The following is a 106,534-nucleotide window of genomic DNA, read 5'->3' as shown; positions in this document are numbered from 1 at the left end:
TGACGGACGAGGACGGAGAGGTGCGCGAATTGACCGAGGCCGATTTCGCTCAGATGCGGCCCGCCTATGAGGTGCTGCCGCCTGAGCTAGTCGCCCTGATGCGGGAGCATCGCCGGCGGCAGGGCGAGCGCGGCCCGCAGAAGGCACCGACCAAGAAACTGGTCAGCATCCGGCTGGATCAGGACGTGCTGGAGCGCGCCAAGGCTGATGGTCCCGGCTGGCAGACGCGGATCAACGAGATCCTGCGCGAGGCCTTGATGAAGAAGGCGGGCTGATCGCGATCATCATGCGCAACGGTAACCCGCCCTTCTGGCGGCCGGACATCCATGCCGATCGACGCCCGGCGCTGCTGGTGCGCGGGCGGATCAAGGCGGCGCTGCGGCGCTGGTTCGAGGCGCAGGGTTTCATCGAGGTCGAGGCCGCGATCCTGCAGCTGTCGCCGGGCAACGAGACGCATCTGCACGGGTTTGCCACCACGCTGATCGACGATGGCGGCGCCGGCTATCCCTATTATCTGCATACCTCGCCGGAGTTCGCCGCCAAGAAGCTGCTGGCGGCGGGCGAGCCGCGTATCTTCGATTTCGCCCGCGTTTTTCGTAATCGCGAGCGCACTGCCCTGCACCATCCCGAGTTCACCATGCTGGAATGGTATCGCGCCGGGGAAGATTACGAGGCTCTGATGCAGGACTGCGCCGCGCTGCTCGCCGAGGCCGCGCGTGCTGCTGGCACCGCGGTCCTGCGCTGGCGCGGCAGCGAGGTCGATCCCTTCGCTGAGCCCGAGCGGCTGACGCTGCACGAGGCCTTCGCCCGCCATGCCGGCATCGACCTGATGGCTACGCTCGCCGGAGATGGCGCGACCGATCGCCAGGCACTCGCTGCGCAGGCTCTGGCCGTCGGCATTCGCCTCGCGGAGGATGACAGCTGGTCCGACATCTTCAGCCGCGTCCTCTCCGAGAAGATCGAGCCACAGCTCGGCCGCGGCCGCGCCACCATCCTGTGCGAATACCCGATCTGCGAGGCGGCGCTCGCCCGGCCCAAGCCCGGTGATCCGCGCGTCGCTGAGCGCTTCGAGCTCTATGCCTGCGGCGTCGAGCTCGCCAATGCCTTCGGCGAACTGACCGATCCGGCCGAGCAGCGCCGGCGCTTCGAGGCTGACATGGACGAGAAGCAGCGCATCTATGGTGAGCGCTATCCGATCGACGAGGATTTCCTCGCCGCGCTTAGCCTGATGCCTCAGGCCTCGGGCATCGCGCTCGGCTTCGACCGGCTGGTCATACTCGCGACCGACGCGCGCCGGATCGAGGATGTGCTCTGGACGCCGGTCGCGGAACCGGGCAGGGGAGGGCGATGACGATCCACCAGCCACCCGGCCAGCCGCTGAAGACGGTCGACGCCCTCGTCGAGCGGGGTCTCGTCGCGCTTGAGCAGCGTGAGGCGCTGTCGGAGGTCGCCAGGCGCTATGCCGTCTCGGTGACGCCGGCGATCGCGGCGCTGATCGACCCATCCGACGACACCGACCCGATTGCCCGCCAGTTCATTCCTGCCCCGGCCGAGCTCGAAACGCTGCCGGAGGAGCTGGCCGACCCGATCGGCGACGAGGCGCATTCGCCGGTCGAGGGCGTCGTCCACCGCTACCCGGACCGGGCCCTGCTCAAGCTGGTCCATGCCTGCCCGGTCTATTGCCGCTTCTGCTTCCGCCGCGAAATGGTCGGCCCCGGCGGCGATGCGCTCACCGGAGACAAGCTCGACGCTGCGCTCGCCTATCTCGCCTCCCGCCCGGAGATCTGGGAGGTGATCATGACCGGCGGCGACCCGCTGATCCTCTCCGCCCGGCGGATGCGCGAGGTCGCCAGGCGCCTCGCCGCGATCGGGCATATCAAGGTGGCGCGCTGGCATACGCGCGTGCCAATGGTCCAGCCCGAGCGCATCACCGAGGATTATGCCCGCGCGCTGCGCATCCCCGGCAAGGCGAGCTACATTGCCATCCACGCCAACCATCCGCGCGAGTTCACCGCGGACGCGAAGGCCGCGCTGGCGCGCCTCGCCGACGCCGGCCACGTCCTCGTCAGCCAGAGCGTGCTGCTCAAGGGCGTCAACGCCGATGTCGAGACTTTGTCGGCGCTGATGCGCGCCTTCGTCGAGAACCGCGTCAAGCCGTATTACCTGCACCATCCCGATCTCGCGCCGGGCACCTCGCATTTCAGGCTGTCGCTGGCGGAAGGGCAGGCGCTCGTCAAAAGCCTGCGCGGCAACCTTTCCGGTCTGTGCCAGCCGACCTATATCCTCGACATCCCCGGTGGGGCCGGCAAGATCCCGATCGGGCCCGCCTTCCTTTCGGGCTGCGAGACGCCCGGCGCGCAAGGCTTCGCGGAGGACCGCCATGGCGACCTCCATGCCTATCCGCCGGTGGGTGGCGGTGTCCGTTTCGAGGATGAAGTGCTAGACTAAGTCTGATGGACTAAGTTTGGAGCGTAGACATGGAAACGGTGAATATCCACCAGGCCAAGACCAATCTCTCCCGCTTGGTCGAACGGGTGTCGAAGGGCGAGAGCGTGATTATCGCCAAGGCCGGCAAGCCGATGGTCAAGCTCGTACCGCTCGATGAGACTGAGCGCCGGCCGGGACGGCGCATCGGCTTCATGGCAGGGGAATTCACGACTCCCGACGATTTCGACCGCATGGGAGAGGATGAGATCGCCGAGATGTTCTACGGCCGCCCATGAACGGTCCATTCCTCCTCGATACACATCTGATCCTTTGGTCGGCGAGCGAGCCGGAACGTCTCTCGCCGGCAGCTGCGCAGATCATCGAGGACGAAGCGACCATCCTCGCTTTCAGCGTTGTCAGCCTCTGGGAAATCGCGATCAAGAACGGGCTGCGCCGCTCGGATTTCCTTGTCAATCTCCGGCGTTTGCGCCGCAACTTGCTTGAAGGCGACCTTCGCGAGATATCCGTGCTGAGTGAGCATGCTCTCGCGTTGGAGGCTCTGCCAATCCATCACAAGGACCCATTTGACCGCATGCTCGTGGCCCAGGCGGTGGCGGAAGGAATGACGCTGCTGACGGGGGACGCGATCCTGGCGGCGTACGGGCATCCCGTCTGCCGGGTCTGACAGGAGATCATCATGCAGGACAAGCTCCCCCTCGCCATCGTCTCCGATATCGCCTGCCCATGGTGCTTCATCGGCAAGGCCCGGCTCGAGACGGCACTCGCCAATCATAATCTGACCGAGCGCGTCGCCATCACCTGGCTGCCCTATGAGCTCAACCCGGAGATGCCGGCGGAGGGCATGGACCGCACCGCCTATCTCGACGCCAAATTCGGCCCAGGCAAGCGCCGCGAGATCGAACTGCGTCTCTCCGAAGCGGCGCTGGAGAGCGGCGTCACCTTTAACTGGGCGAAGGTGACCAAGAGCGTCAACACCCGCATGGCGCATATGCTCGTCGCCGCCGCCGCAACGGTCATGCGCGGCAGCGAGATGACCGCGGCGTTGTTCAAGGCCTATTGGCAGGACGGGCGCGACATCGGCGATCTCGAAACGCTGGTCGCGATCGCTGGCGAGCAGGGTTTCGACGAGCAGGCGGCGCGCGACGAGCTGTCCAATGACGAGTTGCGCGAGACCGTGATCGGGCTCGAGGCGCATGCTCAGAAGGTTGGCGTCACCGGCGTGCCTTTCTTCATTGTCGACGGCAAGCTCGCAGTGTCGGGTGCTCAGCCGCCGGAGGTCTGGACCCAGGTCTTCGCGCAGGTGCTGGCGGCCAATCGCGAGGAAGCCGCCGACGGATCTTAATAAAGACCTGTCTCAAAAATGAGAAATCCTTGCGCCGCCGCTCGAATCGTGCCTTTCACCAGGTAACAGGCGGAGGGCAGGACGATGACGCAGAAGATCAACGATCTCCGGGACCGCATGATCGTCGCGCTCGATGTGCCGACGGTCTGGGACGCCTATCGCATCGTGTCCACGCTGGGTGACGGGGCGAGCTTCTACAAGATCGGCTACCGGCTCGCTTTCGCCGGCGGGCTCGACCTCGCTCGTCAGCTCGTGATCGAAGGCAAGAAGGTCTTTCTCGACCTCAAGCTCCACGACATCGGCAACACCGTCACCGAGGGCGTGGAATCGCTGACCAAGCTCGGCGTCACCTTCCTCACCGTGCATGCCTATCCGCAGACCATGCGCGGCGCGGTCGAAGGCCGCGGCGAGGCGGCGCTGAAGCTGCTCGCGGTCACCGCCCTGACCTCCTATGACGATGGCGACCTCAAGGATGCCGGCTACGGGCTCGCAGTGCGCGATCTCGTGCGCATGCGGGCCCAGCAGGCCCGCACTGCCGGCGTCGACGGTATCGTCTGCTCGGCCGCCGAGACCGAGATCGTGCGCGGGGTCATCGGCCCTGACATGGCTATCGTCACGCCCGGCATCCGCCCGGCCGGCAGCGCTGTCGGCGACCAGAAGCGCACCTTGACCCCGGCCGAGGCGATCCGCGCCGGCGCCGACCATCTCGTTGTCGGGCGTCCCATCATCCGCGCGGCTGACCCGCGTGCAGCGGCCGCCGCGGTCATGGACGAGATTGCGGGCGCCGCTTAGTCTGCCGCTCCTTTCCACCGGATACGGATACGGCAATGCCCAAGGGATATGTGATCGGTCGCGCCAAGGTGACCAATGCGACGCAATGGGCGGCCTATGCCGCGAAAGCCTCCGAGGTGATCAAGCAATATGGCGGCACGCCTTTGGTGCGCGGCGGCCAGATGTCGGTTGGCGAAGGCGAGGGCCGGGCCCGCAACGTCGTCCTCGAATTCCCCGATTACGCAGCGGCCAAGGCCTATCTGTTCTCGGTCGAGTATGGCGAGGCGCGCAAGCTGCGCGAGGGCGCCGGCGAGATCGACCTGATCGCGGTCGAGGGGGCCTGACCATGGCGAAAGGCTACTGGATCGCCCGCGTCGACGTGCAGAACGAGTCGGAATACGCCACCTACCGCTCGCTCAACGCCATCGCTTTCGCCAAATATGGCGGCAGGTTCCTCGTCCGCGGCGGCGAGTACAAGCTCGCGCGCGGCGAAGGCCGCAAGCACAACGTCGTCATCGAGTTCAAGGACATCGAGACGGCGCGCGCCTGCTACGAATCGCCGGAATACCAGGCGGCCGTGCAGCACCTCGCCAAGGTCGGCCCGGTCGATCTCGCCATCATCGGCGGCTATGACGGGGCCCAGCCGGGCGATTGAGCTCGGCTCTCGCATTCTTCAGGTTCCACTTAAGTCATCCCGGGCGACCGAAGGGAGACCCGGGATCCATTCCGGAGCCTCTTTCGGAAAGGCTCCGGAATGGATCCCGGATCAGCGCGGCTTCGCCGCTCGTCCGGGATGACTAGCCTTGCGGGTTGACTGCTCAGCTCTCGAACAGCGTCCGGAACCGGCTTGGCTGCGAGCGCAGATACTGCTTCGGCGCCTTGACGCTGGCGCCGAGATGGGCGGCCGCATGCCAGGGCCAGCGCGGCTCGTAGAGAATGCCGCGAGCCAGCGCGACCATGTCGGCATCGCCGCCGGCGACGACCGCCTCGGCATGCTCGTAGTCGGTGATCAGGCCGACGGCGATGGTCGGCAGCCCCGTCGCCGCCTTGACCGCCCGGGCCAGCGGCACCTGATAACCAGGCGAAAGCGCGATCTTCTGCGCTGGCGAAACCCCACCGCTGGAGACATGGACGAAGCTGGTCCCGCGCGCCTTCAATGCCTCGCAGAAGGCGACGGTCTGCGCGATGTCCCAGCCGCCTTCCATCCAGTCGGTACCGGAGACGCGCACACCGACCGGGATCGCCGCCGGAACCACCTCGCGCACTGCGTCGAAGACCTCGAGCGGAAAACGCATCCGGTTCTCCAGGGGGCCGCCATAGGCGTCGTCGCGCTGGTTCGACAGCGGCGACAGGAACTGGTGCAGCAGGTAGCCATGGGCGCAATGCAGCTCGATCGCCTGCAGGCCGAGCCGCACCGCCCGGCGCGCCGTCGCGACGAAGGCCTCGCGGATCCGCTTCAGCCCGGCGGCGTCGAGCGGCAGCGGCGGCCGGTCCGTCGCCTGCATCGGCAGCGCCGAGGGGGCGAATGTCTGCCAGCCGCGATCGTCGAGCGGGCGCTGCCCGCCACCGCTCCAGGGTGACTGGACCGAGGCCTTGCGGCCGGCATGGCCGAGCTGGATGCCGATCGGCATGTCGGAATGGCGGCGGACCGCTTCGAGCACACGCGCCAGCGCCGCTTCGTTGGCATCGCTCCACAGGCCAAGATCATCCGGGCTGATCCGCCCGTCCGCCTCGACCGCGGTCGCCTCGATGATCAGGAGCCCGGCGCCCGACAGAGCGAGGTTTCCAAGATGGATCAGATGCCAGTCGGTGGCCGAGCCGTGATCGGCCGAATACTGACACATCGGAGCGATCACGATCCGGTTTACCAGATGAAGGTCGCCGAGATCGAAGGGCTGGAAGAGTTGGCTGGGCATGTCGAGTCCTGAGGTCGCAATAGGGCGAGCGGTCCGGTCGTATCCGGAAAAGGGGCTGGAGAAACGGGGCTAGTGCTGCTGCGTCTCGGCTGCCGCCGCTTTCGCGCTGCTGCCGCGTCGGGCCTTCAGGATCGGCTCGACGATGAAGTGCATGCCGACAAGGCAGAGTCCGCCGATGATGAGCCCGAACACCGCGGAGGCGGCGGCGGTGGTCAGCCATTCGAGCACGCTCGATAGCGCGGGCCAAGCCTGGCCGACCGCGACAGCGACGCCATGGATGGCATGCTCGATCCCGGCGAGCCCATAGCCGGCGAGGCCGTGGATGATGATGCCGCCACCGACCCAGAGCATCGCCGCCGTGCCGACCGCGCTCAGCAGCTTGAGGAAAGGCGGCATGCCGGTGACGAGCCCACGGCCGAGGAGCCGGATGGGAAGAAGGCCGCTGCGGGCCAGCGCGACGCCGGCATCGTCCGCCTTCACGATCAGGGCGACGACGCCGTAGACCAGCACGGTCATGCCGAGCCCGACCACGGCCAGCACCAGCGCCTGCATCCAGAAGGAGGAGGCAGTGACGCCGGCGAGCGTGATCGCCATGATCTCGGCCGAGAGGATGAAGTCGGTCTTGATCGCGCCGGCGATCTTCTGCTCCTCGAGCTGCTTTGGGTCGAGGATGTCGGTGCCGCCTTCGCCGGTGATCTCGTCATGATGCGCATGCGGCACGACGAGCTCGTAGACCTTCTCGAAGCCCTCGAAGCAGAGATAGGCACCGCCTGCCATCAGGAGCGGCGTGATCGCCCAGGGCGCGACGAGGCTGAGGACGAGCGCCGCCGGCAAGAGGAAGAGCAACTTGTTCTTGAGCGAGCCGAGCGCGATCTTGCCGATGATCGGCAATTCGCGCTCCGCCGCGAAGCCGACGGCATAGCGCGGCGTCACCGCCGCGTCGTCGATGACGATGCCGGCCGCCTTGGCGCCGGCCTTGGTCGCTTGCGCGGCGGCGTCGTCGAGCGCGGCCGCGGCGACCTTGGCCAGGGCTGCGACGTCGTCGAGAAGGGCGAACAGTCCCGAACTCATGGCGGTCTCCAGGCGCGGCCGCGGATCGGGCGGCGCGTAGCTGATAGGTGATCCGATTTGCCCTGATATGACAGCAGCGAGGCGCCCGCAGGCAAGCGGGAGCGGATGTGGGCTTGACTCCGGCGCGGTTTGGAGTCGCTTTATGCTTGGAACAAAAAGTGAACATATACTCCTATGGCAGACGCTCCTACCCGATCCCTGGCTGCCCTTCGGCAGAGCCTCGCCCTGGCGGGGCTGGCGCGCGAGCTCGCGCCGGTGGAGCGGGTCGCCTTCGGAGCGCCCTCGCTGGACGAGCCGCTGGGTGGCGGCATCGCGCGCGCCGCCCTGCATGAGGTCTATGCCCCGGCCGCGGCCGATCTTCCCGCCGCCACGGGCTTCGCCGCGGCCCTGGCGCTGCGCGCCGCCGGATCGCGCCCCCTGCTCTGGGTCCGGCAGGATTTCCTCGATGCCGAGGCCGGGCGCCTGCACCCGCCGGGCCTGGCCGAGCTCGGGCTCGACCCGTCGCAGATCCTGCTGGTCAGGGTCCGGGATGGCGAGGGGGCGCTACGGGCCGGTGCGGAAGCGGCGCGCTGCGCCGCGCTTGGAGCTGCGCTGATCGAGCCCTGGGGCGCGCCGCGCCAGTTCGACCTGACCGCCAGCCGCCGCCTCGCGCTGGCGGCTGAGACTTCCGGCGTCCTGACCCTGCTGCTGCGGGTGGCGGCTGAGCCTGAGCCCAGCGCCGCCAGCACGCGCTGGCAGGTGCGCGCTCTGCCGTCGCGGGCGCGCGAGGCGGAGGCGCCGGGCGATCCCGCCTTTGTATTACGGCTGCTGCGCCATCGCGGCGGCCTTGGTGAGCGTGAGTGGCGTGTGGAGTGGAGCCGTGACGAACGATGTTTCCGGGACAGGATTGGGGACGAGGGAGGCAAAAGGGATGCAGCGCCGCTATCTCGCTCTCTGGTTTCCCTATCTGGCGAGCGAGCGCCTGCGCCGCCGGGCCTCCGCCGGGCCGGATGAAGGACGCGATCCCCTTTCCCCCGCTTGCGGTGGGGAAGGGTTAGGGATGGGGGGCCGGAAAGCAGGGCTGGACCATTCGTCCAGTTCAGTGCCGAGCGGCACAGCCCCCCACCCAACCCTCCCCACCGCAAGCGGGGGGAGGGCTGATGGCCGCGGACGACTACCTCCGGATGAGCGCCCGCTCGTCCTGGTCGAGAAGGATCGTGGCGCGCTGCGCCTCGCCGATTGCGACCAGCGGACGGTCAAGCTCGGCCTGACGCGCGGGCTGACGCTGGCCGATGCCCGCGCCCGCATCCCGGAGCTCACGGTGGTCGAGGCCGATCCGGCCGCCGACCAGCGCCTGCTCGAATGGCTCGCCGCGCTCTGCGACCGCTTCACCCCGCTCGTCGCGCTCGATCCGCCGCATGGGCTCGTGCTCGACATCACCGGCTGCGCCCATCTCTTCGGCGGCGAGGTGGCGCTGCGCCAGCGGCTAGGCATCGGCATGCGCCGGCTCGGCCTGAGCCTGCTCGCCAGTATCGCCGGCACACCGGAGGCGGCCCGCGCCCTCTCTCGTTTCGGCGACTGCGCCGTCTCCCGTCCGGGCGAGGACGAGCGACGGACACTGCCGCTGCCAGTCGAGGCGCTGGAGGCTCTCCCTGAGACGGTGATCGCCCTGTCGCGCGCCGGGCTGAAGACGCTGGGCGATCTCGCCGGCCGGCCCTCGCATACGCTCGCCGCCCGCTTCGGCGAGACACTCGTTACAAGGCTGCGCCGCATCCTCGGCCATGAGGACGCCCGCATCACGCCCTTGCGGACACCGCCCGATTGCGTGGTCGAGCGGCATTTCCCCGATCCGCTGCAGGATACCGACGGGCTCGAGGCGATCGTCGCCCGCCTGCTCGGCGAGGCCGGACGCCTGCTCGAGGCCCGCGGCGAGGGCGGGCGTGCCTTCGAGATCAGCTTCTTCCGCAGCGACGGCGCCGTGCGCCGGCTGGCGCTGGAGACTGGCAGGCCCTCGCGTGACGTCGCCGCGATCCTGCGGCTCTATCGCGAGCGCATCGACAGCCTGGCCGATCCGCTCGATCCCGGCTTCGGTTTCGACGCGATCAGGCTAGGGGTGCTGGTCTGCGAGCCGCTCGGCACGCCGCAGGCGAGCCTCGACGGGCGCGCCGTCGAGAAGGAGGCGGTGGCCGATCTGGTCGATCGGCTGGTCGCCCGCTTCGGCCGCGAGCGCGTGCTGCGCTTCGTTGCGCAGGACAGCCATCAGCCTGAGCGTGAAGCTGCGCTGGTTCCGGCTGCGTCCGGCAAGGCGGACGCGGCACCCTGGCCCATCTCGCAGCCGGACGAGCCGCCGGCCCGCCCGCTCCAGCTCTTCGAGCCGCCGCAGCCGGTCGAGACCCTGGCCGAGGTGCCTGATGGACCACCCTTGCGCTTCCGCTGGCGGCGCGTGCTGCACGAGATCGCCCGCGCCGAGGGACCGGAGCGGATCGCGCCGGACTGGTGGCGCGACGGACCCAATGAACACACGCGCGACTATTATCGCGTCGAGGATGCGCTGGGCCGCCGCTTCTGGCTGTTCCGCGCCGGTCTCTACGGCCGCGAGACGACCGCGCCGCGCTGGTATCTGCACGGGCTGTTCGCGTGACCGCCTATGCCCTCCTTTGGACTGGGAGCTGGCCCGCTCCCTCCCCCCTTGTGGGGGAGGGTTGGGGAGGGGGGTATCGAGAGTGCTGTGCTGTAAGGCTGGGCCCAACCAATATCGAGGGCGCCCTGCTTCCGCGGCCGTACGGCTGGCTACCCCTCTCTCTAGCTCTCCCCCACAAGGGGGGAGAGGACAGGGCGCGGTTCCCACGCGCGGGCGATAACCTTCGGCAGGCGCGGTCATGACCGCCTATGCCGAACTCGTCGCCGCGAGCAATTTCTCCTTCCTGCGCGGCGCCTCGCCCGGGCCGAACCTGGTGATGACCGCGCTGCTGCTCGGCCAGACCGGCCTCGGCATTGCCGACCGCAACACGGTCGCCGGCGTGGTGCGGGCCTGGAGCGCGCTCCGCGATCTGCGCGAGGACGGCGTACTGGCTCCCGAAAAGATTCGCGAGGGTGGCAGTCCCGGCGAATACATCTGGGTCGAGAACCCGGCCTTCGCCGATTTGCCCTTCACCTTGCCTCAGCTCCAGGCGATGGCGAAGGCCTTCAAGCTTGCCACCGGTAGCCGCCTTGTCTTCGCCGATGGGACGCCCGACATCGTCGCTTATCCCGCCAATCGCGCCGGCTGGGGAAGGCTCTGCCGTCTGCTCACGTTAGGCAATCTGCGTGGGGCCAAGGGCGAATGCATCCTCAATCTCGACGACCTCCTGAACGACGCCCGCGACCTCCTGCTGATCGTCATGCCGGAGCGTCGGCTCGACGGCCTGCCTGGGCTGCTGTCCCGCCTCGACGATGCCGCGCCCGGTGCGGTCTGGCTCGCCGCCACCATGGCGCGCCGCGGCGACGATCGCCGCCGCCTCGCCCGGCTGAAAGGTATCGCAGCTGCGACCCGCACCCCGCTGATCGCGACCAACGACGTGCTCTACGACGCGCCCGAGCAGCGCGACCTGCAGGATCTGCTGACCTGCATCCGCGAGGGTATGACGATCGACAGAGCCGGCCGCTTGCTTGAGGCCAATGCCGAGCGCCATTTGAAGGCGCCGCAGGAGATGGCCCGGCTCTTCAGAGAGGCGCCGGAGGCGATCGAGGAGGCGCAGCATCTGCTCGGGCGCATCGATTTCGATCTGGGTGAGCTCAGATACGAATATCCGGACGAGCCGGTCCCGCCCGGCTGGGGCCCCCAGGCCTGGCTGGAGGAACTCGTCCGGAGGCGCGGCGAAATCCGCTATCCGGACGGTGTGCCGGACAAGGTCCGCGATCTGCTGGCTAAGGAGCTCGCCTTGATCGGTAAGCTCGATTACGCCCGCTATTTCCTCACCATCCGCCAGATCGTCGATTTCGCCGAAAGCCGGGGCATCCTTTGTCAGGGCCGAGGCTCTGCCGCCAACTCCGCCGTCTGCTACGTGCTCGGCATCACCGCTGTGAACCCGGCCGAAAGCGACGTGCTGTTCGAGCGCTTCATCTCGACCGAGCGACGCGAGCCACCCGATATCGACGTCGATTTCGAGCATGAGCGGCGCGAGGAAGTGATCCAGTGGATCTATGAGAAATACTCGCGTGATCGCGCCGGCATCGCCGCGACCGTGATCCATTACCGGCCGCGCAGCGCCATGCGCGAGGCCGGCAAGGCGCTGGGGCTGACCGAGGACGTCACCGCCCGTCTGGCCTCGACGCAATGGGGCAGCTGGGGCTCCGACATCACCCGCAGCCAGATCCGCCAGGCCGGGCTCGATCCCGATAATCCGGTGATCGCGCAGGCGGTGCGGTTCGCCGTGCGCCTGCTCGGCTTCCCGCGGCATCTCTCGCAGCATGTCGGCGGCTTCGTGCTGATGCGCGGCCGCCTCGACGAGACCGTGCCGATCGGCAACGCCGCGATGGACGACCGCACTTTCATCGAATGGGACCGCGACGACATCGACGCTGTCGGCCTGATGAAGGTCGATGTGCTCGCATTGGGCATGCTGACCTGCATCCGCAAGGCTTTTGACCTGCTGCGCGATAAAGAGGAGATCGATCTGGGGCTCGCGGATGTCCCGCAGAAGGACGACGAGACTTACGACATGCTTTGCGAGGGCAAATCCCTCGGTGTCTTCCAGGTCGAGAGCCGGGCGCAGATCAACATGCTGCCGCGCCTGAAGCCGCGAAAGCTCTATGATCTCGTCATCCAGGTCGCGATCGTCCGCCCCGGCCCGATCCAGGGCAATATGGTCCACCCCTATCTGAAGCGGCGCGCCGGGATCGAGGATGTGACCTATCCGTCGCCCTCGCCGGAGCATGGCCCGCCCGACGAACTCTATGAGGTACTCAACAAGACGGAAGGAGTCCCGCTCTTCCAGGAACAGGCCATGCGTCTGGCCATGGTCGCGGCGAAGTTCAGCGACATCGAGGCCAACGGCCTGCGCAAGGCGATGGCGACCTTCCGCAATGCCGGCACCATCGGCAATTACGAGGCGATGATGGTCGAGCGCATGGTCGGGCGCGGCTATGAGCGCGACTTCGCCCAGCGCTGCTTCGAGCAGATCAAGGGCTTCGGCAGCTACGGCTTTCCCGAAAGCCACGCCGCCTCCTTCGCCAAGCTGGTCTATGTCTCCTCCTGGCTGAAATGCCACCACCCGGCGATCTTCGCCGCGGCGCTGCTGAACTCGCAGCCCATGGGCTTCTACGCTCCGGCCCAGATCGTCCGGGAGGCGCAGGAGGTTGGCGGCGTCGAGCCGCGGCCGATCGATGTGAACTTTAGCGCCTGGGACAATCTGCTGGAGGAGGTGAGCGGCCCTGAGAGACCATCGCTGGAGGGTGGGGGCGATCCCCTTCCCCCCGCTTGCGGTGGGGAAGGGTTAGGGATGGGGGGGCGGAAAGCAGGGCTCGACGATTTGTCTATGTCGCGCCGAGCGGCACTGCCCCCCACCCCGGCCCTCCCCACCGCAAGCGGGGGGAGGGGGAAGAATCGCTGGGCGCTGCGGCTCGGCCTGCGCCAGCTCGACGGCTTCAAGGAGGAGTGGGCGGAGCGCCTCGCCGGCGCGCGCGGCGAGGGCTATCGCGATGTCGAGGAACTCGCTCGTCGCGCCCGTTTGCCGGCCCGCGCCATGCGCCTGCTCGCCGATGCCGATGCCTTCCGCTCAATGGGACTGGATCGGCGCGAGGCGCTCTGGGCGGTGCGCCGCCTGCCGGACGACGAGGCGCTGCCGCTGTTCGAGGTGGCGCAGGCACGCGAGCTCGGCGCCGAGCAGGCCGCTGCACTGCCTACGATGCCGCTAGCCGAGCACGTCGTCGCCGACTACCAGACGGCGCGGCTCTCGCTGAAGGGCCATCCGATGGGCCTGCTGCGACCCCGCTTCGCCCGTGAGTGCATCGCCAGCTGCGAGCAGATTTCAGCCATGCGCGACGGGAGCTGGGCCAGCGTCGCCGGCGTCGTGCTGGTGCGCCAGCGCCCCGGCAAGGGCAATGCCATCTTCATCACGCTGGAGGACGAGACCGGCATCGCCAATGTCGTGCTCTGGGCCCGCGATTTCGAGCGCTTCCGCCGCGAAGTCATGGCGGCGCGGCTGCTCCTCGTCGAGGGCAGGGTGCAGAAGAGCCCGGAGAACGTGATCCACCTGATGGCGAAACGCGTCGTCGATCGCTCGGCCGAGTTGCTCAGCCTGTCTGACACCCATCGCGCCGAGATCGTGCTCACCCGGGCCGACGAATTCCAGCATCCGCAGATCCCGCGGGCGCGCCACCCGCGCAATGTCCGCATCCTGCCGAAGTCGCGCGATTTCCATTGAGGCCGGGAACACAGCCGTCATTGCGAGGAGCGCAGCGACGAAGCAATCCAGGGAGGCGTAGAGCGCTGCCGCCCCTGGATTGCTTCGCTGCGCTCGCAATGACGGTGCAGCCTTGAGCGAAAGCGTCCTAGAGTGCCGGCATCGAATTCGCTCGCGAACGCAGGCCTAAGGAGATAGCCCATGAACATCATCCGCGCCGGGACAAGGGCTTCGGCGAAAGGCCCGAGCGATTGGTTCAGCGGCACTGTCCGCATCGATCCGCTGTTCAATCCGCATGCGCCCGAGCGCGTGCAGGGCGCCAGCGTCACCTTCGAACCCGGTGCCCGTACGGCCTGGCACACCCATCCGCTCGGCCAGACGCTGATCGTCACGGCGGGCTTCGGCCGGGTGCAGCGCTGGGGTGGTCCGGTCGAGGAGATCAGGCCGGGTGACGTGGTCTGGTTTCCACCGGGCGAGAAGCACTGGCACGGCGCCGGGCCGGAGACGGCGATGACACATATCGCCGTGCAGGAGGCCCTGGACGGCAAGGTCGTCGACTGGCTCGATAAGGTCTCGGACGCCGAATACGACGGCCGCGGGCCGGCGGTGATGTGAGGCGCGCGGAGGGAAAAACCCCCTCCCCCTTGTGGGGAGGGCAGGGGTGGGGGTCGCCAAGCCGGAGCGACCGGTTGAACCAGACGCCGCCGTCGCTGCTGCCAAGCCTCGTCTTCTGCCGACGATCACCAAGCGGCACCACCCCCATCCCCATCCCTTCCCCACAAGGGGGAAGGGAGGAGCCCAGGCGATCGGCCTTTCGCAGAGGAATCCGAATAGGGAAAGGCGGCCCTCAGGCCGCCTTCTTGCCCGCATCGAATGGAATCTCGATGTCGACGGCGAGCGTCGAGACTTGGGGTCCGCGCTCCATCCGGACGGTGACCTTGTCGTCGTCGACCTGCACATGCTTGGCGATCACGCGCAGGATCTCGTCGCGCAGCTTGGTCACGAGGTCGGAACCATCGGCCGACAGGCGCTCATGGGCGAGCAGGACCTGCAGGCGCTCGCGCGCCGCGGGAGCCGACTGAGGGCGGAAGAAGAGACGACGCAGGTTCATGCCGCTTTCCTTCCGAAGATCTTGCCGAAGAAGCCGCGCTTCTCGCCGGGGATGGTCATCGGCAGGTTCTCGCCCTTGAGGCGACGCACGGCGTCGAAATAGGCGAGCGCCGGGGCGCTGCGCTCATCCGCCAGGGTGACGGGCGAGCCGATATTGGAGGCACGCAGCACGTCCATGCTCTCCGGGATGATGCCGAGCAGCGGGATCGACAGGATCTCGAGGACGTCGTCCACCTTCAGCATGTCGCCGCGCTCGGCGCGGGCGGGGTCGTAGCGGGTGAGGAGCAGATGCTTCTCCATGCGCTCGCCGTTCTCGGCCTTCAGAGTCTTCGAATCGAGCAAGCCGATGATGCGGTCGGAATCGCGCACCGAAGAGACCTCCGGATTGGTCACCACGATCGCGATGTCGGCATGGCGCATGGCGAGGGTGGCGCCGCGCTCGATGCCGGCCGGGCTGTCGCAGATCACCCAGTCGAAATGGCTCTTCAGCGCGCCGATGACCTTCTCGACGCCCTCGGAGGTGAGGTTGTCCTTGTCGCGCGTCTGCGAGGCCGGCAGCAGGTAGAGCGTCTCGACTCGTTTGTCGCGGATCAACGCCTGCGTCAGCTTGGCCTCGCCCTGGATCACGTTGACGAGGTCGTAGACCACCCGCCGCTCGGCACCCATGATCAGGTCGAGATTGCGCAGGCCGACATCGAAGTCGACGACCACGACCTTGTCGCCGTTTTGCGCCAGCGCCGCGCCCAGGGCGGCGGAGGAGGTCGTCTTGCCGACGCCGCCCTTGCCCGATGTGACCACGATGACCTTGCCCATTGACCTCTCCTAGTTCCGGTGGACGCGTTGTTTGGTCGACATTTTGAGTTGCGCGAATTCTTGTCGTTCGACCGGTTCCGGTCGAACGGAAAGCGCGCTAGGCGATTGACCCGGCCGTGAAGGTTTCGCCTTCGAGCCAGAACTGGGCAGGCTTACCGCGCAGGCCCGGCTCCAGGTCCTCGGCCGTCTTGTAGTAGCCGTCGATGCCGACCAGCTCGGCCTCGAGCTTGCGGCAGAAGATGCGCGCCTCTGCATTGCCCAGCGTGCCGGCCATCGCCCGCCCCCGCAGGGTGCCGTAGATATGGATCGAACCGCCGGCGATGACCTCCGCGCCGGACGCGACCGATCCGACGATGGTCACATCGCCCTCGGAGAAGATCGACTGCCCGGAGCGCACCGGCTGGGTGACGACGAGCGACGTCGGCGCGGTCCTGGCGGGCAGCGGCGTGGCGGGCGCCTCTGCCATGGTCTCGGCGGCAGGGGCTTCCTTGGCCGGCTCGGCCGCTGGCTCCTCGATGTCTCCGGTCGCCTTTCCGCCCGACATGGCCGGCGGCAGGTCGTTCCCGAGCATGGAGGGGCGTGCGCCCTCGATCCCCATGATCCGGACATTGCGCGCGCCGAGCTTGCCGACGAGATCGCGCAGCTGCGCGCGGTCGATCTCGAGGCCCTCGACGTCCAGTACGACCGGGCGCCGCAGGAAGAAGCCGGCGGAGCGGCCGGCGAGATCGTCGAGCCGCACCAGCCAATCCTCGAAGGGCAGCTCGGGTGTCAGCGTCAGCGCGAGATAGGATCGCCCCTTGAGGCGGATCGGCCGGGGTTTGGTTAACACGGCGGTCATCTTGGTAAATTTTCGGTTGCTCAGATGTAGGAATCGAATGGTTAACGAGCGGTAAATCGCTCGGGCGATTATCGGGGAGAACGGCCCGGAAAAGCGCCAAAATGTGATAAAAACCTATTATATATCAATATGTTACTATTTTATCGCGCTGATGCGCTGCCGTTAAAACCAATGAAGGAGACGCCTTGCGGGATTGGTTTGCCGAGTCGGTGGCTGTCCAACGGTCGGCGCTGAAGGTTGGCGAGCCCGGTCATGCTTCGGCCAGATCGCGCTTGACAGAAATGGCGGACAAACTAGCACTTGCCGCAGCGGGAGAGATCGGTCCGACGTCAAAATCGGACCGGCGCCGACGGAGCAACCGCCCCGGAAACTCTCAGGCAAAACGTACCGCTGCCGATGATTCGACTCTGAAACGCAGAACCGCAGTTCTGCGCCGATGGTGCAAGTCGACAGCCCAGCTGATTGGGCGCGACGAAGCTCTCAGGCCAATGACAGAGGGGGTGCTGACGACCCGCATTGCGCGGGCAGGAGCACCTATGAGCACATCCGACATCTCGCGCGTCGCCGTCATCGGCGCGGGCATTACCGACATCACCACCGCCTATAACCTCGCCCGGCGCGGCTGCCCGCCCTATCGCCATGGCAGCTTCAGCTTGCGACAGGCGGAGAACAGCGAGCGCAGGACGACGAGTGCTGCTTCAATACGCGCCTCCCATTCGATGATATCACTTCTGCGAGGACGGGCGATCTTGCACCTGACCTTGTTCCGATCCCACACCTGCTTCCGCTAAACAGTCCCATGAACTCTGCCGCACGACACGATAACGGGATCGCGGTCGCTCCCGGGAACGCCGCCGGGCCGATCGTCGTCCTGAGCGAGGCCCTGAGTTTCTGGGGCGGCGTCGATCCCGCCACGGGAGTGGTCATCGACGTGCATCACCCCTCGCATGGCGTCTCGCTCGCCGGTGCGGTCGTGATGATGCCGAGCAGCCGAGGCTCCTGCTCCGGCTCGGGCGTGCTGCTGGAACTCGCACTTTCGGGCAGGAACCCTGCGGCCCTGATCTTCGCTGGTCCGGAGGACACGCTGACGCTCGGGGCAATCGTCGCCTCGGAGATGTTCGGGCGCCACATCCCCGTCATCCGCCTTTCGGAAGGGGCCTTTGCCGCCCTGTCGGCCGCGACGGACGCGACGATCGCACCGGACGGGATATGGGCGAATGGCGGGCGTGTGCGGATTCCTCTTTCCGCGACGGCCCATGACGACCTGCAGCTTTCCCTTGCCGACCATCGCATGCTCGCCGGGGCCGAGGGCATCGCTGCCCGGCAGGCGATGCGCATCATCTGCGCCATGGCCTGCCAGCAGGGGGCGACCGACCTCATTGACGTGAGGCGGGCCCATGTCGACGGCTGCATCTATGCCGGCCCGGCCAATCTGATCTTTGCCGAGAAGATGGAGGAGCTCGGAGCGCGCGCCCGCGTTCCGACGACGATGAACGCCATCTCGGTCGATTATGCGAACTGGCGCCGTCAGGGCGTGGCGCACGATTTCGGCGAGCCGGCGACGCGTCTCGCCGACGCCTATGTGCGCATGGGATGCCAGGCGAGCTTCACCTGCGCGCCCTACTCCCTGCCGGATCCGCCGGGTTTCGGTGAAGCGATCGGCTGGTCGGAATCGAATGCGGTGATCTTCGCCAATTCCGTGCTCGGAGCCCGGACGGCGAAGCACCCGGACTTTCTGGATTTCTGCATCGCCGTCACCGGCCGGGCACCACGCGCCGGAGCTTTTCTCGACGAAGGCCGGCGGGCGCGCCGCGTGGTCCGGATCGACCTGCCGGAGAACGCGAGCTCGTCGGCCTGGCCCCTGATCGGCTATCTCGCCGGCCTCGCCTCGCCCGATCGAATCCCGCTGATCAAGGGCCTCGCGAAGACCCGGCCGACACGGGACGATCTCAAGGCGCTCTGCGTCGCCTTCGGGACGACCTCCGCCGCAGCCATGCTGCATGTCGAGGGCATCACGCCGGAAGCGGAAAGCCTCAGCGGCACTCCCGAGGACGAGATTTTTGTGACGCGCGAAGACCTTGCCGCCGGCTGGCGCAAGCTGAGCAGCGGCCCCTCGGATGTCGACCTCGTCGCAATCGGCAGTCCGCATGCCTCTCTCGACGAGTGCCGGGCCGTCGCGGAGCGTCTCGATGGCCGCCCTCTCGCAAAGACCGTCGCCGTCATCATCACGGCCGGGAGAGAGGTCGTGGCCGCGGCAGAGGCCGATGGAACGATGACGAGGTTGCGCGAGAGCGGCGTCGACGTCATTCCCGACCTCTGCTGGTGCTCGATCACACGCCCGGTTTTCCCGGAGCAGGCCAAGGTCGTCCTGACCACCTCCGGCAAATACGCCCATTACGGGCCGGGGCTCTCCGGCTGCATGGTGAGGCTCGGAACCCTCGATGACTGCATCGAGGCTGCCCTCACAGGCATCGCACCCGCCCGTTTGCCGGCCTGGCTTGCCGGGCCAGGGTGAATTTGTCTGGCACTATTCTACGGTCACGCCTTGCGCGGTGCCGATGTCACGAGCCAGATGCCGCAAACGATGATGGCGAAGCCTGCCAGGTGGAACCAGACGATCTGCTCGCCGAGCACGATGAAGCTCAGCGCTGCGCTGGTTGGCGGTAGGAGGTGCATGAACATGCCGGTCCTGCCGGGGCCGAGCACAGCGACCGAGCGGTTCCAGAAGACATAGGCCAGGATCGACGGGAAGAGCGCGAAATAGATCAGCGCGCTGGCGGTCGCCATGGTGGGCTGGAAGCCGCCCTGCAGGGCGTATTCCCAGGCGACGGCCGGCAAATGGAAGAGGACGCCGAAGAACACGGTCACGCCGAGGAACGCCATCGCCGGCAGCCCAGCCGGCCGCCAGCGGATCAGCACGGTGTACAACGCCCAGCAGCTCATGCCGGCGAAGACCAGAATGTCGCCCCGGTTGAGCGCGACGCTCAGAAGCGTCCCTGGATCCCCCCGGCAGATCACCAGAACCGCCCCGCAGAGCGAGAGCGCGATCCCGGCAAGCTGTTGCCGCGTCAGGCTCTCCTTCAGGATCAGATAGGCCAGCAGGAAGGTGGCGACAGGAAGCAGGGAATTGACCAGCGCTGCGTTGGCGACCGGCGTGTAGTGCAGCGCCGCGTAGACGAAACAGTTGAATGCAGTCACGCCGATCGCGCCAAGCAGCGCGAGGAATGGCAGGTTGCTGCGGATGCGCGGCCAGGAATCGACGACTGGCCGCCAGCAGAATGGAGCCAGGATGAGAAGGACCAGGCTCCAGCGCCAGAACGACATCTGCACGGGCGGAATCGACTCGCGCATCAGCCGCGCGATCAGGAAATTGCCCGACCAGAACAGAGGCGGGAGCGTCGCCAGCCAATAGGCCGCACGCGGCACGCCTGCCTGCGGCTTTGTGGCTGGGACAGTCCCGCCGACAGGTTCAGTGCGCATCCGAGGGGCGCCTGGTGCCGGGCAGCTCCGTATAGCGTCCGAGCACGACGTTCACGCCGACGGCGAGCAGGAATACGACGATCAGCAGCGCGTACATACGCGGCATGTCGAAGGTCGCATAAGTCTGGATCACCGCGTAGCCCAGCCCCTGATTGGCGAGCTTGGTCTCGGCCAGCAGCGTGCCGATGATGGCGACACCGAGTCCTATGCGCAGACCGTTGATGACCGGAGCGCGCATCGCCGGCAAATAGATCTTCGAGATCATCTGGCCGACATTGAGCCGGAAGCTGAGGCCGACCCGGATCAGCACGGTGTCGATCTCGCGCATCGCCGCGGCGACGCTGATCGCGACTGGAAAGAACGAGGACAGCGCGCCCATCGCGACCTTGGACCCCGGCCCGACGCCGAACCACATGATCAACAACGGAAAGAAGATGATCTTCGGGGTCGGCCCGAGATAGTGCAGCAGCGGTTCATAGGCGCGCTGCAGGAAGCGATTGCTCCCGAGCAGGATGCCGACGGCGACCCCGCCGCCGCCGCCAATGAGGATCGCGAGCGCCACCTCGCCGGCGGTGACACCGAGATTGGCGTAGAAGGTCGGCTCGACCAGGAGATGGACGAGCGCGCGTATGATGAGGAGCAGCGACGGCACGACGTCGCGATAGAGCAACCCCGAGCGCGCTGCGATCTCCCAGATCGCCAAGAGCCCCACGACGATGCCGATCCGCGTCAACAGCACGGCCCGCGCCTGGTCCATCGTCGTTGGGCGGGTTTCCGTCCGGCCGAGGGTCGTTGTCGTCATCGCGCCGTCACTCCGGGTAGACGAGGCCGTCGATGCGCAGGCTCATTTGCGCGGCGGGATCTGGATCAGCTCGGCGAGCTGCTCCTTGGTCAGCGGCTGGGCTGTGTATTTCAGCGCCACCGCGTCGGGAACGATGGTGTCCAACCCAACGATCTTGTCGGGGTCGAGCGCTTCCTTCGGGAAGAAATCATCCCGCGTGCGCCTGGCGATGGCCTCCGGAATCCCGACGAAATCGGCATAGGCCTTGATCGCTGCATCGCTGGCATACATCGCGTCGATGGTCTCGCGATAGGCGGCCATGTAGCGATCGATCACGGCCTTCTTGTTCTGGAGCGCGCTGGTGTTGGCGATCAGCAGGCGGACCGTCTGGCTTTTGAAGGCCTGGGTGTCGTTGCCGGTTGCGACGACCCGGATCTCGCCCTTGTCGAGCTGCGGCAGGCCGAAGGGCGGCGCAGCCCAGCCGACATCGATCTGGCCGGACATCACCTGGGTCAGCGTCGGCGCCGGGCCCCCGGTCGCGGTCGGGCGGATCCTGAGGCTGTTCTCCTTGATGAAGGCGTTGACGACGCCATGGGTCGACGAGCCATTGGTCGAAAACGAGACCGTGTGGTTCTGCAGATCCTTGAGCGCCTTCACCGGGGAGTCGCTTTTGACATACCAGTAGAGATCCTTCGCCCCGGTGGTCTCCGCGCCGATGATGCGGATCGGCGCGCCCTTCGAATAGGCTGAGAGCGCTCCCATGATGCCGCCGGCGACGCCGATGTCGACGCTGTTGGAAAGCACGGCCTGCTGGGTCTCGCCGCCACCCTGGGTGTAGAGCATCTCGAGCTCGAGATTGTGCTTCTTGAAGATGCCGAGCCTCGTGCCGACTTCCGAGATCGAGGTATCCCAGTTGCCGCGCTGGCCGATCGCCAGCTTGAGCTTGTCCTGGGCGGCTGCGTCCTGCGCCATCGACAGCGCGAAGCTAAGTGCCGCAAGCGTCGACATGACCGTCTTGAATGTCGTCATCCTGTCCTCCCCTGTCGCCAGCTCGGTGCGGCTGGCCTTCATCGTCCTGCCTTCGCTTCTGTGGCGAAGTGGAAAGCCCGGAAGCTTCTCGGTGCCTCAGATCTTGAAGGCCTCCAGCGTGCTGGAATGGAAGAGCTCCTCGACCGAAAGCCGTCGCGAGGACAGCCCCTGGCTGTGATGGGCCTGGAGGAACGCCTCCAGCGCGTGGCGATTGGGGCCCACACCATAGGACCAGAAATCCTGCCCCATCAGGCTGCGGGCCGCCTGCAACTGCTCCTCGACGAAAGGCAGTGTGATCTTGGTGGCGGATGTGTCCGCGAGCTTGGCGAGGGCGGCGGCCTTGGACTGTTCGAAGGCCTTCAGCAGTGCGGCCGGCAGCCAGGGCTGAGCTTCGACGATGCTGCGCCGCACGCACAGCACATGCATGATCGGGAAGATCCGGGTGCGCCGATAATAGTCCGACGCAGCGGCGGTCGGGTCCGGGAACAGGCGCGCGATCCTGGGGTGGCCGGCCTCGAAGGCCGGCGGTGAACGCGGCCCGATATAGCCGTCGATCTCGCCGTCCATCAGCATCTCGTTGAGCGAGCGGTCGGCCGGTGCCGGCACGACCGTGATCTCCGGTGGCAGCTCGATGCTGATCTTCTCGGCGCGGCCTGGCTGCTCCAGGCCGCCACGAACCCAGGTCACCTCGCTCGGCTTCACGCCATAGTCGTTTTCGAGGATCGCGCGGATCCAGACGCAGGCGGTGAGCTGATATTCCGGGCAGCCGATACGCTTGCCCCTGAGATCCTCGGGCCGAGCGATGCCGCGATCGGTCCTGATGAAGATGCCTGTGTGGCGGAAGGCGCGCGACAGGAAGGCGGGAACGCCGACATAGGGGCTGTCGCCACGCGCCGTCTTGAGGGTGAAGCTCGACAGCGAGGCCTCGCAGACGTCGAATTCGGCATGGCGGAAGGCGCGGAAGAAGATTTCCTCCGGCACCAGCTTCATGAAGACGGGGTCGACACCGTCGATCTGGACCGCCCCGTCGATCAACGGGCGATTGCGATCATAGTCGCCGATGGCGATGGACAGGCGCAGATCGGACACGCAATTCCTCCCGGCTAGAGACGGATTCACCGATCAGGTTGAATCAACCTGATCGGTGAATCCGTCTCCAAATCATTGAAAGAGAACGCGTTGTCCGATCAGATTGCGTAGCAACCTGATCGGCGCGTGCTCTAGCGCGTCGGGCGCGCCATCATTTTGCGGCAGAGTGCGCCGCGCCGGCGGAGGGCACAAAGACTTCCGCGAAATGAGAACAAGACGTAGGCCGTATGGGAGGCGGTTCAGGAACCGACGCGACGGGCGAGCGAGCCCAGCGATTCCAGCAGATGCTCGGTGACCGAGGCGAAGAAGCGGTCGACCGCCTCTTGCTGGCGGAAAGCAGGCGCGTTGCCGGGCCTGATCAGGTAGAGCGTCCGCTTCGGCGGCTGGTCCGAGATGCGCTGCATGGCGAGCTTGCCGGTGCGCAGCTCCTCGATCGCCGTGCCATAGGGCATGATGCTCGCCGCCACGCCGCGCACGACGAGTGCCCGCATCGCCGGGACGGATTGCGCTTCGTAGACGATACGCAGCGGCAGCGAGAACTTCTCGGCGGCCGCCTTGAGCAGCTGCTGGACCATGTCGCGCTCACCGGCCTGCACGAGGTCGTGGCTCAGGGCCTCGGCCAGGGTCACCGTCTCCGGTAGAACGCCTTCGGCGATCGGCCTGATGAGGACCAGCTCCTCTTCGAACAGGGCCGTCCGCTCGATACCCGGGCGCGGCTGGTCGATGCCATAGGCGAAGGCCGCGTTCAGCTCGCCGCGCTCCATCGCGGCGATGAGGCCGTGGCTCAGTTCCTCGACCAGGCTGAGCGAGACCGAGGGCATGCCGTTCTTGGCGTCGATCAGCAAATCGGGGCCGAGCTGGAGCATGATGCTCGGCGTCAGCCCCATCGTCAGCATTTCCTGATCGTTCCCGGCCAGCGCTTTGACGTCGCGCCTGGCGTCCTCGACATCCTTCAGGATACGTCGGGCGCGCTCGAGCAGCAGCTCTCCCGCCTGCGTCAGCACGACGCCGCGCGAATGGCGCAGCAGGAGTTCGGTCTGGAGGTTCTGCTCGAGCTGTCGGATCTGCAGGCCCAGCGCAGGTTGCGCGACGTTGAGCTGCTCAGCTGCCTTGGTGATGTTCCCGACTTCGGCGATCCCGACGAAATATCGAAGCTGGCGGAGATTGATCACTGCCTCCCAGGCATGTCTTCTTGGCAGCCATCATGCGGCGCTTCAGCAGTCGCGACAAGGCGCAGCCTGCCGCTAGCGGCCGGGCCGGAGCCAGCGCTCCATGCGCTCGAGTGCCGCGAAAATCACGACGCTGACGAGGATGACGAAGACGATCGTCGCGAACACGCCGGCAAGGTCGTAGCGCTCCGCGAGGTCGTTGATCAGCTGGCCGAGCCCGCCGAAATTGATCAGGAACTCGACGCCGATCAGGTTGATCAGCGCGAAGACGAGCCCGAGGCGGACACCGACGAAGATCGTCGGTATGGCAGCTGGGAATTCGATCTTCCAGAACTGCTGCGAAGGGGTGAGATTGTAGCTCAGCCCGACATTGATCAGGCTCTTCCTGACGCCTTTCAGCCCTTCCAGCGTCTTGAGGATGACCGGAGCAAGGCCGGCCACGAAGCCCATCGCGATGATCGTGGCTGCGCTGCGCCCGAAGATGACAAGGAAGAGCGGATAGGCCAGCACCACGGGCGCGGCGGCGATCGCAGCCACCCAAGGCTCGGTCGCGAGCGCGAGGATCCGGACCTTGTAGAGCAGCACCCCGAGCGAGATGCCGACGATGGAGACGAGGACGCTCGCGGCCAGCGCCTCGCTCCCCGTCATCATCAATCGCTCCAGCAACTGTTCCTCGGCGAACAATCGGCCGAAGCTGCCGAGAACGGCCGAGGGCAACGGGATCACGAACTGGTTCAGGAGGCCCAGCAGCAGCAGGAGCTCGACAAACCCCAAGACGAGGCCGACCGTGGCGAAGCCGATCGCGAGAGGCGGAATTCCGGCGAGCCGCATGGTTCAGCCCTTCCGGCGGCGGGCGCCCGCCTCGGATTCGGCCATGCCGCGCGAGGCCTCCTCGCGCAGATCATGCCAGATTTCGGCGACATGGCGGCCGAAAGCCTCGCTGCCGACGACGTCGCCCGTGCGTGGCCGCGGCAGGCGGATGTCGACGATGCGCTTCACCTTGCCGGGGCGGAACGTCATGATGATGACCCGGTCGGAGAGCTGCACCGCCTCGGTGATATTGTGGGTGATCAGCAGGGTCGTCTGCTTCAGCGCCTCTTGAATCTTCAGGACCTTGTCGCCGAGCAGCAGGCGGGTCTGCTCGTCCAGCGCGGCGAAGGGTTCGTCCATCAGCAGGATCTTGGGCTCGAACACCAGCGTGCGGGCGATGGCGACGCGCTGGCGCATGCCGCCCGAGAGCTCGGCCGGGTAACGCTGCTCGAAGCCGTTGAGGCCGACCATGTCGATGAAGTGCCGCGCCGCCTCGTGGCGCTCGGCCTTGCGCACGCCCTTGACCTCGAGCGGAAAGGCGACGTTGTCGAGCACCGTCCGCCACGGAAAGGTCGATTCCTCCTGGAAGACCATGCCGATCGAGGGATGCGGGCCCGAGATCACGTCGCCGCCGACGCTGACCTTGCCCTCGTAGCCGCGCACCAGCCCGCCCAGAATGTTGAACACGGTCGACTTGCCACATCCTGACGGGCCGATGATCGAGACGAACTCGCCGCGCTCGACCGAAAACGACATGTCGTCGACGGCGGTGATGGCGCCTTCGCGTGTCTCAAAGCGCATCGTCACGCCGTCGATGACCAGGTCGGCCTCTTTCACGGTCTCGGCTAGACGCAGTTTGGCGGCCGAAGCGGACATTGTGCGCTCATCCCTTGGCTGGCCGTCGCTCATCGTCCCGAGCCTCGTCCAGCTGTTGTCGCAGCTGGGCGGCGCGCGACGCTGGCGCGCCCGGAACGGTCGAGGCCCGACTGAGTCGGCGGCATGTCATCCTTCCCTCGCGCGGCCGTCTTGGCTTCTGTTCGCGGCCTACGCAGTCGCCACGTTAGTGACGCCGCGCGGGCAAGGTCCAAGATTATCTTGCTTGGCCAGTCAAACTTTTCAGGATGGGCGGGTGCGCGCTCTATCGAGGGCGCGGATGCGGCCTATACTGGCTGGCCCTGACTTCGGAGACGTGAACGATCGTGGCGACGACGGGGAACGAGAACGGTGGACCGCCCGGAGCGTTGGACGACCTGCCGTTCGAGAGCAGCGTCGGCTACCAGCTGCGGATGGCGAACCGAGCGACACAGCGCTATCTGCAGAGCAAGATCGAGCCACACGGAGTCACCACGGGCATGTGGTACTTTTTGCGAGCGCTCTGGCAGGAAGACGGGTTGACCCAGCGCGAGCTGTCCCGCCGGATCGGCACGATGGAGCCGACGACGCTGGCCGCACTGGCCGCCATGGAGAAGGCCGGCCTGATCAGCCGCGAACGCGACCTGCATGACAGGCGAAAACTGCATGTGCTGCTGACGCCGAAGGGCCAGGCGCTCAGGGCCGAGCTCTTGCCTCTGGCGCAGGAGGTGGTCCAGCAGGCGACCGCCGGCTTCACGCCGGAGGATAACGCCCGTTTTCTCGGCTATCTCGCCGCGGTCCAGCGCAATCTCGCCGATATGCCGGACGAGCTTGATCCTGCCGGGGCCGCCTGAGCAGTCTCCCGGCTTTCAGCCCTTTGGCGTTTGCCCGGCATGGCGCGTCATGCCGGCCGCCATCGCCGCATTGTAGCCTGGCATGACGCGGGCATCGATCAGAACCGACGCGCCGGCCTTGGCTGCCTTCACTGCCTCGCTCACCGCATCGCGCAGGCCATCGACCGTCCGGATCGGGCCGATGCCCATCAGCCCCTGGGCCCTGGCGATGGCGGCGATGTCGATATCGGGCTCGTCGATGCGCTGGCCGATCCATTTGTTCTCGACCGGGCGCTGGCGCTGCTTTGCGACGCGTTCCTGATGGATCTCGTCATTGTAGAAGGAGCGGTTGTTCGAGATGATCGCGACGAAGGGCAGCTTGTAATGCGCTGCGGTCCACAAGGCGGAGGCTGCCATCATGGTATCGCCGTCACCGAGAACCGCCACCGGGAGCCGGCCCGAGCCCTTGAGCGCCAGGGCCGCGCCGATCAGCATGCCCGGCCCCGAGCCGATGCCGGCGCCGCCATCGATTCCGAGATAGTCGAGCGGGTGCCGGAAATGCCAGGCCTCGGTGGCCCAGCCGAGCGGCAAGCGAACCAGGCTGATCACCTCGTCCCGCAGCGCTTCGCCCATGGCTGCGGCGAGCGAAACGACGTCCAGTGGACGCTCGCCGTCGAAGGCGAGCGCCGGCAAGGTCGGGCGGATGGCCGGGGCCGCGCCGGGGCCGGCTCCCAATGCGTCGGCGATCAGGTGCATGGCCGCATCGGGATCGGCGGCGAGATGCAGATCGGCCGGCGCGAGTGCCTGATGGTCCATGCTCCAGCCATTGTGGAGATGGTGGTCCAGGGAAACGCTGATCACGCGGGCGGACAGGGGGCTATCGGTTTGGCGCAGGGTGCCGCCGAGATCGACCCAGTCGAAGGCGAGGATGAGGTCTGCGGCGCGGATGGCGTCGACCGCCTGCGCATCGAGGAAGAAGGACGGCTTGGCTGCGTGCAGAGGATGATCCGTCGGGAAGACGGCCGCGGTCTTGATGTCGGTGAGGACGGAAGCGCCGAGATGCTCGGCCAGCGCGACGCGGCGGGCCCAGTCGCCCTCTGCGCGCGACATCCGGCCGAACAGGATGAGCGGCGCCTTCGCCTCCCGCAGCAGGGCGGCCGCCTGGCTGATCTCGGCGGCTGCGGGGACGCTCGGCGATGCCACCGCGAAGCGTCTCGGGTCCGGCAATGGCGGCATCTCATCGAGCCGCTTCTCCTGCATCGAGACGTCGAGGCAGACATAGGTCGGGGCCTGCGGCGCACTGCGCGTGAGGTTGGTCGCGCGGATCAGCGCGTCGACCGTAGCCGCGACCGAGACGGGCTGGTCGTCCCATTTCACATAAGGCCGGATCAGGGCCCCCTGGTCCTTGGCTGTGTGCAGCCAGTCGATCCAGGGCCTGCGCTCGGCCGCGTCGACCGGGCCGGTCGCGCCGAGGATCAGCATCGGCACGCGATCGCACCAGGCGTTGTAGATCGCCATCACGCCGTGCATCAGGCCGACATTGCTGTGCAGGATCACGCCCATCGGCTTGCCCGTCACCTTGGCGTAGCCATGGGCGACGGCGACGGCATGCTCCTCATGCAGGCACAGCAGCATTTGCGGCTGCTGGTTGCCGAGATGATTGACGAGGCTGTCGTGCAGGCCGCGGAAGCTGGAGCCGGGATTCAGCGCGAGATAGGGGATGTCGAGCGCGCGCAGCATCTGCGCGACGACGTCGCTCCCCCAGATGCCGTTGTCGCTCGCCGCAACGGGCACATCGATACCGGACAGCGTCAGGTCGTTCATGGCGGTTCCCCGGATGGTTCTTGCGAACGACGCTGAGACCGACTGCCTTGGGCAGTGATCCCGCCCGCCCCTGACGCGTCAGCTCGGCAGTTTCAGGCTGACATGGATGTTCTTTTCCTGGGTGAAGGCGATGAGTTCGCCAAGGCACTCCTCGCGGCCGATGCCCGACTGCTTCCAGCCCCCGAAGGGCGTGCCCAGGAAATGCTTCGCGACCTCGTTGATCCAGACGAAGCCGGCCTCCGCCGCCAGCGCAGTGCGGTGCGCCTTGACGAGGTCATTGGTCCAGATCGAGCAGGTCAGCCCGTATTCGACGCTGTTGACCGTCTCGAGCATCTGCGCCTCGTCGCTCCAGGGCATGACCGAGAGGACCGGGCCGAAGATCTCCTCGCGCGCGATCCGCATCTGCGGCGTCACGTCGGCGAAGATCGTCGGCTCGATGTAGAACCCCCCGGCGAGCCTGGGGTCGTCCGGCACGCGGCCGCCGCAGACCAGCCTGGCGCCCTCGGCCGTCGCTGAGGCGATGAAATCGAGGATGCGGGCGTGCTGCGTTCCGCTGACGATCGCACCCATGGTCGTCGCTTCGTCCGTGGGAATGCCGGGCACGAAGCCGGAGAGCTTCTCCGGCAGCCTGGCGAGAACTGCTTCGTAGATATCGCGGTGGATGAACGCCCGGGTGGTCGAGCCGCAGGACTGGCCGCACCAGGTGAAGTTCATGCCGCCGACGACGGCCGCAGCCACCCGCTCCGGATCGGCGTCGGCAAAGGCGATCAGCGCGTTCTTGCCGCCGAGCTCCAGCAGCACCGGCTTGATCGTGTCGCTCGCCGCCTTCATCACGGCGCGGCCGGCCTGGACGCTGCCGATCAGCGCGACCTTGTCGATGCCGGGATGACTGGCGAGAGCGGCTCCCGCCTCCCGCCCGCCGGGCACGACGCTGAGGACGCCCTGCGGCAGCAGGCCGCCGATGAGCTCGGCGAGCCTGAGCGAGGACAGCGGCGCCTGCTCCGGCGGCTTGATGATGACGGCGTTGCCGGCGGCCAGCGGCGCCGCCATCTTGCCGGCGCAGAACATGAAGGGGTGGTTGAAGGCGAGGATGCGGGCGACGACGCCAAGCGGCTGGCGTACCGTGAGATTGATCGCATCGGGCCCCATCGGGATGGTGTCGCCCTTCATCTCGGTGACGAGGCCGCCGAAGAAGTCGAGCTGTGCCGCGGCGATGGCGGCGTCGCCGATCATCTCCCGGATGGGATTGCCGCAATTGGCGGCGTCGAGAGCCGCGAGTTCGCGGGCATTCTCGCGCACGACCGCGGCGATCGCCTTCAGGATGCGTCCGCGTTCGAGCGGCGGCACCTGGCGCCACGCCCTGAAGCCCGTCCGCGCCGCAGCGACCGCAGCATCGATATCGGCCGCAGACGCCTCGGCGACATCGCAGATGGGCTCGTTCGTGCCGGGGTTGAGTGTCGAGGCATAGCGTCCGGACAAAGGATGACGCCAGTTTCCACCGATATAGAGGCTGCGGCCGGTCGGCGCGGGCTTGTCGAGCATCGGCAATCTCGTCAGCAGATGTAAGGCTCTTCCCCTCCCCCTCGTGGGGAGGGGATAGGGGTGGGGGGCGTCGGACCGGGTTCCAGCGTTCCGATCAAGGCGGCATGGATCGTGTCGATCACCATGTCCGCCTCTGTCATGACCTGTCGGTTGGTGAAGCGCAGAACCCGAAAACCTCCGGCCTCCAGCCAATTTGTCCGGGCTTCATCGTAGCGTAGCGCTGCCTCGGCCCCGTGCTGATCGCCGTCGACTTCGACGATTAGCCGGGCTCGCAGGCAGAGAAAATCGACGACGTAGGGTCCAAGCGCTACCTGCTTGCGGAAATGCGTATCCTCCTGCGGAAGCCGCTTGCGCAGCAGCATCCAGAGCTTTTTCTCCGGCTCGGTCAGCATCCGGCGAAGCGACGGAGCATGAAGTTGCGCGGATGGCGATGCGACGGCCTTCTTGTCTCGCGCAAACGGCATCGCCCGCTGTCCCATCGAAGTGTCCTGCTTTTCGCCCCCCACCCCTGCCCCTCCCCACAAGGGGGAGGGGTTCGCCGGAGCTCGCGTTGCCACACTCCCTCATGACTGCAGCGCGATCCAAGACTTTCGCGATTGGTCACCGATACGGGAACGTGCTGGCGCGGAACGCCTCAACCCCGCGCAGCCGCCATCTCGGCCTCGGTCTCGTCCTGCTCCATCCCGTCGAGCACCGCGACCTCCTCGCTCGACGCACCGAGCTTGCGCCAGTCCTCGCTCTTGGGAACGATGCCCTGGTAGGAGCGTAAGCTGGCCTGCGGGATATGCGGCTGGATCAGGCCGATGGCCTCGCTGCCGGCGGCGTGCTTGCGCGCGGCATCGATCATCACGCGGCGGAACTGGACGATGGCGATGTCGCTGGCGCCGAGGCGCTCGCTGGTGCGATCGGCGATCGGCCCCATCGATTCCCACATCATGATGTCCTGGTTCGGAATCCCCGGCACGCCGGTGAAATCCCCCAGCTTCATCGCCTTGCGGTCCTGCAGGTAGTTGTTCGCCTTGTTGCGCAGCATCGGCTTGTAGGCCTGGTCGAGATCGATGCCGATTTGCGCGACGCAGAACTTGCGCCAGCTTTCCTGGTCGATGCAGTCGTCATTGCCCCAGGCGATGAAGTGGAAATAGCTCGAGACGTCGTCCTTGGGCACGATCACCGTGGCGACATTGTAGGAGGCGTTTGGCGGGATCAGCGCCGCGAAGGGGGCGACGAAGACCGTCAGCCGGATGTAGTCATGCGTCTGCGCGTTGACGATCGGCCGCCGGATCGCGGCGTAGCGAAAGCCGTAATTCGTCAGCTGAACCTGGATGCGCGGGTTCTTGTCCGTCGATGGCCGCGTCCAGTGCGTCGCCGTCGTGCCCGCGGTGGTCACGCGGGCGGGCTTCATGTCCGATGAGTGCAGGCTGGAGGAATGGGCGGAATCGATCTGCCCTTCCATGATCTGCGCCCAGTTGCACGGCAGGTCGATCTTGACGATCGAGACCTTGGCCTCCGGAGTCGGAGCCCAAGGCGGCGCCTCGAACTCCGGCATCAGTTCCCTCGGCCCCATATAGACCCAGATGAAGCCGCCAGCTTCTTCAGTCGGATAGGCCTTGTGCTGGACCTTCTCGGCAAAGCCGCTTTCGGCCGGTTCAGAGACCATCTCCAGCACTTTGCCGTCCACGTCGAACTTCCAGCCATGGTAGAGGCAGCGCAGTCCGCATTCCTCGTTGCGCCCGAAGAACAGCGAGGCCTTGCGATGCGGGCAGAACTCGCCGAGCACGCCGATGCGCCCGTCGGTGTCGCGGAAGGCGATGAGGTCCTCGCCGAAGAGCCGGACGCGAACCGGCGCCCCGTCGCTCTCGATGAGCTGTTCGGAGAGCAGCGCCGGCACCCAGTGCCGCCGCATCAGGCTGCCCATCGGGGTGTCGCCTTCGACGCGGCAGAGCAGTTCGTTCTCTTCGCGGGTGAGCATGCGGATCCCTCCCAAAATGCGCTTCGGACTAGCCAGCGTCAAATTACTTAGATATCTAAGTGTAAGATTAGTCCGGTTCGAAACGCTTGTCGAGAGCGGCTCGCGGAGGGGAACATGACCGAGGAAGCAGCGACCATCCGGGTCACGATCGCGGACAAGCAGATGGTCGCAGAGGACATCTGCCTGTTCGAGCTGCGCCCGGCCGACGGCGGCCCATTGGCGCCGTTCACGCCCGGCGCCCATCTCGGCGTCAGGGTCCCCGCTGGCGAGATCAGGAAATACTCGCTCTGCAACGATCCGGACGAGGCCGATCATTACGTCATCGCCGTCAAGAAGGAGCTCGGCGGCCGTGGCGGCTCGATCAGCCTGATCGACAGGACGCGTGTCGGCGACGAGATCGCGATCACGGTGCCGCGCAACGATTTCGCGCTGGAGCCCGGTCCATCCAGCTACATCTTCATCGCCGGCGGCATCGGCATCACGCCGATCCGCGCCATGATCAGGCATCTGCTGGCGACGCGGGCCGAGCCGTTCAAGCTCTATTACTTCACGCGCAGCCCGGAGATGATGGCCTTCCGGGACGAATTCCTGACGCCGGAGTTCCGCGGCAAAGCGGTGATCCACCATGACGGCGGCGACCCGGACAAGGCCTATGATCTCTGGCCGGTCCTGGAGGAGCCGAAAGGCGCCCATCTCTATTGCTGCGGGCCGCGCGGATTGATGGAGGCGGTGCGCGACATGACCGGGCACTGGTCATCGGCCGCCGTGCATTTCGAGGATTTCGGTACGGTCGGGGTTCGGCCGGAAGACAATACGCCGTTCACCGTCGTGCTGGCGAAAAGCGGAGAGCGCCTCAAAGTGCCGGCCGACAAGTCGATCCTCGAGCGGCTGCGCGAGGCCGGCAAGGTGCTGCCCTCATCCTGCGAGAGCGGCACCTGCGGCACCTGCAGGACGCGGCTCGTCTCGGGCGAACCCGAGCATCGCGACCTGGCGCTGGCCGAGCATGAGCGCGCCCGCAACATCATGATCTGCGTGTCGCGGGCAAAGTCGCCCGAGCTGGTGCTGGATTTGTGACGATGGCCGCAAGACCAATGCGAGACATCGCCGAAGAGAGCTCTTCCCTTCCCCCTGGTGGGGAAGGGAGAGGGATGGGGGGCGTTCCGCTTGGTGAGCGCTCACCAAGTCGTTCGCCCCCCACCCCTACCCCTCCCCACGAGGGGGAGGGGGTTCCCGCGCCTCGGCCTCCTGCACCCCGCGACTTCCGCCCGGCCGGTCGTGACCTCGATCGAAAGCTGCCGCGATGAGCGAACCGCTGCGTCTCGGCGTCATCGGCCTCGGCCGCGCTTTCATGCTGATGCTGCCCACCCTGGCGCGTCATCCCCTCGTGCGGCTCGTCGCCGCCGCCGATCCGCGCGAGGAGGCGCGCCGGCAATTCGAGAGCGATTTCTCTCGGCAAGGTGCGCCGGCACGCAGCTATGACAGTGTCGAGAGGCTCTGCGCCGACGACATGGTCGAGGCGCTCTACATCGCCTCCCCGCACCAGTTCCATGTCGCCCATGTCCGCCTCGCGGCGGCCCATGGCAAGCATGTCCTCGTCGAGAAGCCGATGGCACTGACCATCGCCGACTGCCAGGCGATGATCGAAGCCGCTGATGCCGGCGGCGTGCATCTCCTCGTCGGGCACAGCCATTCCTACGACGCACCCTATCTCAGGACCGCAGAGCTGATCCGTTCGGGCCGCTTCGGCCGTGCCCGGATGATCACGGCCTCGAACCACACCGACTTCCTCTACCGGCCGCGCCGGCCGGAGGAACTCGACACCGCGCAGGGCGGCGGCGTCGTCTTCAGCCAGGGCGCCCATCAGGTCGACATCGTCCGGCTGCTGGGTGGTGGGCTGGTCTCGACCGTGCGGGCCACGACCGGCCGATTCGACCCGGCGCGCCCGACGGAAGGCGCCTATCAGGCACTCCTGGTTTTCGCGGACGGAGCGAGCGCGGCGCTGACCTATAGCGGCTATGGCCGCTATGACAGCGACGAGCAGCTCGGCTGGATCGGCGAGATGGGCCAGCGGCGCGATCCCGAGAGTTACGGCACCGCGCGGCGCGGATTGGCTGAGGTTTCGACGCCGGAGGAAGAGGCGGCGCTCAAGAACACCCGCACCTATGGCGTGGCGAAGAGCCCCGTCGCCGCGCCAACGGCGGCGCTCGGGCACAATCATTTCGGGCCGATCACGGTCTGTTGCGAACGGGCCGACCTTCGCCCACTGGCCGAGGGCGTGATGGTCTACGCCGACGACCGCCGCTGGCTGGAGCCGCTGCCGGCGCCGACCGTGCCGCGCGCCGAAGTGGTCGATGAACTTTATGCCGCCGTCAGGTCCGGCGTCGCGCCATTGCACTCCGGCGCCTGGGGCATGGCGACCCTCGAAGTCTGCCTCGCGATCCTGGTATCGGCGCGAACCGGCCGCGAGATCGCGCTCCAGCACCAGGTCGCGCCGGGCTGAGCTGGCGCGGCAAGCCCGCTACAGCCGGTTGGCCGGCTCCTCCGGAGCGGGATTGTTGGCGTTCGAGGCGAGGATCGCGATCGTGTCCTGCTCGGCGGCCGCGGCGCTCTTATAGCGCGGGGCCGTGGTCACCAGCGGACGTTCTGCGTCGGCCGGATAATAGATTTCGATCGCGAAGCGGCCGGTTGCGTGATCCTCGACGGGCTCGATGCGAATGAGCGGCATGATGGACCCTCCTGGCTGGCACGCCTGATCGCAGGACTAGACCGCGCGCGGCACGTCCGGTCCAAGACAAAAAGACTTCTCCTGCCAAGCATTTTCATGCCGACGCCATGCGAGCGCTGGAGCTCCAGCCGCTTCCTCACGGCATTTGCAATGCCATAAGGGGCAGGGGCCCTAGTGGTGCCGAGGGCTTCAGCGGTTTTTAGAGGGGATGGGCTGGTGCTGCGAGAGAGGATTGAACTCTCGACCTCTCCATTACCAAGGGAGATACTGAAAGTAAATTATCGCTATATTGCTAGGGTTAGTGGGGTGGTTTTGGCGTTGCGCGGAATATGCACGGATACGCATTTGCTAACCTCGGACAATACTAGAACGAAAAAGGACCGGGCGCAAGGCTCCGGTCCTTTTGTTAGTGCCATCCGCGGAAAGCCCGCCAAGCTATTCGGGCTCTTGTGTATCGAGTAACCGCTAATCCGTATGCGGACGCTTCCTTGGGCGTGGGCGGCCACGATGTCGCCCTGGCCTCGTCCAATTGCCGACATCGCCCGTCGAAAACAGCCTTGAGTCTCCGCCTCCGCCTGCGACGGGCGTCGCCCTCATCCATGGATGTCACGCCCGCCTCTCCTTCAAATCATTCCGCGCCCCTGTGCCCGGAACCAACCGCCCCGACAGCTCCAAAGGATCCTCCCACCACCAGCACTCTCGCCAGACCTGCGGAACTTTGATCGTGTTGATTGCGTCAATAAGCGGCCTTTGCGGAACGTGGGTGTAGCGCCGAGACATGTCGTCGACAGCATGCCCAAGTATCTGATCTTTGACGTACGGATGCACGCCATTAACCACGAGCTGAGTTGAGACGCTGTGCCTGGCCGTATACGGCGATACGTCTTTGATTCCGGTCCGCCGACGAGCGCCAGCAATCGCCGTTTTGATCTGGCCGCCGGCGTTCTCCATGATGGGGTACGGCTCGCCACGCGGCTTGCGAAACACCGCCCCGCCCCGGGCGCAGAGAGAGTCGAACAGCGGCACTAGGAACTCGTGAATCGGGATTCCGCGGCCTTCGCCAATCTTGGACTTGCGCAGCGTGATCCATCGTTCCGGCACGTTGACCATATCGGCCTCGAGTACGAAGAGCTCAATGGGTCGCATGCCTGTGAAAAATAGCGCGGTCATGAGCATGGCTGGCGCAGGCGACATAGCGCCCACGAACCGGGCCGCGTGCTCGTAGTTGGTCGGGGCGCTGCCCGACCTGAAGCGCTTTAGCTCCTGCACGTTTGTGCCCTTGGGGCGCTTAGGCAGCCGCCACTTCTTTTCCTTAGCCCAGCCCTCAATCGCGGCGTAATTCCACACGGCTCGAAACGGCGCGTAGAACTGGCGTACCTTCGTGTCTCGTAGCGCTGTCGGGTAAAGCCGATGCGCGAGGCCGTCCAGGCTCTCCTGCGTGATGCTGGCTAGCTTCTTGCCGCGCAGTTCTTCGACTAGTCCGCGCGGCTTGCCGTCGGCGCCGACTTCCATCAGAAACCTATCGGATCCGCCTGCGGCAATGAACGCTGCCGCGGCCCGGTCGAATGTCATCGTCTCCTTTAGACCGTTTACGGTCTCGTCTAGGAGGCGTGACTCCTCTTTGATCCGGAGCGTTTCAGCCGCTTTTCGGTCGCTCGTGCCACAAGAGATAAATACGCTTTGTCCTCGGACTGTACCGCGGAGATACCAGTTGTCGCTGCCTTTGCGCTGGACGAGTCGGAGCGGCATCGCATCACATCCCAAATTGCTAAAACGTCGCTGTCGCTAAAGCGAATGTCGCGACCAAAAACAGTACACAGTCCATGCCGCCTGGCTACTCGGCTGACGGCGTGCCGGGTGGTCTTTAGATAGTCCGCGGCCTCACCGAGCGTGAATACGCGCCCCAGCGGCCCGTTGTCGTTGGCTGCGGTCATGTAAGGCGCCCCAACGATTTCGCGGCGACTACAAAAGCTACCAACCCGGCGAACCAGTAAAAGCTACTCAGCATAAACATCAGGTAGCTCGAGATTCGAAACGGACCTGAATCGCGATCGATCTGCCTGGACACGGCGTTACAGGTGTAACCAGCGGCGAATAGTCCGAGCGCCAACGGAAAATACCAGTTCATCTACCGCTCTCCCGCCGCTGAGAGCATGGCGCGCCACCCCACTGCCTTGAACTTGGAACTGCGCTTTATTGTAAGGATATCGTCGGTGTGCGACGACGGCTTGTGCCGCCAGCAGATCCGAACCTCTCCGTCCTTGTCGACCGCGTAGAACTTCGTGCCCCACGGCGCGAACGGCGCGCTCGCGATGTCGTGCCACCCCTCCGCCTCCTTCGGCTTGGCGGCCTCGTAGGCGAGGATGGCGGCGCGCGCGAGAGCCGGAGCCGTGGTCGCGCCGTTCAACCGCTCTTCCTCGGGGAGCTTCCATTGCCGCCAGATGGCATCGATCGCGGCGTCCAAGCCGTTCGGGTCTAGCCCCTTCAGGTCAGTCGGCATGGCTGCTGGCCTCCTTCCAGGCAAGATCGAGTTGTTTCGCCAACGCCTCAGCTTCTTGCTCGGTGTTGGCCACATCATAGAGGATCAGGCTATTCGGCCAGCGACCGTACACGCGGTATTCGGTGCGTGGCGGGAAACTGAACGGTACGGCCACCTTCAGGATGCGGTATCGACTGGAGAAGAAAGCCAAGATCAGAACGGTGATGCTGATGAGCATGCCGAGGATCAGCGCAAGGTTCGCATAGCCCCGCGCAGTCGTGGGGATCAATCCTTCAAACATCATCTCCTCCGTTGCTGCTGGTGGTGGGGCGCAGGGCTTGGCGGCCGGCGCGTTCAGCTAGAAGTCCCGCGAGCCGCGATCGATGCTGCGGTTTCGTGCTCGCGAACCGGATGCAATGCCCGAGGTGCCGGTCCTCCATCTCACTGATGTAGAGGATTTGGCTGCGGTCGCGCTGGCGCCACTGATCGGCTGAGCAACGCGGCTCGTCCTCGTGTCGTTGCGCGTGCCAATCCCGCTCCTTCGGATCGGGCAGGAAGTTCGTCAGCTCACCCACGGTCCACCTCCTCGCCGGAGCGGGCTCGCCGCCAGTAACCGCGGTGATCGGACGGGAAGCCGTGGCTTAGCGCGGCCTCGACGTCGTACAGCGCAGCCAAGTACCCGCCTGCGAAGCCTTCGGACGACAGCCCGGCGGCATCCGCTTCGGCGGCGGCGAGGGCCGCGGCGATCCGAGAGGCTTCGGAGCGGAGGAATTCGCATTCCTCCATCCGAGCGGCGCGCATGGCTTCGCGCTCGGTGGTTAGTTCGATAATCCGATCAGCACGGCGATCCATGCATGCGAGCCGTTGCTCGCTCTGAGCGGTCACCGCCGCCACTTCGGCGCTCAGCTTGTCGAGGCGGTCGGCGGCACGCAGCTTCAACTCAGACGGCGGGATATAGCGACGAGGCTCGTGCCCGTAGGTGAATACCTCTTGCGTGGCACGCAGTTCCGCCACCAGGTCAGCATCGCACGCGGTCGTCGGAGGGAGAGGGGCGGTCATGCTGCGGTCCTCACATCAATGCCAGTTGCGCGGATCGTCGAGCGGGTCTGACTTGTCAGTCCACCGCGCCCATGCGTCGCCAATTGCTTTCGCAATGAACACAGCCGCGCTGCCCGCCAGGAAGCTGAAGGCCGCGACCACAACGACGCCGCTTTTGGTTGCTACGAGCATCAAACCGGCTCCTGACGAGAGTCTTCTCTAGATTCTGGAAACACCTCAGTGGCACCTGCGCATCTCGCGTCTTTCCACCCGTCCCGCCAGTCCAAGCTTGCCCCCGCTTGGTAGTCATCACCACGAACGAAAGCGTTCCAACCCTCGTCGTAAAACTCCCAGTTGTCTGCCATCAAACCGGCTCCATTTCGGGCTGCGGCTGGTTTGCCGGGTTCAGCATGTTGGTGAAGATTTCGATTGAGGTTTTGCGCTCGACTAGCGGCCTGAAACGAACGGCTGCGTACCCGGTCAAGCCGTCGTAGATTTCGAATGCGATAGGCGCGCGGCAGATTTCTGCCAGCCATACCAGCGCTAGACCGTGTGCTCTGAAGCACCTCTTGATGGTATAAATCTCGCCTTCGACCGGCTCCTCACCGGGATACCAGTCGCGGGAAACAGGGTTGAGCGCTCGTGGGTCTGCGTTAACGCAGACAACCCTCTGTCCGACACGAAACGTCACCACCACGCCTCCCAAGTCGTTGCCAATCCCGTGAGATGGTTCCATGTGAAGAGTAATTTCATAGCGCGAGCACCATCCTGGCTTCGTAATTGTCGTTGTCAGCATTCGTTCGCGCGAAATCTCCGAACAATATTTTTGCACACTTGTCGTATGCGTCGGCTGCGGATTGAATTGTCGTAAAGCCGCTGACACGAATATTTACTAGATAAGTTCCTGTCTCTGGGTGGAAGGAAACACCCTTCTTGCCGACATTGCTGTTACGATTCGGTTTCCTGTTTCTTGAATTCTCTGCGTGAGTTGCCTCGCGCAAATTTGACCAAGCATTGTTGGAGCGGTTTCCGTCGATATGATCGACGATTTCCTTCGGGTCTCGGCCAGTCATGATTTTCCATGCAAGACGATGAGCGGAAAATACATCCCCATTTATGGAGATCAAGACGTACCCAGCAGAGTAGCCGCCCGCTTCTTCGCCTGCCCTCTTTCGATGGCGACCTAGTCTATCTCTTACATACAGAAATTTGCCAGTCTCCGGATCGTAAGAGACAATAGCTAGGATTTCATCCACATTTGGAAGGTTTCGCCTGCTTCTTTCTCTACCCATCTATATGGACTCCCGTTGCGGTCCATATAGTGGTCACACAATCATTTGTCAAATGGTTTGGATAAATTTAGGCAGCAAGTTTCAGCGTCGCCCCAGTCCGCAGTACCTCTCCAGTCTCAACCAACCGGTCCAACGCAGCCGTTACCTGCCGCCCGTCAGCCTTCGACACGCCCTTGGCACGCAGCAGTATCGACCGGGCCAGCGTTCCGCCCTTCGCCCGACGGAGTGCGTTCAGGACGGATTTGCACAGGCCCTCGAATTCCGAACCAGCCATGAACTCGTTGACGCCGCGGTCCAGGCAATCAAGCGAGCGTTGAACGATCGACCATCCCCATTCGACATCGTCGACCGTGACCCGCGCCGCTTTGCCTTCCCTACTCAAAGCCCGCAGCACCGCCAGCTTCTGCGACTGTTCCGCGGCACGACCAACGACGCCTTCGTGGCCCTGGCGCTCTTCGATCTGCCCAATCTGCCAGTCTTCGATATCGAGCCAGCGACGCTTGGCGGCGTCCGACTCCCACGGGATAGCCGCCATACCGGGCCTGCGGCTGGCGTCAGCGACCGCGCCGAGGCCAGCGCGGCAATCCTGCTCTGCTGACTTGATCGCCGCTATCAGGCTTGCTGGCGCGACCATGATAGCCGGTGCCTCCTGTCGCTCCGGCATTTCGGTCGCGTGAATCACCGTCATGCGGTTTAGAAAACCATCGCTTAGGTTCGACTCGGTCAGGCCGTCATAGAACGTCGTCGGCGTCGTCACTGACATCAGCGTCAGGGTAGGGCAGTGCAGGGGCTCTGGATCCAGCCTTTTCGGATCCGAAAACTGCTTGCCCATCCACAGGTCCGTACTGAGGCTGTAGATCTCAAGCAGCGCACGGCGAACGGTCTGCGACCACGACGCCGCGCCCTTGCCGTTGACCGACTGCAGCAGCAAGCCAAATTCGTCTAGCGGCATCACGACGCTAGGCCGCTGCCGCAAGATCCGCTCAACCGCGCTGTCTGAAGTCGGCACGCCGGCGCTGACAAGCTTCAGCATGCCGCAGTCGTTCGCCAGCGTGCGGATAGCCTTGAGCGGATGCCCCTTGCCGAGTGCCGACGCGCCCAGTCCGACAAGATAGACGTTCAGCCCGACGCCCGTGGGCCCGACGAAGCGGCGGCCGTAGACACCAGCCACGAAAGCAATCGCCGTCATCATGGCGAACTCAGGCACGGGCCTGCGTCCGTATTCCAGCGTCCACTTCGCAATGGCCTCTAGCAGCCCGCCTGCGTTGCCAGGAATGAACGGGTCAACCGCACCACGGGGCGCTGCAACCGCAACGGCGGGGGTAGGGGCGGGCGCTGGCGCGTCCGCTTCCGCCGCTACAGCAGCCTTCGGAAACCAAGGCTCGAGCCCGTACAGCGTCGGCTCTTCAAACCCTATCCGCGCCTTCAGCCAGTCCGCGGCGAAGTCGAAGCCGCAGCCCATAGCCGACATGACTAGGTCAACCGGAGTGTACCCCTTCTCACCGTCGTGGAAGTCGCGGATACCCTGCGCGCTGATTTTTAGATTCGGGCTGCGGTCCTGCGTTGGCCTGCCGCGGTGCGACGGGCGCCAAAACGGCACGGCGACATAGCCGCCCCTGCGATTGCGGCTGAGTTTGGGTAGGTCCAACGAAGGAACCCAGTCGTCAAGCTTAGCGAGCGCCTGCGTGTTGAGCTCGCGCCAGATGCCATTGCCGAACCCGTCGCCCATCGGACGCAGAGGCGTAGGCGGCATGTAGCCGAACGGCGCGAGCACAGCAGCAATCTGGTCTGCGATGTCGTCGGGCAGCTCCGGCAAATCCGCGGGGTGCGTGTTCTCCAGCGTGTCGTCGGTCAGCCAGGCGTAGGGACGCCCCGTGTCCATGTGGATAGTGGGCGGGATAACCGTCTGCGTGCCGTGTGCCAGCAGGTCAACAATACGCTGATTGTTGATGTCGAAGTGACGCGAAACGATCGCGCGTGAGCCGCGATAGAATGCCGTAAAGCCCTTCTCTCCGCGCTTCTGCACCGTCGACATTGGCATGACCGACATAAGAGCCATGCTCATCGTTTCGTCGTCAGTATCGACGTCAATTGCGATGACGTCGCTGAAGCCCATCAGCACACACAAGCCAGCATCCGGCCAACGGGTCCACGTGCGGAGCTCAAATTCGGTCGGCGCACGGTCGCAATACTGGGACCAATCGTTACGGCCCCACCACTGCCCGCCGCGGAAGTCGCCGGGGCGCTTGGAGCCCGGCCGGCAGGGAATAACGGAATACCCAAGGTCAACGATGCGCTCGCCGTGGACGGCATAGGGGGCTTCGACTGGGGGCTTAATGAACATGGGCGGGCACCTCAATCTCGATTACTTTAAAGCCCATATCGTGAGCCTGGCGCACACAATCAGCTGTACCGTCGCCGCCGGGAAATGCGATAACGACGTCAGGCTGTTCTTCGAACAGCATGTGACCGTTGCGGATCGGGCCGGCGGCCTTGCCGTGCTTTTTCCACTGAGCCCGGTAGGCGCGACATTGAACGAAGTTCGGCGCTTCACACCATTTGCGCGCCAGTGTGTCTGCGCCAGTCGCGCCACCCTGAGCAATGGAAGCAAACGGTTCCGCAGCGTGCATCTCGTCCAGCGTTTCTCGCAGAATGAACGACTGAAATTCAGCAATCTTCCGCAGACGGGGCAGCGCTTCCCTCGGGGCGCGCCAGTCAACCACACCAAACCCGCGACCACCCGTGACCACTGCGCGGCGCATCACCAAGGCGCCCGCATCTCAGCGACCTGCCGGCGCAGGCTTTCCCCGAATTCGCCTATGATCGTGCTCAGGAACTTGAACCATTCTTCCTCGGTCAATTCGGCCATGTTAGATTTTCCCCACCCATCCAGCAGTTCGCCAGCTTTCTCGCCGGCGTCGGCTCGAGCGCGCAGCTCATAAGGGTCAAAGTTTCGCACCGTCCGGATCTCCGCGAGGTGAGGAATACAATCGTTGCAGACCCAGCGCGGATTACCGCCAGGGCTGCCCGCGCCGACTCCGACCGCGTGCCGCCTGCAGACGAAGCAGTCGGCGGGGTCGTTGATGTGGGGTCTAGCCGCCATCCTTGGCACCTCGCGGTTTCTTGCTGCCTATCGGAACGCGCTCTTCCTGCGGCTCCGGCACGTACACAGGCTTGGCTACCCACGGCGTCGGCTCAGGCAGGACGCGCTTGAGCAGAAACGCCGGGATGAAGGTGGTCGGCTCAGTTGTCATTGCTGGCCTGTGCTGACAGCAGGTCCAGAAGCGCGCCGATTGCTGACTCGGCCTCGCCGGACTCCGTCCGGCTTAGGCTGCGCGCCACGTCTCCGGCGGCGCAGCCGTGCTGCAGTAACAGCGACATCGCCACCGCCGCGTCACGGCAATTCACCTGCGCGTCGCTACCCACCTTACCGTTGTCCAAGAAGACCTCAGCCAGGCGCCCGTCAGGATAAAACGACACGCGCGCAGTGTACTCACGTCCGGCGTGCCAGAAGGTGACGTTCTGGCTTTCGCGGCGGTTGGAAAGGCGTTCACGCGGCATTCTGCTTACTCCGGCGCGCCGCACGTCGTGCAGCAATCTCTTCGGGCGTTGACTTGGTTGGCGGAATGCTGGCGGCTAGGGCGGCGATGTTGTCGTTGTCCGGCGCGAAGATATCTGGCGTCTTGGCGGACTTAACGCGCTCTGCGAACATGTCGCCTTGCTCGTAAGCTTTGCGGATGCGCTCGCACGCCACGTCGAAGTATTTGGGATCCAGTTCGACGCCGATGAACTTGCGACCCATCTTCGCGCAGGTCACGCCCGTAGTCCCCGACCCCATGAATGGGTCAAGTATTGTTTCGCCCGGGTTGGTGAAATCCTGCAGAAGCTCGCGCATCAAAGACACTGGTTTTTCTGTTGGGTGCCTGTGATCGCGCGAGGGCGGGTTGGTTAAATGTGTGTAGACGCCACGCTTGCCACCCGCATTCCACTTAGCATGACCCTTGCCGCCCCATGCGCAAACGAAGTTCTCAGCACCCATCGCCGGTCCCTGACCGTTTAGTTGCGGAGTGCTGTCTGGCTTCACCCAAACACAGGCGCGCTTGTACTTCAGTTGCGTTGCGTTGATCTCGTCAGCCCAACGCCCCACACCCTCCGGGGTGCAGAACGCAATAAACCAGCCGCCGCAGAGTCCGGACGAAGTTACTGTGAATGGCTTTCTAATCTCGTCTATCGACGCGAAGTTCAGCGCCTCTAGTTCGTTTCCGCCATCCGTGCGGAGATGCTTTCGGTGACGGAATTTAGCCTCGTGCATAAATGCTTCATACGGCGGATCCGAAATCACATGCGAAACCGGAGTCAGCCCCGCCATCACCTCCAGGCAGTTACCATTGTACAAAGTACAATCGCCGATAGTTTCAACCCGCATCCGCCATCTCCTTCTTCACGACCGCGAAGCCGGCATGGTTCAAAACGGTCAGTATAGTCTGCGCGAGGTCAGGAAGACTCATAGGTTGGCCATTGTTTATGAAAAATCGTAACAGCGCGTCGTAAGGTGTCATATTCTGCACATCCTTATGAAAAACAGTAATTGTGCGCATTGCTGCACTTGAGTGCAGCAGTCAGAACGGCAAATCGTCATCGAGAATTGCTGACAGCGACCGATTATCGTTGTCAGCCGAGACGTTATCGTTCGCCGCCACACCCGGCTTAAAGTCTTTCACGTCACAATACTTACTTCCCGCCTGCGGCTTGATGCTGATTTCCGCAGTGTCCGCGAGCTCGCCTTGCCTGCTCAGGAACTCGTCCACATTGCTAGGAAACGGCAGCGGGCCTGAATGCTGTGACCACCAGCGGTCCGCTTTCTGCTTGGCAAAACCGCTGTGCTGTGGGCACAGCCAAGTTTTGTAGACAGTCAGGCCGCTGGTGAACTCAGCTCTTACGCTCGGCGTGCCGCCTAGCTTCTCGTGGTATTTAAAGCGGCGGTGGCGGACGGGGAGCCATTCAGCAGTGGTTACACTCAATATAGGGGCGGTGTCGGCGGTCGCCTCAAAGCGGGGCTTCTCCTGAATGTCGAATTCGTGGCCGCAGCAAGAGCAACGCCGCACACTAGCGTGGTTGATTTCAAAACAACTAGGGCAGACCTTAATCGGAGCCTCACCCTGGCCCTTGCCGGGTCGCCGGGGCTCGATCATATCCACCGGCCCGTGCTCTTTGATGTTGCCGGCGAAGTCCATGTACCGGCAGTTTGGCTTGATGTGGCCAGCGATAGCCGCTCGCCTGGCGTCAGCGTCGACGGCCTCCGGGTCGAACCCCGGCGGGTACACGACGCGAGTGCCGCGGCCCGCGCGCTGGACGTACCTAGCCGCCGACATCGTCCTGTAACAGTCAACAATCAGGTCAACGCCAACGATATTCGTGCCCGTGCTGAGCACGTTATCGTTGACTAGGCCCCACAATTCTCCGGACTTCAGGGCTTCGATCAGGCGGCGACGTTCGCCAGCCGGGGTGCCGCCGTGGACGACCTCAACCTCGCGCCCCGCCATCTGGAAGGCGTCGCGCATGCGATGTGCGTGCTCAACACCACGGGTGAAAATCAGCGACTTGCGGCGCGCACCTTCGACGTCCAGCACTTCCTGCACGACGCGCTTGTTGAGGTCGTCGGTGTCAACCGCCTCGCGATAGTCGCTGAACTTGTAGTCGCCCATGGACTTGCTGACGCCGGCGACGTCGTAGTTCGTCGAGAGCGGTTTGCTAGAAAGAGGCGTAAGATACCCGTCATCCACGCCCTGGCGGATGGAGTAGGTGTACACGACGCGGTCAAAGAGCTTGTCGTCGCCTTCGTCCAGCCGGCCCGAATCCAGCCGATAGACAGTCGCGGACAGCCCAACAATCTTCAGGTCGGGATTGATGGCCCGCAGAGCATTGATGAAGACACGATAAATCGCGTTCTCTTTGGTTGGAACCAAATGTACTTCATCAATGATTAGGACGTCTACATGGCCAATCTCATCTGCTTTGTTATATACAGACTGAATCTGCCCAAAGAGCACCTGAGCTTTGTAATCTCTGCGGTTTGCTCCCGCTGCAGCAACTCCTGCAGGAGCAAACGGACAAAGACTAAGGAACTCAGCGTAATTTCCGAGGACCAACTCAATCACATGCACGACATTCAGAAGGCGCAAATCCGGATAGTCGCGGATCAGCTCCTCGAACAGCGTTCCGAGCGTAATGGACTTGCCGACGCCCGTGGCCATGTCGACCAGCGGGTTGCCGTCGGCTTCCTTCCAATAGTCGAAGATGCTGTCTACGGCTTCGCGCTGGTAATAGCGGATGGGCATTAGGCGGCTTTCCGAACGGCTGAATTATCGTTGGCGGCGGGCATGTGGAGGGCGATGCGTCCGCCAATCCAACGCATGACCGGGACGGCCATAGAGTTGCCAAGCGCCTTGTAGCGAGGCCCGTCAGCGTCATAGCCGGGCGGCAGCGTGTAATCGTCAGGGAAGCCCTGCAGACGCTCGCACTCGCGCGGGGTGAGGCGGCGGACGGCGGAGCCCGTGAATGTCGCGGGGTAGCCTTGACCCGGCTTACCGCCACCCCGTCCAAGCGCGCCCGCTGTGTCGTTCTGGCTGACTTCGGAACGCTGGTTTTCGTGAATGGCGACGGCTTGCTGGATTACGGTTGATGGCCGGCTTGGCCTATTCTCACCTTCCGCTCGAAGGGTTCCGGCGATGGCATCCTGTACCCAATAGCCCTGTCCACTTTCCCGCATCGCAACTATAGGATTGCCCCGACCGGTGCCGTCTTCGCTGGCGTCGAATCCTTCAGCACGCAGGGTGTGTGTGACGGTCCCCGTCACACACACCACATCACCGCCCTGGTTGCCGCCAACCGGGCCGCCCGCCATCAGCGGCTGCGCAACGTCAACAACGCGCGCCTTAAAGTCTTTGCCGCTGTTCTGAGGCATGATGGAATAGACGGTCGCCAGACTGTCGCACGTATCGACGTCCGTGCCGTAAGGGCGGTCCCCACCCGTCTTGTTGCCACCAGCACGGACGGTCGGCGCCACGTCTACGGCCACCATCGTAGTGGTCTCATAGTCCTGCGAGTTGCCCTCGCGCGTTGCGACGCAACGCGCGATATCGGGCGCGAACGTCAGCACGTGCGGCTTGTCGCCGCCGCCGCTACTGGCTCTCAGCGTCCCGCCTACTTCATCTCCAAGTTCCGCCGTTGCTCCACCGTCACGACCGCTCAGAGCGACGCTCAACGCCGCAGTCAGTGGGACGTCGTCGGTGCTGTAGCCGCCACCCTTTCGAGCGCCGCCTGCAACTGTTCCGGCAACGTCTTTCCGCGCTTCTCGGCTCGGCGCAGGATTCCCGAGCACGCCAACGGGCTCAAAAAGAACCGCTGCGGGATCGGCCCCGTTTCCAAAATCGACGACAACGAACACACGACGGCGTCGTTGGGCCAGGCCGAAGTATTGAGCGTCCTTGACAGCCCACGCGGCACGTCCTTTGGGTCCAGAGACCATGCCTGAGTTTGGCCAGCTGCGCCCACCTGGCGGTGGTATGGCATCGTCTGCGCCGACAATTGCTCCCAAGAAACAGCCGAAGGCGTTGTCTTTGGTGCTAAGGACGCCGGGCACGTTTTCCCAAACGACGTTTCGAAGAGATCCAGTGTTTGCGAGAGCATGGGCGAGCCTGACGAATGAGAGCGTGAGATTGCCGCGGGCGTCGGCGAGGCTGCGGCGCAGACCGGCAACGCTGAATGCCTGGCAGGGGGTTCCGCCAACCAGAATAGCGGGCAGCGGAATGCCGAGCTTGCGAAGGTGCCGCACGCGTAGCGCTGTTAAGTCGCCCCACAGGCGTGTGGCGGGGTAGTGGTGCGCAAGGATGCGGCGCGGGAATTTCTCGATTTCGGACAAGAGGCAAGCGCGCCAGCCGAGCGGGTGCCAAGCGACGGAGGCCGCTTCAATGCCGGCGCAGACGGAGAGAAAAGGTACGGTATTGTCGTTTTCAGCTTTCACCGCGAAGCCCCATCCACAAAAACGCTTCCGTCCGGCATCTGGTAACTCACCGTCTCAGCCTCCTCATCGAAATCGATCTGAGTGCCTGGCACGAGCGCCGGCACGAACAGGTGCGCCCCGCACCCTTCACGCTGCTCGTCGATCGACAGCGGCTTTGTGAAACGACCGCAAGACCAGGCGGCGTCGCCATGGCGCTCGGGCGTGGCGTGCAGGCACGACCGGCACGTCACGCGGGGCATAGCGCCCCAACACACTTCTTTCTGCCTGCAGAACATGCCGCGGAAGTCGTCAGGCTTCTTGCAAACGCGGGCCGGCGGTTCGTCGCTGAACACAATACGCTCGGCCCGCGCGACCTGACGGATGCAATAGTCAGCGTCATACTCGCCGCGTTGGATGTTGCGCTCGTCGGTATCCTTGTTGACGTAGACATATGCCCAACGGGTCAGGCCGAAAGCGTGGCAACCAAGCTGAAGCTGCCCGTAATGTGTGGGCTGGGCGACCTTGACGCCCTTCTTTTCGACCTCCTTGTACTTGTCGTCCTTGTGCGATTTGATCTCGAGCAAGTGCGGGGTGACGGGTGCTTCTTTTAGACCAGTGACAGTGCCGTCCTTTTTCCCGCGCAGATGCCCGTGCGCAAACCGCATTTTGTCCTGCGTGCCGGTGACCTCGCAGCCGGCCGCCTCAAGGTTGTCGACAAGGCGCTCTTCCCAGATATTGCCGGTCTCGAAAATCGACCGCTTGCGACCGTCGATGAACTCGCGCTCACTGACCCAGCGCATGGCCAGCCAAAGGGCTCGGTCACATTCCAGGCCGATGTCACCGACGCTGATGCCCCACGAGTCCCAGTCACGGGCCGCAAGCTCATACGCCCGGTAAATAGCCAGCACGGTCGGGCTGATCGTGGTTGTGGCGGGGAGGGTGGCCAAGGTTAGAAAGCGCCCAGCCAAACACCGACGCCATGGATCACCCCGACAGGTGCGACGACGCAGCCGAACAGCAGCAGGATCCAAGCGCTCGCCTTGATGCAGACGAAGACGTGGGTAATCCAGGCAGCAGCGGACGCGAAGAATAGCGCGGCGGCTAGGGTTATGCTTCCAACAACAGCGGTCGTTTCCATATCACCTGTCCGAAAAATGAAGCGAAGATCGGTCACTTGCTGCACCGTGTGCAGCAATGGCTAATGCGCGGTGGCGAAGACCAGCGGCGGGAAAGTATCTGCAGCGCCGTTTTGGATTACCGGCACGCCGCCAACGCGGACTTCGGGCGACCACTTGTACCGATACTCGGCAGGCACCAGTCCGCGATCGACACGCCGCCTCGCCTCATCCCAGTCAATCACCACCCCATCACGCGCCAGCGGCGGCTTCGGGTACAGGACGTCCCAAATCTTGCGTGCCGTATCGTCGTCGGCTCGGATGAAAAACGTGTGCGGGTTAGCGAAGAAACCGTCTTTCTGCTTGTCGTTCAGGAACGGCAACTCGTCCCATTCGACGTTCATCAGCTTGCGGAGGAAGTTGTGAGCAAATTCAAAGGTCATTGTGCTAGCTCCAAGAGAACGGGCGGGTGCCGCGTACCAATAACGAACAGTTGAATATCAGCGCCTTGGCTAATCATCTCTCGCTCGTAATCGGTGAAGGTCCACTGACTGACCATCACCGGCGTATTCTCGCCGCTTACCGCGCAATGCGTCGTCTGATCGCGAAGCGGAAGACCAATATAGCCTTGGCTTTCGCCAATGACGCGCGTAGCGCCGTCAATGTGCCACGGGGTCATCGGCCCATCTCCTTGTTGTAGTGACGCAGGCAAGCAACCGAACTGCTCCATTTTGGGAATAACATCCGCTCGACGATTGTCGGATAATCCTGCGCCGGCGCATCGCGGAGCGCCTCGTTCAGGTCTTCGTCAGGCATGAGACCGCGCCGCTTCAGTTCGTCTTCAAAATCGTCATCATCACACTCTTTGAATACGTCGCGGACGTCGACTTCGGCTTGGACGTAGACTGTGCCGTACGCCATCACGACACCCGCATGGGCATCAGGACACAGAGCAGCGCACCGCCCGCTTCAATAACGGCCGGGCTGCCAGAGTCGTTGAGCTTGAGCCGTACGTCCGGGTCTGAGAACGTGCCCAGCACGTCGCGCAGGTACGCAGCGTTAAAGCCGATCTCCAGCGGCTCGGCATCGTACCCAACCGCGAGCTCGTCCTCGGCGGAACCCTCGTCGCTCTTTGCCGACAGCGTCAGGGCACCCGCGACCAGAGAGAGCTTCACCGAGCGCCCGCGCTCGCTTGAGATGGTCGACACGCGGTCGGCAGCGGCAAACAGCGCGGCGCGGTCGACGGTGGCGACCTTGGCGTTGTCGCGCGGAATGACCCGCTGATAGTCGGGGAACGTGCCGTCGATGACTTTCGACACCACCTCGAGCGCGTCCGACACAAAACGGACCTTCGTGGCACTGACCGATACTTCGATCTCACCGGCAGGCACGAGGCCAATGACCTTCCGCGGAACGATGACGCCTTGGAACTGGTCGACCGCAGCGCCGTCGTGCTGCGCTAGGCGGTGACCGTCCGTGGCAACGCCACGCAGCTTGCCGTCAATGACATGCAGATAGATGCCGTTCAGACAGAACCGCGTCTCCTCAGTCGAGATGGCAAACTTGACGGGCGCAAAGAGCGCAGCCAGGTCCGTCGTGAACGTCGCGTCGAACTTGCCAACCGTGATGTCGGGGAAATCCTCGGGCGGCAGCGTGGGCAGCTTGAACCTGCTCCGGCCCGACTTCACGATGAGGTTGTTCGGCTCGACGCTGACGGAGATATCGGCGTTCGCGGGCAACTTGCGGACGATGTCGCCGAGCTTGCTGGCGGACACCGTCACGGCGCCGCCTTCCGCGACCTTTGCCGCGCCGCGGTTGGTGATGCGGATATCAAGGTCCGTGCCGGTAATGCTGACCGTGCCGTCTGTGATGCCGTCTGGGCTGGGAGCGACGGCGAGCAAGACGTTGCCGAGCACGGGGATCGTATTGCGGGCTTCGACCACTTTCGTGACCGGCCCTAAAACGCGCAGCAGTTCGCTGCGCTCGAAAGAGGCGCGCATTGTTTTGTTCCTTGATGGGGGTGACTACTGCTGGCGCAGTAGTGGGGCGTTAGCCGCTAGGCGGCCCGATCAGAGGCATGACCGCGCGAGTCTGAGGCGCGAACATATGTCGTCCAGACTTCGTGCCCGTCGCGAGTAACCGGATGCATTTCCCTCACGTCGAAGTCGATATCATCGTAGTCATCGACAGGCGGTTCGAAGCCGTCGTTATCGACTTGGGCTTCAACGATAGCCTTGGCCTCCTCAACCGATTCCGCCTGAATTGGCATCGAGCCCCTGGCGTGAAAGCGATAGTCAACAATGAACCTCGCCATCACGCAGATTCCTTCAGATCATCGAGGTGGCATTCCAGGCAACCGCCGTCGCATGGGCGAACCTTCGCGGAGCGGTCGTCGAAAAGGACGCGCTCAACCTTGCGCCTGACGACATTGATGCTCTGCGCCGCAAGAGTGTCGGCGGCGTCGTGAAGTAGAGAAACAACACGATCGTCACCTAGGCGCGTGTTGAAGTGGCGCGTTGCGTAGAGCTTCACGCCGTCTCCCAAAACGATGTCGCCCTCAATTGCAGAGAACTTCCAGCCGATAGCATCAACCGCCGCCTTGACCCGCTGACGATTGTCGTTGTCAGCCGCTGGCGCTTCCATGGTGACGTGGCACTCGTAATAGCTTTTCATGCCGCCTCACCCCCTCACATGTTCAACAGAGACGCCCGCAGGCAGCGAGCCGAACGTCTTTTCAAAGTCACGCACGGCGGTCAGCAGAGCGTCGTTGACCTTCTCTGACACGCGGCCGGTCTTCTCCACGATGGCAACGACCACTTTGACCGGATCCGTGATGGTCAGCGTTCGCGTGGTCCGAACACTGAACGCTCGGCCGATACCGCCTCCGATACGGCCCTTCACGTCACGCTCGGCTCGAGCCGCTTCCCGTTGTGTTTTCTCATAGGCTGCAAAGGCGTCGTTGGCCTCGCCGATCGCATCACCCACGTCGGTGAACTCACCTTGCTCTGCGTTGGCGATGGCCTCTTGCTCGACCTGCTCCGCAGCGCGAGCGGCGGCTTCAGCTTCTTCCGCTACCCTGCGCGCCTCGGCAGCAATCACAGCCTTGCGCCGCTCCTCCGCCAGCGCAAAAGCCGACATGCGAGACTGCAGTTCGTCCTTGAGCTTGGCGAGCGGGCCCGTTGCCTCCTTGAAGGTCGCGTTGATATCCTTGACCTGCGTATTCAGCGGCCTGACCTGGCCGTCGCGGTCGGTCTCCATCTCGTCCAAGGATACTTTGGAACGATCCCAAAGCAGCTTGGCCTTGCGTGCAGTATCCTCGTCCTGAATGACTGGAGATTCCGCAAGGAAACCTGAGACTTCGCGGTATGTCGACCACCCTAGATCGATTGATGAGGGCGGTTCATTATTACCCTGAACCGCACGGGGGTTGTGCGCGTTGTCGACTTGCGCCATAGAGCGCACTCCTTTGCTACGGTAAGGGAATGACGGGCGGCGACTGCTATCTTACAGGACTGGAGTCGCCGCCCGTGGTCTTTATCGCGCCGGCTTAGCCCAAGGCTTGGCCTTGGCGGCGGCTGGTGTGGCTGCCTGGCGGTTGTCGTTGCTGGCGGGACGTGCCGCCACAGCCGGCGCGCCCTCGTCTTCAAACAGATACTGCTTGACGACGTTCTCCATCTCGCCGGTGCCCTTCTTGACGCCGTTGACCTTGATCTTCTTTTCCTGAATGCCGATTTTCACGCGAAACTGCTTGAAATGCAGCTCCTCGGTATCATCCGGCGCCAGCACACCAGTGGCCCTCCGCAGGCCGGCGAACTCGCGCTGGCCGATTTCAACCGCAATCTCGTTGTCGTTCTCGAGGTTGTAGTTCAGGTAATACGGGCGCTGGTCATACTCACCACCGACGACCTGCGCCTTGCATGCCAAAACCATACCGGTTCCGCTCTGCGTGGCCTTGTACTCGCTCTCAACGATTTCGAGCGTGTATTCCCCCACCACCATCGGCGTATAGCCACCAGACGGTTCAGCTTCGGGATTATAGTTTCCGCCAATACTAGCCATTTTTGGCAAAGCTCCATCGTTTACCGCCGAGGCGGTATTGCAAAAGTAGATATCCGATACTTAAAGTTAGGCCCCTCAAGCCCGTGGCCGCCGCTTTTCTTGGTTGGCAGACTTCCGCTGCCTAATTTTTAGCTTTTAAACGTTACAAAACTGACATGTCAGTGCAAGTGGCCTTTTTGCAACTTGCATACAATTCCTGCGCGAGTGCTTGAATCGTATCTAATACTTTTGCGTGATGTCAGTTACATGCCGTTACGTAAGTCGAATGCTCGCGGCTAGTCTGCGCCTGCTGCCTCCCACAACTCGGCCGGCAGATACTTGGCGATTGCAGAGAAACCCTCGCCACGCTTGAACGGCAGCACCGCTTCCGGAATGTCGTACCGGTTGCCTGCGATGAAACCTGGCCGCTCCTGCACGGCGATTACGATGTCTCCACCGCTGGCGCCGCGCTTGTTGGTCTTCTTGAAGCCAGCTTCTTCCTTCACGATCGACACCCGCTGGTGCAGAAAGCCAATCAGGTCGCTGGCGTCGACGATGATACCAACAGCCTCGTCACGCAGGTTTGGCATGTACCGCGGGTAGGATTCCGTGGTGACGCCCGGCACGGTCTTGGCCTTCACGTGGCTGATGATCACCACGTAATAACCGGCCAGCTTGAGCTTGAGCGCCTTGGCGATGAACTCGCGCCAGATTGCCGACTCCGCAGCGTAGCCCTTGCCGAAGCCGGGCTCCTCGATGTCCTTCCACCCGTTGCGGCTGCAAGCCTCGTCGCGAATGTGGATCTCGAGCCCGTCAGCGGCATCCAGTACGAACGTCTTGCGGTCGTGCTCCTCGGAGAGCATCCAGTCCATCTGGTCGACGATGTCCGCGTATGACTCGGACACGCCGAACGACATCATCTCAACACCGGCCGGGGGGCGCTCACCCTCGCCGGTGCGAACGTAGAACGGGTCGGGAAACTCCCCGGCCAGCGACGTCTTCCCCGACTTCGCGCCGGCGTACAGCAGCACGATCGGCGGATAAACGTCGTTCGCTTTCTTTAGGCCAGCGGCCCAGTCCAGTGCCATTTTTGCTCCTCGGTAAAAGCCCCTTGACCACGAAGGCCAAGGGGTCGCTCGGGTTGGACGTGCGAGCAGTTAGGCGGCGAGCTTGGCGCGGAGGTCAGTCAGCCGCTGCTCGAGTTCGTCGATTTCGGCTTGGATGGGCGCGTTGTCGTTCGCAGCCTTCGTAGTGCCCGGCGATACGGTGGTGAGGTCAGAAACGTCCTGATAGATCCACTCACCGCTCTCGATAATGCCGACCTTGAAGTTGGCGAACGCATCGCCGTCGTCATGGAACACGATGCCGATATCGCCGTGCTCAGTACGGACCCAGTCGCCGACCTTGGGGGTGGCTGCATAGGCTTCGACCAACTCGAGTTCCGGCACAGTAAAGAAGTACTCGCCCCAGCCCGTGCCGTAATCGATGCGGACGTTGTCGCCGACGAAACCAAGGATGGTTCCCGTCAAGTGGCCCGGGCGGCGAACCCTGTCACCCGCCTTGAACGCTGCGGTTGCTACGGCAACAGCAGCCGGCTCTTCCCATTCGGCGACGAGACTGCCGGTTTCGCGAGCATATGTCGCCTGCCGAACGCCGCTGTCGCTGTAGTATCCACCGCCGCCCTCCGTCGTCCACGGATAGATGTCTCCGCAATCGTCATCGATCATCGGCCCGACCTTCCGACCGTCGCGCGTCTTGTAGTGGCGACCAGCCTGGATGGTGAGGGCGTCGCTCCACTCTGAAACGAGCACGGCGTCGTCATCGCCGAAATACCGCGAACCGTCTGACTTCCATAGATGCCCGCTATCACGTGCCGCGAACGATCCGGTGGCGAACTTGTCAGCATACATCGGGCCGACCTTGTCGCCCTCAACTGTTCGGTAAAACTTGCCGACTTCAATATTGACCATCACCGACCCCTCAGTTCAAAGAAGCATTGGCGCGAGCCAAATGCGCCTGCTCACAGCACCCGCTCTCATCATCGTAGTCGTCGTTGTGATAGAGCTCGGTCTCGTAGAACCAGCGCTGACAGGCAACGCCCTCGACGTCCTCGTATTCGACCTTGAACATCTCGCCGCGCTCATCGACGCGATAGCCGACGATCGGACCGTTAATGAACGTCTCAACCTGATCGCCAATCATGAATTCACGCATAGGTCTCTCCCGTTAGATAAAAGCTTCCCGTCGCGGCCCTGGCCACGTTGAAAAATCACACTGATGAAAACTGGGTAGGCGTAGGCGGCTGGGCACTCGTCGCGCACCCAGAGGTTGTTTTATTCGGCCGTATTGCTACCCTTGTTAGCGTCTGTGCCGAGGCGCGTTAGTTTTGTCAACACGCGCTTTTACGGATATAACTTTGCCGCTTCCCGTTCAGATCCGAATGGCCCGCGCGGCACTGAATCTAGGCCTCAGAGATTTGGCCGAAATCACAGGCCTTGCCGCGCTAACGATAAGCCGTATCGAGAACGGCGGCGTCGCCAAGACCTCGTCTATGGAGGCAATCGAACGAGCTCTTTCCAGTCGCGGCGTCACATTTTTACCACCCAACAAAGACGGACCCGGCATACGCGTTACTCCAGACTGATATTCCCATTATTAGGATCACAGTCCTATGCCATGGGGAGTCAGGATAGACACGCAAGGCGCGGAAGGCTTACTGCGTGATGGCTGATCGGGTCGGTACTCCACCCGATTTGATGGGGCATGATCCTATGCGTCACGCCAGAATCGTTGTCATTGTGTGCCGCCGTCTCTAGTTTGACGCGGAACGCTTCTGGAATTACCCGTCGAACCGACCTCATGACCGTCGTTGGACAAAGACCCAATGCATCGGCGATACGCGAGGCAGAATCGCCAGACTCGTAGCGCTCCATAATGGCCGGCATCACGGCAAGCGCCGCCTGCATGTTTTCGCTTAGTGGCCTACCGGGATGAGCCATCGGCTTGATTCCTCGTTAACTACGAAGTGCATTAGCCGGTTCACACAATCATTTGTCAAATGGTTTGTTGATGTGCTGGAACAAATAATATGATAGCGCGTTGGCACAATTATTTGTCGAAGGAAGTCAGCAATGAACGATTTAGCGGATTTCATTAGGGCGCATCGCAAAGCTAAGGGCTTAACACAGGCGCGGCTTGCCGGGCGTATAGGTGTGTCCCCGCAGCGGGTACAGCAGTACGAAGCCGGGGATTGGACCCCAAGCGACGCTTGGTACAAGTTGCCCGACGCGCTTGAAATTAGCCGCGAGGAATTTCTAGCCGCGGTCCCAGAGGCGTTGCGCGTAAAACTACCAAACGCTCCGAAGTCCCGCGGCACCAGATTGGCTGCGATTGACGGGCCATCCAATTACGGACTTGAACCCATGGTTGGGGTTACGCCGGTGTTGGGACGGGCTGGAGCCTCGCCATCCGGCTACCTCATTATGGACGAGGCTCCCATCGCATGGGAGCCGACGCCCGTCGAACTGGCCGGTGTTCGCGATGGCTATATGCTTTATGTCGGCGGCGATTCGATGGCACCAAGATTCTTTTCTGGAGAGCGCGTATCGGTGCATCCAGGCCGTAGCCCGAAGCGCGACGACTTTATTGTTGTGCAGATCGAGGACGAGGGCGGGATAGGTGGCCTAGTGAAACAATATAAGGGTTGGGATGACGGCACCGGGGAATTGGTTCTCTGGCAATATAATCCGGAGAAGGAAATTCGTTATCCACAAGAGCGGGTTAAGGCGGTTCACTTGGTTTTGATACCAGGTCTCACATAAAATTATCCCACAATCATTTGACAAATGATTGAGTAGTGCATATAACGGCTGCATCGAAGCGATGCGGCCGTTTTTTATGGCCGCCTGGAGGGAGCGGCCCGATGTCATTCACGAGAGCAAGAGTCGTCGTCAGTTTCGAGTGCGATCTGGACGCCGTCCCGGGTTGGGGGCATACGCCGACAGACGGTTGGATCCAGCTATTCACCGAATCTGCCCTGCGTCAGAGCCATTACAACGTCACGGCAGAAGTCTTGCGCATCGACGAGATGCGCAAGGAGTTCGTGGACGGCAAAGGCTACAAGGCGCCGACGTTTCCGGCGCTCACGCTCACCACCAACACAGCGCCGGGCTATGCGGGGCATAGCGGGGCGCATACGCCGGGGCTGAAGCAGGGCCGCGTCGCAACTCCGCTTAGCGTCAGAGGCGGGCCGGGGTACGGCAACCACAACGGCATTGCTGTGCAGGATGCACGTGGCTACGTCGCCGCAGTTGCCATCAACGATGTGCCGGAACTCGATGCGCCCGCGCTGGCCCATCTGATCGCCGCCGCGCCGGATGTAGTCGAACACGCCAAACGCGTCATGGCCTTGCTCGCAAAGCACGGCCCGTCAATCGTGCCCCACCTCATGGACAGCGACGACAACGCGGGCCAGCGCTTGCGGGATGCCCTCGCCAAGGCGGAGGGCCGGTCATGAAATCCGGACCTACCTACTTTGTCACGCCGACGCTCCAGAACAAGGACGGAAACACGTGGCTGGTAATCAGCATCGGCGAGATGGTCAGTGCGGTTAGGCGTGGCGTTTGGCGCTCGGGTTGGGACATGCCGGAGCAATGTGTCGCGATCCAGATAGGTCTAGAGCCTGAAGAGGGGTTCGGACTATGACCGCGCCCCGCGCCATCAACCCCACGCTCCGCAGCTTCAACTCTGCCATCCGCGCCGCGCAGGTGTGGCTCATGGCAGACGCGCCGGCCCAAGCGCTTGCAGCCCTGCGCGTTGCGCTCGGTCACGCCAACCGCATCGGCCAACACGCCCGCAGCATGGTGCTTCGCGTCCTTTGCTGGGTGCGGGCGAAGGTGAGGGCTGGCAAGTGAGACGAAATTGGTGGCCGTGCCGAGTTTGCGGCGCCGAACACAAAAACCCAATGTCGTCGTCGCTGTGTGAGGCGTGCGGCGCTGCCGAGCGAGCTCAGCGCGAAGACACTGAGCGCACTGAACGTGAGGCCTACGAGGCCAGCGCGTTTGGTCAGTTCATGAGCCAGCCGGAAGACGAGCGCTGGCGGATGCTTTTCGATCGCCTCGAAGCTTTGGAGTAGACAGCATGACCAAGCACATCACTTACGGCCAGCACGACGCTAACACGCTCGAGCAAATGGACCGCTGCATGGAGCACGACGACGCTGTCATGGGCGTGCTCTGCGCCGACGGCCACATGGGCTACAATCACCCCATCGGCGGCGTCATCGGCTACCGCGAGCACATCTCCATCAGTGGCGTCGGCTTTGACATCGCTTGCGGGAACATGGCCGTGCAGCTCGACATCCCCGCCGCGGCCATCAAGCCGCGCATTGCGGACATCCTGGCGCAGATCAACTCAGTCATCAGCTTTGGCGTTGGCCGCGTAAATGACGAGCGAGTCGAGCACGCCATATTCGATAATGACGAGCTTTGGCGCGCGGCTGACGCCACCGACCTTCGCGCCAAAGCCAAAGCGCAGCTGGGCACTGTCGGGTCCGGCAACCACTATGTCGACATCTTCTCGGACGAATCCGGAAGCACGTGGATCGGTGTGCATTTCGGCTCTCGCGGGCTAGGCCACACCATCACGACGCGCGCGCTTAAGGAGGCGGGCGCCAAAGACACCATGAACGATCCTCCGGCGCTCGTCCTAGCCCAAACAGACGCGGGCCGGAGGTACATGGCGGGCATCGATCTCGGCGGCCTGTACGCCTACGCAGGGCGCGAGTGGGTGGTTGAGCGTGTGCGCCGGATCGTTGGCGGCATGGTGCTGCAGACCGTGCACAACCACCACAACTTCTTGTGGCGCGAGTATCACTGGACGGGCGAGCCGCTTTACGTCGTTCGCAAAGGTGCGACGCCTGCCTTCCCCGGGCAGCTTGGCTTCGTCGGCGGATCCATGGGTGACCGTGCCGTCATCCTCGAGGGCGTCGATAACGCGGAATCCCGTCACGCTATGCATTCCACAGTCCACGGGGCAGGGCGCGTGATGTCCCGAACAGCGGCGCGCGGTCGCTTTGTCAAAGATGAGAATGGCAAGAAGCAGCGCCAGCCTGGCCTTGTCCGTCATGATGAGTGGCAGGCATGGCTTGAGCGCGAGGACGTGACCGTTGTCGGCGGCGACTTAGACGAGGCTCCGCAGGCATACAGGCGCCTGCCGGATGTTCTGGCTGCCCATGCCAACACGATCGCAATCAAGCACGTCCTGAAACCCGTTGGCGTGGTTATGGCCGGCGCTTCAGTCGTCGACCCATACAAGGATTGATCAGATGCCCCAACCCGCCAACGACAACCGCCCCGCCGAATTCGACGCGGCAATCCTGGCTTATGTCCCCGGGATGCATAAGCTCGCACGTCGCCTGCGGCCCGAAGCCCCCGGCCACGTCCGCGAAGACCTTGTCCAAGCGACGCTGTGCCAGGCGTTCGCAACGTGGCGCTCCTACCGCCCTGAAAACAGCCCGTACACATGGCTGCAGTTCATCATGCGCGACCTCAGCCGCGACGATATCAAGCGCCAGCAGAAAACCGCGGCCTTCAAGCTGAGCCTAGCCGGTGTGTCTGTCCGCACCACCCCGCCGAACCAGGAGCACGCTGCGGACCTGGCTTTGGTGGTCGGGCGTATTTCGCCGGAACTGCGGGCCGATATGCTGGACGTTGCGCAAGGGGCGCCCTTGGCCGAGCCAGCCTCCCGCCGCGGTACGTCCCGGCAGCGCGTAGAGCAGATTCTGAAGCGCGAACGGGCCCGGCTTGCTGGGCTTGAGCGCCAAGCGGACACGCGCCGCGATGTGGCTTACGGGAGGGCCGCCTAGCCCTTCCGCGTCCGCTCGGGCCCTATCTCGCGCCGCAGTATCAGAGCCCCGTGCACGAACTGCACCTCGCGCCCGGGCCTGTGCTTTAGCGCCTCTTCATAGGCTGCCTTGGCCACACTGACGTTTCCCGCCCAGGCCATGACCTCGCGCACGCCCTCAGGCGTGATGCTCACGACCTCCCAGTCACTTCCGACCTTGTTGCCCATGTGCGTGCTCCTTGCCGGAACATATGAGGAACAAAAATAATTGCACGTCAAGCCACTAACGCTCTTGCGTTATAGCGCATTTGCGCTATATTGGAGTCATGAACAGCGGCGGTGCCGCAGGGGAGACGGACATGACCAACGAGCAGATGAAGGCGGGGCGGTTCGCTAAGTTGGCCAAGGGCCGCAAGCTCCTGGCTCGCATGAACGACGCTTGGAACCGTGGCGGCTTCGTCCGGATCGGTACGGCCACCCGCTACACCGACTACAAGGTGAAGCACCGCGACATGGTCAAGATGGGCGCTTCCGGCTCGGTCTACACGCAGAGCGGCAAGAACTGGAATTGCGCCGACTTCTGCAGCTTCCAGTTTTCGGCATAAGGACAGACGACTATGGCGGGCAAGATCAAATGGAGGGTGGATGAGGCGCCGACGGGCCCGTATCGGTCATTCTTTAAGCGAGGCTGGCCGAGTGCTTCGTATCATTCCGGAGACCCTGCTGCGCGTATCGCATGCGACCAAGGCTATCGCCCAGCCGACGCCAAGAGCAGCGACCACCCGCCGCTTCTAGTGCATATTGCCGAGTGGTTTGACCGCGAGGGGCAATGCCAGTCGTTCAAGTGGCGCAAGCTCAAAGGCACGTTTGCTACTTTATCAGATGCCAAGGCAGCGGCCGAGCGGTTCATCGAAGCACACCCAGAGTACGGGCCAAAAGCCCCCGCATGACTCCCACACAGTTCCGCGCCATCCGAACCGAGTTAGGGCTGTCGCAGGCGGCCCTAGCAGCCGTTCTGGGCTACGGCTCGCCGATGCGTATTTCTGAGTTCGAGCGCGCCACAAACCCTCGTGCCGTGCCGCTGCATGTGGCGATGCTGATGGTGGCTTTTCAGGACGGGTGGAGGCCGGAAAACTGGCCGAAAGGAAAAGATAATTGACGATATTGAAGCCAACTACCGTTTATCTAGTCGGACTTGAGGATGGTGACTACGTGTTTCCATTTACAAAAATTGGTGTAGCGCTCAGTATGAAGAGCCGCTTGGGAAGCCTAAACACGGGAACACCGTTCAATTGCTTCGCTTATCGGGAGTATCTATTTCAGCACCGCTCCGACGCGCTCAGGGCCGAGAAATCAGCCTTGGCCCTACTCAATGACAGAAAGGCCAAGGGAGAGTGGGTGCATGGCCGCCCTGACGAAATTGCGCCGATCGTCCGTCATTTGCTGATCGATAAGTCTCCTCGCGAAAAGAGCATCTGGGAGAGACTCGATAGAACGCCAAAAGTCAGCCTCTGGGATCCGATTAATAAGTGCCTGAAGGGCACTCCTGAGAGCAGAGGAGCCTTGCATTAGAAAGCGCAAACGGGATGCAAATTGAAAATAAGGCATCCCGCCACAATTTCAAATTGCAAAAAAATTGAAGATTTCCTTACAACGGAAAACAGCCTCTAAGTCACTGATTTATATAGACTCTATATACGTATATATATGTGTTTGTAAATTTGTAAGAGTCTAAATGAAGCTCTTAGAGTAGGGGATAATTCTATATGCGTGCAAGACTGCAAACCGCCCTCAAACCCAAACCCCGCTCAGCCTCCGGCGCGCCGCTCAAGGAATGGCACTTACAGTCGAGCGCTGTGAAGTGGCTGCGCCGCTACCGGCAAGCCGGCTGGCCTATTCGTATTGCGGGCGACATGAACGCCGGCCGGCGGACGCTTCGTGAGCAGGGCCAGGCATCAGCGACCGGGATCAACGCCGGGGAGCCCGACGTGCGGGTTTACCTCCCGGCCGGTAAATTGCTCCTGGCCGAGTTCAAGCGAGAGGGCGAGACGACGAGCGAAGAGCAGGACGACGCTCACGCGGAACTGCGAGCCCTCGGTCACGACGTCATCGTACTGACACCCGCCAACGAAGACGAAGCAGCCGCACAACTTGCCGAAGCCGTCTCCCAACGGCTCGGCATGCCCATTCCGCACTGGGAGCCGCCTGCGAACGATAATTGACAAATGATTGTGTGATTCTGATAGTAGCTGGAGTCGGGCGGTTCCAAGGGGCTGCCATTCGTTTGCGGCCGCGAGGTAACGCTGCAGCGCCGCCCGACACATCACAACAGGGCCAGAGCATGACCAACGCCTCAGACGAGCCGGAAGCTGACAACGACGCCCCGCCAGCCAATCCGCTGGACTATCTCGACTCGCTGCTGGACGCAGGCGACATCACGACGGCCCAGCGCGACGCGGGCGAAATCTTCCGGCGCCTTGGCCAGCATGCGCTCTCGGCAGCCACGCCAGCAACCACAGTGTCATTCCCGTGGCGTTATGCCAACGGTGTGCACTCGACGCTGTTCGAGCCCAAGCGGTTGGTTGTCGAGCGCTACGAAGCGGCACGAGAGGCGGCCGGTAACAACGAACGTCGTCGCGAGATCACCCGCGCTCTCGTGGCTCGTGTTCCTGACTATCCGGCCAGCCCGTCACTGATCGCGGAGGGCTTGCGCCAGATCGCGCTGCACTGGTGGGGCAAGGACGCGCTGCGCACCACCACCAAGCACGGCGTGACTTTGGCGGCAACTGCGGCGAACGACAACACGCCAACGCCAGAGCGCGCTGCCCACGGCACGCCCGCAACGGGCAGGGACAATTTCGAGCGGCTGCTGGTCCGCGGTCAAATTGACGAGGATCCGGAAGTCGCTACGGCTCTCTATGCGGCTGGCCTGCGGTACGAGACCGAGCATGCGGTTGCTTGGTCTGGGCAGTATGCCAGCCCAGACTATAGCAAGCCTGTGGTCGACGGCGGATCAGACAGGGCGCCGGTCTCTGAGCGTCAGCAGTCAGCTAGGGAGCGCCTGCGGCAGGCGCGGGCGTCAATGGGCGTCCGATATGCTGAGGTGGTTGACGCGGTCGTTCTGCAGGGGCTGACGCTCGAGGCAGCGGGTCGGCGGTTCTGCGGGTATCGCCAGCCCGACTCTGCTAGAGCCGCCGCAAAGGAACGCCTAAATGCGGGGCTTCGTTCTTTAGCGGTGCATTTCGGGATTGCGGTTAGGAGAAAAGCAGCATGAGCGTTTGGAAATTAGAGTTTACCGTACAGTTCAAGGAAGCGGGAGGGGTGAGCGTCTACGTCGACACACAAGGCATCGTAGTTGTTGCTGGAAATGAAACTGGCGCAAGGCTTACGGCTTCGCTCTACGATGGTTTGGTGGGAGAAAGATGGTGGTGGCGCGACCCGGCCATAACCTCCTGCGTAGAGATAATCGACGAAGGATTAGGTTTCGTGGTTATGGCGAACGAGCCGACTGGATAAGTAGACCACGGCTCACCACGGCTCATGTGATAAGGTGATAGCAACACTACGAATTGCGCCCACCACACGGGCGTGCACGAATAGGCAACTGCCGGGACCGCGAAGTCACCAAGTGCTTGCACGAAGGGTCCGACGAGCTGCAGATCGCCTGCAGCGGCTGTGAACATACCCCGCTAGACGGGATTAATCTTTCACAGCCGCACCATATTGCCGGAGACCGAGCGCGCCAGCGCCAAGGTCCGGCTACACCACCGGCTTGCGGGGTTTTCTCCTTCACCCGCGTTTGCCGGTTCGCCCCGGGTTGAGCAGGTCGCTGGTGCGACCTTGGGCCGATTGGCCTGGCTCCCCGGGGCATTTGAATTGCTGTATAGCAAATAGGGCAGACCCGGTGCTGGGTAGAGAACGAGCGAGGGCGGGCGAAAGCCAACGGCCGATTGAGGTCAGCCAAACGCGCTCCGGGTGAAGAAATACCCCGGCAACTTATTCGCCCGAATGGGCAACGTATTTGGCTCTGGCAGCGGCCATTGCCTTCTTTCGTCCCCGGACTGCCTCTGTCGCGTAGCTGGCGACACGCAACCGGCTTATGGCCGTATACAGCTGAGGTGCTGCTCTGCGGACCAAGCCCGAGAGACAAAGCCGACACCGTGCGGGTTGATCGCCGCACAGGACGGGACAAAGGCTCGGGAATTGAATTAGCCCGCCAGGGCAAACGAGCAGTGGGTTGCGGGTTAGTCGCCGCAACTGCGGGCGGCCTGACTAGCTGCCCGCACCACGTTATTGCGAGAGCCGTTGGGGTTCTTCGCTTGAAGCCCGAGCCTGCAAACGGCTTTGTGGTGCAAAACCACTAGGGCAGCCCAACGGGTAGCCGCGCAAGCGGAGCAACTAACACGAGGCGTCTGTACACGCCTACTCGCATCCCCACTTTCTGGTTCAACGAGGTATCGCGATGGAAGATCGACCGCGACCCAGCCCTCAGGGTGTGGGGAAGTTTGGCCGTTCCCGCCTGCCTTGGAAGCAGGAGCCCGACAGTTCGAATCTGTCCACCCTGACCAATTCCTGGCGACTGCCGTAACGCACATCAGCGTGTTGTAACGGTAGCTTGCCGGTCTCCAAAACTGTGCGGTCTCGGTTCGAATCCGAGCGCTGGTGCCAACTAATTGGGTTCGGACCATCTCCTCCCGCGGGAAGCCTTGATCGTGGACGCGCGACGTGGGCAAGCCCGGCAAAAGTGATTTGGTGACAGCCGGAGAGACGGCACCTCATTGCTGTAAGGAGCACCAATGACCAACGTCCGTCTGATTAGAACGTGCACCGGCGAGCTCAACGTTGCGGTCGGTGACCAGTACGCGCAGGGCGCCAGGGTCAGCAGCATCAACATGCTGGATGGTGAGCTATCAGACGTCATCATCGTGCCCATGAAGAGCGTGGTGCTGGAGGAACAGAGCACTGTGGTTCCGTTCAAGCGTGACTGATACAAGGCCATGGCGTCGGCTCTACAAGCTGGCTCGCTGGTCCAGGCTGAGGCAGTGGCAGCTGTCTAACCACCCGCTGTGTGCCATGTGCATGGCCATGGAGGACATCACGGAGGCCGACACAGTCGACCATGTGAAGCCGCACAAGGGTGACGAGGCGCTGTTCTGGGATCAGGACAATCTGCAGAGTCTATGCGCCGCGTGCCACAATAGGCACAAGCAGCGGGAGGAGAGGGGAACAGCGCGTCCCGCCTTTGGCGTTGACGGGTATCCCATCCAATTGTGCGTCGCACAATGAAAAACGCAATAATATTGCGCATTTTGACGTTGACAACAGAAATGTCACACCCACCGGGGACTTCGATGTCTGGGGCCCCTGAATCAAGGGACCGGTGTGTGCCCTCAACGTTAGCGCTAACACAGGAATTCCTATGAGGAAGCCGCGCAAGGCTCGCATCGACAGCGCGTCTGAGGCGGTTCGTGTAATGGGGAAGGCGACGGCTGAAATCGCCCCGCCGCCCAACGTTCCACTGGACTCAGGCGACCTGCCGTTCTTCCGCAACGTGATTGCCGAGTATGCCCGGTCGGAATGGTCCGCGCACCAACTCGAGCTCGCGGCGATGCTGGCCCGCACGATGGCGGATCTAGTCACAGAGCAAGCGCTATTGAGAATAGAGGGCGGCGTCGCCCATTCTGAAAAGGGGACGCCTGTCGCCAACCCCCGCAAGTCGATCGTGCAGATGCACGCGAGCTCTATCCTTTCGTTTCGCAGGTCGTTGTCGCTCCACGCGCGTGCGCAAGCGGGCGAGGCGAGGGACGTTGCCAAGCGGCGTGGAGGGGCTAGGGCCATCGAGGCAGACAACCCCCTAGAGGACGACTTGCTCGCCAGGCCGGGCTAGCCGCAAGCCGCGTTGATGCATGGCGAAAAAGCCGATGACCCGCGGCGAGCGCGTAATTGCGTTCATCGAGCGGTACTGCCTTGTCCCGGAAGGAAATCTGCTCGGTAAGCCGGTTCGGCTACTGGACTTCCAGAAGAAATTCATCCTCGCGGTTTACGACAACCCGGCCGGTACAGGTCGGGCTTATCTGTCTATCGCCCGCAAGAACGGAAAGACGGGCCTGATCGCATGCCTCCTGCTGGCGCACATCGTCGGGCCGGAGGCTTACCAGAACGGCCGCATCGTCTCCGGTGCGCGCTCTCGGAAGCAAGCGGCGGAGGTGTTCAATTACGCCTCCAAGATGGTGATGATGTCGCCTGAGCTGAGCAAGCTCGCGCGCATCGTGCCGTCTAGCAAGATGATTGTCGGGCTGGCCAAGAACGTCGAGTACCAAGCGATTTCTGCTGAGGCGAAGGGCGCCCACGGCGGCTCACCTATCCTGGCAATCTTGGATGAGGCGGGACAGATCAAGGGTCCGAACGACGACTTTGTTGAAGCCATCGAGACGTCGCAGGGCGCCTACGAGGGCAAGGCCATGCTCTTCGTCATCTCGACGCAGGCGGCCACAGATAACGACCTGTTTTCACGCTGGATTGACGACGCGGAAACGTCGAAAGATCCACGCATTGTCAGCCACGTTTACACCGCTCCGGCGGACTGTGAGATACTGGACCGCACAGCATGGGCGGCTGCCAACCCGGCGCTCGGAATCTTCCGCTCTGTAAAGGACGTAGAGGATTTCGCGGCGATTGCCGACCGCATGCCAACCGCGGAGGCGAGCTTTCGCTGGCTGTTCCTGAACCAGCGCATTGACGCATCCGCCCCGTTTGTGGCTCCCAGCGTGTGGAAGTCTTGCGACGCCGAAGTGCTGGAAAGCTTTGAGGGCCTGCCGGTCTTCGGCGGGCTCGATCTTTCGGAAGTATCGGACCTAACGTCGCTGGTGCTGATGGCACCTAAAACTGCCGGGGCGGAAACGGTTTGGCACGTCAAGCCAACGTTTTGGCTACCTGGCGACAGCTTGCGGGAAAAGGCCAAAGCGGACCGCGTGCCATACGATATATGGCATGGGCAACGGTACTTGGAGAAGACGCCGGGCCCGACCGTTGAATACGAATATGTGGCCAACCGTCTTCGCGATCTGTTCGACAAGCTCGATATCCGCAAGATTGCTTTTGACCGATGGAACTGGCGTCATCTCAAGCCGTGGCTTTTGAAGGTCGGGTTCACAACAGAGCAGCTTGAGGGCGACGACGCAGTCTTCGTTGAGATGGGGCAGGGCTACCAGTCCATGTCCCCCGCCCTTCGAGATTTGGAGAGCCTGATTTTAAACAAGCGGGTCGCCCACGGCGGGCATCCGGTTCTCACCATGTGCATGATGAATGCCACGGTGAAATCAGACCCGTCGGGCAATCGCAAGCTCGACAAACAAAAGTCTCGAGGCAGAATCGACGGAGCAATTGCGCTCGCGATGGCCGCGAGTTGCGCGGGCACTTATGAGCCGCCTGCCGATAGTACTTCCTTCTGGCAGGTCTTGGACCCGGCCGTTACTCAATAATCAAAGGCGGCCTCATGGGCATCTGGTCTTGGTTGACCGGCCGAGAGGCTGGTCAAAAAGGCGTGGCTTACTCGCAAGAGTGGCAGGATTACTTCGCAATGACCGCTCCCAAATCGGGAGTGCCTGTAAATTGGCAGACCGCGCTAGAGGTTTCAGTCGTTTACGCGTGCATCAGGGCGATTGCGAACGGTGTTTCGCAGGTCCCCTTGAGAGTTATGAAGGAGTTACCCGACGGAAAGGGATGGGTTCCGGCGCCTGATCATCCTCTTTTCAAGGTTTTGTACCGAAAACCGAACCGTTGGCAGACGTCTTTCGCAATGCGCGAGACGATGATTCTTCATCTCTGCCTCACCGGAGACGCTTTTTTCTACAAGAACATGGTTCGCAACAAGGTCAAGGAGTTGATTCCAATTGACCCTGGCTGCGTGGCCATCACTCGTAACAGGGATTATTCTCTTACCTACACAGTTTCTTCGCCGGATGGTACTACACAGGACTTCCCACAGGATCTGATATGGCACATCCGCGGACCTTCATGGGATACGTGGAAGGGGCTAAACCCCGTCCGCCTGGCGCGGGAGACAATCGGACTCACCATCGCGACGGAGAACACGCAGGCCGAGTTGCACGCCAACGGTATGCAGTCTTCCGGCACGTATTCGACCGAGCAGAAGATTGGTCCTGATGACTACAAGAAGATTCAGGCTTGGATAGCTGCTCAGACAGGCGGGCCGAACCGACATAAGCCGTTCGTCATCGACGCCGGGTTCAAGTGGACCCCGCAGATGATGACCGGCGTTGACGCCCAGCATCTGGAAACCCGTAAGTTTCAGGTCGAGCAGGTTTGTCACGCCATCGGGGTATTTCCGCCGATGATCGGGCACGCTGGCCAGGCAATGACCTTTGCCAGCGCTGAGCAGGTATTTCAGGCGCACGTCGTTCATACGCTTTCGCCTTGGTACGAACGGCTCGAGCAGTCGATTACCAATGACCTACTGGACGGGCCGGAGGACGAGGGCTTCTGCGCGAAATTCAGCGCGAATGCGCTGCAGCGCGGCGCCTTCAAGGACCGGTTCGAAGGTTACGCAAAGTCGCTGGGCAGCGGTGGGTCTCCCGCCTGGATGACGCCTAACGAAATCCGCGCCCTTGAAGACATGAACCCCATTGCAGGCGGCGACGAGCTGCCCAAACCGACGAACATTGCGCCCGCAACCGGGACCGCGCCGGTTAAGGACAAACAGAATGCAGATTGAGCGTCTTAGCTTCGGCCTTAAAGAGGTCAAGCTTGATGATTCCAGCGCCGATGAGATGAAGTTCTCTGGGTACGGCGCTGTTTTTGGCAACGTTGACAGTTACGGCGACGTTATCGCCAAGGGCGCGTTCGCCGACACGCTGAAAAAGGCGCGTGACACGGGCATTTGGCCTGCAATGCTGTCCCAGCATGGCGGAATGTTCGGTGAAGACTCTACGCCGATCGGTATTTACACCGAAATGCGTGAGGACGACGTTGGTCTGTGGGTTGAGGGCAAGCTTGCCGCCACAGAGCGCGGTAAAGAAGCCTACGCGCTGCTGAAGATGCAGCCCCGCCCGGCATACAACGGTCTATCCATTGGCTTCCGAGCTAAGGAATGGGCAGTTCGGACCACGCCGGAAGAGCCGCGTCGCACTCTTAAGGCTGTGGAGCTGCTTGAAGTCTCGCTGGTGACATTTCCGGCGAACACAAAAGCACGCGTTACGAGCGTAAAATCCGAGTTCAATCCCCGTGAAGCTGAAGACAGCCTGCGTGAAGCAGGTTTGTCGCGGGCGGACAGTGTAAAAGCTGTTGCGGTCTTCAAATCTCTACTGCTTCGTGATGAAGCAGAGCCGAATTCAGAGCCTCGGGATGAGGTTGCTGCGGCCGAACTGCGCTCACTTGCTGAACGCATCCGGAAACTAGCTGCGCCTGTCGCGCGCTAGTCAATTCATCCCGCAAGGACATAACAATGACTGAAAAGACCGCTATCGAGCAGGTCATGACCGCCTTTGAGGAATTCAAGGCGGCCAACGATGCTACCCTGGCTGAGATCAAGGCCAAGGGCTCCGCTGACCCGGTTCTTACCGAGAAGGTCGATCGTATTGAGGCCGCTCTGGCCAAGCACGAAGACCTGAACCAGAAGCTGACGGCCGCTGCGCTCGAGGCCAAGAAGGAAAAGGAGCACGTCGACGAGCTTGAGACCAAGCTGAATCGGCTTGCTCTCGCAGGCGCCGCGACTCCGGAAGCACGCCGGGAAGAGCTGAAGTCCAAGGTCAACACCTGGGCCCGTGCCGTTGTCGGCGCTTCGACTGTCGGCGTCCAGAACCTGAACGCTGACCAGCGTAAGGCTCTTGCCGATGTTGAGGCCGAGTACAAGGCTCTGACGATCGCCAATGACACGACCGGCGGCTACCTTGCCCCGGCCGAGTATGTGCGTGAAATTATCAAGTCGGTGACCGAGATCTCTCCGGTTCGCTCGCTTGTGAAGGTCCGCACGACCGCCTCCAAGTCGATCCAGCTTCCGAAGCGCACCGGCCAGTTTGCGGCCCAGTGGGTTTCCGAGAACGGTACCCGCAGCGAGACCGACGGCCTGCGCTATGGCATGTGGGAGATTCCGACCCACGAGCTCTATGCTCTGATCGACATCTCCGAGCAAAACCTTGAGGATTCGGCTTTCAATATGGAAGCTGAGATCCGCGGCGAGGCTTCCGAGCAGTTCATGCTCGCTGAGGGCACTGCCGTAGTGGTTGGTAATGGCGTCGGCAAGCCGCAGGGCTTCATGGACGCTGGTGCTGGCCTTGGTGAGAACATCTCCGGTTCGGCTGCTACCATTGCTGACGCCGACGGTCAGGCCAACGGCCTTCTGACCCTCAAGCACGCGATCAAGACCGCTTACGTTCGCAATGCGACGTGGGTTTTGAACCGCACCACGCTTGGTTCGGTCAGGAAGCTGAAGGACGCCGACAAGAACTACATTTGGATGCCTGGCATTGCGCTTGGTAAGCCGAATACCATCGACGGCGACCCCTACGTTGAGGTTCCGGATATGCCGTCTGAGGGCGCGGGCGCTTTCCCGATCGCCTACGGTGATTTCCAGCGCGGTTACACGCTGGTCGACCGCATTCAGATGAGCATGCTGCGCGATCCCTACACTCAGGCGACTTCGGGCAACATCCGCTTCCTGTTCCGCCGCCGTCTTGGTGGCCAGGTTGTGCTGGCTGAGGCCATGCGCAAACTGAAGTGCGCCGCGGCGTAATTCTGGCTACGGGGGCGCTTCGGCGCCCCTTTTCCCTCATTTTTTCAGGAGAAAAGCCAGATGGCTTCCAAGGATCTCTACAATAACGTCCACCCGGTGATTGCAATTGCACCGGTCACTATTTCGGACGGCACGGCGCTTGTTTCGAGCGTTGTCGACACGCTGGGCTACGAGAGCGTGACGTTTGTCGTTCAGACGGGCACGCTTGCTGACGCTGATGCGACCTGGGCGGTTACCGTCAAGGACGGCGACACCTCTTCGCAGGGCGCTCACACCGCCGTTGACGACAAGTTTCTGCTTGGCACCGAGTCCGCCGCCGGCTGGGCTTTCGGTGACGACGGCGAGGCTCGCAAGATCGGCTACGTTGGTGGCAAGCGCTACGTCTCGATCGAAATCGACGATGTGGTTGCGAATACCGGCTCGGCTCCATTCTCGGTTGTCGCCCTGCTCGGTCATCCGCGCTCTGCGCCGACGCCCGCTCTCACCTAATGCATAGGGTCGTGCGGCCGTTTCCGGTTTCTTGGGACGGCCTCACGCTCGTTGACCTGCATGCGGGAGACGAGCGTGAATTCGGCGATATGACCGGGGGCCTGTTGGCTGAGGGCTATATCGAGGCCGTGAGCGCTCCGCCCGTAGCCGCGCCAGCGCGGGAACCCGCGGTCGAGCCGGTTAGCATTGTCGTCGACGAGCCGGTTGCGCCTACCGCCCCTACGGCCAAACGCCCCTATAAGAAGCGGAATTGACCATGTTGCTTCGCCCTGTCGGTGACGCCCCTGAAGTGGTGACGCTTGCTGAGGCGAAGGCGCACCTTCGCGTCGGCTTTGACGACGAAAACGAGAATATTACCGGCCTAATTGGAGCGGCCACAGAGTGGGCGGCCAAAGTGACCGGCCTCTCTCTGGGTGAGCGCGAATGGGAGTTGGTTTCCGACGGATTCCCGATCGGATGCCTCAGGCTGCCCGTTGTCCCGCTGATTTCGGTTGAAGCCGTCACCTACACCGACACACTCGAGGCGCCACAGACATATTCCGGCTTTCGGGTGTTCGGCGTTGGCGGTGACACACCGGGGTACGTCTTGCCGGCGGTGAGCAGCGCGTGGCCGGACACAAGCGACGAGCCGGAGAGTGTCACGGTTGAGTTTACAGCGGGCAGCGCTGCGATTCCGAAGCCCATCAAGCAAGCTATACTGTTGCTCGTTGGGCATTGGTACGAAAATCGCGAATCCGCGTCCCCGTACAATCTTTCTGAAGTCCCGTTTGGCGTGTCTGCGCTGCTATTGCCGCACCGCAACTGGGGCTGATTCTTCGCATTCTTTTTAGGAGCCATAATGGCCGATCTTACCATTACCGCCAGCGCGGTACTGCCTGGTGCGTCAGCGGCCCTTGCTGCTGGCACTGCGGGCGAAACCATTGTTGCTGGCAAGGCCGTCTATCTGGCCAGCGCGACGAAGAAGTGGATGCTCGCGGACGCTGACAGCGTGACCGCGGAGGCTCGCAAGGCGGTCGGCATTGCGCTGAACGGTGCGTCGCTCAACCAGCCGGTTGGTGTGCTGACTGGCGGCGACGTCACGCTGGGCGCGGTGCTCACTGCGGGGCAGGCCATCTACCTTTCGGACGACCCGGGCGGACTGTGCCCGCTGGCTGATCTGGCGACAGGTGACTATGTCTGCCTTCTGGGCCTGGCTAAGTCGACGTCGGTTTTGACGGTCGACGTACAGTTCCCGAACGTAGCGACCTGATATGACGGCGCCTAAGCGCGCAGGCGCGGGCGCTCTCAATCACCGCGTTATGTTTCAGCGGCGCATCGAGCAAGAGGACGAGTACGGCAATGTCGAGTCCGGCTGGGTTGACCAGTTTGACGAGCCGTGCCGACTTGCGCCGCGTCTAGGTTCCGAGCCCGTGCTGGCTGCCCGCCTAGCGGGCGTCCAGCCGTTCTCTATGACCGTGCGCTACTCAGCCCGCACCGCAGCCGTGACCCCCGCCTGGCGGGCCGTGAACGCACGCACGGGCGTTGAGTACAATATCGCGACAGTCGCCAACGTCGACGAGCGCGGAGCCTACTTGGAAATGCTGGTTACGTCCGGCGTGGCCACTGGCTGACCATGCCCCACCTGACCTTCACGTGCGACTTCGACTGGTATCCGGCGCCCTTCAACGGCCGCTGGTGCCGCGCCTACAAAACCGGCTGGACGGGGCTCGTCACAACGCCCTGCGCCGCGGCGGCAATTGCCAAGGGCGCTGCCGCTATCGCGAGGGCCAATGGCCAAATTCCAGAACCGCGAGAAGGTGCTTCGGAAGCTGGCGGCGATCCCGCAGGCGGTACGAAGCGCCGCAAAACAGGCGCTCGCGCAAAGCGCTGACGAACTGACCGAGGCCATCCGCACAGCGGCGCCGCGTGGTGCCACGGGAGAACTGAAGAAGTCGATCGCGCAAACGTGGGGCGGAGGTGCCGTACGGTACAGTTCGCTCCGCGGCAATGTTGGTCAAGCCGGCGACCCTGACCTAAGTGTGGTTATCAGCGCCGGCAACTCAAAAGTCCGATATTCGCACCTCGTGGAATTTGGGACAGCGCCGCACATTAACGGCGGGCTGTTCGCAGGCACAGAGCACCCCGGCACACGCGCGCAGCCGTTCTTCTATCCGACTTATCGCAAGCTCCGCCGGCGCGCGCGCTCGCGCATCAGCCGCGCCATAACAAAAGCCATCAAGCAACTCTGATGTCAGAAGCAACACTGCCGCTTCAAGCGGCTGTGGTAGCGACGCTTAAGGCGTACGCGCCACTGACTGCGCTCGTTGGCGCGAAGGTCTTTGACCGCGTGCCTGCGGGTACTGCCGCTCCCTACTGCGTCCTAACCGGCTGGCAGGAAATCGAAGACGGCACGGATTGCTCTGACGCGTCCGAAGTATTCTTTGATGTCCAGGTCTTCTCTACAGCAGTCGGCAGGCCGCAATCGGCGAGTATTGCAGGCGCCGTTAAAGCTGCCTTGCATCGTCTGGCGCCGGCCACTACAGGCTGGTTGGAGACAGAAATTAGCTACCGGTCTGCACAGTATTTCACCGAATCCGACGGCACGACAACGAGGGTTGTTCTCAATTTTCAGGTGCTGACTGATAGCGCTGAGTAGCTCCACAAAGAAAATCCTGACAAATTGCGCGCTTCGGGACTAAATTAGAACAGCTTGGCTAGGGTAGCTCCCGAAAAGCGGTCATCCAACCGCCTGCCAAGCGCTTTAATTGGATAGCAAGAGGGAAACTTGCATGAGCGCCGCATTGGCCGCAGCGAACGATAACGTTCGCCAGTTTTACGTTTACCAGCACCGCCGCAATGATACGGGCGAGATTTTCTACATTGGCAAGGGCTCTGGTAAAAGAGCTTGGGATGATCATTGTAGCCGGTACGATAATAAAATTTGGAGGGGTTGCGCCAAGAACGGATACACTGTCGAGATAGTTTGCGACAAGTTGGATGAAAAGCATTCCTTCGATTTGGAGGTAATGCTTATCGCATTTCATGGCCGCAAGAATCTCGGCACCGGCAGCCTGGCAAATCTCAGCGACGGCGGTGAGGGTGTCTCGGGACGGGTGCTTTCGGAAGAGACTAAGGCTAAAATTGGTCGAGCACATAAGGGCAGAATCATTTCACCAAAGACGCGTGCGAAGCTCGCGGAATACTGCGGCGAAAAAAGCTCAATGTGGGGAAAGAGCCATTCTCCAGAGGTGATAGCCAAACTTTCTGCATCGAAGATTGGGAATAAACACCCGCTGGGTTTTAAGCATCCGCAAGAAACCCTGCCGGATAGGCAGTTGAGAGCTAGGCGCTGTCAAATTCGGGCCGATAATAGTTCCGGATTCAAGGGCGTTCAGTTCAAAAAATCCAACAATAAGTGGGTGGCTCTTGGGCCTAAGCCCACGGGCGAACGCGGCCACCTCGGCTGCTTCGCAACTCCGGAAGAAGCTGCCCGCGCATATGACGCCGCTGCAGTAGCCGCATGGGGAGCCGGCAATTGCTACCTCAATTTTACCGCTGAGAATGATCTCGCGGCTTAATTTACAAGGAATATTACTTTGGCCGCTGCTACCACGATCCGCTACTCTGGATACCGCGTACTTCTTGGAGATGGTGCAGATCCGGAAGTTTTTTCCGCTCCCTGCGGCTTCACCGAGAGGTCATTCTCTGTAAATCGCGAACTTTCTGAGACGAATGTTCCGGATTGTACTTCGGAAGACTCCCCATCTTGGCTTGAGCGCGATACGACAAGCCAGTCGGCCAGCATTAACGGCACTGGTGTTCTTTCAATTGAAGCGCTTCCGACATGGCTTGCTCTGCTCGGTACGACCGAGAGCTTCAATGCTCGCATTGAAATCTGGGTGGCTGGTGCCAAGGTTGGTCACTGGCAGGGCGCCTTCGCACTTGAAAGCTTTGAATCGTCGGCGACGAAGGGCGAGCGCGTCAACGTAACCGTCTCGATGCAGTCCGATGGCGTGGTTGCCTATACCGCGGCCTAATCATGGCGTTCGAAAACCGTAATGGACGGATCGAGCTCGACTTTGCAGACGGAACCTACGGGTTCCGTCTTGCGATCGGTGAGCTAGAGGAGCTTCAGGAAAAAACCGGCGTCGGGCCGTACACCCTGTTGCGTCGCCTCCTGGCCAACGACTGGCGCGTTGAGGATGTTACGCACACCATCCGGCTCGGCCTTATTGGCGATGGCTGCAAGCCTACAGACGCGCTGAACTTGGTGCGCCGATACATCGAGCAGCGCTCAGAGTGGTTGCACAACGCCATGCTGGCGCAAGCAATCGTGAGTGCGGCTCTTGTCGGCGCCCCGGAGGAAGTGCCGGGAAAAGACAGCGCGTCGGAGGACGAGACAGGGGCTTCGAACTTCCAGACGGACGCCTCTCCTTCGGCGAGCTCTACGGGGCAGCAGGAGCAGCAGGAATAGCCATAACAGACATGAGAGGCATGTCGTGGTGGCAATTCTCGGAGACTATCGAAGGGTTCGTTAAGTCGAAGACCGGCGACAAGGACAGCGGAATTTCAGCTGCGGAAGAAGACGAGCTTGGCGCTCTGCTTAACGCGCCAGTGTGATCGAATACCCAGTCATACGCTCGCTTCCGTTAGCCGTAATAACCAGAATAGATCCGCGCTGGTCTACGATTTGAAAAAGCATCAACGCGGACTGGCCGAACCCGTGCTTGGAGACTAGCGCGGGTTCGCAGCCAGTATGGAATTCGACGCTGGACATGTCGGCGCCGTTATACAGGGCGTCGACCTTCTCTTTAGTGAGAAGGCAGCTGGCTCCTGCCTGAGTCGCCGCCAATGTGGCGACAGCAGCCGTAATTATTTTGAGCATTTGGAACTCCATGGCAAACGACGTCGAAGCGCTGTCTATACTTTTGGAAGTTCAGGCGACCAAATTCGAAAACGCTATGCGGCGTCAGAATGCACAGTTCAACAGGATTAGCAAGCAAATTGAAGATCGCGCGAGCGCGATGGAGTCGAATGTTTCTGGCTCGTTCGATAAATTAGCTCGGATTGTTGGCGGCGCTGCTGTTCTGAACGAGCTTAAGAAGCTTTCGGACGGCTGGCTTGAGGCCACGAATAAAATCAAGGCGGCAGGAATCGGTGAGGGAGTCGCTAATGCTGCGGCTAACGAGATTTCAGACATCGCGACAAGGTCGCGCACCGGTTTCGCTGAAGTAGCTGATCTTTATGCGCGGCTAACGCGCACCGGCAAGGACTTTGGCGCGACGCAAGGCGAAATCGCGGTTGCGACTGAAACCGTGTCTAAGGCACTGAAAGTCTCTGGCGCTTCGGCGGCTGAGACGCAATCTACGCTTGTTCAGCTCGGCCAGGCGCTGGGCTCCGGTCGGCTACAGGGCGACGAACTTCGGTCACTTCTTGAGAACGCTCCGGTTGTCGTTCAAGCTATCGCAAAAGAGTTCGGAGTTGCCGTCGGCGCGCTGAAGGATCTTGGCGCCGAAGGAAAGCTGACCAGCGACCGCGTGTTTCGCGCGCTTGTAAATGCCGCGCCCGAGGTGGCGGCAGCGTTCGCAAAGACTCAGGCTTCAATTTCTGACAGCTTCACGATGCTGCAGAATGCTGCCCTGAAATTTGTTGGAAACAGCCAGCAGATGGGCGTAGCGGCATCTGCCGCGTCTACGTCTATTCAATTTCTGGCCAAGAACATCGACGGAGTGGCCACGGCTGCCGCGGCGGTCGGCGCCGTTATCGCCGCGCGACTGGTTGCGCAGGGCCTAGCGCCCATGGTCGCGGCCATCGGAGCAAGTGTAACCGCATCCGCGGCTGCCACAGCGAGTATCGCTGCCATTGGCGTGCGAGCTCAGTTGGCCGCCACGTCGGTAGCTGCGCTGCGTGGCGCTCTGCTTCTGGTTGGCGGGCCTGTAGGAGCGGCCATTCTCGGGACGGCGGCTGTGGTCGCTTACCTGGCAACAGAGGCCAGCAAAGGCAAGGAAACCACCGATCGCTATGCGGAGGCCCTGAAAGCTCTTCGCCCGCCAGCGGATGACGCAAAAGCCGCCATCAAGGGCGTTGGCGACGAAGTAGCGGCCACGTCGGCCCGCATGAGCGAGGCGGCGCAAGACGGATACCGGCGCAAACTGAAGGAAGACGCCACAGCGGCGCGTGATCTCGAAACGACGGTACGCAGCGCAGTTGCAGGGCTTGAGCAGTTCGGCCAGGCCGGTCTGAAGGCGGAAGACAAGAAGCGCGGCCTTGACCTTGTCCAGAAGGGCATGGAGGGCAACGCAGCGCAGGCTATTGCTGCGGCGGATGAATTGCGGAAGTTGGGTGAAACCAACATCAGCTTTGCCAGCGCGTTTGGCTCTATCGCGGTTATGCTGCAGCAGCTAGCGGCTGTTCGCGGCGCTGCCGTTGCGACGCAAGCCGCTTTGGCTGGCGTTCAAGCCACGCAGGCCGGCGAGGCCACAGCAAAGAAAAGCAAGGACGAGCAGGCTGCGCTGGTCAAGTCGGGCTTTGTCCCAGCGGGCCCGGCGTTCGATGCGCAAGGTGACCCAGTTCTTGCCGGTCTCCGCCTTCAGCGGGAGGTCCGCCTTGCCCAAATGGACAAGGACAAGAAGGCGCTTCAGGACAAGACCAAGGAGCTCTACGACGCTGCTCTGGGATCCGGCGGCGGTGTCACGGTCAAGCAGGCTGAGGCCGCCGCCAAAGCTATCCTGGCTGCTGAGGCCGCTCAGAAGGGCGGCGGCAAAGGCCCGAAGTCGACCGAAGACAAGGCCGAAGACAAGCTCAACAGCTATATCGACAGCCTTGCGCGCCAGAACCTCGTTCTTCAGGCTGAGATTGCCAACTTCGGAAAGTCGAACGCTGAAAAACGTGCGGCGATCGAGCTCGCAAAAGCCGGCGTAGACCTTAACAGACTCGACGCGCAGACGCGCGAGGAAGTGCTCGGCAAACTCAACAAGGAAATTGCTCTTTCGGAGCAGCTTCGCACCAAGAAAAAAGAGCTTGAAGACGCGCAGAAGGCTTATAACGACGCTTCCAAGTTCTTTGGCGATGCCGCTACGGACGCTCTTGAAGACCTGATCATCAACGGCGCCAAAGCTGAGGATGTCCTTAAGAACTTGGTCAAGCAGTTGGCGAAGGCTGCCCTGCAAGCCGCCTTGATGGGCTCCGGCCCGTTGGCTGGGTTGTTCGGAACTACCGGCGTAAACGGTGGCGCGGGTGGTCTGTTCGGGATGCTTGGTGGGCTATTCGGCGGTGGCGGTGGTGGCGGTGTCAGTATCGCACAAGCCAAGTTTTCCGAAGGCGGTTTTACCGGCCGCGGCGGAAAGTACGAGCCTGCCGGTACGGTCCACAAGGGCGAATACGTCTTCTCAAAGAAGGCGGTTCAGAAGCTTGGCCTCGGCAATCTAGACGCCTTGCATCGTGGGTTCGCCACAGGCGGCTTTGTCGGCAGTACGCCTAGCGTCCCTGCTGGTCTAGGCCGCGGCTCAGCCCCGAATATTGTCATCAACAACACGCAGTCGCAGCAGGTCGAGGCCACTCCTAAGCAGGAGTCGAACGGCGACATCACTGTCTGGGTGAGCGCCATTGAGGCGCGCATGGCCGACAACATGCTGCGCGGCCGCGGCCCGCTTCATGCCGCCACTACGGCCCGCCAAACCAACCGACAACTCAGGGGCTGATATGGCCATTGCAACATGGCCGTCGCTGGTGCCGTATCGGTCGCCAGTTGACGGACGGACGCCTGTGCAAACCTACAGCGCGCCGGTGACGAGCGAGACGGAGGGCGGGCCGCCGATTATGCGGCCTCGCCCTGGTCCGCGCGCGACAGAGATGCCTTGGCAGTCAGGCTGGTGGACCCTGGCCGAATGGGAAGCGTTCGAGCAGTTCGCCCGCTACGACCTTCGGCAGGGGACGCTGCCGTTCACGATGCCGATTTACCGGCCTAACGGCTGCTATGTCGATCGTACTTGTCAGATTAAAGATGGCTCTTGGTCGTCTGATTTCAGCAAAGCACCGCGTATTCGGATTTCCTTCACGCTTATTGTCTTCAATTGGTAATAGCACATGGCATTGAGCACAGCGCTAACCGAAGCGTATGCCGCCGTCGATGTTTCAGGCGATTTGTACGATACGCTAGAGTTCAACCACATCACCCTTGCAGAGCCTTTGCGATTCGTTAAGGGCGTCCGAATTTCAGGCGAATACGAAACGTTGACGTTGCCTATCGCGGGAAATCCCGCCGCAGTCTTCACAGTGGTGGACTTTGGGTTCCAGCGCCCTGGCATGGACGAGGGCGGCACGTCAAAGGCGCGAATCCGCGTCGATAACGTGTCCCGCGTTCTGCAGCAGGCATTGCGTGACGCGATTTCGGCGGACGAAGCGTTTAGTGTCACGTACCGTTGCTATTCGACAAACGACATCAATCACCCCGAAGAATACACCGGACTGCGCATGAGCAGCGTCACCGTAAATGCGCTGAGTGCTGAGGGTGATTTGTATTACGACGAGGTTGAATTGCAGGCGTTCCCGAAGAGAACTTACGATCTCACGCTGTACCCGGCGCTTTATGGACAGTAAGGCTGCGGCGTTTTCTAACAGTTACCGCGGGCACCCCTACGAAAAGACCGGTCTGCACTGCTGGGAACTCACCCGCCGCTGTCAGTCCGAAGTTTTCGCTCGCGATCTACCCGCCGTTCTAGCTGTGCCTGAAACGCCCATGGGCGTCGCGCGTCTTATGGCGCGGCGCGATAAGCACAAGGGCTGGCGCCGCTCTACGTCCCCCAAGCACGGTGCGGTCGTCTTCATGACCCGCAAAGGTCACGGGCCCGAGCGCTCCGCCATTCATGCCGGCGTTTACCTGGCGCTCGACGGCGGCGGAATCCTGCACACGGACGACCCGCACGGCGTCGTCTTTGAAAGCCTTGCTGAGCTCGCGGCCCGCAACTGGGTGCTGAGTTTCTACGTCCCGGATTGAAATGACCCAAATTTTGTTCCGTCGTTGCGACGGCCTAGCGGCCGGCGAACCCGTTGTCATGTCTCGCGCCCGGCGCAGGCTATCGACGGTAGTCCGCAAGTACGCCGATCGCAGCCGTCCGCATATCGTTTCAGTTTGCAAGCGGAAGCATCCTCTGGCCGTAACCGACATGTCGGTTCGTCTGCGCCGGGATTGGTCGCGTGTTCAGGTCGGGCCGTATGACACGGTTATCATCGTTTACCTGCCTCAGGGCGGTGCGGGGGGCGGCGCCGGTGGTGGTCGCGGTGGTCCTAGCAAGGGACTGGCGATCGGCCTTGTGGTCGGCGCTATTGCGCTCGCGGCCATCGGCCAGTTCTGGGGCATCGCTCTGCTCAACGGCGCGCTGGGTCTAGGAGCGACCAGCGCCATTGGCTCGACGATCTGGGCCGCGGGGACGACCGCGCTTCTCGCCGGTGGCTCGTATCTTCTCAGCAAGGCGACGCAAGCCAAGGCCGACAAGACCGACGACCGTCCGACGTATGGTGTGGCGGGCGGCGGAAACACGCCGCGCTCTGGCGACCGTATTCCGGTCATCTACGGCCGGTGCTGGAACTCCCCTGATCTGAGCCAGCCGGATTATACGACATACGACGGCGACGACCAGATTCTCTACAAGCGGCTGACGATCGGCTGCGGCAAATATTCGATTAAAAGCATCCGCGTTTCTGGCGTCACGATGTGGACGTCGGATGGCGGCCTCACTCCGCCGTTTACAGGCGCCGCTATTGAGCCGATTGCGCCCGGCGGCACGTCCTCCCTGGTGCCGGGCTCGGTCATCAGTGTTGCTGCTGTCAGCAACAATCAGTTGCCCAAGGTGGTGGACTTTCCGAACTGGGCGGGCCCATTCGACTTCGGATCCGAAGCCGCACTGCAGACGAAAATCCAGTTGGATTTTTCTGTCCCGTCGGGCTGCTACGCGATTCCAGACGCTGGGAAATTTCAGGGCAAGCAATTCTCTGCGACTTGGGGCGTGCTGTTCGAATACGCGCCTTGCGACGTAGACGGCGTAATCATCGGGGCGTGGTCGACGCTCTACACCGAATCTCAGTCGGTTATTTCGACCCGACCGATCCGATTCACGCGGCTCGTTGCCGTCCCTTCTGGCCGATATGCGGTTCGCGCGAGGAACATTGGTGATCCCGATCACGTTGCTCACTCGTCTGGCGACTTCAACGCCGACGTCACCAACGTTGTCGTTTGGGAGGGGCTTCGGTCTCACAACGCTGAAACCATCACGCGACCGGGTATAACCGAGCTCGCGATCCGTATTCGGTCTGGCAAGGCGCTAGGCGTCACCTCCTACGGCGACGTAGAGGTTGAGGCCAGCCGCATTCTGCCGGTCTGGTATGGCGAAACCACGGGCTGGGTTGAGGAGGAAACCGACAAGGCTGTTTGGGCCGCAATCGACGTTCTGCACAACTCGGATTACGGCGCCAACACGCCATACAGCGAGATCGATCTCGACCGATTTCAGTTCTATGCGGACAATGTCAGCGAGTTCGATCGCTTCAGTGCAGTCATCCGCGGGCCGGTGTCTGTCTATGAGGCAGCGACCACCGCGCTCGGTGTCATGCGCGCCTCGCCCCTGCGGCTTGGCAGTATCTGGACAATGGTTCGCGACGAGCCCAAGGCCGTTCGCAAGCACGTCATTTCCCGGCGCCAAATCCTGAAGGATAGCAGCGGCCAGACGTTCAATCTGGACCTTAGCGACGGCTCTGCCGACGTCATTGTCGAGTGGAACGTTGACGGAGACCCAAAGCGCAGGCGCGAAAAGCGCATTACGTTTGGAACGCAGACGCTCAACCCGAAGAGAATGGCGGCCACGGGCGTCACCGACTCCGCGCACGCCATCCACATTGCGACGTGGGCCGCAGCCAGTGCCTATTACCGTCGTGAGCGACGCAGCCTGACGACCGAGATGGCCGGAAGGCTGTTCCTGCCTAACGACTCTGCGCTGATCGATAACTGGTACTTCGACGCCTACCAGGCGGCCGGGGTCATCGATCGCGACGGCTTGGTGATCACGGTCGATTCCGAAATGGAATTGCCCGCGTCGCCATATGTCATCCTGCGCGCTCGAGACGGCAAGGAGTGGGGGCCGGTTGCGGTTACGCAAGAGGGCGACAGACTGACACTGGACGCTGCTGACGTCGCGCAGGCTGAATCCCTGTCTGGCATCCTGCTCGCCAACGTCATCAACAAGCAGACGCAGGCGTTCACGACTGTCGTGGGCGGTGCGCTGACTGAAGTGCAGGACGCTTGGCTTATCCGAGCGGTCGGCTTCAGCGGCGACACTCAGGTCGGTGTTGAGGCCGTTTACGACGCCCCGCAGGTTTGGGACGCTCTAGCCGAGCCGATCATCGTTCCACCGCCACCGCCAAGCTCAGGACTCGAGAACGATACGTCTGTTCGTGTTGCGTGGGTTCGCGGCAAGGCTGTGCAGCGCAACGGCGCCATGTTCATGGACTGGGCAGTTGGGCGCAGCACTGGTGCGACGCTGTATGCCATTCGCATCAGTTACGACAACTGGACCACGTCTGAGGACGTGTTTCGAGGCCCTGAATCGTCTGGCACACACCCCCTTCGCGAGTTCGAAGGTACTATTCGCATTAGGGCGCGCGGTATTTCCGCAAGCGGGCTGCTTGGTATCGAAGTTGAGTCGGCCTTCAGTCTAGCGCCGGCTCTGTTCGACCTTAGCAACGCCACCCCCGGAACTCTGCAGTACAAGTCGTTCTTGGCCGGCATGGAGCCTGTCGCGATTGCCGAAGAGTTGCCGGCCCTATTTGGCTATGAAGGACCGAAGTTCGTAACCATTCGCGAGCCTGGCGCCGATAAGCCGACGCTGTACAGGTTGTCTGAAGACGGAACGGCATGGAACAAGCTTGCTGTTGAAGACTACGTCGCCAATACAATCACGGCCGCGGCTATTCAGGCTGGTGCCATCAAGGCTAGCGCCATTGATGTCGATTACTTGTCAGCTATCAGCGCAGATATAGGTGACATTCTTGCAGGCAGCATCAATATCAACAATAGGTTTCAGGTCGCGGCTAACGGCACTGTTACGATCAATAATGCGACAAGCGGTGCGCGCTTGGTGATTACCAACAGTCTTGTGTCGGTATATGACGCCAGCAATGTGCTTCGAGTTCGAATGGGTATTTGGTAATGCCTGCTGGACTTCAAGTCTTTAAACCAAGCGGGGCGATTAAGATTGATCTTAGTGACAGAATATCTCGTTTTCTAGGGCTATTCTTCTTTAACGCTGGCGCGTCCGGTTCTGTCGTTATTGATGGTTTGACGACTGGAACGCCTTTTTACTCGGCTACGCCTTATGGCAGCGCTTTGGGCTTTGGCGCAAACAATGAGATACCACCGTCGATAAGCTTTAGCGGAAACACAATGTCATATTCTGGCTTCGGCTGCGATTCTCGTGTTATCGTGTGGGTGCATTAATGCCTACCGGTCTTACAATTACGAATGACATCGGTAGCGTTCAAATAGACGAGAACTGGCGCAATTTCGGTTTGCGCCAGGTAATCCCATTGACGGTAACTATTCCTGCAAATCAGACGTTTGTCGCTAATACGTATACAGTTTCTGCTGCAGGTGAAGCTGTACTTATTGCACCAAAGAGCTCAAACCTTTTTGTAATCCCGCAAAGAACGACATTCTCTGGAGGTGTCTGGACATACCACCTTCTCGTTATGCGCCAGTTCCTTCTGAATTTTGAGGAAAGTGAGACTGTAAATATCTACGTTTACGATCTTCTTCCAAACGGTGTGTACGGGGACGTCGGGCTAGAGGTATTCAATGCCAGCGGACAGAGCGTATTCCATTCAGATATGGATCCAATGAGTGCGGCTGCTGTATTGCCTGGCAGTTCCGGGTTCACTGGCGTGTCTGGTAGAATATATGCCCCTCTTTTTCTGACGCACACCAGGCATTTCAACCCGACATTCGGCATGTACTTCTGGGGCTTGCGATCTTCCAGTAATACTATCACAACAACTGAACTATTCCTTCCAGGTGGTGGTTTTTCTGGAACCAACGATAATGCCGGCCTTTACGCCTCGGTTGATGTGACCGGGCTCTAGCCACTTCCTACAGACCTTCCGCACCTTTGACTTCTGCGCCGCCACTTTGGCGGTTTTCTGCATTGGACATCTCATGACTAATACGATCGCGGTCTTTTCGATCTCGACGGAAGAAGACCTGCGTTTTCAGCTCGACTTCAATGGAATTGATCTGACCGGTCGCACGCTTGAGGTTGCGGTTCGTGAGCGTCAGTCTGATACCGTAAAAGCTACGCTGACCGCTGGCAGCGGTTTGACAATCGAGAGCACCGGCAAGGTCATTGCGCGTTATGCTAAGAGCTCCATGTCCACGTGGGCACGGACTGAGTACAGCGCAGACCTGATCGATAAAACCGGTGGGCAGTACACGCGCTTGGTGCCCGTTCGGCTGGTTTATTCTACAGCCGGGCGCACGGTAGGCTCTATTGCCAATCAGGCGCGGGTTACGTGGGCTAACAACGTCGCCGTTGTCACCGCGACGGGCGGTGTCGGGCCGACCGGTGATACCGGCCCGGCGAACACGCTGACGATTGGCGACGTCGCCACGCTTGAGACGGGTGAGCCTGCTACAGCAGAGATCACGGGGTCCGCGCCGGATCAGACGCTCAATCTTGGATTGCCCAAGGGCAATATTGGCGAGCAGGGCATCCAAGGCATCCAAGGTATTCAGGGCATCCAAGGCCAGAAGGGCTGGGCGCCGGAACTTGCCGCTGTAGTGGATGGCGCTCGCCGAGTGCAGCAGGTCGTTGATTGGGTTGGTGGCGAAGGCACGAAGCCGGCTGCCGGCGACTACGTCGGCGCGACTGGGCTTGTTCCGGATATCGCAGACGCGGTCGATATCCGTGGCGAGCCGGGTGCGTCGGTCGGGCCTGGTAGCATCGGTACCGCGGAGATCGCTGACGACGCTGTCACTAACGCCAAATTGCGCGAGAGTGCGGCGCTGTCGGTTATTGGACGCTCTGCCAATACTACAGGCAACCCAGCCGACATTGCTGCGGCCACAGACGGGCACGTGCTTCGCAGAGCGGGCACGGCACTTGATTTTGGCACGGTAGATACCGCGGGGCTTACTGACGGACTTCTGAGCGCGGATGCCATCGGCCGCGCCAAGATGGCAGATGGCTTTCTAACGGCCGCGAAAATCAGCCCCACCGCGTTCGTCGATCAGGCGACGGCGATAGCCGGAACCAACAGCACCGGCATTATGTCCCCGCTGATGGCGATGCAACTTCATGCTGTTCTGCGCACGCGGGCCGAGGCACTAGTCTACAACCCGGAAACAGCGCCCGACCACATTTTGCTACTCGGGTACGCGGTTGTCGGCGACAAAGGCGGCGCGCTCTACAAGAAGGTCGTCTCTGAACCGACGCATCTCGGCAAGTTTCAGATCGCGGAAGGCTCATGGTACGAGATCGCCGAGGCATTTCCGAACGTCCTCATGTTCGGCGCCGACCTAAGCGGCGTTGTTGACAGCTTAGCCGCGTTCAATGCCGCGCTCGGAGTCGCGACTGCGATTTGCGTTGACGTGCCGGCTGGCACCTACAAACTGTCCGGCAAGGTAACCCTTACCGCGTATAAGCGTCTGCGTGGTTCTGGTCAGGCTACGTGTTTCCTTTCGTCCAGCTCGACGACGGCAGATATCATCGAAGTCGCAGGTTACTACTGTCATATAAGCGGGTTCCGATTCCTCTCGTCTGTAACCCGCACGGCAGGGTATGCGGTCAACTTTACCAACGCTTGCGCCAACTGCACGCTCGACGACTTTTATACGGAGACAAGCACTCTAAACGGCATCAATTGGGACGCGATTTCTGACACCCGCGTTACAAATGGGACGATCAACGCAGGGGCGAGCCCAGGGGTCGGCATCAACGTTGTCAATGGCTTCGCGGGCTATCTTGGCCGCGTCATCGTAGGCTGCGACCCGGCGTTCCCGTCATTCGCGTCCATGGTCCTGACGAACCTGGCCGACATGACGCTGGAGTATGTGCAGCTGCTGCAAGGCACCGCCAACTTCTACTTCAACCCAGGCAGCGGGCAGGAGGTAGACAGCCTGGTATGCACGGGCTGCTACTTCGACGCGCCAGCATCCGGGGGGAAGTCGCTCGACACCAGCGGGATGACTGGGACGGGGAAATTCCAGCGCTCCGCTTTTGTCAATTGCTGGTTCACACCGGGATTGAATGGCGACAACGTCAGCGTCGTGGCGACGGGCAGCAAGATCATCAACGATCTGATGTTCGTTGCCTGTAAATACCCGCCATCTGCAGGGCTGAACGGGACTGCACTCTACGCCGAGGGCGCCGGGCTCACAGGGCTGATTGTCGCGAGCAGCGCGATCTACGGTCACACAACTGGTATTCGCCTCAAAGACGTCGGCGGAGCCATGATCAACGGCAATATCATCGGACCAGGGGGCGGCTTCAGCGGCAACGGAACCGCGATCTTGATCGACGGCACGTCTGATTACTGCACGGTTGTCGGGAACACAGTGAACGGTAATGGGACTGCGGCAATCGCAAACTCGGCGAGCGGTACGCACAACTACATTGCGCACAATCCCGACGATGGAATCGGCGTGGGCGGCACCATCACGGTCGGGGCGTCGCCGTACGTTTATACTGCAGGCGCCCGCCCGGAAATGCTCTACATCCGGGGCGGTACTGTTAGCAACGTCGTTACAGACAGCGGCTCTATTGGCGCGACCCCCAGCGTGGTTTACCTTCAGCCTAACCGCGCGTGCCAAATCACCTATTCGGTCGTCCCAAACGTTGTCAGGCAGGTTGTTGGGTAAATACCCGGCTCTGCGCAAATCACGCTCGCGCATGAGCACGGGTGGTCAGCGGCGCAGAACCGCTTCTATGTCGGCAGCAACATCGCCCTGAACCTCGACCAAGGCTGCACTCTGATCTACGACACTGCTGACCAGAAGTGGCGGCAAGTTTAACGGTGGATGCACTGCCATGATCATGGCTATCAGATCGGGGCGGCTGCGGGCTTCGCGATCCGAGTCATCGTCAAGTGATGCAAATCTCATTGTTTAGCTCCAACGCGGTCCAGCCAGAGGGCTACGACGAACGGCGCGTTGATCAGCGCCATGCCAATAAAAAGCACCTTCATCATGTCGTCCATCGGTCAGTCTCCGTCGCCAATTTCCGTAAGGGTCCGGCACAGCCAAGTAAATGATCGTATTACGATCGCCGCCGCAATCATAGCAAAACCGTAGATGGCAGATAGATCGACAATCTGCACCACTTGCTCGGGGAGCCGGGACAGTGGCGACGTTGACCGCCCGGCCGAAAGAAACAGGCTGGCGAGAAGCAGTACGAGCCCAAACCGCCCGCTGATCATGAGCATGGCAACCTCCAAAGCGACATCTCTGGAGGGGCTTATACCATCTGGACACCACCCGCCCGCCTAGCGCGGGCTTTTTCTTTTCGGCACATCATGAACCTCACCCACAACTGGCGCGCCGTAATCCGGCACGCTTGGAGCGTCCGGCTGCTTTGCGCGGCTGGGCTCCTTTCCGGCGTTGAGGCGGCGCTGCCGTTTATCGACGCCGCGGCCGAAATCCCGCGCGGCATTTTCGCGGGCCTCACATTGGCGACGACGATGGCGGCCTTTGTCGCCCGCCTCGTCGCGCAGCAGTCTGTATCCGGAGAAGCCGATGAGTAAGCGGGCCAAGGTTGCGCTTGCCAGCGTCGCCGGCGCGATTGCGCTCGCCACGACCGCCCTTATCCAGCCGTGGGAAGGTCTAGTACTTACCAGCCACTGGGATCGCTACGCCAAGATTTGGGACATCTGCTACGGCGAGACCAAGGGCATCACCTCCGGCATGGTGAAGACCAAGGCCGAATGCGAAGCAATGCTGACCAAGCGCGTCTACGCGGATTTCTACATCCCTTTGACGCGCTGCATCTCGGGTTTCGCCGACAAGCCGAAAAGTTGGCAGGCAACGACGATTTCGCTCGCCTATAACGTCGGCACAGGCGCCGTCTGCAAATCAACCGCGGCCAAGTTCGCTCGCGAGGGTGATTACAAGCAGAGCTGCCAGGCCATGACGCGGTTTAACCGGGCCGGGGGGCAGGTCGTGGGGGGCCTTGTGAAGCGCCGTGAGTATGGCGACGCAGAGCGCATGGGCGAACTCGAGCTTTGTCTGGCAGGTCTGTGATGCTGGCAATGCTGAAGTTGGGCAAGCCGGCGCTGTATGCGCTCGCACTGGCGGGGCTTCTGGCGCTTGCGGCGCTGGGCTTCTGGCGTGGCATGGCTGCGATCGATAACGCCCAAGCCGCTGCTGTTGCCGTAGCAACCGCAGCCGAGCGCAACCACTGGCGCGCAGAAATCGAAAAATCCAACGCCGCCGTCGCCAACGCCCGGGCCGCGCAGGCGATTCTAGTTGCCGCTGCCGAAACGAAGCTCGCGCGCGCAGAAGCCGACGCGAAAGCCGCATTTGACGAATTGGAGAAGAAGAATGCGGCTTTGCCCGTTAATCCTGAGTGTGGCCTTAGCGCTGAGCGTGGCGGGTTGCTTGACCGCATCAAATAAGACGGTGGTCCGGACCGAGATCGTCGCGCCTGTGTTGACCGAGGACATGCGCAAGGCTTGCGCGCGTCCGGTTGGCATTCCGAAGGGCAGGCTGACCGAGCAGGACGTGACGAGCCTGTGGGGCAGGGACCGGCGCGAGTTGGTATCCTGCGCGGAGCGTCACGGCGCGGTTGTGGGTGCTCTAAAGTGATGGAGCTCACCATTCCGGCTGCGTTGGCGCTGTCTGTAGGAACGGCTGGCCTTACGCTCGCGGCAAGCTGGGGCGTGGTCAAGTATCAGGCCACGCAGCACGAAAAGCGCCTGCAGAGCCTTGAGGACCGTACAGGCCGCCAGGCCGAAGAATTGGCGGACTTCCGGTTGGAGGCTGCTCAGCGCTTCGTGACCGTCGAGACAATGGCAAAGCTTGAAGAGCGCGTAATCAGCGCGATCGACCGGCTCGCGGACCGGCTAGACCGGGTCATTGAAGGCAGGGTGGCGCCAGCACGTCGGTCTTAGTTCGTTTATGCCCAGCGGGATTTCGTCAAGGCAACAATCATTTGACAAATGATTGTGTGATCTGCATAACTGGGTCGTCTTAACTCAGGAGGCGATTCCCATGCGAAAGCTGCTTCTGTCGGCCGCGTTCTGCGCGGTTATGGCCTCCTGTTCTGCGTCCCCGGTTATGGCGCAGTGCGTCGGCGTTGAAGGGTTCCTTGAGCAGATCGAAGCGGCAAAGCCCGCTGGCTTGACCGTCAAGACCTTCGGTCGCGCCGAGACTGCGCGGATCGTTGAAATCCTGTCTGCCGAGTCTCCGCCGCCTGAGGGTTTCAAGCCCGACGCCGTTATCATGGTATCCGGCGACCGAGCCGCGATGCTGCTGTTCGTCGAAGGCGAGCGCATTTGCCAGCGCGTGACGCTTTCCCTGAAGGGCGCTGAGCTGCTGTTGCACGCCGCGTTCGGCCGTCCCGTCTGATTTCGCCCGCTGCCCGAGAGGGTGGCGGGCTTTTTTCGTGAGGAGAAAGCTATGTCGGATTGGATCGAGTGGAGCGGCGGGGCGTGTCCGGTTGCGGCTGGGACGAGTGTAATCGTGCGATTTCGATGCGGTGAAGAGTGCGAAACCGGCTATGCCGAAGACTGGGACTGGATCGCTGAGGGACGTGGTTACGACATCGTCGCTTATCGCCTCACTGCCAACGACAACCTGACCAAGCGCGCCCAGTTCGACGCCACGGAGCCGCTGCAAGAAGAGATCGCAATCAACATCTCAGCCCAAATCTGCAACGGCGTTCGGCCGGATGCGGTTCAGGTGCTCGAGTGGGCTGCTGCCTTGTATGAGGCGGAAGTGGGGGCTGCGTGATGCGGTTCCTAGCATTCCTCTTAGCGCTGATCGCGGTCATTGCGTCGCAGCACATTCCCTACGTTCTGGGCACGTCGGTCGGCGGGCTCACGTTTGTGGTGGGTGGAATTGGCGGCGGCGTTCTCGGTCATCTGGTGAGCAACCGATGACCACCTTCCCAGACGACATCATGCGGTCGGCGCGTGAGGCTTTTATTGCTTATGCAGGTCCGTGTTTGGACCGAGCAAGCGCGGACCACGTGTTGGCAGGCGGTGCCGATGACGCGCCATTGCTGAGACTGGCCGCCTTTGTCACGGAAGCTGAGCGCAGGCGCTGCGTGTCTGCTGTGAACGCAGAGCGGGTCATGGACGCGGATGAGAACCCGTCCGACGCCGATCCAACAGACATCGCCTACGACATGGCAATTGACCACGCCATTGACGCAATCAAGAGGCCGTTCCTTTGACCCAAATCGACAACGAAACCCTGGCCCGCACAGTCGCGGCTTACGAGGCGAACGACCGCAATCAGCGCGCGACTTCACTTGCCCTAGGGCTGGCCCGCAGCACTGTTCAGAACCAACTCCGGCGCGCTGCCGAGCGCGGCATGCTGGGGACCGAGCCGGTGTTGCCGGGGTACGCAATCAAGAGCGTGTCCAGCCGCGACAAGGACGGAGCTTGGGTTAAGCAGGTCAAAGCGCCGGGCGAGGTTTTCGAGGTGCCGATTGGTTTTGCGCACAAGCGCATTTCCAACCTGTCCGACAGCCAAGGCCGCACACTGGCCCGCTGGGACATCGTTGAGCAGGACAAGGCTGCGCAGCTTAGCGCGATGAGGGCTGCCGTTGATGCTTTCAAGGAAGATCTGCCGCGCGTTGTAGCTATCGCCGCGCCAGCGCACACGATCGCGGATTTGCTGTGCCAGTACACGATTACGGACGCACACCTGGGCGCTCTCGCTTGGAATGAAGAGACGGGCGGCGGCGACTACGACCTAGCCATCGGCGAGCGGCTGATTATTGACTGGTTCGCGGCTGCCATTGCCAGCGCGCCGCCTGCCGAGCGGGGCGTGTTCGCTCAGCTTGGGGACTTCTTGCATTACGACTCGTTCAAGAGCGTGACGCCGGAGCATCAGCACCAACTCGACGGCGACACGCGCTACCCGAAGATGGTTCGGGCGGCTATTCGCATCGTGCGGACGGTCATCGCCATGCTCCTGGAGAAGCACGAGCGCATCGACGTCATTATGTCGGACGCCAACCACGACCCGGCCGGTGAGGTGTGGCTGCGAGAGATGTTCGCGGCGTTCCTAGACACCGAGCCGCGTGTGACGGTCGATACGAGCCCCGGCACATACTCAATGATTGAGCACGACGACGTGTCGCTGTTTTACCATCACGGCCATCGTCGGGGCGTGGCGAACGTTGACAGCGTATTGGTTGGTCGCTTTCGCCAGGCTTACGGGCGCACCCGCTACAGCTATGCGCATATCGGGCACAAGCACTCCGACGAACTCAAGACGACCAACCTCATGAAGGTTGAGCAGCACGAGACACTAGCCGCGCCGGATGCCTACGCGGCGAACGGCGGGTGGCTATCCGGCCGGTCGGCGAAGGTCATTACCTACCATAAGAGGCACGGCGAGGTCGGGCGCATCGTCCTGACGCCGGAGATGGTGTTGGGCGCATCTGCCGCCAACGACAATGAAGTGAGGGCCGCAGCATGACTGTTCTCAGTATTTGGCTCTACGTCCTGTCCGACGAGCCTGAGTTGGCTGTCATCGCCCTGCTTGTTGCGGCCCTGGTTGGCGTCGGTCTGGTCGCCACACTACGCGCTACTTGGCGTCTTATTAGGAGGGCTGTGGGGTGACGTTCAAAATCAACGATACGCCGGTCATTCTGATCAGCGAGACCGTGCTGCAGTCTTGGGCGAGAGACGTGTTCATGTTCGCCACGCTGACCAGTCTAGTGGCGGTCGGCTGGTTTCTTGAAAGCGCGGCCCAGCAATGGGTCGCTGCCCTAATGGGTTTCCTCGCCATCTGCGTTCGCGCCAGCGGCCGGACAAAAGCCGCGCGCATGACGATCGCCGAAGCCCGCAAGAAGCTCGATGAATTGGAGTCCGCAGCATGAAAAGCGTCAAGGTCAACGTCGACAAAATAAGCACCTACGATGTTCCCGAGTCGCTCGACGGTATGATTGCCGCGCTCAGCGAAGTTCGCGCGAAGGTTCCTGAGGAATTCAGGGGCGCCGTCAGGGTTGATTTCGACCATGGCGAATACAGCTCCGTGGTCGAGTTCTATTACATGCGACCGCAGACGCCGGAAGAAGACGCCGCCGAAAAGGACAGGCATTCTGCTTGGCTGGCGTCGCGCAGAGAGAGCGCTCGTCGGGAGTTGGCTCGCCTAGAAGCGGAGCTTTCCCAATGATACTCCGCATTAAAAACCGATACCTGCGCGCGCTAGTCGGCTGGGGCGTAGTGCTTGGCTTCGTCGTGCTGTTCCCCTTCTTCGTCATCTACGGGGCGGCCGTCGATACTTGGAACGAGCTCGCTTTCCAATGGTCCGATACCAAGCGCGAGCGGCGCGACGCCTGGCGCATTCTGACCTTTAGGAGGGTTGAGTCGTGACCGACGAAGACTGGATCCAGCACGACGGCGGCCCATGCCCTGGCGGCTTGGAAGACACCTACGTCGCCATTCGCACCCGCCACGACGGCCCGTTCAACCCGAGGCAGGGCCGCTTCTGGCGGTGGGAGCATCGCGATACGGCCGGCGACATCATGGCTTACCGCATCGCTGACGGTCCGGTGGTGGCTGCCAAGGAAGAGGGCGTGGTTTGATGGTTGGCGTTTACCACTTTCAGGAGCCAGTTACTGCTTCCGCAGTAACCATCGCGCAGCGCGCCGCCACTGTAGTCAAGCAGGAGATGCTTGCCGAAGCTCAAGGGTGGGTTGAGTGGCGAGGCGGCGTGTGTCCGGTGGACGGAAGTGCGTTGGTCGAAATTCGGCTTAGCGGCACCAGCGGTCTGCCGGAGAAGCGGCCAGCCCGCGATTGGAATTGGACGCACACCGGCTGGGAGAGCGACATCATAGCTTATCGAGTCGTTTCCTCGCCCGTGCCGACTACCAACCGATACCCCGAGCCAGTCCGCGCCGACTACGTGACGCTGTGGAAGCGCGGCCAACAGCCTATCCTCAGTATCATTGCAGACGGAAAGGTTCACGACTTCCACGTTGCGGCACCGCGCCTAGCCGTGTTGTTGCGGGAAGTCGCTGACCTTTTGGCCGAGTCCACAATTCTGAAATAGGAGCAAGCCGATGCGGCTGGTGATCGTAGAGAGCCCATACGCTGGCGACGTTGAGGCGAACATTGCCTACGCCCGTCGCTGCGTCCGTGACAGCCTACTGCGCGGCGAGGCGCCGATTGCCAGCCACCTGCTTTATACGCAGCCGGGGGTGCTCGACGACGACGATCCGGACGAGCGAGCGCACGGCATAAGCGCAGGTCTGGCTTGGCGCCATGTCGCACAGGCTAGTGTCGTCTACATCGATCACGGCATCAGCAACGGCATGGTTTACGGCATAGAGGCCGCACGTTCAGCCGGCCTGCCGGTCGAGTTCCGCGAAATCGGAGCCACGTCATGAGCCGGACCCATCTCCGCTGGTGGCTGTGGGTCTCGCTCACCGCAGTAGGGGCGGCTGTCGCCTGGCTGCTGGGGTATGGCGGCGTGCTCTGGCGGCAGGACGCTACCGGCCTCGCCATGGCCGTTCTGGCGCTGTACGCGGCCTGCACTGTCTGGCTGGGGCTGAAGGTTCGGGCGGGCGACCGTGACTTTAGGTTCGTGTCGCACCTCGCCAAGGTCATGAGCTATCTCGGGATCCTTGGCACGTTCATCGGCCTGGCCATGGCGTTCCAGGCAATGGGCAGCCTGCCTGCGGACGGGTCAATCCCGCCGACGTTCAAGGCCGATTTTATCCGCGGCGTGATGACTAAATTCCATTCGTCGATCGTCGGGCTAGTCGGCTTCCTTTGCCTGGAAATGCAGATTCGGATTTTGGAGGTTGGGGATGAAAACCGCGCTTAGGGCAATCGGGTACGCGGTAATTACCGCAGCGGGTCTAGCAGCTCTACTGACTGTGTGGCTCGTCGTTTTCTTCGGGGCTGCGGAAATTGCAGTGCTTGCGGGCGTGCCGACTCGCAACGCTCCGCTCTACGGGTTCTTGGTCTGGGGGATCATCACGTGCGGCGCTATTGGAACCATCATCGCCGTCGACCAACAGTCCAAGGAGGTTGGTGATGAGCGCGCAGCGTAATGGTGACGATTACGACCCGAGCGAGTTCGGCGGCAACCCAATGTCGCATCCGCTGTCTCCGCCTTGGATGCACGGCAAGACGCTTTCGGACCTGTTCGCGGAGGCGAAGCGCAATCACGAAGAAGATTGGGAGCAGCGCCAGCACCTAGCCATGCTGGCAGCGCGCGAGGTGCGGTCGTGAGTACCGCAAGCGCACTTGTAGAGCGCATGCGAAAGCATGTTCGCGACCGAGGTGGACTGGCCAAGGATGAAGCTGGAAACCCCGTCATCACGAACGGCGCGAGGGCGATGATGCTTGAAGCGGCGGACCTGATCGAAAAGCAGTCAAAAGATTTGCGATTTGCTCATCTGCACGCGGTCGGGCCGCTTATTTGCGCGCGCTCTGGGAGTTACACCAAGGACGGTCGAATGCGACTTACAGATGTGAAAGTAAGAGAGAACGAATGGATGCGGCTTCATCTCTTTACTGACGAGGGACTCAATGACGTCAATGATTGAGCGGGTCGCGGGGGCGATTGAGGAGGCTGACGTTGGCTTTAGCCTTCGGCTGACGCGACTTGTCGATGAAGTTCACACCTACACTCTGATGTATTCTGACGGCGTCGGACCGTTCGAGTACGAAGATATCGATGACGGGTACGCGCATGTCCGCGAACGCAAATTCAACGCTAAAGCCCGCGCCGCTATCGCCGCGATGCGCGAGGGTCTGCCGAGGCTCCAAGGTGAGTCATGGTTTGAGTGCATTGCGACCGAATGCGAGAGCGCGGGCACAGACGACGGTACTTGGGTGAACCTGAAGGCGCTTGCCGAGTGGGCCGATAGTGTCGACGCCGCCTTGGAGGAAAAGCCGTGACGTATCGCAAGACGGTGACGAAGGTCATCTATGAGGCGGAGGGTAGCTACGGCAACAAAGACCAGATGCCGGAAAATCTGGGTGCCGCAGTCGAGTGGCTTCAGGAGAAGCTGGACTCCCTTCCGGAGGACATGCGTGAGGACGCCATTCTAGAGATCGAGGCGGAACGCGACTACGACTGTGCGGTCCTAAAAATCAAAATCGAAGGCCGCCGCCCGGAAACGGATGCGGAGCAGATGGCACGCTTGGGTGCGGAAGCGAGGCACAGGTTTGGCTTGGCCATGACCCGTGAACTTCAAGAACGCGCCGCTTACGAGGCGCTCCGCAAGAAATACGGAGACAAGTCATGAAGGACGAGCTTCCAATCGAGTACCAGTTCCTCCTGACTGTGGTGATCGCGATAGGCGGCCCTATCGCTATTTTCATGGCTATCCACTTCGTCAATAGGCTGCTTTTCAAATGACCGCCCGCGCATCAGCCGAGCTCCCAGCGCCCTTCTTCGACTTCGCGATGTCGGTGTTGTTCGTCTTCGTGGCGCTGTTCATGCTGTCCACGATGGACACGCCGCGGCCTCCGCAGGCCGGAGTCCTGACGCCCAAAGCCGAGTTTCTGATTGAGCTCACGTGGGATGACGGCAGCGCGAGCGACGTGGACCTGTACGCACGCGGGCCCGACGGCAAGGTTGTCTACTTCGGCTCGAGGCGCACGGAAGTGATGTTCCTTGATCAGGACAACACGGGCAACGGAAACGGCGGGGTCGCCGATAGAAGGGAGATCGTCACGGTTCGCGCGATCGAGCCGGGCGACTACAAATTCAACGTTCACGCGTACCGCCTATCCGGCCCGGTGTCTGTGAAACTAAGGGTGCTGAAGCTCAACCCGTATGCGGTCGTGGCGGAGCGCACCGTGACGCTCGACACGCAGGGCCAGGAGCGGACGCTGGCGGCTATGACCGTGCGGGCCGATGGTTCTGTTGAGGCTTTCGAGGCCAATGTGAAAATGGTGGGGAAGTGAGCCGTACGCTGATTTGGTGGTCTACCGGCGCGGCGTCTTTCGTTGCCGCACAGTTGACGCTTCGCGACAACCCGGCGGCGTTGTTGGTTCGCTGTGAGACCAATAACGAGGATCCAGATAACTACCGCTTTGAGGCTGACGCTGTGCGCCGTCTCAATCGACCGATCACTCTCCTTCGCTCGGAGGACTACGACAACGTATGGGACGTTTGGCAGAAGCGCCGCTACATGGCAGGCATCAAGGGCGCGCCGTGCACGAGCGAGATGAAGGTCGCGCCGCGCCTAGCCTTCCAGCGGCCCGATGACGTTCATGTGTTCGGCTACACTGCTGACGCTGACGACGTCGAGCGATTCAACCGACTGCGGGAAAATTATTTCGAGCTGACCGTCCGCGCCCCGCTTATCGAGGCGGGCATTACTAAGGCCGCTAGCCTAGCCATGGTGATGTCGGCGGGCATCGCCCTGCCGCGCTCATACGCCATGGGTTTCCCAAACGCCAACTGTCTCGGGACTGGGTGCGTCAAGGCGACGTCGCCCGCCTACTGGGCACTGTACCGCCACCATTTCCCGGAGAACTTCAAGCGCACCGCGGATTACGCCCGCGAGATTGGCGCCCGCCTTACCCGCCTAAAAGGCGAGCGGGCTTTCATAGACGAGATACCGGACGACCACCCAATGACCAATGCCATCGTTCCAGCGTGCGATTTCCTATGTTCGCTCGCTGAGGTGGGTCTGGCGGACAATGACAACGAAATAGCATCAGAGAGGGCGGCTTAATGTTGGTTTATTTCGCGCATCCCGTCTCAGACTACGGGTCAGAACGACAGTTTCGGGCGATTGCCGCCATTTCCAATTACCGGAACAATTTTCGCGTCGAGAGTCCAGACCAACCACACCATCAGGCAGGGTATGCGGAACGGGGGATGGATTATTTTAAGGGCGTTGTGGAGCGATGCCAAGGTCTTGCGTTTATGCGCTTCCCGGACGGAGGGATAGGCGCTGGCGTAGGACGAGAAATCAGGTGGGCTCTAATCGGCGGCCTGTGGCTTTACGAGGTCTTTGAAGGCCGAGTCTATCCGCTGCAAGACATGCCAACGCCGATCCTATCAGTGGAGGATACGCGGCGCCTCGTTGCGCACTTCAAGGAACCCAGCCCATGCTAACCAAAGAGCAGCATCCCGACGCCTACCATTTCGTTGCCGACTGGCACGAGCGGCAGGCGCGGACCTTCCTTGAAATGTCGCGGGACGAGCCCCGCATCGACGCCGCTACGCGGGCGCGGTCGAAAGATGCTGCTTGGTATCACAACGGCTCAGCGGCGGCCCTGCGCCTAGCGGCGATGAACGCGCGACGCGCCATTATTGGAGCGCTCTAATGCTAACCCTCACCATAGCCGCCACGCTCGCAGTCCTGGCGCCGCTCGCCTGGCTCGTCGTTGAACGCACCGCGAGCCGTCGCTGGCTCGTTCTTGCCATCCCCGCCTTAGTCGCGCTCCCGCTCGCATTCTACGCCTACGGCGCCGGCCTACTCGGTTACGCGGTCGCGTCAGCCCCCCCGGCGGAGTTCGACCTTGTACACGCCAGCGTTGATGAAAAGCGCCGCGAGGTTCTATTGCTAGTCCAAACACCCACCGGCACGCGCTTTCACGTCGTGCCCGCCACCGACCAGGCGCGCAAAGCCGCCGGCGGAGCTCAGGCCATGCTTGAGAAGGGCTTGCCGGTTCGTGGGCGCAAGGGCGGCGGATCCGACAACAACGACGGCGAGCTTGTGTTCTATGTGCTGCCGCCTAGTGCGGCGCCGAAGGGGTGACGGGTGATGCTGACGTGGGAGCGAAATGAGAATGGCCGGTTTTACACGGCTAAGCTCAACGACAGGATTGTCGGATCGGTCATCGATCGCGGTCCTGGTGATGTCGCTTGGTATGTGTCGGCTGTGCATATGAAGTGGGTCGCGAAGGGCGATGGCGAGTCCAAGAGCGTACCTGCGGCCAAGCGCGCTCTGGCTCGGGCGTGGAAGTCGTGGCTTGACGCTTTTGGTCTCAAGGAGGCTGCATGATCCCGCTGGAAGTCTACAAGCGCATGATGTCCCCGGAAAGCTTCGCGGCGCTAACGGCGCCCGCCCGCTGCCCGCATCCCTCGCGCACCATCACCATCTACAACGAGGCAGGCGACGTCGTCACGGATCCGCATGAACGTCTGCGCATCTTGGAGGCTGAGTTTGTGAAACTGGCTCGCGCCGTAATTCGACATACCGGGCCAGTCGCACCAGACATCTCGGCCGCGTCCAGGCTGTGGCGCCGCCTTGCGCGCCGCTGATGCGCCTCGCGCTTCAGCCCCACCAACCAACCCCGCCTAGTGCGGGGTTTTTTGTTGTCGATTTTCGACTACGACGTATTGACGTATCCGACAACTTGTCGTAGTGTCTTTTTACAGACAGGGGAGACGGACATGACCGCGCTGACAACCAAGACGACTGCCGAAGAACTCAAGGCCGCCATCCTTGCCAAGTTCCCAGCGGACGCCACTTGCTGGTCGCAAGCTACTGACGAGGTTCGCGACATGAGTCGGTGGGCTCGCGAAGAGCTCGGCCTTGACGAGGACGCGGCACTGAACTTCCGCGCACTGGAGACGCCAGCCCGTTGGAACCTACGTGGTGCCGAGAGCGCGGCAGCCTTCTACGCTAAGATGAACGAGCGCCAGCGTCTCAGCTATCTCGCTCGCATTCAAGACTGGTTGGCATGACCGCCGCCGCCTATCGGGCCGCCCTAACGCGGCTCGGCTTCAATCAGACGACCATAGCGCCGCTGCTTGGCGTCACGCAGCGCACCAGCCAGCGCTACGCGGCAGACGGCGCACCCGTAACAGTAGCCCTGCTGCTCGCCTACATGGAGCGGTATGGGGTGGATCTAGCAAAGGAGATGGGACGATGACGAGCGAAAAGAAAATCGATTTCGCTGACGGCTTCAAAGAGCCGGACGGGGTGTACGAGATCGTAGGACGCGGCGACTCTTCCGGCGTGCGCAAGGTTCAGCCCGAGCCGCAGTACATCCAATTGGCCGGGCGCGGGAAGCGACCTGTGCCGCTTGACTCGGGAGACGAAGCCGACTCCGCAGGCAGGATCGCGGCTGCGATCGAGCGCGCCTCGGGTAAAGACTAAGCCCCCTAGCCGGAGCCTGGCCGCGGGTTAGGCGGATGATTCAGACCGTAGCCCATTTCCCACAGGCGAACAAACGCGAACGAAGCAAAAACACCATTGCACGGGTTTTGCACGGATATGTGCACATATTCACGGCATGTTCTGCGCACAAAGGGGCAGAAACGCAGTTTTGACCGATATGGCCGCCACCACTTAACTATTTGATTTCCTTACTAGAAAGGCTGGTGCTGCGAGAGAGGATTGAACTCTCGACCTCTCCATTACCAATGGAGTGCTCTACCACTGAGCTACCGCAGCAGGACCGTGCTTATGCTGGCGTTTCGGGTCGTTCGAGGACCCGGAAGGCGCCGCGCCGTTCCGAAGCGGCGTCCTGATGCCACAAGCCCTGCGCCGACGCAACCTGTTACACACATATCTCCGCATCTGAAAATGAAGGGCGCTCGACCACTCCCTTACCAAGGGAGCACTCGACGTTGCCGCAATCGCTCGCCTTCAATCCGGCAGCAGCAGACGCTGGTCGATCCGGAACAGCCTGCCGTCGCCGAGGAGATGGGCGGAAAAGCCCAGGCCGAAGAGCGGCCGGAAGGCGGCGTCGCGGACGTTGAGGCCGCCGGCATAGGCGCCCATCGCCGGCATGACGCAGCGCGTCGGCGAGAGCGCAAAGCAGCGCCGGCGCAGCGCCCGCCCGCGCATCCGCACTTTGGCGGCCGGGTGGAGATGGCCGGCGATCTCCGGCCGCTGAGCACAGTCCGTCGGTTCGTGCCGCAGCACGACGCCGGCGAGCTCCAGCGTCTCCAGCACCTCGCCGCCCATCGCTGCGCTGATCGCCGGGTCATGGTTGCCGCTGATCCAGAGCCAGTCACGGCCGCGCTGCAGCGCGCGCAGGCTCGCGAGATTGCCGTCGTCGAGCCGCGCTTCGGCGCCGCGATCATGGAAGCTGTCGCCGAGCGCGATCACGCGCGCCGGCTGGTAGCGCAGGATCGCCGCGCCCAGCAAAGCCAAAGTCGCGGCGGAATCATAGGGCGGCAGCAGCACGCCGCGCCTGGCATAGGCCGAGCCCTTCTCCAGATGCAGGTCGGCGACGACGAGGGTGCGCTCGTCGGGGAGGTAGAGCGCGCCGGAGAGATCGGGCACGAGCGCGAGCCGGCCGAGCATGAAGGCCTCGGCCGCCATGTCGCTCGGTTCCTTCGCCGCCAGGGTCACGCCATCGCCTCTTCGAGCATCTGCGCTTCCGCCTCGGCCAGGATCTCGTCGGCCGCTTCGCCGTGGACCGCCTCGCGCCCGATCTCGAGCATGACCGAGACCGAGAGCGGCGAGACGTGATCGAGCGGCTGATGCACGATTCGCCCGCTGATCCGTGTCAGCATCTGACCCAGGCGGCCGATGTCGAGCAAGCCTGTCGCCGCATCGGCGCGAGCGGCGCGGAGCAGCACATGGTCGGGCTGGTGCCGGCGCAATACGTCGTAGACGAGATCGGTCGAGATCGTCACCTGCCTTCCGCTCTTCTCCTGGCCGGGAAAGCGGCGCTCGATCAAGCCGCCGATCACGGCACAGGAGCGGAAGGTCCGCTTCATCAGCGCGGACTCGGCGAGCCAGTCCTCGAGATCGTCGCCGAGCATGTCCTGCGAAAAGAGCTCGTCCAGCGACAGCGCCCCGCGCGCGATCGCCGCCGCCATGTCGCCGAGCGTCCAGACCGCGATGCCGTAATCATTGCAGACGAAGCCGAGCGGTTTCAATCGCGCCCGTTCCAGCCGCCGCGTCAGCAGCATGCCGAGCGTCTGGTGGGCGAGCCGGCCCTCGAACGGGTAGGCGACGAGGAAGAAGCGTCCCGCCCGCGGAAAGCTCTCGACCAGGAGCTCGCCCGGCTTGGGCAGGCGCGATTTCAGGCGCTGCGCATGCAGCCAGGACGAGACCTCGCCCGGCAGCTTCGCCCATTCCTTCGGTGAGGCCAGGATGGCGCGCACGCGCGCGGCGAGGAAGGTCGAGAGCGGGAACTTGCCGCCGGCATAGGAGGGGATCTTCGGATCGGTGCCGGCGCTGGTGCGCGAGCAGACCACCTCGTTCTCGACGATGCCCTCGAAGCGCAAGACCTCGCCGGCAAAGACGAAGGTGTCGCCGGGTGTCATCGTCTCGGCGAAATATTCCTCGAGCTCGCCGAGCATGCGCCCGCCGCGGCTGAGCATCTTCTGGCCGCCGGGACGGGCCGGCCGCGAGCGGCCGAGCCGGACCTTGAGCATGGTCGACTCGACGATGGTGCCGACATTCATCCGGTATTGCTGGATCACGCGGGCATTGCTGGCGCGATAGCGCCCGTCCTTGCCCTGCCGCAGCTTGGCGAAGCGCTCATAGCTCTTCAGCGCATAGCCGCCGGTCGCGACGAAATCGACCACCGCGTCGAAATCGACGCGGTCGAGATCGGCATAAGGCGAGGCGGTCAGGACCTCCTCATAAAGCGCGTCGGGATCGAAGCCGTCGGAGCAGGCGACGCCGAGCACATGCTGGGCGAGCACGTCGAGCGCGCCGATCCGTGGCGGCGGCGTATCCTGCGCCGCCTCCGCCACCGCATCGAGTGCGGCGCGGCATTCGAGCAATTCGAAGCGGTTCGACGGCACCAGCAGCGCCTGCGAGGGCTCGTCCATGCGGTGGTTGGAGCGGCCGATACGCTGCATCAACCGGCTTGCGCCCTTGGGCGCGCCGACATTGACGACGAGGTCGACATCGCCCCAGTCGATGCCGAGATCGAGCGTCGCGGTGCAGACGACGGCCTTCAATTTGCCCGCTGCCATCGCCGCCTCGACCTTGCGGCGCTGGCCGACATCGAGCGAGCCGTGATGCAGCGCGATCGGCAGCGTCTCGTCGTTCACGCTCCACAGCGCCTGGAACATGAACTCGGCCTGCATGCGGGTGTTGACGAAGACCAGCGTCAGCTTGTGCGCCTGGATCGCGGTATAGATGTCGCCGACTGCATGGGCGGTGACATGGCCCGCCAGCGGCAGCCGGCGGCTCGTCGCCATGATGCCGATCTCAGCCTTCGCACCGCCCTTGACGGCGACGAGACCCGACGGGGTGTCGGCGCCGCCGAGATAGGCCTGTAGATCCGCAGGTTCGCGCACCGTCGCCGACAGCCCGACCGCGCTCATCTCAGGCGCGAGGGCGCGCAGCCGGGCGAGGTCGAGCGAGAGCAGGTCGCCGCGCTTGGAGGTGACGAGCGCGTGCAGTTCGTCGAGCACGACCCGGCGCAAGTTCGCGAAGAACGGCTTCGCATCGCGATGCGAGACCAAGAGCGCGAGCTGTTCGGGGGTGGTCAGGAGGATGTCCGGCGGCCGCTCGATCTGGCGGGCGCGCTTGGCCGGCGAGGTGTCGCCGGTCCGGGTCTCGACCTTGACCGCGAGCCCCATCTCGCGGATCGGCGTCTCGAGATTGCGGGCGATATCGACGGCGAGCGCTTTCAGCGGCGAGACATAGAGCGTGTGCAGCCCGTCGCGCTTTGGGCCGCGCTGGGTTAGTTCGACCAGCGAGGGCAGGAAGCCGGCGAGCGTCTTGCCGGCGCCGGTCGGCGCGACCAGCAGGGTCGAGCGCCCGGCCCGGGCTTCCTCCAGCAGAGCGAGCTGATGCGCCCGGACGCTCCAGCCGCGGCTGGCGAACCAGGCGGAGAAAGCCGGCGGGAGAGGCGAGGGCGCATCCATCGGAGGACAGAGATAGGCTCTGCCGAACGAAAAGGGAACGGCGGGCTCGTGTCTTTCACACGGCTGTGCCGACGGTCGATCCCAGCACGACGACCCTGCTGCCGACAGGCGCGCGCCGATAGAGGTCCAGGATGTCCTGGTTGAGCAGCCGGATGCAGCCGGACGAGACCATCGTGCCGATCGTCCAGGGCTCGACGGTGCCGTGCAGCCGGTACAGCGTGTCGCGCCCGTCGCGGTAGAGGTAGAGCGCGCGCGGACCGAGCGGGTTGCCTGTGCCGCCGGCGAGGCCGCCGACATAGCGGCCATAACGCTGGGGCTCGCGGCGGATCATGTCCGGTGTCGGCGTCCAGCGCGGCCATTGCGCCTTGCGCGCGATCGTCGCGGCGCCGCGAAAGTTGAAGCCTTCCTCCTTGCCGACGCCGATGCCATAGCGGATCGCGCGCCCGCGCTCGCCGACGAGATAGGCGTAGCGTTCTCCGGGGTCGACGATGACGGTCCCCGATGGCTCGGGCGTGCGATAACTGACCTCGCGCCGCAGGAACTGCGGCTCGATCTCGTCGAGATCGACGGCCGGCACCGGAAACGGTTCGCCATCGATGGCGGCGTAGATCGAGGCGTAGTCGGCCTCGACCATGTCGGGACGCTGGGCGGGCACCTGGCTGGAAAGATCGGGCGCCGGTCTCGTCACGCAGCCGGACAGAAGGAACGGGCTGCCGAGCAGCAGGCGGCGTCTGTCGATGGGCATCCGGGCTATCGGCTCGCGTGACGGGATTGGTAAGGCGATAGAGCAATTTGCGCCGACAGCGTCGACCCGTTATGGAGTGATGCATGTCATAACCAATGGCTATGCATGGATATCGCCGTCGCCCTCAGGGCTTTCCTGCGCACTGTCGAGCGCGGCTCGGTGACCGCCGCGGCGCGCGATCTCTCCGTGTCGCAGCCCGCCGTCACCAAGCATCTGCGCAATCTCGAGCGGCATGTCGGCGCGCGCCTGCTGGAGCGCTCGGCCCGCATGGTCCGGCCCACCGTGCAGGGCAAGGCGCTCTATGAGGCCAGCCGAAGCGCTCTTGCCACCATCGATGCCGCGCTGGAGGGCGTTCGCCACGAGATGGGCACGATCGAAGGGCTGTTGCGCGTGCATGCGCCGTCCTGCATCGGCGTCCGGCATCTCCACCCGATCGCGCTGGCCTTTCAGAAGCGCCATCCCGATGTGACCATCGATCTGGTGCTGGAGAATCGCGCCGTCGACCTGGTCTATGAAGGGTTCGATCTCGCGCTGCGCTACGGCCGCCCGGATAGCCAGGAGCTGATCGTCAGGCGCCTCGGCTTGGTGCGCCGCATCCTCGTCGCTGCCCCGCAGTTCCTCGCCCGATCAGGACCGATCGGGACGCCGGAACGTCTCTCCGAAATCGATGTCGTGACGACGCCGACACTGCTGGCGCCGGGCGATATGCTCACGTTGCTGCGCGGGGGTGAGGTGGTCGACGTCCCGGTGCGGCCGATCATGCGGACGAACCACGCCGACGCGATCACGGCGACCTTGCTCTCCGGCCGGGCTGCCGGCCCGGTTCAGCAGCTGCTCGTTTCCGACGAGCTCGCGGCCGGGCGGCTCGTCAGGATTTTGCCGGACTATGAGGTCAAGCCGACCGAGGCGTTCTGGACTTTTCCCTCCGTGCGCTTCATGCGCCCGGTCGTGCGCGCCTTCACCGATTTCGCCATTCCGGCCTTGCGCGCCGTCGAGGGGGTCGATGCCGGAGAAATGCGCTCGGAGGCGGCTTAGCGATCGCGGCTCTTCGTGCCGTCAGCGGCGCTCCGCGATCACCAGCAGCCCCGGCACCGGCTCGCCACGATCGATCCGGGTGCTCTGCGGCTCGACCAGCACCGGCTCCAGCCTTGCTTCGCCGAGCCTCTCCCTGAGCCAGTCCTCGGCATGGGCGAAGCGCCGGTCCTGGCCGACGGCGACGCCTTCGCCATCATGGCTCTGCACGGTGAAGGCGAGGAGGCCGCCCGCCTTGAGGACGCGCGCGCTCTGATGGAAGCTCGGCGCGAGATCGCCGAGATAGACGAAGACGTCGGCGGCGATGACGAGATCGGCCGAGGCGTCGGGTCGGCTCGCCAGGAAGGCGGTCAAGCCTGCGGTGGCGAGCTTGTCGTAGAGCGGGCTGCCGCTCTCACGCGTCTTGACCTGCGCCTTTGCGATCATCCTCGGCGAGAGATCGCAACCGGCGAGGAACTCCGTCTGCGCGCGGATCGCCTCGCCCATCAGCCCGGTGCCGCAGCCGAGATCGTAGGCCGTTCCGAAATGGAAGGGCTTTCCGGTCTCTGCGCAGCGGCGTGCGAGCGCCTCCTTCAGCTGCGCCGGTGCCTGGTACTGCAATGTGCCGACGAGGTGGCTGTCGAAGCGGTCGGCATAGCCGTCGAAGAGCACGCCGGAGAAATTCTCCGAAGTCGCCTGCTCGGCCGCCAGCGCGCCGATGCGGGCGAGGTCGAGCTTGGCGCCGACATGGTCGTTCGGGTCGAGGTCGAGGCATTGCCGCCAGGCGGTCGCGGCCTCCTCATTATGGCCGAGCGCCTCCTGCGCCAGCCCGTAAAGATGCCAGGCGGCGGTGAAACCGTAATTCTCGGCGAGCGTTTGATCGAGGATGTCGATCGCCGCCTGCGCGTCGCCATCCTTCAGCGCCGCCTCGGCCCAGGCATAGCGACGGTCGAGACGCTCGTCGCCGGAACTGGCGGAGTACACGCTGCTGCCCTTTTCGATCATGCTGTGGGTTTAGAGCCTCCAACAGAACCTGAATAGGTCTGGATGGGTCTTGGAGGAGCCGAATGTCAGGAGAAGCGCGCAGCCGATATCCTTCGATATCGGCGAGCAGATTCGACACCGCAGGCGGCCCTCCAAGGCCCACCTTCGGCGCCGGGAATTCGCCCGTCCGCGGCGTCGCGCCGCTTGCCGATACCGATAGGTATCGGCCGCGCACCGCTCCTGGCGGAACGGACGAATTGCCGGCGTCCAGACCTATTCAGGTTCTGTTGGAGGCTCTTAACCGAGCCAAATGACACTGGCCAGACGATGAAGCCTTCCGAGCTCCTGACGCCCACTCCGGCCGGGCTCTATTGCCCGCCGGCCGATATCTACATTGATCCGGTGCGCCCAGTGGCGCGGGCGCTGATCACCCATGGCCATTCCGACCATGCCCGCGCCGGCCATGGCGCCGTGCTGGCGACATCAGAGACGCTGGCGATCATGGCGCTGCGCTATGGCGAGGCTTTCACCGGGACGCAACAGCCAGCGGCGCCGGGCGAGACCATCCGCATCGGCGCAGTCGATTTCCGCTTCGTCCCGGCCGGCCATGTCCTCGGTTCGGCCCAGATCGTGGTCGAGCACAAGGGCCTGCGCATCGTCGTCTCCGGCGACTACAAGCGCGAGCGCGATCCGACCTGCGCGCCGTTCGAGCCGGTCACCTGCGACGTCTTCATCACCGAGGCGACCTTCGGCCTGCCGGTGTTCCGCCATCCGCCGGCTCATGCCGAGACCGCCAAGCTGGTCGATTCCGTCCGGCTGTTCCCGGAGCGCACGCATATCGTCGGGGCCTATTCGCTCGGGAAGGCCCAGCGGCTCATGGGCCTGATCCGCGAGGCTGGCTACGAGCGGCCGCTCTATATCCACGGCGCGGTCGAGAAGATCACCGAGCTCTACCAGGCGCAGGGCATCCCGCTCGGCGAGATCCGCAAGGTCGATCCCGGCGAGCGCAAGGCC

The 106,534-nt window shown here is 62.8% G+C and carries 134 protein-coding genes, 3 tRNA genes and 1 riboswitch (2 of these 138 running past the window's edge); of the genes, 85 read left to right on the top strand and 52 right to left on the bottom strand.

Annotation, left to right across the window (positions count from 1 at the left end; genetic code table 11):
* From ACSQ24_RS21940 to ACSQ24_RS21900, 9 genes are all read left to right on the top strand, one after another.
* A protein-coding gene (locus tag ACSQ24_RS21940; protein WP_436096732.1) for a BrnA antitoxin family protein crosses the window boundary here: on the top strand, positions 1 to 275 show its 3' portion. Its footprint begins 43 nt before the window's first position; 275 of the gene's 318 nt are visible here — the last part of the coding sequence; its start codon lies beyond the left edge, outside the window; its stop codon occupies positions 273 to 275.
* 11 nt (positions 276 to 286) lie between these two features.
* Complete coding sequence (epmA, locus tag ACSQ24_RS21935) at positions 287 to 1,351, top strand: EF-P lysine aminoacylase EpmA (protein ID WP_436096731.1); 1,065 nt, start codon at positions 287 to 289, stop codon at positions 1,349 to 1,351.
* Positions 1,348 to 2,448 (top strand): lysine-2,3-aminomutase-like protein, encoded by a 1,101-nt coding sequence (locus ACSQ24_RS21930; RefSeq protein ID WP_436096730.1) that lies wholly within the window; start codon positions 1,348 to 1,350, stop codon positions 2,446 to 2,448. Before epmA ends, ACSQ24_RS21930 begins: the two co-directional genes overlap by 4 nt.
* 29 nt (positions 2,449 to 2,477) lie before the next feature.
* Complete coding sequence (locus tag ACSQ24_RS21925) at positions 2,478 to 2,723, top strand: type II toxin-antitoxin system Phd/YefM family antitoxin (RefSeq protein WP_436096729.1); 246 nt, start codon at positions 2,478 to 2,480, stop codon at positions 2,721 to 2,723.
* A complete protein-coding gene (locus ACSQ24_RS21920) occupies positions 2,720 to 3,112 on the top strand; it encodes a type II toxin-antitoxin system VapC family toxin (protein ID WP_436096728.1) in 393 nt (130 codons plus the stop codon). Before ACSQ24_RS21925 ends, ACSQ24_RS21920 begins: the two co-directional genes overlap by 4 nt.
* A 12-nt stretch (positions 3,113 to 3,124) precedes the next feature.
* On the top strand, positions 3,125 to 3,790 hold the full coding sequence (locus ACSQ24_RS21915; RefSeq protein ID WP_436096727.1) for a DsbA family oxidoreductase: 666 nt from the start codon (positions 3,125 to 3,127) through the stop codon (positions 3,788 to 3,790).
* Positions 3,791 to 3,874: 84 nt separating this feature from the next.
* Positions 3,875 to 4,582, top strand: coding sequence for an orotidine-5'-phosphate decarboxylase (pyrF, locus tag ACSQ24_RS21910; protein WP_436096726.1), 708 nt, complete (start codon positions 3,875 to 3,877; stop codon positions 4,580 to 4,582).
* Positions 4,583 to 4,617: 35 nt separating this feature from the next.
* Complete coding sequence (locus tag ACSQ24_RS21905) at positions 4,618 to 4,905, top strand: DUF1330 domain-containing protein (RefSeq protein ID WP_436096725.1); 288 nt, start codon at positions 4,618 to 4,620, stop codon at positions 4,903 to 4,905.
* 2 nt (positions 4,906 to 4,907) lie between these two features.
* Positions 4,908 to 5,216: a DUF1330 domain-containing protein gene (locus ACSQ24_RS21900; RefSeq protein WP_436096724.1), complete on the top strand. Its 309-nt coding sequence runs from the start codon at positions 4,908 to 4,910 to the stop codon at positions 5,214 to 5,216.
* A 163-nt stretch (positions 5,217 to 5,379) separates the two neighbouring features.
* Here the strand turns inward: ACSQ24_RS21900 and ACSQ24_RS21895 are convergent, their stop codons facing one another.
* Both ACSQ24_RS21895 and ACSQ24_RS21890 read right to left on the bottom strand, forming a co-directional pair.
* Positions 5,380 to 6,477, bottom strand: coding sequence for an NADH:flavin oxidoreductase/NADH oxidase (locus ACSQ24_RS21895; protein ID WP_436096723.1), 1,098 nt, complete (start codon positions 6,475 to 6,477; stop codon positions 5,380 to 5,382).
* Between the two features lie 69 nt (positions 6,478 to 6,546).
* Positions 6,547 to 7,548: a DUF808 domain-containing protein gene (locus ACSQ24_RS21890; RefSeq protein WP_436096722.1), complete on the bottom strand. Its 1,002-nt coding sequence runs from the start codon at positions 7,546 to 7,548 to the stop codon at positions 6,547 to 6,549.
* A gap of 174 nt (positions 7,549 to 7,722) precedes the next feature.
* Here ACSQ24_RS21890 and ACSQ24_RS21885 point away from each other — a divergent pair, with 174 nt between their 5' ends.
* From ACSQ24_RS21885 to ACSQ24_RS21870, 4 genes are all read left to right on the top strand, one after another.
* Entirely contained in the window at positions 7,723 to 8,541 is an 819-nt protein-coding gene (locus tag ACSQ24_RS21885; protein ID WP_436096721.1) for an ImuA family protein, read from the top strand.
* Positions 8,459 to 10,168 carry a Y-family DNA polymerase gene (locus tag ACSQ24_RS21880; RefSeq protein ID WP_436096720.1) on the top strand — a complete coding sequence of 570 codons (1,710 nt, stop codon included), beginning with the start codon at positions 8,459 to 8,461 and terminating at the stop codon, positions 10,166 to 10,168. The genes ACSQ24_RS21885 and ACSQ24_RS21880 overlap by 83 nt, the downstream gene beginning before the upstream one ends.
* 238 nt (positions 10,169 to 10,406) lie before the next feature.
* Positions 10,407 to 13,931 carry an error-prone DNA polymerase gene (locus ACSQ24_RS21875; protein ID WP_436096719.1) on the top strand — a complete coding sequence of 1,175 codons (3,525 nt, stop codon included), beginning with the start codon at positions 10,407 to 10,409 and terminating at the stop codon, positions 13,929 to 13,931.
* Between the two features lie 180 nt (positions 13,932 to 14,111).
* The gene (locus ACSQ24_RS21870; RefSeq protein WP_436096718.1) at positions 14,112 to 14,525 is read left to right on the top strand and encodes a (R)-mandelonitrile lyase; all 414 of its coding nucleotides are present in this window, start codon (positions 14,112 to 14,114) and stop codon (positions 14,523 to 14,525) included.
* Positions 14,526 to 14,757: 232 nt separating this feature from the next.
* Here the strand turns inward: ACSQ24_RS21870 and minE are convergent, their stop codons facing one another.
* The 3 genes from minE to minC form a co-directional block, all read right to left on the bottom strand.
* Entirely contained in the window at positions 14,758 to 15,021 is a 264-nt protein-coding gene (gene minE, locus ACSQ24_RS21865) for a cell division topological specificity factor MinE (protein ID WP_057188104.1), read from the bottom strand.
* Entirely contained in the window at positions 15,018 to 15,833 is an 816-nt protein-coding gene (minD, locus tag ACSQ24_RS21860) for a septum site-determining protein MinD (protein ID WP_436096717.1), read from the bottom strand. The genes minE and minD overlap by 4 nt, the downstream gene beginning before the upstream one ends.
* A 97-nt stretch (positions 15,834 to 15,930) precedes the next feature.
* Complete coding sequence (gene minC / locus ACSQ24_RS21855) at positions 15,931 to 16,671, bottom strand: septum site-determining protein MinC (RefSeq protein ID WP_436096716.1); 741 nt, start codon at positions 16,669 to 16,671, stop codon at positions 15,931 to 15,933.
* Positions 16,672 to 16,970: 299 nt separating this feature from the next.
* Positions 16,971 to 17,071: riboswitch (glycine riboswitch) on the top strand.
* 136 nt (positions 17,072 to 17,207) lie between these two features.
* Here minC and ACSQ24_RS21850 point away from each other — a divergent pair.
* Positions 17,208 to 17,462 carry a hypothetical protein gene (locus ACSQ24_RS21850; RefSeq protein WP_436096715.1) on the top strand — a complete coding sequence of 85 codons (255 nt, stop codon included), beginning with the start codon at positions 17,208 to 17,210 and terminating at the stop codon, positions 17,460 to 17,462.
* Between the two features lie 8 nt (positions 17,463 to 17,470).
* Complete coding sequence (gene lhpI, locus ACSQ24_RS21845; RefSeq protein WP_436096714.1) at positions 17,471 to 19,186, top strand: cis-3-hydroxy-L-proline dehydratase; 1,716 nt, start codon at positions 17,471 to 17,473, stop codon at positions 19,184 to 19,186.
* Between the two features lie 23 nt (positions 19,187 to 19,209).
* Here the strand turns inward: lhpI and ACSQ24_RS21840 are convergent, their stop codons facing one another.
* The 7 genes from ACSQ24_RS21840 to ACSQ24_RS21810 form a co-directional block, all read right to left on the bottom strand.
* Entirely contained in the window at positions 19,210 to 20,151 is a 942-nt protein-coding gene (locus ACSQ24_RS21840) for a DMT family transporter (RefSeq protein WP_436096713.1), read from the bottom strand.
* Positions 20,141 to 20,953, bottom strand: a complete 813-nt coding sequence (locus tag ACSQ24_RS21835) for an ABC transporter permease (protein ID WP_436096712.1) — start codon at positions 20,951 to 20,953, stop codon at positions 20,141 to 20,143. Before ACSQ24_RS21835 ends, ACSQ24_RS21840 begins: the two co-directional genes overlap by 11 nt.
* 42 nt (positions 20,954 to 20,995) lie before the next feature.
* Complete coding sequence (locus ACSQ24_RS21830; protein ID WP_436096711.1) at positions 20,996 to 21,961, bottom strand: ABC transporter substrate-binding protein; 966 nt, start codon at positions 21,959 to 21,961, stop codon at positions 20,996 to 20,998.
* Positions 21,962 to 22,057: 96 nt separating this feature from the next.
* Positions 22,058 to 23,050, bottom strand: coding sequence for an ABC transporter substrate-binding protein (locus ACSQ24_RS21825; protein ID WP_436096710.1), 993 nt, complete (start codon positions 23,048 to 23,050; stop codon positions 22,058 to 22,060).
* A 239-nt stretch (positions 23,051 to 23,289) separates the two neighbouring features.
* A complete protein-coding gene (locus ACSQ24_RS21820; protein WP_436096709.1) occupies positions 23,290 to 24,222 on the bottom strand; it encodes a LysR family transcriptional regulator in 933 nt (310 codons plus the stop codon).
* A 72-nt stretch (positions 24,223 to 24,294) separates the two neighbouring features.
* Positions 24,295 to 25,050 carry an ABC transporter permease gene (locus tag ACSQ24_RS21815; protein WP_436096708.1) on the bottom strand — a complete coding sequence of 252 codons (756 nt, stop codon included), beginning with the start codon at positions 25,048 to 25,050 and terminating at the stop codon, positions 24,295 to 24,297.
* 3 nt (positions 25,051 to 25,053) lie between these two features.
* The gene (locus ACSQ24_RS21810; RefSeq protein WP_436096707.1) at positions 25,054 to 25,905 is read right to left on the bottom strand and encodes an ABC transporter ATP-binding protein; all 852 of its coding nucleotides are present in this window, start codon (positions 25,903 to 25,905) and stop codon (positions 25,054 to 25,056) included.
* A gap of 323 nt (positions 25,906 to 26,228) precedes the next feature.
* On the opposite strand from ACSQ24_RS21810, the gene ACSQ24_RS21805 reads away from it, so the two are divergent.
* The gene (locus ACSQ24_RS21805) at positions 26,229 to 26,735 is read left to right on the top strand and encodes a MarR family winged helix-turn-helix transcriptional regulator (RefSeq protein ID WP_436096706.1); all 507 of its coding nucleotides are present in this window, start codon (positions 26,229 to 26,231) and stop codon (positions 26,733 to 26,735) included.
* Positions 26,736 to 26,750: 15 nt separating this feature from the next.
* Here the strand turns inward: ACSQ24_RS21805 and ACSQ24_RS21800 are convergent, their stop codons facing one another.
* From ACSQ24_RS21800 to ACSQ24_RS21785, 4 genes are all read right to left on the bottom strand, one after another.
* Positions 26,751 to 28,538: a thiamine pyrophosphate-binding protein gene (locus tag ACSQ24_RS21800; protein WP_436096705.1), complete on the bottom strand. Its 1,788-nt coding sequence runs from the start codon at positions 28,536 to 28,538 to the stop codon at positions 26,751 to 26,753.
* Positions 28,539 to 28,616: 78 nt separating this feature from the next.
* Complete coding sequence (locus ACSQ24_RS21795; protein ID WP_436096704.1) at positions 28,617 to 30,080, bottom strand: aldehyde dehydrogenase family protein; 1,464 nt, start codon at positions 30,078 to 30,080, stop codon at positions 28,617 to 28,619.
* An 11-nt stretch (positions 30,081 to 30,091) separates the two neighbouring features.
* Positions 30,092 to 30,559, bottom strand: coding sequence for an endonuclease domain-containing protein (locus ACSQ24_RS21790; protein ID WP_436096703.1), 468 nt, complete (start codon positions 30,557 to 30,559; stop codon positions 30,092 to 30,094).
* Between the two features lie 155 nt (positions 30,560 to 30,714).
* On the bottom strand, positions 30,715 to 32,049 hold the full coding sequence (locus ACSQ24_RS21785; RefSeq protein ID WP_436096702.1) for a Rieske 2Fe-2S domain-containing protein: 1,335 nt from the start codon (positions 32,047 to 32,049) through the stop codon (positions 30,715 to 30,717).
* Positions 32,050 to 32,163: 114 nt separating this feature from the next.
* On the opposite strand from ACSQ24_RS21785, the gene ACSQ24_RS21780 reads away from it, so the two are divergent.
* Positions 32,164 to 33,123 carry a PDR/VanB family oxidoreductase gene (locus ACSQ24_RS21780; protein ID WP_436096701.1) on the top strand — a complete coding sequence of 320 codons (960 nt, stop codon included), beginning with the start codon at positions 32,164 to 32,166 and terminating at the stop codon, positions 33,121 to 33,123.
* Positions 33,124 to 33,349: 226 nt separating this feature from the next.
* Positions 33,350 to 34,549 (top strand): Gfo/Idh/MocA family protein, encoded by a 1,200-nt coding sequence (locus ACSQ24_RS21775; RefSeq protein WP_436096700.1) that lies wholly within the window; start codon positions 33,350 to 33,352, stop codon positions 34,547 to 34,549.
* 18 nt (positions 34,550 to 34,567) lie between these two features.
* On the opposite strand, the gene ACSQ24_RS21770 is transcribed toward ACSQ24_RS21775, so the two are convergent.
* The 29 genes from ACSQ24_RS21770 to ACSQ24_RS21630 all read right to left on the bottom strand — a co-directional run bounded on the left by ACSQ24_RS21770 (position 34,568) and on the right by ACSQ24_RS21630 (position 54,952).
* A complete protein-coding gene (locus ACSQ24_RS21770) occupies positions 34,568 to 34,774 on the bottom strand; it encodes a hypothetical protein (RefSeq protein ID WP_436096699.1) in 207 nt (68 codons plus the stop codon).
* A 606-nt stretch (positions 34,775 to 35,380) separates the two neighbouring features.
* A complete protein-coding gene (locus tag ACSQ24_RS21765) occupies positions 35,381 to 36,346 on the bottom strand; it encodes a tyrosine-type recombinase/integrase (protein ID WP_436096698.1) in 966 nt (321 codons plus the stop codon).
* A 556-nt stretch (positions 36,347 to 36,902) separates the two neighbouring features.
* A complete protein-coding gene (locus ACSQ24_RS21760; RefSeq protein WP_436096697.1) occupies positions 36,903 to 37,274 on the bottom strand; it encodes a hypothetical protein in 372 nt (123 codons plus the stop codon).
* Positions 37,264 to 37,554, bottom strand: a complete 291-nt coding sequence (locus tag ACSQ24_RS21755; protein WP_436096696.1) for a hypothetical protein — start codon at positions 37,552 to 37,554, stop codon at positions 37,264 to 37,266. The genes ACSQ24_RS21760 and ACSQ24_RS21755 overlap by 11 nt, the downstream gene beginning before the upstream one ends.
* Entirely contained in the window at positions 37,547 to 37,828 is a 282-nt protein-coding gene (locus tag ACSQ24_RS21750) for a hypothetical protein (RefSeq protein ID WP_436096695.1), read from the bottom strand. Before ACSQ24_RS21750 ends, ACSQ24_RS21755 begins: the two co-directional genes overlap by 8 nt.
* The gene (locus ACSQ24_RS21745) at positions 37,821 to 38,312 is read right to left on the bottom strand and encodes a hypothetical protein (RefSeq protein WP_436096694.1); all 492 of its coding nucleotides are present in this window, start codon (positions 38,310 to 38,312) and stop codon (positions 37,821 to 37,823) included. Before ACSQ24_RS21745 ends, ACSQ24_RS21750 begins: the two co-directional genes overlap by 8 nt.
* A gap of 15 nt (positions 38,313 to 38,327) precedes the next feature.
* Positions 38,328 to 38,483, bottom strand: coding sequence for a hypothetical protein (locus ACSQ24_RS21740; protein ID WP_436096693.1), 156 nt, complete (start codon positions 38,481 to 38,483; stop codon positions 38,328 to 38,330).
* A 172-nt stretch (positions 38,484 to 38,655) separates the two neighbouring features.
* Entirely contained in the window at positions 38,656 to 38,982 is a 327-nt protein-coding gene (locus ACSQ24_RS21735; protein WP_436096692.1) for a hypothetical protein, read from the bottom strand.
* A 58-nt stretch (positions 38,983 to 39,040) separates the two neighbouring features.
* Complete coding sequence (locus tag ACSQ24_RS21730) at positions 39,041 to 39,583, bottom strand: HNH endonuclease (RefSeq protein ID WP_436096691.1); 543 nt, start codon at positions 39,581 to 39,583, stop codon at positions 39,041 to 39,043.
* A gap of 67 nt (positions 39,584 to 39,650) precedes the next feature.
* The gene (locus ACSQ24_RS21725) at positions 39,651 to 41,927 is read right to left on the bottom strand and encodes a bifunctional DNA primase/polymerase (RefSeq protein WP_436096690.1); all 2,277 of its coding nucleotides are present in this window, start codon (positions 41,925 to 41,927) and stop codon (positions 39,651 to 39,653) included.
* Complete coding sequence (locus tag ACSQ24_RS21720; protein WP_436097943.1) at positions 41,917 to 42,345, bottom strand: SLOG family protein; 429 nt, start codon at positions 42,343 to 42,345, stop codon at positions 41,917 to 41,919. Before ACSQ24_RS21720 ends, ACSQ24_RS21725 begins: the two co-directional genes overlap by 11 nt.
* Positions 42,345 to 42,686, bottom strand: coding sequence for a DUF6511 domain-containing protein (locus ACSQ24_RS21715; RefSeq protein WP_436096689.1), 342 nt, complete (start codon positions 42,684 to 42,686; stop codon positions 42,345 to 42,347). Before ACSQ24_RS21715 ends, ACSQ24_RS21720 begins: the two co-directional genes overlap by 1 nt.
* 140 nt (positions 42,687 to 42,826) lie before the next feature.
* Positions 42,827 to 43,144 carry a TSCPD domain-containing protein gene (locus tag ACSQ24_RS21710; RefSeq protein ID WP_436096688.1) on the bottom strand — a complete coding sequence of 106 codons (318 nt, stop codon included), beginning with the start codon at positions 43,142 to 43,144 and terminating at the stop codon, positions 42,827 to 42,829.
* Complete coding sequence (locus ACSQ24_RS21705; RefSeq protein ID WP_436096687.1) at positions 43,134 to 44,009, bottom strand: DNA-methyltransferase; 876 nt, start codon at positions 44,007 to 44,009, stop codon at positions 43,134 to 43,136. The genes ACSQ24_RS21710 and ACSQ24_RS21705 overlap by 11 nt, the downstream gene beginning before the upstream one ends.
* 193 nt (positions 44,010 to 44,202) lie before the next feature.
* On the bottom strand, positions 44,203 to 45,921 hold the full coding sequence (locus ACSQ24_RS21700; RefSeq protein WP_436096686.1) for a DEAD/DEAH box helicase family protein: 1,719 nt from the start codon (positions 45,919 to 45,921) through the stop codon (positions 44,203 to 44,205).
* Positions 45,921 to 47,606 carry a DNA cytosine methyltransferase gene (locus tag ACSQ24_RS21695; RefSeq protein WP_436096685.1) on the bottom strand — a complete coding sequence of 562 codons (1,686 nt, stop codon included), beginning with the start codon at positions 47,604 to 47,606 and terminating at the stop codon, positions 45,921 to 45,923. Before ACSQ24_RS21695 ends, ACSQ24_RS21700 begins: the two co-directional genes overlap by 1 nt.
* Positions 47,603 to 48,532 (bottom strand): oxidoreductase, encoded by a 930-nt coding sequence (locus tag ACSQ24_RS21690; RefSeq protein ID WP_436096684.1) that lies wholly within the window; start codon positions 48,530 to 48,532, stop codon positions 47,603 to 47,605. The genes ACSQ24_RS21695 and ACSQ24_RS21690 overlap by 4 nt, the downstream gene beginning before the upstream one ends.
* 2 nt (positions 48,533 to 48,534) lie before the next feature.
* On the bottom strand, positions 48,535 to 48,759 hold the full coding sequence (locus ACSQ24_RS21685) for a hypothetical protein (protein WP_436096683.1): 225 nt from the start codon (positions 48,757 to 48,759) through the stop codon (positions 48,535 to 48,537).
* 24 nt (positions 48,760 to 48,783) lie between these two features.
* Positions 48,784 to 49,143, bottom strand: a complete 360-nt coding sequence (locus ACSQ24_RS21680) for a hypothetical protein (RefSeq protein WP_436096682.1) — start codon at positions 49,141 to 49,143, stop codon at positions 48,784 to 48,786.
* Positions 49,140 to 49,379, bottom strand: a complete 240-nt coding sequence (locus ACSQ24_RS21675; protein WP_436096681.1) for a hypothetical protein — start codon at positions 49,377 to 49,379, stop codon at positions 49,140 to 49,142. Before ACSQ24_RS21675 ends, ACSQ24_RS21680 begins: the two co-directional genes overlap by 4 nt.
* Positions 49,376 to 49,621, bottom strand: a complete 246-nt coding sequence (locus tag ACSQ24_RS21670) for a hypothetical protein (protein WP_436096680.1) — start codon at positions 49,619 to 49,621, stop codon at positions 49,376 to 49,378. The genes ACSQ24_RS21675 and ACSQ24_RS21670 overlap by 4 nt, the downstream gene beginning before the upstream one ends.
* Positions 49,621 to 50,700: a DNA polymerase III subunit beta gene (dnaN, locus tag ACSQ24_RS21665; RefSeq protein WP_436096679.1), complete on the bottom strand. Its 1,080-nt coding sequence runs from the start codon at positions 50,698 to 50,700 to the stop codon at positions 49,621 to 49,623. Before dnaN ends, ACSQ24_RS21670 begins: the two co-directional genes overlap by 1 nt.
* 56 nt (positions 50,701 to 50,756) lie before the next feature.
* On the bottom strand, positions 50,757 to 51,014 hold the full coding sequence (locus tag ACSQ24_RS21660) for a hypothetical protein (protein ID WP_436096678.1): 258 nt from the start codon (positions 51,012 to 51,014) through the stop codon (positions 50,757 to 50,759).
* Positions 51,014 to 51,373, bottom strand: coding sequence for a hypothetical protein (locus ACSQ24_RS21655; protein WP_436096677.1), 360 nt, complete (start codon positions 51,371 to 51,373; stop codon positions 51,014 to 51,016). Before ACSQ24_RS21655 ends, ACSQ24_RS21660 begins: the two co-directional genes overlap by 1 nt.
* A gap of 6 nt (positions 51,374 to 51,379) precedes the next feature.
* Entirely contained in the window at positions 51,380 to 52,153 is a 774-nt protein-coding gene (locus ACSQ24_RS21650; protein ID WP_436096676.1) for a hypothetical protein, read from the bottom strand.
* A gap of 81 nt (positions 52,154 to 52,234) precedes the next feature.
* Positions 52,235 to 52,759 (bottom strand): DUF669 domain-containing protein, encoded by a 525-nt coding sequence (locus tag ACSQ24_RS21645; RefSeq protein ID WP_436096675.1) that lies wholly within the window; start codon positions 52,757 to 52,759, stop codon positions 52,235 to 52,237.
* Positions 52,760 to 53,034: 275 nt separating this feature from the next.
* The gene (locus ACSQ24_RS21640; RefSeq protein WP_436096674.1) at positions 53,035 to 53,826 is read right to left on the bottom strand and encodes an ATP-binding protein; all 792 of its coding nucleotides are present in this window, start codon (positions 53,824 to 53,826) and stop codon (positions 53,035 to 53,037) included.
* A gap of 69 nt (positions 53,827 to 53,895) precedes the next feature.
* Complete coding sequence (locus tag ACSQ24_RS21635; protein ID WP_436096673.1) at positions 53,896 to 54,708, bottom strand: hypothetical protein; 813 nt, start codon at positions 54,706 to 54,708, stop codon at positions 53,896 to 53,898.
* A gap of 10 nt (positions 54,709 to 54,718) precedes the next feature.
* Positions 54,719 to 54,952 carry a hypothetical protein gene (locus ACSQ24_RS21630; RefSeq protein WP_436096672.1) on the bottom strand — a complete coding sequence of 78 codons (234 nt, stop codon included), beginning with the start codon at positions 54,950 to 54,952 and terminating at the stop codon, positions 54,719 to 54,721.
* Between the two features lie 226 nt (positions 54,953 to 55,178).
* Between ACSQ24_RS21630 and ACSQ24_RS21625 the strand changes: the two genes are divergently transcribed.
* From ACSQ24_RS21625 to ACSQ24_RS21595, 7 genes are all read left to right on the top strand, one after another.
* Positions 55,179 to 55,382: a helix-turn-helix domain-containing protein gene (locus ACSQ24_RS21625; RefSeq protein WP_436097942.1), complete on the top strand. Its 204-nt coding sequence runs from the start codon at positions 55,179 to 55,181 to the stop codon at positions 55,380 to 55,382.
* 487 nt (positions 55,383 to 55,869) lie between these two features.
* Positions 55,870 to 56,559, top strand: a complete 690-nt coding sequence (locus ACSQ24_RS21620) for a helix-turn-helix domain-containing protein (RefSeq protein ID WP_436096671.1) — start codon at positions 55,870 to 55,872, stop codon at positions 56,557 to 56,559.
* A 101-nt stretch (positions 56,560 to 56,660) separates the two neighbouring features.
* A complete protein-coding gene (locus ACSQ24_RS21615; protein WP_436096670.1) occupies positions 56,661 to 57,254 on the top strand; it encodes a hypothetical protein in 594 nt (197 codons plus the stop codon).
* A gap of 184 nt (positions 57,255 to 57,438) precedes the next feature.
* Positions 57,439 to 57,651 (top strand): hypothetical protein, encoded by a 213-nt coding sequence (locus ACSQ24_RS21610; RefSeq protein WP_436096669.1) that lies wholly within the window; start codon positions 57,439 to 57,441, stop codon positions 57,649 to 57,651.
* A gap of 50 nt (positions 57,652 to 57,701) precedes the next feature.
* A complete protein-coding gene (locus ACSQ24_RS21605) occupies positions 57,702 to 57,872 on the top strand; it encodes a hypothetical protein (RefSeq protein ID WP_436096668.1) in 171 nt (56 codons plus the stop codon).
* Positions 57,873 to 57,877: 5 nt separating this feature from the next.
* Positions 57,878 to 59,059 carry an RtcB family protein gene (locus ACSQ24_RS21600; RefSeq protein ID WP_436096667.1) on the top strand — a complete coding sequence of 394 codons (1,182 nt, stop codon included), beginning with the start codon at positions 57,878 to 57,880 and terminating at the stop codon, positions 59,057 to 59,059.
* A gap of 4 nt (positions 59,060 to 59,063) precedes the next feature.
* On the top strand, positions 59,064 to 59,603 hold the full coding sequence (locus ACSQ24_RS21595) for a sigma-70 family RNA polymerase sigma factor (protein WP_436096666.1): 540 nt from the start codon (positions 59,064 to 59,066) through the stop codon (positions 59,601 to 59,603).
* Here ACSQ24_RS21595 and ACSQ24_RS21590 read toward each other — a convergent pair.
* Entirely contained in the window at positions 59,600 to 59,809 is a 210-nt protein-coding gene (locus tag ACSQ24_RS21590) for a hypothetical protein (RefSeq protein ID WP_436096665.1), read from the bottom strand. The two genes, ACSQ24_RS21595 and ACSQ24_RS21590, sit on opposite strands and share 4 nt — an antisense overlap.
* A 131-nt stretch (positions 59,810 to 59,940) precedes the next feature.
* Here ACSQ24_RS21590 and ACSQ24_RS21585 point away from each other — a divergent pair, with 131 nt between their 5' ends.
* The 31 genes from ACSQ24_RS21585 (at position 59,941) to ACSQ24_RS21435 (ending at position 86,700) form a co-directional block, all read left to right on the top strand.
* The gene (locus ACSQ24_RS21585; RefSeq protein WP_436096664.1) at positions 59,941 to 60,186 is read left to right on the top strand and encodes a hypothetical protein; all 246 of its coding nucleotides are present in this window, start codon (positions 59,941 to 59,943) and stop codon (positions 60,184 to 60,186) included.
* A 12-nt stretch (positions 60,187 to 60,198) separates the two neighbouring features.
* Positions 60,199 to 60,531, top strand: coding sequence for a hypothetical protein (locus ACSQ24_RS21580; RefSeq protein ID WP_436096663.1), 333 nt, complete (start codon positions 60,199 to 60,201; stop codon positions 60,529 to 60,531).
* Positions 60,528 to 60,740 carry a helix-turn-helix domain-containing protein gene (locus ACSQ24_RS21575; RefSeq protein WP_436096662.1) on the top strand — a complete coding sequence of 71 codons (213 nt, stop codon included), beginning with the start codon at positions 60,528 to 60,530 and terminating at the stop codon, positions 60,738 to 60,740. Before ACSQ24_RS21580 ends, ACSQ24_RS21575 begins: the two co-directional genes overlap by 4 nt.
* A complete protein-coding gene (locus ACSQ24_RS21570; protein ID WP_436096661.1) occupies positions 60,737 to 61,153 on the top strand; it encodes a GIY-YIG nuclease family protein in 417 nt (138 codons plus the stop codon). The genes ACSQ24_RS21575 and ACSQ24_RS21570 overlap by 4 nt, the downstream gene beginning before the upstream one ends.
* Before the next feature lie 194 nt (positions 61,154 to 61,347).
* Complete coding sequence (locus tag ACSQ24_RS21565) at positions 61,348 to 61,803, top strand: hypothetical protein (protein WP_436096660.1); 456 nt, start codon at positions 61,348 to 61,350, stop codon at positions 61,801 to 61,803.
* 119 nt (positions 61,804 to 61,922) lie between these two features.
* Positions 61,923 to 62,855, top strand: coding sequence for a DUF6456 domain-containing protein (locus ACSQ24_RS21560; RefSeq protein ID WP_436096659.1), 933 nt, complete (start codon positions 61,923 to 61,925; stop codon positions 62,853 to 62,855).
* On the top strand, positions 62,852 to 63,097 hold the full coding sequence (locus ACSQ24_RS21555; RefSeq protein ID WP_436096658.1) for a hypothetical protein: 246 nt from the start codon (positions 62,852 to 62,854) through the stop codon (positions 63,095 to 63,097). Before ACSQ24_RS21560 ends, ACSQ24_RS21555 begins: the two co-directional genes overlap by 4 nt.
* Before the next feature lie 973 nt (positions 63,098 to 64,070).
* Positions 64,071 to 64,149 (top strand) — tRNA-Pro (locus ACSQ24_RS21550).
* Between the two features lie 25 nt (positions 64,150 to 64,174).
* A tRNA-Trp gene (locus ACSQ24_RS21545) sits at positions 64,175 to 64,249 on the top strand.
* 128 nt (positions 64,250 to 64,377) lie between these two features.
* Positions 64,378 to 64,569: a hypothetical protein gene (locus tag ACSQ24_RS21540; protein ID WP_436096657.1), complete on the top strand. Its 192-nt coding sequence runs from the start codon at positions 64,378 to 64,380 to the stop codon at positions 64,567 to 64,569.
* 85 nt (positions 64,570 to 64,654) lie between these two features.
* Entirely contained in the window at positions 64,655 to 64,867 is a 213-nt protein-coding gene (locus tag ACSQ24_RS21535; RefSeq protein WP_436096656.1) for an HNH endonuclease, read from the top strand.
* 620 nt (positions 64,868 to 65,487) lie between these two features.
* Positions 65,488 to 67,062, top strand: coding sequence for a terminase large subunit (locus ACSQ24_RS21530; protein WP_436096655.1), 1,575 nt, complete (start codon positions 65,488 to 65,490; stop codon positions 67,060 to 67,062).
* 14 nt (positions 67,063 to 67,076) lie between these two features.
* The gene (locus tag ACSQ24_RS21525) at positions 67,077 to 68,315 is read left to right on the top strand and encodes a phage portal protein (protein ID WP_436096654.1); all 1,239 of its coding nucleotides are present in this window, start codon (positions 67,077 to 67,079) and stop codon (positions 68,313 to 68,315) included.
* A complete protein-coding gene (locus ACSQ24_RS21520; protein ID WP_436096653.1) occupies positions 68,305 to 69,018 on the top strand; it encodes an HK97 family phage prohead protease in 714 nt (237 codons plus the stop codon). The genes ACSQ24_RS21525 and ACSQ24_RS21520 overlap by 11 nt, the downstream gene beginning before the upstream one ends.
* Positions 69,019 to 69,044: 26 nt before the next feature.
* Positions 69,045 to 70,331: a phage major capsid protein gene (locus tag ACSQ24_RS21515; protein ID WP_436096652.1), complete on the top strand. Its 1,287-nt coding sequence runs from the start codon at positions 69,045 to 69,047 to the stop codon at positions 70,329 to 70,331.
* Positions 70,332 to 70,391: 60 nt separating this feature from the next.
* Complete coding sequence (locus ACSQ24_RS21510) at positions 70,392 to 70,820, top strand: hypothetical protein (protein ID WP_436096651.1); 429 nt, start codon at positions 70,392 to 70,394, stop codon at positions 70,818 to 70,820.
* Positions 70,821 to 71,076: 256 nt separating this feature from the next.
* Positions 71,077 to 71,631, top strand: coding sequence for a head-tail connector protein (locus ACSQ24_RS21505; RefSeq protein ID WP_436097941.1), 555 nt, complete (start codon positions 71,077 to 71,079; stop codon positions 71,629 to 71,631).
* Positions 71,632 to 71,658: 27 nt separating this feature from the next.
* Positions 71,659 to 72,069 carry a hypothetical protein gene (locus tag ACSQ24_RS21500; RefSeq protein ID WP_436096650.1) on the top strand — a complete coding sequence of 137 codons (411 nt, stop codon included), beginning with the start codon at positions 71,659 to 71,661 and terminating at the stop codon, positions 72,067 to 72,069.
* 1 nt (position 72,070) lies between these two features.
* On the top strand, positions 72,071 to 72,430 hold the full coding sequence (locus ACSQ24_RS21495; protein WP_436096649.1) for a head-tail adaptor protein: 360 nt from the start codon (positions 72,071 to 72,073) through the stop codon (positions 72,428 to 72,430).
* 159 nt (positions 72,431 to 72,589) lie between these two features.
* Entirely contained in the window at positions 72,590 to 73,048 is a 459-nt protein-coding gene (locus ACSQ24_RS21490; protein WP_436096648.1) for an HK97-gp10 family putative phage morphogenesis protein, read from the top strand.
* Complete coding sequence (locus tag ACSQ24_RS21485; protein WP_436096647.1) at positions 73,048 to 73,455, top strand: DUF3168 domain-containing protein; 408 nt, start codon at positions 73,048 to 73,050, stop codon at positions 73,453 to 73,455. Before ACSQ24_RS21490 ends, ACSQ24_RS21485 begins: the two co-directional genes overlap by 1 nt.
* Positions 73,456 to 73,588: 133 nt before the next feature.
* Positions 73,589 to 74,377, top strand: coding sequence for an NUMOD3 domain-containing DNA-binding protein (locus tag ACSQ24_RS21480; RefSeq protein WP_436096646.1), 789 nt, complete (start codon positions 73,589 to 73,591; stop codon positions 74,375 to 74,377).
* 18 nt (positions 74,378 to 74,395) lie between these two features.
* The gene (locus ACSQ24_RS21475) at positions 74,396 to 74,836 is read left to right on the top strand and encodes a phage tail tube protein (RefSeq protein ID WP_436096645.1); all 441 of its coding nucleotides are present in this window, start codon (positions 74,396 to 74,398) and stop codon (positions 74,834 to 74,836) included.
* Positions 74,837 to 74,838: 2 nt separating this feature from the next.
* Positions 74,839 to 75,273 (top strand): gene transfer agent family protein, encoded by a 435-nt coding sequence (locus ACSQ24_RS21470; RefSeq protein WP_436096644.1) that lies wholly within the window; start codon positions 74,839 to 74,841, stop codon positions 75,271 to 75,273.
* Between the two features lie 421 nt (positions 75,274 to 75,694).
* Entirely contained in the window at positions 75,695 to 78,499 is a 2,805-nt protein-coding gene (locus ACSQ24_RS21465; RefSeq protein WP_436096643.1) for a tape measure protein, read from the top strand.
* Position 78,500: 1 nt separating this feature from the next.
* Positions 78,501 to 78,878, top strand: coding sequence for a hypothetical protein (locus tag ACSQ24_RS21460; protein WP_436096642.1), 378 nt, complete (start codon positions 78,501 to 78,503; stop codon positions 78,876 to 78,878).
* Between the two features lie 6 nt (positions 78,879 to 78,884).
* Complete coding sequence (locus ACSQ24_RS21455; protein ID WP_436096641.1) at positions 78,885 to 79,397, top strand: DUF1833 family protein; 513 nt, start codon at positions 78,885 to 78,887, stop codon at positions 79,395 to 79,397.
* A gap of 139 nt (positions 79,398 to 79,536) precedes the next feature.
* Positions 79,537 to 79,794: a hypothetical protein gene (locus ACSQ24_RS21450; protein WP_436096640.1), complete on the top strand. Its 258-nt coding sequence runs from the start codon at positions 79,537 to 79,539 to the stop codon at positions 79,792 to 79,794.
* 169 nt (positions 79,795 to 79,963) lie between these two features.
* Complete coding sequence (locus ACSQ24_RS21445; protein ID WP_436096639.1) at positions 79,964 to 82,999, top strand: host specificity factor TipJ family phage tail protein; 3,036 nt, start codon at positions 79,964 to 79,966, stop codon at positions 82,997 to 82,999.
* Positions 83,000 to 83,285: 286 nt separating this feature from the next.
* Positions 83,286 to 83,927, top strand: coding sequence for a hypothetical protein (locus ACSQ24_RS21440; protein WP_436096638.1), 642 nt, complete (start codon positions 83,286 to 83,288; stop codon positions 83,925 to 83,927).
* A 73-nt stretch (positions 83,928 to 84,000) separates the two neighbouring features.
* Complete coding sequence (locus ACSQ24_RS21435; RefSeq protein ID WP_436096637.1) at positions 84,001 to 86,700, top strand: hypothetical protein; 2,700 nt, start codon at positions 84,001 to 84,003, stop codon at positions 86,698 to 86,700.
* A gap of 341 nt (positions 86,701 to 87,041) precedes the next feature.
* On the opposite strand, the gene ACSQ24_RS21430 is transcribed toward ACSQ24_RS21435, so the two are convergent.
* Positions 87,042 to 87,263: a hypothetical protein gene (locus ACSQ24_RS21430; protein WP_436096636.1), complete on the bottom strand. Its 222-nt coding sequence runs from the start codon at positions 87,261 to 87,263 to the stop codon at positions 87,042 to 87,044.
* Positions 87,264 to 87,353: 90 nt separating this feature from the next.
* Between ACSQ24_RS21430 and ACSQ24_RS21425 the strand changes: the two genes are divergently transcribed.
* From ACSQ24_RS21425 to ACSQ24_RS21295, 27 genes are all read left to right on the top strand, one after another.
* Complete coding sequence (locus tag ACSQ24_RS21425) at positions 87,354 to 87,581, top strand: hypothetical protein (protein ID WP_436096635.1); 228 nt, start codon at positions 87,354 to 87,356, stop codon at positions 87,579 to 87,581.
* Entirely contained in the window at positions 87,574 to 88,077 is a 504-nt protein-coding gene (locus tag ACSQ24_RS21420) for a lysozyme (RefSeq protein WP_436096634.1), read from the top strand. The genes ACSQ24_RS21425 and ACSQ24_RS21420 overlap by 8 nt, the downstream gene beginning before the upstream one ends.
* The gene (locus ACSQ24_RS21415) at positions 88,077 to 88,451 is read left to right on the top strand and encodes a hypothetical protein (RefSeq protein WP_436096633.1); all 375 of its coding nucleotides are present in this window, start codon (positions 88,077 to 88,079) and stop codon (positions 88,449 to 88,451) included. The genes ACSQ24_RS21420 and ACSQ24_RS21415 overlap by 1 nt, the downstream gene beginning before the upstream one ends.
* A 189-nt stretch (positions 88,452 to 88,640) precedes the next feature.
* The gene (locus ACSQ24_RS21410) at positions 88,641 to 88,946 is read left to right on the top strand and encodes a hypothetical protein (RefSeq protein WP_436096632.1); all 306 of its coding nucleotides are present in this window, start codon (positions 88,641 to 88,643) and stop codon (positions 88,944 to 88,946) included.
* Between the two features lie 100 nt (positions 88,947 to 89,046).
* Positions 89,047 to 89,403, top strand: a complete 357-nt coding sequence (locus ACSQ24_RS21405) for a hypothetical protein (protein ID WP_436096631.1) — start codon at positions 89,047 to 89,049, stop codon at positions 89,401 to 89,403.
* A gap of 51 nt (positions 89,404 to 89,454) precedes the next feature.
* Positions 89,455 to 89,787, top strand: coding sequence for a hypothetical protein (locus ACSQ24_RS21400; RefSeq protein WP_436096630.1), 333 nt, complete (start codon positions 89,455 to 89,457; stop codon positions 89,785 to 89,787).
* Positions 89,788 to 89,932: 145 nt separating this feature from the next.
* Entirely contained in the window at positions 89,933 to 90,232 is a 300-nt protein-coding gene (locus tag ACSQ24_RS21395; RefSeq protein ID WP_436096629.1) for a hypothetical protein, read from the top strand.
* Positions 90,229 to 91,488, top strand: a complete 1,260-nt coding sequence (locus ACSQ24_RS21390) for an oxidoreductase (RefSeq protein ID WP_436096628.1) — start codon at positions 90,229 to 90,231, stop codon at positions 91,486 to 91,488. The genes ACSQ24_RS21395 and ACSQ24_RS21390 overlap by 4 nt, the downstream gene beginning before the upstream one ends.
* A gap of 139 nt (positions 91,489 to 91,627) precedes the next feature.
* Entirely contained in the window at positions 91,628 to 91,891 is a 264-nt protein-coding gene (locus ACSQ24_RS21385; protein WP_436096627.1) for a hypothetical protein, read from the top strand.
* Positions 91,888 to 92,187 (top strand): hypothetical protein, encoded by a 300-nt coding sequence (locus tag ACSQ24_RS21380; protein WP_436096626.1) that lies wholly within the window; start codon positions 91,888 to 91,890, stop codon positions 92,185 to 92,187. Before ACSQ24_RS21385 ends, ACSQ24_RS21380 begins: the two co-directional genes overlap by 4 nt.
* On the top strand, positions 92,184 to 92,387 hold the full coding sequence (locus tag ACSQ24_RS21375) for a hypothetical protein (RefSeq protein WP_436096625.1): 204 nt from the start codon (positions 92,184 to 92,186) through the stop codon (positions 92,385 to 92,387). The genes ACSQ24_RS21380 and ACSQ24_RS21375 overlap by 4 nt, the downstream gene beginning before the upstream one ends.
* Positions 92,384 to 92,599 carry a hypothetical protein gene (locus tag ACSQ24_RS21370; RefSeq protein ID WP_436096624.1) on the top strand — a complete coding sequence of 72 codons (216 nt, stop codon included), beginning with the start codon at positions 92,384 to 92,386 and terminating at the stop codon, positions 92,597 to 92,599. The genes ACSQ24_RS21375 and ACSQ24_RS21370 overlap by 4 nt, the downstream gene beginning before the upstream one ends.
* Positions 92,599 to 93,066 carry a hypothetical protein gene (locus ACSQ24_RS21365; RefSeq protein WP_436096623.1) on the top strand — a complete coding sequence of 156 codons (468 nt, stop codon included), beginning with the start codon at positions 92,599 to 92,601 and terminating at the stop codon, positions 93,064 to 93,066. Before ACSQ24_RS21370 ends, ACSQ24_RS21365 begins: the two co-directional genes overlap by 1 nt.
* Positions 93,067 to 93,076: 10 nt before the next feature.
* On the top strand, positions 93,077 to 93,403 hold the full coding sequence (locus ACSQ24_RS21360; protein WP_436096622.1) for a DUF7768 domain-containing protein: 327 nt from the start codon (positions 93,077 to 93,079) through the stop codon (positions 93,401 to 93,403).
* Positions 93,400 to 93,843 (top strand): hypothetical protein, encoded by a 444-nt coding sequence (locus ACSQ24_RS21355; RefSeq protein ID WP_436096621.1) that lies wholly within the window; start codon positions 93,400 to 93,402, stop codon positions 93,841 to 93,843. The genes ACSQ24_RS21360 and ACSQ24_RS21355 overlap by 4 nt, the downstream gene beginning before the upstream one ends.
* Positions 93,844 to 94,055: 212 nt before the next feature.
* On the top strand, positions 94,056 to 94,253 hold the full coding sequence (locus ACSQ24_RS21350; RefSeq protein WP_436096620.1) for a hypothetical protein: 198 nt from the start codon (positions 94,056 to 94,058) through the stop codon (positions 94,251 to 94,253).
* Entirely contained in the window at positions 94,250 to 94,570 is a 321-nt protein-coding gene (locus tag ACSQ24_RS21345) for a hypothetical protein (RefSeq protein ID WP_436096619.1), read from the top strand. The genes ACSQ24_RS21350 and ACSQ24_RS21345 overlap by 4 nt, the downstream gene beginning before the upstream one ends.
* Positions 94,554 to 94,925, top strand: coding sequence for a hypothetical protein (locus ACSQ24_RS21340; RefSeq protein ID WP_436096618.1), 372 nt, complete (start codon positions 94,554 to 94,556; stop codon positions 94,923 to 94,925). Before ACSQ24_RS21345 ends, ACSQ24_RS21340 begins: the two co-directional genes overlap by 17 nt.
* Positions 94,922 to 95,275, top strand: coding sequence for a hypothetical protein (locus ACSQ24_RS21335; protein ID WP_436096617.1), 354 nt, complete (start codon positions 94,922 to 94,924; stop codon positions 95,273 to 95,275). Before ACSQ24_RS21340 ends, ACSQ24_RS21335 begins: the two co-directional genes overlap by 4 nt.
* Positions 95,276 to 95,384: 109 nt before the next feature.
* Positions 95,385 to 95,939, top strand: a complete 555-nt coding sequence (locus tag ACSQ24_RS21330; protein WP_436096616.1) for a hypothetical protein — start codon at positions 95,385 to 95,387, stop codon at positions 95,937 to 95,939.
* Positions 95,936 to 96,715 carry a hypothetical protein gene (locus tag ACSQ24_RS21325; protein ID WP_436096615.1) on the top strand — a complete coding sequence of 260 codons (780 nt, stop codon included), beginning with the start codon at positions 95,936 to 95,938 and terminating at the stop codon, positions 96,713 to 96,715. The genes ACSQ24_RS21330 and ACSQ24_RS21325 overlap by 4 nt, the downstream gene beginning before the upstream one ends.
* A gap of 379 nt (positions 96,716 to 97,094) precedes the next feature.
* Entirely contained in the window at positions 97,095 to 97,313 is a 219-nt protein-coding gene (locus tag ACSQ24_RS21320) for a hypothetical protein (protein WP_436096614.1), read from the top strand.
* Positions 97,313 to 97,747, top strand: coding sequence for a hypothetical protein (locus tag ACSQ24_RS21315; protein ID WP_436096613.1), 435 nt, complete (start codon positions 97,313 to 97,315; stop codon positions 97,745 to 97,747). The genes ACSQ24_RS21320 and ACSQ24_RS21315 overlap by 1 nt, the downstream gene beginning before the upstream one ends.
* Positions 97,748 to 97,989: 242 nt before the next feature.
* Entirely contained in the window at positions 97,990 to 98,253 is a 264-nt protein-coding gene (locus ACSQ24_RS21310) for a hypothetical protein (protein WP_436096612.1), read from the top strand.
* 132 nt (positions 98,254 to 98,385) lie between these two features.
* Positions 98,386 to 98,679 carry a hypothetical protein gene (locus ACSQ24_RS21305; RefSeq protein ID WP_436096611.1) on the top strand — a complete coding sequence of 98 codons (294 nt, stop codon included), beginning with the start codon at positions 98,386 to 98,388 and terminating at the stop codon, positions 98,677 to 98,679.
* Complete coding sequence (locus ACSQ24_RS21300; RefSeq protein ID WP_436096610.1) at positions 98,676 to 98,867, top strand: hypothetical protein; 192 nt, start codon at positions 98,676 to 98,678, stop codon at positions 98,865 to 98,867. The genes ACSQ24_RS21305 and ACSQ24_RS21300 overlap by 4 nt, the downstream gene beginning before the upstream one ends.
* Entirely contained in the window at positions 98,864 to 99,094 is a 231-nt protein-coding gene (locus ACSQ24_RS21295) for a hypothetical protein (protein WP_436096609.1), read from the top strand. Before ACSQ24_RS21300 ends, ACSQ24_RS21295 begins: the two co-directional genes overlap by 4 nt.
* A gap of 222 nt (positions 99,095 to 99,316) precedes the next feature.
* Here the strand turns inward: ACSQ24_RS21295 and ACSQ24_RS21290 are convergent.
* The 4 genes from ACSQ24_RS21290 to ACSQ24_RS21275 all read right to left on the bottom strand — a co-directional run bounded on the left by ACSQ24_RS21290 (position 99,317) and on the right by ACSQ24_RS21275 (position 103,525).
* A tRNA-Thr gene (locus ACSQ24_RS21290) sits at positions 99,317 to 99,391 on the bottom strand.
* 195 nt (positions 99,392 to 99,586) lie between these two features.
* Positions 99,587 to 100,297 (bottom strand): ligase-associated DNA damage response endonuclease PdeM, encoded by a 711-nt coding sequence (pdeM, locus tag ACSQ24_RS21285; RefSeq protein WP_436096608.1) that lies wholly within the window; start codon positions 100,295 to 100,297, stop codon positions 99,587 to 99,589.
* Entirely contained in the window at positions 100,294 to 102,780 is a 2,487-nt protein-coding gene (locus ACSQ24_RS21280) for a ligase-associated DNA damage response DEXH box helicase (RefSeq protein WP_436096607.1), read from the bottom strand. The genes pdeM and ACSQ24_RS21280 overlap by 4 nt, the downstream gene beginning before the upstream one ends.
* Positions 102,781 to 102,835: 55 nt before the next feature.
* On the bottom strand, positions 102,836 to 103,525 hold the full coding sequence (locus ACSQ24_RS21275) for a L,D-transpeptidase (RefSeq protein ID WP_436096606.1): 690 nt from the start codon (positions 103,523 to 103,525) through the stop codon (positions 102,836 to 102,838).
* Positions 103,526 to 103,630: 105 nt separating this feature from the next.
* On the opposite strand from ACSQ24_RS21275, the gene ACSQ24_RS21270 reads away from it, so the two are divergent.
* Positions 103,631 to 104,560 carry a LysR family transcriptional regulator gene (locus ACSQ24_RS21270; protein ID WP_436096605.1) on the top strand — a complete coding sequence of 310 codons (930 nt, stop codon included), beginning with the start codon at positions 103,631 to 103,633 and terminating at the stop codon, positions 104,558 to 104,560.
* Positions 104,561 to 104,581: 21 nt separating this feature from the next.
* On the opposite strand, the gene ACSQ24_RS21265 is transcribed toward ACSQ24_RS21270, so the two are convergent.
* Positions 104,582 to 105,520 (bottom strand): methyltransferase domain-containing protein, encoded by a 939-nt coding sequence (locus tag ACSQ24_RS21265; protein WP_436096604.1) that lies wholly within the window; start codon positions 105,518 to 105,520, stop codon positions 104,582 to 104,584.
* Positions 105,521 to 105,847: 327 nt separating this feature from the next.
* Between ACSQ24_RS21265 and ACSQ24_RS21260 the strand changes: the two genes are divergently transcribed.
* Positions 105,848 to 106,534, top strand: the 5' portion of a protein-coding gene (locus ACSQ24_RS21260) for a ligase-associated DNA damage response exonuclease (RefSeq protein ID WP_436096603.1). 384 nt of this gene lie beyond the right edge of the window; 687 of the gene's 1,071 nt are visible here — the first part of the coding sequence; the start codon lies at positions 105,848 to 105,850; its stop codon lies beyond the right edge, outside the window.

Source organism: Allobosea sp. LjRoot237 (assembly GCF_964253285.1).
In the GTDB taxonomy this organism is placed as follows: Bacteria; Pseudomonadota; Alphaproteobacteria; order Rhizobiales; family Beijerinckiaceae; genus Allobosea.
This window is presented reverse-complemented; position numbering and strand designations above follow the sequence as displayed.

Coding starts and splice junctions, on each gene's coding strand:
- ACSQ24_RS21420 (WP_436096634.1), top strand. CDS start 87,574: ATGAGTAAGCGGGCCAAGGTTGCGCTTGCCAGCGTCGCCGGCGCGATT.
- ACSQ24_RS21780 (WP_436096701.1), top strand. CDS start 32,164: ATGACCGAGGAAGCAGCGACCATCCGGGTCACGATCGCGGACAAGCAG.
- ACSQ24_RS21500 (WP_436096650.1), top strand. CDS start 71,659: ATGGCCGATCTTACCATTACCGCCAGCGCGGTACTGCCTGGTGCGTCA.
- ACSQ24_RS21315 (WP_436096613.1), top strand. CDS start 97,313: ATGCTAACCCTCACCATAGCCGCCACGCTCGCAGTCCTGGCGCCGCTC.
- ACSQ24_RS21590 (WP_436096665.1), bottom strand. CDS start 59,809: ATGGGCAACAAGGTCGGAAGTGACTGGGAGGTCGTGAGCATCACGCCT.
- ACSQ24_RS21680 (WP_436096682.1), bottom strand. CDS start 49,143: ATGACCTTTGAATTTGCTCACAACTTCCTCCGCAAGCTGATGAACGTC.
- ACSQ24_RS21515 (WP_436096652.1), top strand. CDS start 69,045: ATGACTGAAAAGACCGCTATCGAGCAGGTCATGACCGCCTTTGAGGAA.
- ACSQ24_RS21800 (WP_436096705.1), bottom strand. CDS start 28,538: ATGAACGACCTGACGCTGTCCGGTATCGATGTGCCCGTTGCGGCGAGC.
- ACSQ24_RS21830 (WP_436096711.1), bottom strand. CDS start 21,961: ATGACGACATTCAAGACGGTCATGTCGACGCTTGCGGCACTTAGCTTC.
- dnaN (WP_436096679.1), bottom strand. CDS start 50,700: ATGCGCGCCTCTTTCGAGCGCAGCGAACTGCTGCGCGTTTTAGGGCCG.
- ACSQ24_RS21495 (WP_436096649.1), top strand. CDS start 72,071: ATGACGGCGCCTAAGCGCGCAGGCGCGGGCGCTCTCAATCACCGCGTT.
- ACSQ24_RS21875 (WP_436096719.1), top strand. CDS start 10,407: ATGACCGCCTATGCCGAACTCGTCGCCGCGAGCAATTTCTCCTTCCTG.
- ACSQ24_RS21810 (WP_436096707.1), bottom strand. CDS start 25,905: ATGTCCGCTTCGGCCGCCAAACTGCGTCTAGCCGAGACCGTGAAAGAG.
- ACSQ24_RS21320 (WP_436096614.1), top strand. CDS start 97,095: ATGCTAACCAAAGAGCAGCATCCCGACGCCTACCATTTCGTTGCCGAC.
- ACSQ24_RS21675 (WP_436096681.1), bottom strand. CDS start 49,379: ATGACCCCGTGGCACATTGACGGCGCTACGCGCGTCATTGGCGAAAGC.
- ACSQ24_RS21405 (WP_436096631.1), top strand. CDS start 89,047: ATGCGAAAGCTGCTTCTGTCGGCCGCGTTCTGCGCGGTTATGGCCTCC.
- ACSQ24_RS21540 (WP_436096657.1), top strand. CDS start 64,378: ATGACCAACGTCCGTCTGATTAGAACGTGCACCGGCGAGCTCAACGTT.
- ACSQ24_RS21615 (WP_436096670.1), top strand. CDS start 56,661: ATGTCATTCACGAGAGCAAGAGTCGTCGTCAGTTTCGAGTGCGATCTG.
- ACSQ24_RS21930 (WP_436096730.1), top strand. CDS start 1,348: ATGACGATCCACCAGCCACCCGGCCAGCCGCTGAAGACGGTCGACGCC.
- ACSQ24_RS21430 (WP_436096636.1), bottom strand. CDS start 87,263: ATGCTCATGATCAGCGGGCGGTTTGGGCTCGTACTGCTTCTCGCCAGC.
- ACSQ24_RS21835 (WP_436096712.1), bottom strand. CDS start 20,953: ATGACGACAACGACCCTCGGCCGGACGGAAACCCGCCCAACGACGATG.
- ACSQ24_RS21535 (WP_436096656.1), top strand. CDS start 64,655: ATGTGCATGGCCATGGAGGACATCACGGAGGCCGACACAGTCGACCAT.
- ACSQ24_RS21355 (WP_436096621.1), top strand. CDS start 93,400: ATGAGCCGGACCCATCTCCGCTGGTGGCTGTGGGTCTCGCTCACCGCA.
- minE (WP_057188104.1), bottom strand. CDS start 15,021: ATGAACCTGCGTCGTCTCTTCTTCCGCCCTCAGTCGGCTCCCGCGGCG.
- ACSQ24_RS21525 (WP_436096654.1), top strand. CDS start 67,077: ATGGGCATCTGGTCTTGGTTGACCGGCCGAGAGGCTGGTCAAAAAGGC.
- ACSQ24_RS21445 (WP_436096639.1), top strand. CDS start 79,964: ATGTCGGTTCGTCTGCGCCGGGATTGGTCGCGTGTTCAGGTCGGGCCG.
- ACSQ24_RS21565 (WP_436096660.1), top strand. CDS start 61,348: ATGCGTGCAAGACTGCAAACCGCCCTCAAACCCAAACCCCGCTCAGCC.
- ACSQ24_RS21720 (WP_436097943.1), bottom strand. CDS start 42,345: ATGCGCCGCGCAGTGGTCACGGGTGGTCGCGGGTTTGGTGTGGTTGAC.
- ACSQ24_RS21880 (WP_436096720.1), top strand. CDS start 8,459: ATGCAGCGCCGCTATCTCGCTCTCTGGTTTCCCTATCTGGCGAGCGAG.
- ACSQ24_RS21555 (WP_436096658.1), top strand. CDS start 62,852: ATGAGCGTTTGGAAATTAGAGTTTACCGTACAGTTCAAGGAAGCGGGA.
- ACSQ24_RS21485 (WP_436096647.1), top strand. CDS start 73,048: ATGTCAGAAGCAACACTGCCGCTTCAAGCGGCTGTGGTAGCGACGCTT.
- ACSQ24_RS21490 (WP_436096648.1), top strand. CDS start 72,590: ATGGCCAAATTCCAGAACCGCGAGAAGGTGCTTCGGAAGCTGGCGGCG.
- ACSQ24_RS21740 (WP_436096693.1), bottom strand. CDS start 38,483: ATGCTCGTAGCAACCAAAAGCGGCGTCGTTGTGGTCGCGGCCTTCAGC.
- ACSQ24_RS21520 (WP_436096653.1), top strand. CDS start 68,305: ATGCAGATTGAGCGTCTTAGCTTCGGCCTTAAAGAGGTCAAGCTTGAT.
- ACSQ24_RS21640 (WP_436096674.1), bottom strand. CDS start 53,826: ATGGCACTGGACTGGGCCGCTGGCCTAAAGAAAGCGAACGACGTTTAT.
- ACSQ24_RS21725 (WP_436096690.1), bottom strand. CDS start 41,927: ATGTTCATTAAGCCCCCAGTCGAAGCCCCCTATGCCGTCCACGGCGAG.
- ACSQ24_RS21600 (WP_436096667.1), top strand. CDS start 57,878: ATGACCAAGCACATCACTTACGGCCAGCACGACGCTAACACGCTCGAG.
- ACSQ24_RS21280 (WP_436096607.1), bottom strand. CDS start 102,780: ATGGATGCGCCCTCGCCTCTCCCGCCGGCTTTCTCCGCCTGGTTCGCC.
- ACSQ24_RS21310 (WP_436096612.1), top strand. CDS start 97,990: ATGATCCCGCTGGAAGTCTACAAGCGCATGATGTCCCCGGAAAGCTTC.
- ACSQ24_RS21340 (WP_436096618.1), top strand. CDS start 94,554: ATGACGTCAATGATTGAGCGGGTCGCGGGGGCGATTGAGGAGGCTGAC.
- ACSQ24_RS21635 (WP_436096673.1), bottom strand. CDS start 54,708: ATGGTCAATATTGAAGTCGGCAAGTTTTACCGAACAGTTGAGGGCGAC.
- ACSQ24_RS21415 (WP_436096633.1), top strand. CDS start 88,077: ATGCTGGCAATGCTGAAGTTGGGCAAGCCGGCGCTGTATGCGCTCGCA.
- pyrF (WP_436096726.1), top strand. CDS start 3,875: ATGACGCAGAAGATCAACGATCTCCGGGACCGCATGATCGTCGCGCTC.
- ACSQ24_RS21395 (WP_436096629.1), top strand. CDS start 89,933: ATGACCACCTTCCCAGACGACATCATGCGGTCGGCGCGTGAGGCTTTT.
- ACSQ24_RS21785 (WP_436096702.1), bottom strand. CDS start 32,049: ATGCTCACCCGCGAAGAGAACGAACTGCTCTGCCGCGTCGAAGGCGAC.
- ACSQ24_RS21715 (WP_436096689.1), bottom strand. CDS start 42,686: ATGGCGGCTAGACCCCACATCAACGACCCCGCCGACTGCTTCGTCTGC.
- ACSQ24_RS21440 (WP_436096638.1), top strand. CDS start 83,286: ATGCCTACCGGTCTTACAATTACGAATGACATCGGTAGCGTTCAAATA.
- ACSQ24_RS21670 (WP_436096680.1), bottom strand. CDS start 49,621: ATGGCGTACGGCACAGTCTACGTCCAAGCCGAAGTCGACGTCCGCGAC.
- minC (WP_436096716.1), bottom strand. CDS start 16,671: ATGACCGCCGTGTTAACCAAACCCCGGCCGATCCGCCTCAAGGGGCGA.
- ACSQ24_RS21365 (WP_436096623.1), top strand. CDS start 92,599: ATGGTTGGCGTTTACCACTTTCAGGAGCCAGTTACTGCTTCCGCAGTA.
- ACSQ24_RS21610 (WP_436096669.1), top strand. CDS start 57,439: ATGACCGCGCCCCGCGCCATCAACCCCACGCTCCGCAGCTTCAACTCT.
- ACSQ24_RS21270 (WP_436096605.1), top strand. CDS start 103,631: ATGGATATCGCCGTCGCCCTCAGGGCTTTCCTGCGCACTGTCGAGCGC.
- ACSQ24_RS21585 (WP_436096664.1), top strand. CDS start 59,941: ATGACCAACGAGCAGATGAAGGCGGGGCGGTTCGCTAAGTTGGCCAAG.
- ACSQ24_RS21815 (WP_436096708.1), bottom strand. CDS start 25,050: ATGCGGCTCGCCGGAATTCCGCCTCTCGCGATCGGCTTCGCCACGGTC.
- ACSQ24_RS21360 (WP_436096622.1), top strand. CDS start 93,077: ATGCGGCTGGTGATCGTAGAGAGCCCATACGCTGGCGACGTTGAGGCG.
- ACSQ24_RS21630 (WP_436096672.1), bottom strand. CDS start 54,952: ATGCGTGAATTCATGATTGGCGATCAGGTTGAGACGTTCATTAACGGT.
- ACSQ24_RS21775 (WP_436096700.1), top strand. CDS start 33,350: ATGAGCGAACCGCTGCGTCTCGGCGTCATCGGCCTCGGCCGCGCTTTC.
- ACSQ24_RS21465 (WP_436096643.1), top strand. CDS start 75,695: ATGGCAAACGACGTCGAAGCGCTGTCTATACTTTTGGAAGTTCAGGCG.
- ACSQ24_RS21425 (WP_436096635.1), top strand. CDS start 87,354: ATGAACCTCACCCACAACTGGCGCGCCGTAATCCGGCACGCTTGGAGC.
- ACSQ24_RS21885 (WP_436096721.1), top strand. CDS start 7,723: ATGGCAGACGCTCCTACCCGATCCCTGGCTGCCCTTCGGCAGAGCCTC.
- ACSQ24_RS21620 (WP_436096671.1), top strand. CDS start 55,870: ATGAACGATTTAGCGGATTTCATTAGGGCGCATCGCAAAGCTAAGGGC.
- ACSQ24_RS21890 (WP_436096722.1), bottom strand. CDS start 7,548: ATGAGTTCGGGACTGTTCGCCCTTCTCGACGACGTCGCAGCCCTGGCC.
- ACSQ24_RS21410 (WP_436096632.1), top strand. CDS start 88,641: ATGGAGCTCACCATTCCGGCTGCGTTGGCGCTGTCTGTAGGAACGGCT.
- ACSQ24_RS21455 (WP_436096641.1), top strand. CDS start 78,885: ATGGCATTGAGCACAGCGCTAACCGAAGCGTATGCCGCCGTCGATGTT.
- ACSQ24_RS21605 (WP_436096668.1), top strand. CDS start 57,702: ATGTCGTCGTCGCTGTGTGAGGCGTGCGGCGCTGCCGAGCGAGCTCAG.
- ACSQ24_RS21840 (WP_436096713.1), bottom strand. CDS start 20,151: ATGCGCACTGAACCTGTCGGCGGGACTGTCCCAGCCACAAAGCCGCAG.
- ACSQ24_RS21350 (WP_436096620.1), top strand. CDS start 94,056: ATGAGCGCGCAGCGTAATGGTGACGATTACGACCCGAGCGAGTTCGGC.
- ACSQ24_RS21770 (WP_436096699.1), bottom strand. CDS start 34,774: ATGCCGCTCATTCGCATCGAGCCCGTCGAGGATCACGCAACCGGCCGC.
- ACSQ24_RS21295 (WP_436096609.1), top strand. CDS start 98,864: ATGACGAGCGAAAAGAAAATCGATTTCGCTGACGGCTTCAAAGAGCCG.
- ACSQ24_RS21330 (WP_436096616.1), top strand. CDS start 95,385: ATGACCGCCCGCGCATCAGCCGAGCTCCCAGCGCCCTTCTTCGACTTC.
- ACSQ24_RS21305 (WP_436096611.1), top strand. CDS start 98,386: ATGACCGCGCTGACAACCAAGACGACTGCCGAAGAACTCAAGGCCGCC.
- ACSQ24_RS21650 (WP_436096676.1), bottom strand. CDS start 52,153: ATGGCGCAAGTCGACAACGCGCACAACCCCCGTGCGGTTCAGGGTAAT.
- ACSQ24_RS21480 (WP_436096646.1), top strand. CDS start 73,589: ATGAGCGCCGCATTGGCCGCAGCGAACGATAACGTTCGCCAGTTTTAC.
- ACSQ24_RS21655 (WP_436096677.1), bottom strand. CDS start 51,373: ATGAAAAGCTATTACGAGTGCCACGTCACCATGGAAGCGCCAGCGGCT.
- ACSQ24_RS21660 (WP_436096678.1), bottom strand. CDS start 51,014: ATGGCGAGGTTCATTGTTGACTATCGCTTTCACGCCAGGGGCTCGATG.
- ACSQ24_RS21380 (WP_436096626.1), top strand. CDS start 91,888: ATGAAAAGCGTCAAGGTCAACGTCGACAAAATAAGCACCTACGATGTT.
- ACSQ24_RS21460 (WP_436096642.1), top strand. CDS start 78,501: ATGGCCATTGCAACATGGCCGTCGCTGGTGCCGTATCGGTCGCCAGTT.
- ACSQ24_RS21790 (WP_436096703.1), bottom strand. CDS start 30,559: ATGGGACAGCGGGCGATGCCGTTTGCGCGAGACAAGAAGGCCGTCGCA.
- ACSQ24_RS21470 (WP_436096644.1), top strand. CDS start 74,839: ATGGCGTTCGAAAACCGTAATGGACGGATCGAGCTCGACTTTGCAGAC.
- ACSQ24_RS21925 (WP_436096729.1), top strand. CDS start 2,478: ATGGAAACGGTGAATATCCACCAGGCCAAGACCAATCTCTCCCGCTTG.
- ACSQ24_RS21795 (WP_436096704.1), bottom strand. CDS start 30,080: ATGCTCGACAAGCCCGCGCCGACCGGCCGCAGCCTCTATATCGGTGGA.
- ACSQ24_RS21710 (WP_436096688.1), bottom strand. CDS start 43,144: ATGCCGCGTGAACGCCTTTCCAACCGCCGCGAAAGCCAGAACGTCACC.
- ACSQ24_RS21625 (WP_436097942.1), top strand. CDS start 55,179: ATGGCCCGCGCGGCACTGAATCTAGGCCTCAGAGATTTGGCCGAAATC.
- ACSQ24_RS21760 (WP_436096697.1), bottom strand. CDS start 37,274: ATGCCGACTGACCTGAAGGGGCTAGACCCGAACGGCTTGGACGCCGCG.
- ACSQ24_RS21730 (WP_436096691.1), bottom strand. CDS start 39,583: ATGGGTAGAGAAAGAAGCAGGCGAAACCTTCCAAATGTGGATGAAATC.
- ACSQ24_RS21745 (WP_436096694.1), bottom strand. CDS start 38,312: ATGACCGCCCCTCTCCCTCCGACGACCGCGTGCGATGCTGACCTGGTG.
- ACSQ24_RS21300 (WP_436096610.1), top strand. CDS start 98,676: ATGACCGCCGCCGCCTATCGGGCCGCCCTAACGCGGCTCGGCTTCAAT.
- ACSQ24_RS21915 (WP_436096727.1), top strand. CDS start 3,125: ATGCAGGACAAGCTCCCCCTCGCCATCGTCTCCGATATCGCCTGCCCA.
- ACSQ24_RS21895 (WP_436096723.1), bottom strand. CDS start 6,477: ATGCCCAGCCAACTCTTCCAGCCCTTCGATCTCGGCGACCTTCATCTG.
- ACSQ24_RS21435 (WP_436096637.1), top strand. CDS start 84,001: ATGACTAATACGATCGCGGTCTTTTCGATCTCGACGGAAGAAGACCTG.
- ACSQ24_RS21870 (WP_436096718.1), top strand. CDS start 14,112: ATGAACATCATCCGCGCCGGGACAAGGGCTTCGGCGAAAGGCCCGAGC.
- ACSQ24_RS21510 (WP_436096651.1), top strand. CDS start 70,392: ATGGCTTCCAAGGATCTCTACAATAACGTCCACCCGGTGATTGCAATT.
- epmA (WP_436096731.1), top strand. CDS start 287: ATGCGCAACGGTAACCCGCCCTTCTGGCGGCCGGACATCCATGCCGAT.
- ACSQ24_RS21645 (WP_436096675.1), bottom strand. CDS start 52,759: ATGGCTAGTATTGGCGGAAACTATAATCCCGAAGCTGAACCGTCTGGT.
- ACSQ24_RS21580 (WP_436096663.1), top strand. CDS start 60,199: ATGGCGGGCAAGATCAAATGGAGGGTGGATGAGGCGCCGACGGGCCCG.
- ACSQ24_RS21275 (WP_436096606.1), bottom strand. CDS start 103,525: ATGCCCATCGACAGACGCCGCCTGCTGCTCGGCAGCCCGTTCCTTCTG.
- ACSQ24_RS21505 (WP_436097941.1), top strand. CDS start 71,077: ATGTTGCTTCGCCCTGTCGGTGACGCCCCTGAAGTGGTGACGCTTGCT.
- ACSQ24_RS21905 (WP_436096725.1), top strand. CDS start 4,618: ATGCCCAAGGGATATGTGATCGGTCGCGCCAAGGTGACCAATGCGACG.
- ACSQ24_RS21700 (WP_436096686.1), bottom strand. CDS start 45,921: ATGCCCATCCGCTATTACCAGCGCGAAGCCGTAGACAGCATCTTCGAC.
- ACSQ24_RS21375 (WP_436096625.1), top strand. CDS start 92,184: ATGATACTCCGCATTAAAAACCGATACCTGCGCGCGCTAGTCGGCTGG.
- ACSQ24_RS21705 (WP_436096687.1), bottom strand. CDS start 44,009: ATGCGGGTTGAAACTATCGGCGATTGTACTTTGTACAATGGTAACTGC.
- ACSQ24_RS21450 (WP_436096640.1), top strand. CDS start 79,537: ATGGGCGTCGCGCGTCTTATGGCGCGGCGCGATAAGCACAAGGGCTGG.
- ACSQ24_RS21560 (WP_436096659.1), top strand. CDS start 61,923: ATGACCAACGCCTCAGACGAGCCGGAAGCTGACAACGACGCCCCGCCA.
- ACSQ24_RS21850 (WP_436096715.1), top strand. CDS start 17,208: ATGAGCACATCCGACATCTCGCGCGTCGCCGTCATCGGCGCGGGCATT.
- ACSQ24_RS21900 (WP_436096724.1), top strand. CDS start 4,908: ATGGCGAAAGGCTACTGGATCGCCCGCGTCGACGTGCAGAACGAGTCG.
- ACSQ24_RS21755 (WP_436096696.1), bottom strand. CDS start 37,554: ATGTTTGAAGGATTGATCCCCACGACTGCGCGGGGCTATGCGAACCTT.
- minD (WP_436096717.1), bottom strand. CDS start 15,833: ATGGGCAAGGTCATCGTGGTCACATCGGGCAAGGGCGGCGTCGGCAAG.
- ACSQ24_RS21530 (WP_436096655.1), top strand. CDS start 65,488: ATGGCGAAAAAGCCGATGACCCGCGGCGAGCGCGTAATTGCGTTCATC.
- ACSQ24_RS21920 (WP_436096728.1), top strand. CDS start 2,720: ATGAACGGTCCATTCCTCCTCGATACACATCTGATCCTTTGGTCGGCG.
- ACSQ24_RS21575 (WP_436096662.1), top strand. CDS start 60,528: ATGACTCCCACACAGTTCCGCGCCATCCGAACCGAGTTAGGGCTGTCG.
- ACSQ24_RS21765 (WP_436096698.1), bottom strand. CDS start 36,346: ATGACATTCGACCGGGCCGCGGCAGCGTTCATTGCCGCAGGCGGATCC.
- ACSQ24_RS21595 (WP_436096666.1), top strand. CDS start 59,064: ATGCCCCAACCCGCCAACGACAACCGCCCCGCCGAATTCGACGCGGCA.
- lhpI (WP_436096714.1), top strand. CDS start 17,471: ATGAACTCTGCCGCACGACACGATAACGGGATCGCGGTCGCTCCCGGG.
- ACSQ24_RS21400 (WP_436096630.1), top strand. CDS start 89,455: ATGTCGGATTGGATCGAGTGGAGCGGCGGGGCGTGTCCGGTTGCGGCT.